This is a genomic window from Sphingomonas sp. CCH15-F11 (genome assembly GCF_001557005.1).
GTDB lineage: Bacteria > Pseudomonadota > Alphaproteobacteria > Sphingomonadales > Sphingomonadaceae > Sphingomonas.
Genome location: NZ_LSKG01000134.1, coordinates 1 through 111,833, shown reverse-complemented (window position 1 = coordinate 111,833; position 111,833 = coordinate 1). Strand labels below are relative to the sequence as shown.

Sequence of the window (111,833 nt, the reverse complement as noted above, 5' to 3'; positions counted from 1 at the left end):
CGGCGGCAAAAGCCATCGTCCAGATCGGATCGCCGGGGAAGAACCGCTTCATGATCGATCCCATCACGGTCGCGACCAGCAATTGCGGCACCACGACGAACACGTTGAACAGCCCCATGAAGATGCCCAGCTTTCGCTGCGGCAAGTTCGACGCCAGGATCGCGTACGGCATCGCCAGGATGGAGGCCCAGGCGATCCCGATGCCGACCTCGCTCGCGATCAGCATCTGCGGGTCGCGGAACACGAAGAAGCTGGCATAGCCCGCCGCGCCGCACAGCAATGCGACGACATGCGTGCGCACCCGCCCGATGCTGCGCGCCAGGACGGGCAGCAGCGTCAGCGCGGCGATCGCCGCCACGCCGTTATAGGTGGCGAACAGCACGTCGACCCAGTTGGCACCCTGCTGATAGGCCGGTGATGACGCGTCGGCGGCGCCATAGAAATACTGCGCGACCACCGGGGTCGTGTTGATCCACATGATGAACAGCGCCGACCAGCTGAAGAACTGGACGACCGCCAGCCGCTTCATGATGTCGGGCATGCCGGAAAAATCGCCGACGATGTGGCTCAGCATGTTCGCCTTGCCCCCGCCGCGCGCCATGCGGATCGCGACCATGCTGGCCAGGCCGTAGCCGGCGAGCAGCCCGCCGGCCAGATACACTTCCTTCTCCAGCCCCAGCAGGCCGACCGCCGCGATCACCGCCGCCCCCGCGCCGATCCAGATCAGGCACGAGGTCAGGCTGCGCGCCGCCAGCACGCGCACCGTGTGCTGCGCACCCTCCTCGTCCGCCGCGCCGTCGAACGCGGTCATCTGCGCGGGCGAATATTCGCGCGTCGTCACCACGGTCCAGGTGACCGCCAGGAACAACGCCGCCGCGCCGAACCAGAACGCGTAGCGGACCGTGTCGGGAATGCCCCCGGCGGCGGCATGGTTGGACACGCCCCATTGCTCGAGCGCCCAGGGAAAGATCGATCCGATTACCGCGCCCGCGCCGATGAACGCGGTCTGCACCGCATATCCCGCCGCGTGCTGGTCCTTGCGCAGCATGTCGCCGACGAACGCGCGGAACGGCTCCATCGACACATTGAGCGACGCGTCCAGCACCCACAGCATGACCGCGGCAAAGATCAGCACCTCGCTCAGCGGCATGACCAGCAGCGACAGCGTCGCCAGGATCGCGCCCGCCAGGAAATAGGGCCGCCTGCGCCCCAGCCGGCCGATCCAGGTGCGGTCGCTCATGTGCCCGATCACCGGCTGGACCAGCAGCCCGGTCAGCGGGGCCGCGACCCACAGCGCGGGCAAGTCGTCCAGGCTGGTGCCCAGCGACTGGAAGATGCGGCTCATATTGGCGTTCTGCAGCGCGAAGCCGATCTGGATGCCGAAAAAGCCGAAGCTGATGTTCCACAGCCCCCAAAAGCCCTGGCGCGGCTTTTCCATCGTTCAGACATCCCTCAATCATGTGTCGGCGGGTGGCTTCTTGCGGCCGTTCCCTTCAGGCTAGGCCGCTTCGACGCCCCGGCAAAGCCGGGCGCGGCGCGGCGGCTTCACGTATTCGTATGCGGGTGCGCGTGGATCTGCGCGCCACAGCTCTGGCGCACGCGCAGCTGCACGGGCAAAAGCCGGCCCGGCGGCGTGCCGTCGCGGATGTGGACGATCAGCGCGTCGACCAGCGCCTGGCCCGCCGCGCGGGCGTCCTGCTGCACGGTGGTCAGCGGCGGCGTCGCCTGCGCGGCGGCGGGAATGTCGTCGAAGCCCACGACCGCGACGTCGGCGGGCACCGCGATGCCGCGGGCCTGCAAGGCGTGCATCGCGCCGATCGCGATCAGGTCGCTCGCCGCGACGATGCCGTCGAACGCGACGCCCGCCTCGATCAGCCGCGTCGCGGCGTCGTGGCCCGCCTGCTCCAGCGTGATCGCATCGATCTGCAGCGCTGGGTCGCGCGCGATGCCCGCCGCGGCCAGCGCATCGACATGCCCCAGATAGCGGTCGCGGAACTCGGGATAATGATCGTCGCACGTGCCGATAAATGCGATGCGCCGCCGGCCCTGCGCGATCAGGTGGTCGGTCGCCAGCCTGCCGCCCGCGCGGTTGTCGCAGCCGATGGCGGTGTCGCGGTCCCCCGGCTCGGGCGATCCCCAGCGCACGAAATGCGTGCCCGCCGCGACCAGCTGCTCCAGCCGCGGGCGATAGAGCGCATAGTCGCCATAGCCGAGCAGGATGATGCCGTCGGCCTTCCCGCTGTCCTCATATGCCGTGTGCCAGTCGCTGGTCAGCTGCTGGAACGAGATGAGCAGATCATATCCCGCCGCGGCGGCGCTGCGCGTGATCGATCCAAGCATCGACAGGAAGAACGGATTGATCAGCGAATTGTCGGCGGTCGGATCCTCGAAGAACAACAGCGCCAGCGTCTGCGCGCTTTGCAGGCGCAGGTTCGATGCGTTCTTGTCGACCGTGTAGTTCAGCTCGCGCGCGATCTGCTGGATGCGCGCGCGCGTCTCCGGGCTGACCGCCGGGCTGCCCCGCAGCGCGCGCGACACGGTCGGCTGCGACACCCCCGCCAGATAGGCGATGTCGAACGATGTCGGTCGCTGCGACGCCGGGCGAGACACGCGGCTGTTCCTCTCCACCATGACGGGCGCGGTGCTTCTGCGGCTGTCGCCCCGCTCCACTGCTAATGCGGTTGTCGGCGCGGAACAAGTCGCGCACCGCCCGTGGTTGTGGCTCCGGCGCAACACTTGCGCGCTCCGCCGCACCGCAACAGCATACGTATGCCCCCTATTCGTCGGCGGGGTCGTCGAATTATCGAAGCCGACATTCGGCGGACCGCGCGTGGCGGAACCGTCACATCGACAGTTTTCGGGGCCAGGGCGGGACGACAATCGCCCAGCGTCGCTCAAGGGGAGGAATTCATGATCCGTCTTTCGAACACGCTCGACCGCCGTCTGCGCGGTGCGCTCGGCACCAGCGCCACCGCGATCGCCATGGCGCTCGTTTCCGCCACGCCCGCACTGGCCCAGGAGGCCGAGCCCGCGCCGCAGGAAGCCGCGCCGGAGGATACCGGCGACGGCGAGGACATGGTCATCATGGGCTATCGCGCCGCGGTCGAAAGCGCGATTTCGGTCAAGCGCGAATCCAGCGGCATCGTCGAAGCCTTCTCCGCCGAAGACATCGGCAAGCTGCCCGACGTGTCGATCGCCGAAACGCTCGGCCGCCTGCCGGGTCTCGCCACCCAGCGCCTCGACGGGCGCAGCCAGGTGCTGTCGATCCGCGGCCTCGGTCCCGACTTCTCGACCACGCTGCTGAACGGCCGCGAACAGGTGTCGTCCAGCGACAACCGCGGCGTCGAATATGACCAGTTCCCCGCCGAGCTGATCAGCAGCGGCGTCGTCTACAAGACGCCGTTCGCGGGCCTGATCGGCCAGGGCCTTGCCGGTTCGGTCGATCTGCGCACCATCCGCCCGCTGGCGGCGGGCAAGCGCGTCATCTCGCTCGCGGGCCGCTATGAGCTCAATGAGCGCGAGCAGCTGAACCCGGATTCGCCGCGCGACGGCTATCGCGGCACCTTCACCTTCGTCGACCAGTTCCTCGACGGTCGCCTGGGCGTCGCATTCGGTGTCGCGTATCAGTCGTCGCCGACCCAGATCCAGACCTTCGAAGCGTGGGGCTTCCCGACCTTCGACTTCAACAACGACAATTTCGGTATCCGCAACACCCGTGGGACCGCCACCACCAGCGACGATACCTTCACCGTCCGTCCCGAATATGCGCCCTATGTCGGCGCCGGGGTGATCGGCGGTGCCAAGCCCTATGTGAAGAGCACCGATCTCGACCGCCTGGGCATCTTCGGCGCGATCGAGTTCGAGCCGCTGGACGGCCTCAACGGCACCCTCGACATCTTCTATTCCGACTATTCGGAAAAGCAGTATCTGCGCGGCATCGAGCTGCCGCTCTACTGGGGCGACGCGATCCTCCAGCCCGGCGGCACCGTCGAGGACGGCCTGATCACCAGCGGCACCTATACTGGGCTGAACCCCGTCGTCCGCAACGACTATAACCGCAAGGACACTGAAGCGCTCGCGGTCGGCTGGAACACCAAGTACGAGGACGATCAGTTCCGCGTCGAGCTCGACGTCAGCTATTCGCGTTCCGACCGCGAGGCGGAGGGCATCGAATCCTACAGCGGCCTGAGCTACGGCCGCGGCCTGCCCGAAGACACGCTGACCTTCTCGCGCCAGTCGGGTGGCATCTACCAGTTCGGGACCACGCGCAATTATGCCGACACCAGCCTGATCCGCCTGACCGACCCCCAGGGCTGGGGCGCGGGCAACGACCTGGTCCAGGCCGGTTTCAACAACTCGCCCAACACGCTCGACGAGCTGGCGCAGATCCGTTTCGCGGCGAAGAAGAAGTTCAGCGAGGAAAGCTTCTTCAGCGGCGTGGAAGTCGGCACCAACATCGCCCGTCGCACCAAGGAGCGCGATTTCTTCCAGACGTTCCTGACGCTGCCCGGTGCGACCAACTCGCTCGCCGGCGGGGCCACCCGCACCGCGCCGATCCCCGCGGAGGCGCTGCGCGGCAGCAACACCGGCCTCTACTTCCTCGGCTTTGGCGACCAGGTCACCTATGATCCGCTCTACCTGATCGCCAACGGTTTCTACAACCAGGTCTCGGTCGCGGCATCGTCGTTCAGCGTCCCGCAGGACTGGCAGGTCGACGAGAATGTCTGGACCGGCTGGGTGCGCCTCGACATCGACGGCAATGTCGGCTCGCTGCCGGTGACCGGCAATCTCGGCCTTCAGGTCGTCAATACCGACCAGACCGCAACCGGCGCGCGCATCGTTGGCGGTGCCGGCGGCAGCGCGGGAACGATCAATGCGGTGTTCCTGCCGGTGGTTGACGGTGCGAGCTATGTGAACTGGCTGCCCAGCATCAACCTGAACTTCCAGGTCGCGCCCAACACCCAGGTTCGCGTTGGCGCGGCCCGCACGCTGGCCCGTGCGCGCATGGATCAGCTGAACGCCAGCCTGTCGCCGTCGGTCAACCTGACGCGGCTGACCTCAACCGATCCCAACCAGGCGGCGTTCAGCGCGTCGGGCGGCAATGCACGGCTGCGCCCCTATCTCGCCGACGGCGTCGACATCTCGGTCGAACATTATTTCGGGCGACAGGGCTACATCTCGGTTGCCGGCTTCTACAAGAATCTGCGCGACTTCGTGAACCCGAACGACGCGTTTCTCACCGACTTCTCCTACCTGATTGCCAGCGAACTGACGCCGGCACAGGCGGCGGTGCTGGGGACGCCGATCGGCATCACCTCCGGCCCGACCAATCGCGGCGAGGGCTCGCTGAAGGGTGTGGAAGCGACGCTGTCGCTGCCGCTCGGCCTGCTGACCTCCGCGCTCGAAGGCTTCGGCATCCAGTCGAGCGGCTCCTACACCGACAGCGAAGTGACGCTGGGCGACAATCCGGATGCGATCACCGTGCCCGGCCTGTCGAAGTGGGTGGTCAACTCGACCGTCTATTTCGAACGCTGGGGCTTCGAAGCGCGCGCCAGCCATCGGTATCGCTCGAGCTTCCTCGCGGAAGTCCAGGGTATTTCGGCGACCCGCAACCTGCGCACCGCCCGTGCGGAATCGATCATCGACGCCCAGGTCGGCTATCGCTTCAAGTCGGGCGCGCTCGAGGGGCTGGCGCTCACCATTCAGGGCCTGAACCTGACCGACGAGCCGTTCATCACCTTCCAGAACGACTCGCGTGCGGTGATCACCAACGAGTCCTACGGCCGAACCTTCCTGTTCGGCGCGACGTACAGCTTCTAAGCTCGTGGCGCACGACCGCCGCCGGGCATGGACCGGCGGCGGCGCGTCGCGGGAGAGGAAGAGCCGATGATGCAGTCCGATCAAGGCACGGGCCCGGCGAAGATCCGGGTGGTGATCGTCGGCGGCGGCACGGCGGGGTGGATGACCGCGGCGGCGTTCGGCCGGCTGGCGGGCGCGGCCTGTCAGGTCACGCTGGTCGAATCGGAAGCGATCGGCACCGTCGGGGTGGGCGAGGCGACCATCCCGCAGATCCAGCTGTTCAATGCCGCACTCGGGCTCGACGAGGCAGAGTTCCTGCGCGAGACGTCGGGCACCATCAAGCTAGGCATCGAGTTCCGCGACTGGCTGCGGCCCGGCCATGCCTATATGCACGGCTTCGGCACGATCGGGCGTGGCCTGGGCCTCACCCCGTTCCATCATTACTGGCTGCGCGCCCGCGCGCTCGGCATCGCCGACGCGTTCGGCGCCTACGGGCTCAACAACGTCGCGGCCTATGCCGGCAGGTTCGCGCGCGTCGATCCGGTGCGGCACGCCCCCGCGCCCGCCATGCCGTACGCCTTTCACTTCGATGCCGCGCGTTATGCCGCCTATCTGCGCGGCAAGGCGGAAGCCGCCGGTGTTGCCCGCGTCGAAGGACGCATCATCGGGACGCGGCTGGCCGACAATGGCGACATCGCCGGTGTCACGATCGAGGGCGGGCGCGAGGTGACCGGCGACCTGTTCATCGATTGCTCGGGCTTTCGCGGGCTATTGATCGGCGAGGCGCTGGGTGTCGGCTATGAGGACTGGCGCGACTGGCTGCCGTGCGACCGCGCGCTGGCGGTGCCATCGGAAAATGTCGCGCCGCCCGATCCGTTTACGCGCGCCACCGCGCGCACCGCGGGCTGGCAATGGCGCATCCCGCTCCAGCATCGCACGGGCAACGGCTATGTCTATGCCAGCCGGTTCGTGAGCGACGACGCGGCCGCCGCGACCTTGCTCGCCAATCTGGACGGCCCGGCGCTGGGCGATCCCCGCCCGCTGCGCTTCACGCCGGGCAAGCGCCGGACCTTCTGGCATCGCAACTGCGTCGCGGTCGGGCTGGCCAGCGGCTTTCTCGAGCCACTCGAATCGACCAGCATCCATCTGGTCCAGACCGCGATCTCGCGCATCCTCGCCTTCCTGCCGGCCGGCGCGATGGCGGAGGCGGATCGCGCCGAATACAACCGGCTGACCCATTTCGAATATGACCATATCCGCGACTTTCTGGTGCTCCACTATCACGCCAATCAGCGGCACGGCGAACCGTTATGGGACCATGTCCGCACGATGGCGCTGCCCGGCGAACTGGTGCGCAAGCTCGACCTGTTCCGTGCCTCGGCGCGTGTGTCGCGGCGCGAGGACGAGCTGTTCGCCGAACCCGGCTGGCTTCAGGTCATGATCGGCCAGGGCGTGCTGCCCGACGCCTGGCACCCGCTCGCCGACGCATTGACCCCGGACCAGCTCGCCGATTTCCTGGGCGCGGTCCGCGACATCGCGGCCAATGCGGTGTCGGCGATGCCCAGCCATGCGCGCTTCCTCGACGGCATCGCCGCGGCACCGGCCACGCCACTGAAGGTCGCGCGATGATCGCGTTTCGCGCCCTCGCGCTCGCCGCCGGCCTTGCGCTCGTCATGCCCGCCGCCGCCCAGGATCTGCGCCAGCGGCCACCCGAGGACGAGGTGATCTATTTCGTCCTGCCCGATCGCTTCGCCAATGCCGATCCCGCCAACGACACCGGCGGCATCCGTGGCGACCGGCTGCGCCACGGCTTCGATCCGACGCACAAGGGCTTCTATCATGGCGGCGACCTGAAGGGGCTGATCGCGAGGCTCGACTATATTCAGTCGCTGGGCGCCACGGCGATCTGGCTGACGCCGGTGTTCAAGAACAAGGCGGTGCAGGGCGCGCCGGGCGAGGAAACGTCGGGCTATCACGGCTACTGGATCACCGACTTCACGACGGTCGACCCGCATCTCGGCAGCGAGGCGGACTTCAAGGCGCTGGTCGACGCGACGCACGAGCGCGGCATGAAGGTCTATATGGACATCATCGCCAACCATACCGCCGACGTCATCCACAATGTGGAATGCGGCGACCGCGCGTGCGACTATCGCGGCCGCGCCGACTATCCCTACTCGACCGTCGGCGGCGTCGACGGCGCGCCGATCAATCCGGGATTCGCCGGCGACCGGGTAATGACCGTGGACAATTTCGCGCGGCTGACCAACCCCAACTTCGCCTATACGCCCCGTGTCGCGCCGGGCGAGCGACAGGTGAAGGTGCCCGCCTGGCTCAACGATCCAATCTACTATCACAATCGCGGCAATTCGACCTTTGAGGGCGAAAGCTCGACCATGGGCGATTTTTCCGGCCTCGACGACCTGATGACCGAACATCCCCGCGTCGTGCAGGGGATGATCGACATCTATGCCAGCTGGATCGACCGGTTCGGCGTCGACGGCTTTCGCATCGACACCGCGCGTCACGTCAATCCGGAATTCTGGGCGGCGTTCGCGCCGGCGATGCTGGAACGCGCGAAGGCGCGGGGCATCCCCCATTTCCATATCTTCGGCGAAGCGGCCTATGGCGACCTCGAGCCCGGCCTGCTCGCCCGCCACACCATCGTCGACAAGCTGCCAAGCGTGCTCGACTTCGCCTTTTCGACCGCGGTGCGTGAAACCGTGGCCGGCGCGAAGGGCACCGATCGGCTGGCGCGCCTGTTCGAAGGCGATGCGCTCTATGCCGGTGGTGAGCCGGCGGCGTTGAGGCTGCCGACTTTCATCGGCAATCACGACCAGGGCCGCTTCGCCACCGCCGTCCGCCAGGGGTTCCCCCAGGCGAGCGAGGATGAGATTTTCGCGCGCGTCCGCCTGGGTCACGCGATGCTGCTGCTGCTGCGCGGCGTTCCCACCGTCTATTATGGCGATGAACAGGGCTTTTCCGGTGACGGCGGCGATCAGGACGCGCGCGAGGACATGTTCGCGACTCAGGTCGCCGTCTATCTCGACAACCGGCTGGTCGGCACCGACCGGTCGCCCGGCGCGGACCATTTCGCCGATCATCCGCTGCGCACCACCGTGACCGAACTGGCCAGGCTGCGCACCGGCCATGCTGCGCTGCGCCGCGGGCTTCAGGTGACGCGCGCGGCGGGCAAGACACCGGGCCTTTTCGCGGTCAGCCGCTTCGATCCGGAAACGAAGCGCGAATATCTGATCGCCTTCAACACCGCCGCCAGCGCCTGGTCGGGCAATGTCGAGGTCGATCCCGCCAGCACCGGGTTCGTGGCGTTGAGCGGCACCTGTCCCGCCACGCCGCGTGCGCCGGGCAGCATCGGTCTCACGCTCGCCCCCTTCGCCTATTGTATCCTTGCGTCCGGAAAATGAACTCGATGTCCGCGTTGACCAAACCCCAGCCGTCTCCCGCTCCCGACCATCCGTGGTGGAAGGGTGCGGTGATCTATCAGATCTATCCGCGCAGCTTCGCCGACACCAACGGCGACGGCATCGGCGACCTGCCGGGCATTACCCGGCGGCTCGACCATGTCGCCGAACTGGGCGTCGATGCGATCTGGGTCTCGCCCTTCTTCACCTCGCCGATGCGCGACTTCGGCTATGACGTCGCCGATTTCTGTGGGGTCGACCCGGTGTTCGGCACGCTCGCCGATTTCGACGCGCTGGTCGCGCGCGCCCATGCGCTCGGGCTCAAGGTGCTGATCGACCAGGTCTATTCGCACTCGTCGGACCAGCATCCCTGGTTCCGCGAAAGCCGGTCGAGCCGCACCAATGCCAGGGCCGACTGGTATGTCTGGGCCGATGCCAAGCCCGACGGCAGCCCGCCCAGCAACTGGCAGTCGGTGTTCGGCGGTCCCGCCTGGGCGTGGGACGCGCGGCGGGGCCAATATTATCTGCACAATTTCCTGGCCGAACAGCCCGACCTCAACCTGCACAACCCCGAGGTGCAGGACGCGATCCTGGGCGTCACGCGCTTCTGGCTCGACCGCGGGGTCGACGGCTTCCGGCTCGATGCGCTCAACTTCGCGATGCACGACCCCGAGCTGCGCGACAATCCGCCCGCGCCCGACACCGGACGCGTGCGCACCCGTCCGTTCGATTTCCAGTTGAAGCAGTTCAACCAGAGCCATCCCGACATCGTCCGCTTCATCGAACGGCTGCGCGGCGAGATCGACCGCTATAACGGCATCTTCACCATGGCCGAGGTCGGCGGCGACAATTCCGCCAGCGAGATGAAGCTGTTCACCGCGGGCGACCATCGCCTGAACAGCGCCTATGGCTTCGACTTCCTCTATGCACCGCATCTGACGCCAGCGGTGGTGCAGGGTGCGGTCGATGCATGGCCCGACGCGCCGGGCATTGGCTGGCCAAGCTGGGCATTCGAGAATCACGACGCGCCGCGCGGTCTGTCGCGCTGGGCCGCGCCCGAACATGCGCGCGCCTTTTCGCGCGTGAAGATGCTGCTGCTGATGGCGCTGCGCGGCAACGTCATCCTCTATCAGGGCGAGGAGCTGGGCCTGACCCAGGTCGACATCCCCTTCGACCAGCTGCAGGATCCCGAAGCGATCGCCAACTGGCCGCACACTTTGTCGCGCGACGGCGCGCGCACGCCGATGCCGTGGGAAAGCCAGGCGCCTGACCTCGCCTTCGGATCGGACAAGCCGTGGCTGCCGCACGGGGTCGATCATGGCGCGCTGGCGGTCGATCGCCAGCGGCGCGACGCCGATTCGCTGCTCAACTGGACGCGCACGCTCATCCGCCTGCGCCGCGACCTGCCGGCGCTCGGCGTGGGTGACCTGACGGTGCGCGTCGCCTCGGATGCGCTGCTCGTGTTCGAGCGCCATCATCCGGGCGCTGCCACCGTCATCTGCGCGTTCAACCTGTCCGCCGAACCGGTGGACTGGACCGCGCCCGCCACGATGGTGACGCGCGCCGCGACGGGGGAGCGCGACCGCGCGACGCTCGGGCCCTTTGCGGGCGTCATCGGTACGGTGGGCTGATGCGCCCGCCGACCCGCAGCTTTCAGTCAGGGAGTAGAAAGATGGTTCGTTCGGCACTCGCGATCATGGCTTTGACGATCGCGCCCGCCGCGCTGGCGCAGGGGGCGACACCGGCAGAGCGCGTGACGGTGGCGTCGCCGGACGGACGGATCACCGTCGATGTCGGCGTCGATCCCGACGGCAAGCCCGACTATCGGGTGTTCCGCGACGGCAAGCCGGTCATCGCCGCGTCGCGCCTGGGCTTCACCTTTACCGACGCCGATCCGCTGACCCGCGCAATCCGCGTCACGGGCTCTGAGCAGACGCGCGGCGACGACCGCTGGGAACAGCCCTGGGGCGAGCGGCGCTTCGTTACCAATCGCTTCAACGGCGTGCGGGTCCGCCTTCAGGAAACATCGGCGCTCGCGCGCGTGATGATCGCCGAATTCCGCGTCTTCGACGACGGCGTCGGCTTTCGCATCGACTTTCCCGAGCAGCCCAACCTCAAGACCGCGCGCATCGCGGAGGAGCTGACCGAGTTCGTCGTCGCCCAGCCCGGCAGCGCATGGTGGATCCGCGGCGGCGACTGGAACCGCTACGAATACATCTATCAAAAGACGCCGATCGACGCGGTGTCGGTCGCGCATACGCCGATCACGATGCGGCTGGACGACGGACTGCACCTGTCGTTCCACGAAGCCGCGCTGGTCGACTATTCGGCGATGTGGTTCAAGCGTTTCGAGGGTCAGCGCTTCCGCGCCCAGCTGTCACCGTCGTCGCAGGGTCCCCGCGTGGTGCGCGCCGCGCCGTTCACGACGCCGTGGCGCACGATCCGCATCGCGGAGGATGCGCCGGGCCTCTATGACAACGACCTCGAGCTCAACCTCAACGAACCCAACAAGCTGGGCGATGTCAGCTGGGTCAAGCCGTTCAAATATATCGGCGTGTGGTGGGAAATGCACCTCAACAAGTGGACGTGGAGCACGGGCCCGCGCCACGGTGCCACCACCGAGCATGTGAAGGGGCATATCGACTTCGCCGCCAAGCACGGCTTTCGCGGCGTGCTGGTCGAAGGGTGGAACAAGGGCTGGGACGGCCCGTGGTTCGGCGGCAATTCGAGCTTCAGCTTCACCGAACCGACGCCCGATTTCGACCTGAAATGGCTGGCCGACTATGCGCGCAAGAAGGGCGTGCGGCTGATCGGCCATCACGAGACCGGCGGCAACATCACCGATTACGAGGCCCAGCTCGACGCGGCGATGAAGCTCTATGGCGAGCTCGGCGTCGATTCGGTCAAGACCGGCTATGTCGCCGATGCCGGCGGCATCCAGGCGCCGGGACCCGACGGCCACAACGTCTTTGAATGGCATGACGGCCAGCGCATGGCGCAGCACCATCTGAAAGTCGTCGAGACCGCCGCGAAGTACAAGGTCGCGGTGAACGCGCACGAGCCGATCAAGGATACCGGGCTCAGGCGCACCTATCCCAACTGGGTGGGCCGCGAAGGCGCGCGCGGCATGGAATATAACGCCTGGGCGATCCCGGTGAACCCGGTGGAGCATGAAGCGACACTGATCTTTACCCGGATGCTGTCCGGGCCGATGGACTTCACCCCCGGCGTGCTGAGCCTGAGCGGGCAGGGCGACCTCAAGCTCAACTCGACGCTCGCCAAGCAGCTGTCGCTCTATCTGACGCTGTATTCGCCGATCCAGATGGCAGCCGACCTGCCCGAAAACCTGGCCAAATATCCGCGCGAGCTGGCTTTCATCTCGAAGGTGCCCGCCGACTGGTCGGAAACCCGGATGCTGTCGGGCGCGATCGGCGAATATGCGGTGATCGCGCGCAAGGACCGCAACAGCGAGGACTGGTATGTCGGCGGCGTCGGCGACGGCACGCGCCGCGACACGCGCGTCGCGCTCGACTTCCTCGCGCCGGGCAAGACCTATACCGCCACCATCTATCGCGACGGCGACGACGCCGATTACCGCACGGAGAAGCGGCATTCGATCGCGATCGAAACGCGCAAGGTCACCGCTGGCGACACGCTGGCACTGACCATGGCCCCGGGCGGCGGCTATGCGGTGCGCTTCGCCGCCGGCAAATGATGCGGCGGCGGGCGGCGCTCGGCGCTCTGCTGGCCGCGGCAGGGTGCGCGCGCGTCCGCCCGCTGACCGCCGCCGCGCCCCGGCTGGATGAATGGACGCTTGATGCCCCTGGCATCGGCCCGGTGCGCGTGTCGATCTGGCGACCCGATGCGACGGGGGCGGACGCCCCGCCGCGCAGCGTCCTTTACATGCACGACGGCCAGAATCTGTTCGATCCGGCGGTCAGCGGCTATGGCAAGGTGTGGCATGTCGATCGCGCGGCCGCGCGGCTGGCGGCGGCGGGGACGATCGATCCGCCGATCATCGTCGGCGTGTGGAACCCGGGTGACGCGCGCTTTCGCACCTATCTGCCGCGCGCTGCCTATGATCGCCTGGCACCCGATGTCCGCGCCGACCTGGGCGTGCGCATCGGCGGCGGCCCGGTCCGGTCGGATGCCTATCTCGCCTTCATGGCCGATGTCCTGAAGCCCGCGGTCGACCGCGCCTATCGTACCCGGCCGGGCGTCGCCGATACGCGCGTCATGGGGTCGAGCATGGGCGGGCTGATCTCGCTCTATGCGCTGGTCGAACGCCCCGACATCTTCGGGGCGGCGGGGTGCCTGTCGACGCACTGGCCGATGTTTATCCCGCCCGACGATCGGGCGGCCGCGCCGCATGCCGATGCGGTGACGGCGGCGTGGACGGGCTATCTGCGCGACCGGCTCGGCAAGCCCGCTGGGCGGCGCATCTGGTTCGACCATGGCACCGCGACGCTCGACCGGCTCTACGCGCCCTACCAGGCTGCGGTCGACGCGCTGCTGCCGGCGCTCGGCTGGCGGCCGGCGCGCGATTTTGCCAGCCGCACCTATTCCGGTGCCCCGCATGAGGAGAATGCGTGGGCGGCGCGCGTCGCCGATCCGCTCGCCTGGCTGTTCGCCGTCGCCTGAGCGTTCAGCGCGCCGGCTGGTCGAGCCACGCCGCGACGCCGGCGGCCAGCCCGGCGAAGATCGCGGCATCGGCACTTTCGCCCGCGGCCGGCGGCGTGCCCGCGTCCGATGCGGTGCGGATCGCCAGCGTCAGCGGGATCCGGCCCAGGAAGGGCACCCCCAGCGCCTGCGCCGCCGCCTGTGCGCCGCCATGCCCGAACGGGTCGGACATCTCGCCGCAATGCGGACAGGCATAGCCCGCCATGTTCTCGACCACGCCGATGATCGGCACCTTTGCGGTCGCGAACAGGTCGATCGCGCGGCGCGCGTCGATCAGCGCCAGGTCCTGGGGGGTGGACACGATCACCGCGCCCGCCGGGCGGTGCTTCTGGATCATGGTCAGCTGGACGTCGCCGGTGCCCGGCGGCAGGTCGAGCAGCAGCACGTCGTGCGCGCCCCAGTCGCCGTCGACCAGCTGGCCGAGCGCGCCGCCCGCCATCGGCCCGCGCCACGCGATCGCCTGGCCGGGCGCGACCAGCTGCCCCATCGACAGCAGCGGCACGCCATAAGGGGTTTCGACCGGCACCAGCATCTTGTCGCGCGCCTGCGGCTTGACGCCTTCGACGCCGAGCAGCTTGGGCTGCGACGGGCCATAGATGTCGGCGTCGACCACGCCGACGCGTCGCCCGGTCCGCGCAAGCGCGATGGCCAGGTTGGCGGTCAGCGTCGACTTGCCGACCCCGCCCTTGCCGCTCGCCACCGCGATCAGCCGCCGGTCGACCCGCGTGCTCGTCAGCGCGACGCGCACCTCGCGCACGCCGGGCGCGTCGCCCGCCGTCCGCTGTGCGGCCTGTTCGAGCGCGTCGCGCGCCGGGGCGGCGAGCCCGGTCACGTCCAGGATGATGCTGGCGCGGCCGTCGTTGAGCCGCGCCGTCGCGCGGCCGGCGCAAACGGGGTCGAGCAGAGCCTGGAGTTGGGCTTGGGTCGTCATCACGCGCCAGATAAGGCGTGCGCCGCGTGTTACCACTGTAAATCGCAGGCGAGCCTCCTATAAAGAGGACATGCGAAAGATGATTGGCTGGCTGCCCGGTGCCGGGATTTTGCGGAACGACAATCCCAAGGGCCCGTGGGGCAATGGCTCCGGCGGCGGTTCGGGCGGCGACGGGTCGGGGCCGCGCAATCCCTGGGCGTTCCCGCCGGAGGGCCGGCGGCCGAAGAGCGGCGCGACCTCGCTCGACGAATTCCTGAAGCGCGCGCGGCGCAACGGCGGCGGCGGGTTGAAGACGCCGGGTGGCCCGGCGCTGTGGTGGATCGGCGGCGCGCTGATCGTCGGCCTGTGGATCCTGCTGTCGTCGGTTCATTCGGTCGGCCCGCAGCAGCGCGGCGTCGCGACGCTGTTCGGCCGCTATTATTCGACGCTGACGCCCGGGGTGCAGTTCACGCTGCCCGCGCCGCTGATGCAGGTCGAACTGGTCGATGTCGAACGCAACCGCGAGGAAGTGTTCCCGACCAACGCGACCGAGAATCTGATGCTGACCGGCGACCAGAACATCGTCGATCTGTCCTATCAGGTGCGCTGGAACATCAAGGATCCCGAAGCCTATGTCTTCCAGATCGCGCGGCCCGAGGAGACGGTGCGCGCGACCGCGGAGAGCGCGATGCGCGCATCGGTAGCGACGGTCAGCCTCAACCAGGCGATCGGCGCGGGCCGCGCCGCGATTGAGGTCGACGTCCAGCGCCGGATGCAGGCGATGCTCGACGAATATGGTTCGGGGGTCGAGGTGCTCGGCGTCGCGATCAAGCAGGCCAATCCCCCCGCGGCGGTGGACGAGGATTTCAAGGCGGTGACCGCCGCGCAGCAGGAGGCCCAGTCCAACCTCAACCGCGCACGCGCCTATGCGCAACAGGTGATCGCGCGTGCCCAGGGCGACGCGGCCGAGTTCGACAAGATCTACGAGCAATATCGCCTGGCGCCCGACGTGACGCGCCGGCGGCTTTATTACGAGACGATGGAGGAAGTGCTGGCGCGTTCGAACAAGACGATCGTCGAAACCCCCGGCGTGACGCCTTATCTGCCGCTGCCCGAGATCCAGCGCCGCAATAATGCGCCGCCGCCCGCCGCCCAGGCCGAACCCCCTGCGACGCCGGAGGGCGGGCGATGAATCTTGCGCTGCGCAATCCGCTGGCGATCGGGCTGCTGATCCTCGCCGCCGTCATCCTGCTGGTCAATTCGGTCGCGATCGTCCCCGAAACCAAGCAGGCGGTGATCCTGCGGCTCCAGCAGCCGCAGGGCGTCGTCAACCAGTATCAGCCGGGCGAGCGGTTCGGCAGCACCGGGGCGGGGATCGTCGGACGCATCCCGTTCCTCGACCGCGTCGTGTTCGTCGACAAGCGCGTGCTCGATGTCGAGCTCGACAACCAGCAGGTGCTGTCGATCGACCAGCTGCGGCTTCAGGTCGACGCGTTCGCGCGCTTCCGCATCACCAATCCGCTGCGCGCCGTTGTCTCGACCGGCTCGGCGGGCAACACCGAACAGCTGATCGCCGACCGGCTCCAGCCGATCCTGGGATCGACGCTGCGCAACGAGCTGGGCAAGCGGCCCTTCGCCGCGCTGCTCAGCCCCGAACGCGGCCAGGTGATGGAGAATATCCAGTTCGAGCTCAACAAGATCGCGGGCCAATATGGCGCGCAGATCGTCGACGTCCGAATCAAGCATGCCGACCTGCCGACCGGCAGCCCGCTCGACAGCGCGCTGCAGCGGATGCGCACCGCGCGCAACCAGGAGGCGCTGACCATCCAGGCGCAGGGCCGGCGCGAGGCGCAGATCGTCCAGGCCAACGCCCAGGCGCAGGCCGCGCAGATCTATGCCCAGAGCTTCGGCAAGGATGCCGATTTCTATGAGTTCTGGCGGGCGATGCAGTCCTATCGCCGGACCTTCGGCGCCGACGGTTCGACGACCACCGGCGAAACCTCGATCATCCTGTCGCCCAACAACGCCTATTTGCGGCAGTTCGAGGGCGGCGGGCGATGACCGGACAGACGCCGTTCCCACACGGATATTCAAACAGGGTTCAGCAAGAATTGGCCAGATAGCCGGGTTATTTCCCGGCGAACGGACCTAGAAGAGGAAAGCTCCATCGTGCGCTACGCTTACGCCATCACTTCCGCCCTTCTGCTTGGCGGCACCGCCGCCACCCTTGCGCTCCAGCCGCCGGCCGGCGCGCAGACCGCCCAGAACGAACCCGGCGCGATCAACGCCGCCAGCCCGCGCGGCGGCGCGCCGATGAGCTTTGCGGACATGGTCGCCCGGCTTCAGCCCGCGGTGGTCAACATCTCGACCACCCAGCGCGTCCAGGTCAGCGCCAACCCGTTCCAGGGCACGCCGTTCGAAAACTTTTTCGGCGGCCAGCAGGGCGGTCGCCCCGTCACGCGCGAGGCCGAATCGCTCGGATCGGGCTTCCTGATCTCCGAAGACGGCTACGTCGTCACCAACAACCACGTGATCTCCGCCGGCGCGCGCGGCGCAATGGTCGAATCGATCACCGTGACCCTCGCCGACCGGCGCGAATTCAAGGCGACCGTGGTCGGGCGCGACGTCCGGTCCGACCTGGCGGTGCTGAAGATCGAGGGCGACAACCTGCCCTTCGTCAAGTTCGGCGATTCGCGCCAGGCGCGCGTCGGCGACTGGGTGGTCGCGATCGGCAATCCGTTCGGCCTCAGCGGATCGGTCAGCGCGGGGATCATCTCGGCGGTCAACCGCGTCACTGGCCCCTATGACAAGTTCATCCAGACCGATGCCTCGATCAATCGCGGCAATTCGGGCGGGCCGATGTTCGACCTGCAGGGCAATGTCATCGGCATCAACAGCCAGATCCTGTCGCCCAGCGGCGGCAATGTCGGCATCGGCTTCGCGATCCCCGCCGAACAGGCCAAGCCGATCGTCGACACGTTGATGAAGGGCCAGTCGGTCCAGCGCGGTTATCTGGGCGTCGGCATCCAGCCGCTGACCGACGATATCGCGTCCGCGCTCGAGCTGCCCAAGGATCGCGGCGAGATCATCAGCCGGGTCGAGCCCGGCCAGGCCGCGGAAAAGGCGGGCATCCGCGTGGGTGACGTCATTGTGCGCGTCAACGGTAAGGACGTGACGCCCGAACAGACGCTCAGCAACCTGATCGCTGCCGTGCCGCCGGGCACCCGCGTGCCGCTGGAACTGATCCGCGACGGCCGCCGCCAGACGCTGAATGTCGCTGTCGGCACCCGCCCGCCGGAGGAGGAGCTGGCCGGGTTCCAGATGGAGGAAGGCCAGCCGGAGCAGCCCGATGCGGTGCCGGCTTCGTCCGCGATCGGCATGTCGGTGCAGGCGCTCACGCCCCAGATCGCGCAGACGGTCGGCGTGCCGCCGGAAACGCGGGGCGTCGTGATCGCGGCGGTCGATCCGGCCAGCGATGCCGCCGCCAAGGGGCTTCGGCGCGGCGACGTGGTGAGCGCAGTCAACCGCCAGCCGATTACCAGCCCGGCCGATTTCGAGCGCCTGATCGGCCAGGCGCGCACCGCCAATCGCGAGTCGGTGCTGTTGCTGGTCAATCGTCGCGGCGGCATCTCGCAATTCTTCGCGGTTCGGTTCGCGCAGTAACGCCCGAAGCAACGACCTGCTGACCGCAGGCATCGAAGCCGCTATGCCATCCTCCTGATCGGGAGGATGGCATGACGGACCCAGCGACGCTCTATATCGGTGCAGGCATGGGCGGCGTCGCCCCGCAGGCATTGGTGCTGAAACGCGCCAATCGCCACGGGCTGATCGCCGGCGCGACCGGCACTGGCAAGACGGTGACGCTGCAGGGCATGGCCGAGGGCTTCAGCCGCGCCGGCGTGCCGGTGTTCGTGGCGGACGTGAAGGGCGATATCGCCGGCCTGGGCATGGCGGGATCGCCGACCGCGAAGGTCCACGCGCCGTTTGCGCAGCGCGTCGCCGACATCGGTTATGAAGACTGGAGCTACGCGCCCGCGCCGGTGCAGCTGTGGGACCTGTTCGGCGAACAGGGCCATCCGATCCGCGCGACCGCGTCGGAGATGGGGCCGCTGCTCCTGTCGCGCCTGCTCAACCTCAACGACACGCAGGAAGGCGTGCTGACCATTGCCTTCCACCTCGCGGACGAGGAGGGGCTGCTGCTGCTCGACCTCGACGATGTCCAGGCGATGCTGGTCCATTGCGCCGAACGCGCGGATGAATTGTCGACCCGCTACGGCAATGTCACCAAGGCGAGCGTGGGGGCGATCCAGCGCCAGCTGCTGCAACTGCGCAGCCAGGGCGGCGACCATTTCTTCGGCGAGCCCGCACTCGACCTTGCCGACTTCATCCGCACGGATGACAATGGCCACGGCGTCATCAACATCCTCGCCGCCGACAAGCTGATGGCCAGCCCCCGGCTCTACGCCACCTTCCTGCTGTGGATGCTGTCGGAGCTGTTCGAGACGCTTCCCGAGGTCGGCGACCCGGACAAGCCGAAGCTCGTCTTCTTCTTCGACGAGGCGCATCTGCTGTTCGACGATGCGCCAGAGGCGCTGACCGAGAAGATCGAGCAGGTGGTGCGGCTGATCCGATCAAAGGGGGTGGGCGTCTATTTCGTCACCCAGAACCCGGTCGATATTCCCGATGCCGTGGCGGGCCAGCTCGGCAACCGCGTCCAGCACGCGCTGCGCGCCTTCACGCCCAAGGAACAGCGCGCGATCAAGGCGGCGGCGGAGACCTTTCGCCCCAATCCCGCGATCGAGGTCGGCAGCGCGATCACCGAGCTCAAGGTCGGCGAGGCCCTGGTCTCGCTGCTTCAGGCCGATGGCTCGCCCAGCCCGGTCGAACGCACGCTGATCGCGCCACCGCGCTCGCGGGTGGGCGTGCTCACCCCGGTCGAACGCGGCGTGCTGATCCAGACCGACGCGATCGGCGACAAATACGACACCCGCATCGATCGCGAATCGGCGGAGGAGCTGCTGGGGGCCAAGGCAGCCGAGGCCGCCGCTGCCGCCGAAGCTGCCAAGGCGGAAGCCGAAGCCGAAAAGCAGGCGGCGGCCGAGGCGAAGGAAGCCGCCCGCGTTGCCAAGGAAGCCGAGCGCGCGCGGATCGCCGCTGAACGCGAGGCGACCCGGCGCCAGCGCGAGGCCGATCGCGCCGCCGCCGCATCGCCATGGAACAAGGCAGCGACGTCGGCAACGCGATCGGCGGCGTCGACCGTCGGGCGCACCGTCGCCAATGAAGTGACCAAGGCGATCTTCGGCGGCACGTCGCGCGGCAAGCAGAGCCTGGGCGCCAAGCTGGTCCGCGGGGTGCTGGGCGGCCTGTTCCGGGGCTGAGCCGCCGGGGCCGCTACATCACCTTGAGCAGCGACTGAATCGGCACGAAGGCGAACGCGATCGAGCTGTCCGCGACGCCATAGGGAATGAACAGCGTGTGATCGTAGCGGATCGCGCCGCAGCTGTAGACGACGTTGGGCACATAGCCTTCACGGTCCTGATCTGCCGCCGCCAGGATCGGCTCGCGCGTGCGGCCGAGCACCTTTGACGGATCGGCCTTGTCGAGCAGCACCGCGCCGATCGAATATTTGCGCATCGCGCCGACGCCGTGGGTGAGCAGCAGCCAGCCCTCGTCGAGCTCGATCGGCGGGCCGCAATTGCCGATCTGGACCAGTTCCCACGGATAATGCGGTTCGAGCAGGCGCGTGCCCTCGTTCCAGTGGGTCAGGTTGTGCGAGCGGATCAGGAACAGGTTCTCGCCATCCTGCCGCCCGATCATCAGATACTCGCCGTCGATCTGACGCGGGAACAGCGCCATCCCCTTGTTGCGCGCCGCCGATCCCGACATCGGCACCATGTCGAACGCGCGGAAATCGCGGGTGCGCAGCAGCTCCGACTGGATCATCGAGCCGTTGTAGGCGGTATAGGTGCCGATCCATTCAAACGACCCGTCGGCGTGCATGAAGCGGGTGAGGCGCAGGTCCTCCAGCCCGTTCGACTGGGCGTGGGTGATCGGGAACAGGACCGTGCCCGACAGCGTGCTGTCGCGGTGGCGGTGAACGGTCACCGCGCCTTCGGGCACGCAATCCTCAAGGCACACCGCATCGGCGGAGGTGGCAAAAGGTGGCTGGGGGGCCAGTTCGAGCTGGTTGCCGGTGCTCAGCACGCCTTCGCGGAACGCGATCGACGAGATGTGGCCCTCGCCGACCGCGCGCATCGACATCAGGATGCGCATGCTGCCCGGCGGCATGCCCGACTGGTCGGGGTGGGGGACCGCGCTCGGGTTCATCAGCGCGGCGGCGGCATAGCTGTATTCGTGGCAGAAATAGGCGCCGATCAGCTGGCGCTTGTCGTCACCGATCTGCGATCCGTCCAGCCCCAACACGGCTTCGATCTCGTCATAGCGGGTCATGAACACGCGCCGCGTCTGCCAATGGCGCGCCTCGAAATCCTTGAGCACGTCCTGAAGCTGCGCCCGCGCCTCGCGCGGGGACATGTCGAGCACCTCGCGGACCAGGCGTTCGGTGCGGCTCGGTGAATTGCCGTTGCGCTGCCAGCCGATGTGAAACGGACGTACCACCACACGCGACGGATCGGCGCGCAGACGCACCGGGTGGTTAAACAGATCGAGCATCCGGCCCCCCACGCCCATCACGCGCCGCCATGGGCATTGTCGGTCAAGCGACGACGCGATGCCGATCTGCCACGTTTCCGGCCTGATTTGAAAGCGCGTAAATCGCCGAAGAGGCAAGTTGCAGCGCCAGGATCGATTCGGCGCCCTGGTTGCGGTTGAGCCCCGTCGGCATCAGCCCGTCGAAACAGCCGCCATCCTGCACGCTCGCCAGCGGCAGGCCCAGGTCGTTGTGGCCGAGATACCAGCGATAGGCGCGCATCGCCTCGTCGATCCAGCGCGCATCCCCGGTCGCGGCGTGCGCGGCGGCACAGGCATCGATCGTCGCCTGCGCCTCCAGCGGCTGTTGGTCGAACTGCATCGGGTCGGCATAAGCGCGCCCGAAGCTCTCGGTGCCGACCGCGCGGAACCGGCCCTCGGGCGACGTCTGGCGCGCGACGATCCACTCCAGCGTCTGCAGCCCGACCTTGACGAAATTCTGACGATCCAGCGCGATGCCGGCGCGGATCAGCGCCTCGGGCAGGCGCGCATTGTCATAGGCCAGCACGATCTCGAACCACTGCCATTCCGGCCGCCGCGCCTGATCGAGCAACGCGATCAGCTCTTCGCCGAAGCGCGAAAGGATGCGGGTCGCAAGGGCATGTCCGGGATGCGCGGACACGATCGCCGCCGCACCCAGCATCGCAAAGGCGCGCGCGCGCGGGCTGCCCAGTTCCCAAGCGATCTCGCCCGCCTGGTCGAACAGGATGCGCGCCCAGTCTCGATGCTTGGCGAGATGCGCCTCGGCGGCGGTCACGCCCAGCGCCCACAAGGCGCGGCCGTTCGAATCCTCCGATCCGGCATCCTCGCACCAGCTGCGGTCGAACCGCATGAAATTGCGGAACCGCCGCGCATCGGGATTCCAGGCATATTGGACAAAGGCCGCGTAGATGGTGGTCCAACGGTCGCGGGTCTCGGCATCGAGGCCGGGCATCCGGCTCATCAGGATCAGCGCGCGGGCATTGTCGTCGATGCAATAGCCGTGCGCACGATCGGGCACCGAATAGATCGAATGCTGAAGCATGCCGGTCGCGTCGCTCATCCGTTCGATCGCGGCCAGGTCGGGGCGGAGCGGCGTGATCGGGACGTCGCCCAGCGTATTGCGCTGCAGCCGGCGTGGATGCCCGGCGACCATCGGGGCAATCAACGCCATGCTCGCCTCCGCCAGGCACGGCCACAGCATCGTGCGGCCGCGCGCATAGGCGCGCCGCGCGATCGTGTCGCGCCGGACCGGGTCGGCGAGCAGGCCGGCGATCGCGCGCGCAAATGCGGCGCTGTCGCCGAACGGGACGATCACGCCATGGCCGTCGGCCAGGATCTCGTTGGCGTGGACATAGGGGGTGGCGATCACCGGCTTGCCCATCGCGACGGCATAGGACAGCGTGCCCGACGTGATTTGCGCCGGATTGACATAGGGCGTGACGTAGAGGTCGGCGGCCTGGAGATAATCGAGCAGGTCGTCTTCCTCGACAAAGGCGTCGACGAACTGGATGTTGTCGGCGACCCCCAGCCGCGCAGCCTCCGCGATCAGGCCGTCGCGATACGCCTCGCCTTCGTGCGCGACCAGATTGGGGTGGGTGGCGCCCAGCACGACATAGAGCATGCGGGGGTGCGCGCGCACGATTTCGGGCAGCGCCGCGATCACCGTCTCGATCCCCTTGCTGGGCGCGAGCAGGCCGAAGGTGAGGACAACAGGGCGGTCCTCCCACCCGAAACGCGGCTTCATCACTGCGGTGTCGATCAGCGCGCGGTCGGGCACGCCATGCGGGATCACGGCAATCCGGTCGGCGGGGATGTCGTGCACCTGCGCCAGGATCTCGCGCCCGCGCTCAGCCATCACGACCACGCGCGCCGCGCGGCGCAGCAGTGCGTCCATCACCCGCCGTTCGTCGGCGCTCGGCCGTTCGAGCACGGTGTGGAGCATGACGATGACGGGGATGCTCAGCTGGTCGAGCAGGCTCAGCAGATATTCGCCCGCCGGCCCGCCATAGATGCCATATTCGTGCTGGACGAACAGCGCGCGCGCACCGCTCGCCTCGATCCGGCGCGCCGCGTCGAGATAGGCGGCGCGGTCATGCTGGTCGATCGCCGCGGTGACGGCGGCGGGATAGTCGTAACGGCCGGGATGGTCGTCCATCGCATAGACGTCGACGGTCAGGTCGGGGAAACGTTGGGTGAGCGCGGCGTGGACATGCGCGGTGAACGTCGCCAGACCGCATTTGCGCGGCAGGAAATTCCCGATGAGTGCAATGTGATTGACCGTGTTGGCCTGTGCGGCCACCGTCGCTCCGTCCCGCATGTTCCCAGTTCCTCGCGCGTGCGAGGCGGATCGACTCTTCGCTCCGCCTCATTCGTCAAAACCGAGCCGATCAAAGATAGTTGCATGAATGCTGCGATGCAGCAAGATTGAATCGCAAAATTGGCGCGCACGGCGCACGGGTCGCCGGGTTGCGTCGCCTGTCGCGCTCAGCCGCGGCCGCGATAGCCGGCCACGCCCTGATCGGGCACCCACAGCCCTTCCGGCGCCGGCCCGGATTGCCAGAACACGTCGATCGGGATGCCGCCGCGCGGATACCAATAACCGCCGATGCGCAGCCATCTCGGTTTCATCTCGTCGAACAGCCGCGCGCCGATCCCGACGGTGCAATCTTCGTGGAAGGCCTGATGGTTGCGGAAGCTGCCCAGGAACAGCTTGAGCGACTTCGATTCGACAATGGTGGCGTCCGGCGCATAGTCGATCACCAGATGCGCGAAATCGGGCTGCGCGGTCACCGGGCACAGCGACGTGAACTCGGGCGCGGCGAAGCGGACCAGATAAAGCTGGCCAGGGCGCGGATTGGGAACATAATCGAGCGTCGCTTCTTCTGGCGATTGCGGGAGCGCGCTGGACTGGCCAAGGAATTTCGGGGTCATCGGCGCGGATATAGGGGCGGGGCGACAAATTGGAACGGCCGATCGACACGCTGATTCCGGTGCTGGGTGACCAGCTGAGCCTGGACCTCTCGTCGCTTGCCGCCGCCGACCCCGCCACCGCGCGCGTGCTGATGATGGAGGTGGCGGACGAGGCAGGCTATGTCCGGCACCATCCCAAGAAGATCGCGCTCCTGTTCGCCGCGATGCGCCACCATGCCGACGCGCTTCGCGCCGCGGGCTGGACGGTCGACTATGTGACGCTCGACGATCCTGAAAACAGCGGCAGCTTCACCGGCGAAGTCGCCCGCGCGGTCGCCCGCCACGATCCCGCGCGCATCGTCGTGACGGAGGCCGGCGAATGGCGCGTCATGGCGATGATCGACCAGTGGCAGACCCGGTTCGGTCGCCCGGTCGATGTCCGCCCCGACACGCGCTTCATCGCCAGCCATGCCGATTTCGACGCCTGGGCGGCGGGGCGCAAGCAGCTGCGCATGGAGTTCTTCTATCGCGAGATGCGGCGCAAGACCGGGTTGCTGATGAACGGCGACCAGCCCGAAGGCGGCGCGTGGAATTACGACAAGGAGAACCGCAAGCCCGCGCCGCGCGACCTGATGATGCCGCGCCCCTTGTCGTTCGCGCCTGACGCCGTGACGCGCGAGGTGCTCGCTCTGGTGGCGGCGCGCTTCGGCAATCATCCCGGCCGCCTTGACGGCTTCGACTTCGCCGTCACCCGCGCCGATGCGCTGCGCCAGCAAGGGCACTTCCTCGACCACGCGCTCGCCAGCTTCGGCGATTATCAGGACGCGATGCTGACCGACCAGCCGTTCCTGTGGCACTCGATCCTGTCGCCCTATCTCAATTGCGGGCTGCTCGACCCGCTCGACCTGTGCCGCGAGGTCGAGGCGCGCTACCGCGCCGGACGGGTGCCGCTCAACGCGGCCGAAGGCTTCATCCGCCAGATCATCGGCTGGCGCGAATATGTCCGCGGCATCTATTGGCGTGAGGGGCCGGACTATCCGCAGCGCAATTTCCTCGACGCCAAACGCCCGCTGCCCGGCTGGTACTGGACCGGCGAGACCGACCTGCACTGCCTGGCCCAGGCGATCGGCCAGACGCTCGACCATGCCTATGCCCACCACATCCAGCGGCTGATGGTGACCGGCAATTTCGCCATGCTGATCGGGGCCGATCCGGTCGAGGTGCAGCGCTGGTATCTCGAAGTCTATGCCGACGCCTATGAGTGGGTGGAGGCGCCCAATGTGCTCGGCATGAGCCAGTTCGGCGACGGCGGGTTGCTGGCGTCCAAACCCTATGCGTCGTCAGGGGCCTATATCGACCGGATGTCGGATTATTGCGGTCATTGCCGCTATGACGTGAAGCAGCGCACCGGCCCGGATGCGTGTCCGTTCAACGCGCTCTACTGGGACTTCCTGGCGCGCAACCGCCCGCGCCTCGGGAAGAATCAGCGCCTTGCCATGCCCTATCGCAACTGGGACCGCATGGACGAAAAGACGCAAGCCGGGATACGCGCGCAGGCCAAAGGGTTTCTGGACCATCTCGACGCGGGCGGCGGTTATTCCTAAAGCGGAAGCGACAGGGGCCGCGCGCCAGCGGCACAGGGCACAATTCAGGAGACGATCGACATGCAATCGCTGGTGACGACCGAATGGCTGGCGGGTGAGCTTGGCGCGAACGACCTGCGTGTCGTCGATGCGACCTATTTCCTGGCGGAGCACGGCCGCAACGCCGCCGCGGAATATGAGGCCGCGCATATTCCGGGCGCGGTGTTCATGGACCTGGCCGACATCGCCGACGCCAATACCAGCCTGCCGTCGATGCTGCCCCCGCCCGAGAAATTCGCCAGCCGCATGCAGTCGCTGGGGCTGGGCGATGGCAGCCGCATCGTCCTTTACGACAATTCGCCGCTCAAGACCGCGGCGCGCGCCTGGTGGATGCTGCGCCATTTCGGCGCGCACGACGTCGCGATCCTCGACGGCGGCCTTGCCAAGTGGCAGGCCGAGGGGCGCGAGGTGAAGTCGGGCAAGGAAACGCTGCGCCATCGCCACTTCACGGTGTGGGCCGACGACAAGAGCGTGCGCACGCTCGACCAGATGAAGGCCAATGTCGACAGCGGTGCCGAACAGGTGGTCGACGCGCGTTCGGCCGCGCGCTTCACCGGGGAAGAGCCCGATCCGCGCCCTGCGACGCATGCCGGCCATATTCCGGGGTCGAAGAACCTGCCCTATGGCGAGCTGTTCAACGATGACGGCACCTACAAGCAGGGCGACGCGCTGAAAGCCGCATTTGCGGACGCGGGTATCGACGTGACGAAGCCGGTGGTCACCACCTGCGGTTCGGGGATCACGGCGGCAGTGCTGCTGTTCGGTCTCCACCTGCTCGGCAACTCGGCGGCGCTCTATGACGGCGCGTGGTCGGAATGGGGCGCGGACCGCTCGACGCCGAAGGCGATGGGCGCGGCCTGAATGGCGGGGGGCGGCGACCGCGACCGGGGCGACGATACGCGCCTGGTCACGGCCGGCCGCCGCCCGGAATGGACGACGGGCATCGTCAACCCGCCGGTCTGGCGCGCGTCGACGATCCTGTACGATTCGGTCGCCGACCTGCGCGCCACCGCGCGCAGCGACACCCACCACACGCTGTTCTACGGCCGACGCGGCACACCGACCCAGTGGGCGCTCGCCGACGCGCTGACCGCGCTCGAGCCGGGGGCGGAGGCGACCTTCCTCTACCCCTCCGGCGTCGCGGCGATCGCCGCCGCGTTGCTTGCGGTGCTGTCGCCCGGCGACGAGCTGCTGCTGACCGACAGCGCCTATGATCCGACGCGCAGCCTGGCGACGGGGCTGCTCCGGCGCATGGGCATCGCCACGCGCTTCTACGACCCGCTGATCGGCGCGGGGATCGCCGACCTGATCGGCCCGGCGACGCGCGCGATCTTCATGGAAAGCCCGGGCAGCCTGACCTTCGAGGTACAGGACGTGCCCGCCATCGTCGCCGCGGCAAAGGCGCGCGGGGTGACGACGCTGATCGACAATACCTGGGCAACCCCGCTGCTGCTCCCCGTGATCGCGATGGGGGTCGACTATGCCATCCTGGCCTGCACCAAATATGTCGTCGGCCATTCCGACGTCATGCTGGGATCGGTCACCGCTGCGCCCAGCCGCTTCGCGGCGCTGCGCGAGACCAGCCACCAGCTTGGCCAGTGCGTCAGCCCCGACGACGCCTGGCTCGCCAGCCGCGGCCTGCGCACCCTGGGCGTGCGGATGCGCCAGCACGGCGCCAGCGCCCTCGCCATTGCCCGCTGGCTCGAATCGCGGCCCGAGGTGGCGCGGGTGCTCCACCCCGCGCTGCCCGGCTGTCCGGGGCACGACCTGTTCGCGCGCGACTTTCGCGGGTCGAGCGGCCTGTTCGCCTTCGTGCTCGCCGGCGGCGACGACGCGGCGCGGGCGGCGTTGATCGACGGGCTCGACCTGTTCGGCATCGGCTATAGCTGGGGCGGGTTCGAAAGCCTCGCGCTGCCGGTCGATCCGGCGCGCTATCGCACCGCCACCCGCTGGCAGGCCGAGGGGCCGGTCGTCCGGCTCCAGATCGGGCTGGAGGATCCCGCCGACCTGATCGCCGACCTCGCCGCCGGGCTCGACCGGTTCCGCGCGGCGACATGAAGCGGGTGACGGCCTGGTTCGGCGGCCTCGACGTCGCGGTGCCGACCACGCCCGAACTGGTCGAGCTCGCCGCCGCGAGCGGCCTCACGCTGGCGGCGCTGGCGGCCGGCGTTCTGATCGGCCGCGCGGTCGCCCCCCGGCTCACCCGGCTGGCGGAGGAGCGCGCCGGGCTGCACGGGGCGTTTGCGCCGCGCATCGGCGCCATCGTCCGCCATGCCGGTGCCGCGCTGCTGCTCGCGCTGATCTTCGCGGCGTGGCCCTGGCGACCGCTGGCGTCGCTGCCGATCGGCTTTGCCTGGAGCGCGGCGGCGGCACTGGCGGCGCTGGCGCTGCTGCGCGGCGTACGCCTCCCGCCCTTTGCGGCCTGGGGCGTCGCCGGCTTCGTCTTCGTCGCGCTGTTCAGTTCGGCGGTCGGCGGCCTGACGCCGGTCGCGACCACGCTCGACCGCGTCGGCATCGATGTCGGCGCGCGGCGCGTCAGTCTGTGGTCGGTCACCACCGTGCTGATCGCCGGGATCGTGCTGTTCGCCGCCGCCCGGCTCGCCAGCCGGGTGATCAATCATGCCATCGGCCAGTCGGCCGGCTTCGATCCCGCCCAGCGCGTGCTGTTCCAGAAGCTCGCGGGCATCGCGATCATCGTCGTCGCCTTCTTCGTGGGCGTCGACCTGCTCGGCATCGACCTCACCACCTTCGCGGTGTTTTCGGGCGCGCTCGGGCTGGCGGTCGGCTTCGGCCTGCAAAAGACGGTGGGCAACCTGATCGCCGGGATCATCCTGCTGATGGACCGGTCGATCAAGCCGGGCGACGTCATCGTCGTCGGCGACGATGCCGGCTGGGTCAAGAAGATCGGGGTGCGCGCGGTGTCGGTCATCACCCGCGACGGCAAGGAGCATCTGATCCCGAACGAGATCCTGATGACCGAGCGGGTCGAAAACTGGTCCTATTCGGATCGCAACGTGCGCGTGCGCATCCCGCTCGGTGTCGCCTATGGCTGCGACCTGCGGCTCGCGCAGCAACTGATGCTGCGCGCTGCCGAGGAAAGCCCCCGCGTGCTCAAATCGCCGCCGCCCAATGTCTGGCTGACCCAGTTCGGCGACAGCTCGGTCGATCATGAAATCCGGGCGTGGATCAGCGATCCCGAAGGCGGCGTCGGCAATGTGCGCTCCGACGTGCTCAACCGGGTGTGGTGGCTGTTCAAGGAACATGGCGTCGAAATCCCGTTCCCGCAACGCGACGTGCACGTGAAAAGCTGGCCCGGCGCCGCCCCGCCGGCGTGAACCCGGCGCGCCCTGCCCCGGGGGCGGCATTGCACCGTCGCCGACAGCCTCTACATCTGGCGCCGTGACGTCTCCGCCGCTCATCGCCCGTATTGCCGAAGGCGTCAGTGCGATCCCGGCCGCGCAGTGGGATGCGTGCGCGGGCGCGGACAACCCGTTCCTCGCCCATGCTTTTCTGACGATCCTGGAGGAATCGGGGTCGGTCGGTCCGGGCACCGGCTGGCAACCCGCGCCGATCATCATCGACGGTGCCGACGGGGCACCCGCCGCGATCGCACCCGCCTATCTCAAGGGGCACAGCCAGGGCGAATATGTCTTCGACCATGGCTGGGCCGACGCGTGGCACCGCGCCGGCGGCCGTTATTATCCCAAGCTCCAGCTCGCCGTGCCCTTCACCCCGGTGCCGGGGCCGCGGCTGCTCGTCCGGCCCGATGCGGGCGATCGCCGCGCGGGCGAGCTGATCGCCGCGATCGAATCGGTCGCGGTTCAGAACGGCCTGTCCTCGGCGCACGCGACCTTCGTCGCGCCCGGCCAGCTGCCGGTGTTCGAGCGCGCCGGCTGGCTGACCCGCGCGGGCGTGCAGTTCCACTGGCACAATCACGGCTATGGCGACTTCGACGCCTTTCTCGGCGATCTCGCCAGCCGCAAGCGCAAGGCGATCCGCAAGGAACGCGCCGCCGCGCTCGACGGGTTGCGCGTCGAGCACCTGACCGGCGGCGAGATCACCGAAGCGCATTGGGATGCGTTCTGGGACTTCTACCAGGATACCGGCGCGCGCAAATGGGGGCAGCCCTATCTGACCCGCAGCTTCTTCTCGCTGCTCGGCGAACGCATGGGCGACCGCGTGCTGTTGATGTTCGCGATGCGCGGCGACCGGCCGATCGCGGGCGCGCTCAACCTGATCGGCGCCGACACGCTCTATGGCCGCTACTGGGGCTGCGTGGAGGACGTGCCCTTCCTCCATTTCGAACTGTGCTATTATCAGGCGATCGACGCCGCCATCGCGCGCGGCCTGGCGACAGTGGAGGCGGGCGCACAGGGCGAGCACAAGCTGGCGCGCGGCTATGTGCCGGTGACGACCTGGTCCGCCCATTATCTGCCCGACCCCAGTTTTCGTCGCGCCGTCGAGGATTTCCTGGTGCGCGAGCGTGCCGCGGTCGCGGTCGAGCAGGAATATCTGGGCGAGCTGACGCCGTTCAGGAGGTCCGCATGAGCCAGTGGCGCGGCGTGTCCTCCGGTCGCAGCTCGGCCGGTGGAATGCGCGGGTCGACGCGATAGAGGCCGCTGCGCCCGTTGCGCCATAGCGGCTGCAATCCCTGGTGCAGCCGCTCGTCATACGGGGGAGGCTGGATCATCCACACATGGTCGAACGCCTCGCGCGGAAAGCGGGTCAGCGCGCGCGCGACCGGCCGCCAATACTGGCGCGGACACTGGACATCCGTCACCAGCTCAGACGGATCGTGCGCGAACCGCCCCGCAATCTTGTAGCGGGTGGTCAGCAACTGGCCGCCCGCCATCGACCATTGGTCGTTGGCATAGGCCAGCCGCCGCGCCAGCGCGATGCCCGGCAAATGCTCCAGCCGGGTCATCCGCCATTCGTTGAAGCACGTCTCGCCGACAAAGGTCACCAGTCGCGACTGCATCGGCAACCGGTCGAGCGCGGCGAGCTCGCGGTCATAATCGCGGTCGTAAAGCCAGAAGCTGTACGTCGTGCCCGCGATGCGCGCGCCGAAAAACGCCAGCCCCGCCGCCGCCAGCAGCGTCGCGCCGCGGATCGTCAGCCCCGGCTTTGGCCTGAGCGCGATCAGCGCGATCGCGAACAGATAGGGTGCCAGCCGCATGTCGGCATAGGCCGATCCGAACACCACGCGCGGCAACAGGATGAAGATCGCGAGCAGGAAGACCACCGACGCGCTCAAATGGCGAGAATACTGGATGTTGGGATCGCGAAAGCCCTTGAACAGGATGAGATAGAGGATGCCGACCGAAGCGAGGTCGAACAGCTGCCAGCGGTCGCGCAGCACCATCGTCACCCACTGCATCTTCAGCCGCCAGTCGAACCAGTCGCCCGTCTGGCCAGCGGCGTCGCCCGACGCGCGCCACGCCAGCATCAGGATGGCGGGGGGGAGCAGCGCGATACAGTGCAGCCCCGCGTGAAACCAGGGCGCGATCCAGCCGCCGCGTTTGTCGTGCTGGCGGATCAGCTCGGCCGAAAAGGCGAGCAGCCCCAACGTCCCCCAGCCGAAGGTATGCGTGACCCAGATCACCAGCCCGATCGGCACGAACACCACCGCGCGCAGCCTGGTCTGCTCCAGCCGCGCCAGGCGCAGCCACAGCGCGAAGGCGTTGAGCGCCAGCGCCATCGACAGCGCGAAATTGACGAAGCCGAAATGGAAGGGGAAGCTGTAGGCGAGCGGGAGCGCGAACAGCGCGGTCGCCGGGATGCGGCCATGCACCTCGCGCGCGATCCACAGCAGACCAAGCACGGTCAGCGGCGGGATGGTCAGCACCACCAGCTTGACCGCGGGTTCCAGCCCGATCAGCGGCTCGAGCACGACCATCAGCAGGTCGAGGCCGAGATTGCCGATCAGCGCCCATTCAAACCGATACCATTCGTGCAGGTGCGGCGCGGCGTCCCATGCCTGCTGAACGCGATAGCGGCCCATATGGCCGGGCAGGTCGACCAGCGGCGGAATGTCCGGCCAGACCAGCGGAATGGCGGCGACGATCGCGGCGAGCACGACGAACCAGCGCGTCTGCCACCAGTGCAGCGGTCGGGGATCGGAAATGCCCATGCGACCGCGCTCATAGGAGCGCGCGCGCCCCCTTCGCAAGGGGCGCGCGCACCGGTGCTGTCAGCCGCCGACGCTCAGCTCTTCAGCAGCGTCGGGAATGCGGTGCGGAACGCCGCCACCTTGGGCTTGTCCCAGCGCACGATATAGCCGTGCCCGGGGTTCCGCCGTGCGAAATCCTGGTGATAGGCCTCGGCCTCGTAGAACGCGCCGTTCTCGACCTTGGTCACGATCGGGCTGGCATAGGCCTTGGTCTGGCCCAGCTGGGCGATATAGGCCACAGCTGCCGCCTTCTGGGCGGCGTTCTGCGGAAAGATCGCCGAACGATAGCTCGGGCCGCGGTCGGGGCCCTGACGGTTGAGCTGGGTGGGGTCGTGCGCCACCGAGAAGAAGACGCGCATCAGCGTGCCGTAGCTGACCTGGCGCGGGTCATAGGTGATGCGGATCGCCTCGGCATGGCCGGTGCGCTCGGTCGTCACCTGGTCATAGGTCGCGGTTTCGCGGGTGCCGCCGGCATAGCCGCTGACCACCGACTTCACGCCCTTCACTTCCTCGAACACCGCTTCCATGCCCCAGAAGCAGCCGCCGGCGAAGACTGCGGTCTGCAGCCCCGCGCTCGCGGGCACGTCGCGCGCGGCGGCCGGAATCGCGACCGCACGTTCGGCATGCCCCGCGACCGGGGTCAGCAGCGCGAAGGCGCCGGCCAGTCCGATGATGGCGAGGGAGGGGAGAGTCCAGTTCATCGCGTGATCCTTGTCCATGACGACCGTTATAGTCGTGCACGGGTTCGATCAGCGAGTGGTTTCGGTTACAGCCGCCTGGGGCACGATCCTGCCGATGCCGTCGCGCCGCGCGTCGGCGGACTGGATCGCGATCAGGCCCATCGTGCCCAGCACAAAGCCGCTGACAAAGGGGCGCGCGAAGCTGCCGCGTGGAAAAATCCGCATCACATCTGGTCCGAAACAATTTCTGTCGCCGCGATTCGGCGGGGGCGTCGCCGTCGACGCTGAGCGTCAGATGGGGAGCCGCTGCCGGATCGCAAGATCGTTCTGGCCGCGCATCGATGAACGACGGCTGGCCGTGCCGTTCAGCGCAAGTTTACACACGCCTGCGCAATCCGCGCCATCGCCTCGCGCAGCAGCGCTTCTGACGTCGCATAGCTGATTCGCATCGCGGGGGAGAGGCCGAACGCCGCGCCGTGCACCGCCGCCACCCGCGCCTCGTCGAGCAGATAGCCGATCATCGCCTCGTCGCTGTCGATCACCTGGCCCTTGGGCGTCGTCTTGCCGATCAGCGCGCTGAATTCGGGATAGACGTAGAAGGCGCCTTCGGGTGTCGGACACGTCATGCCGGGAATGGCGTTGAGCGCAGCGACGACCAGGTCGCGCCGCTGCTGGAACGCGGCGGCGCGGTCCTTCAGGAACGACTGGTCGCCGGTCAGCGCGGCGGTGGCGGCGGCCTGCGCGATCGAGCACGGATTGCTGGTCGATTGCGACTGAAGCTTGGCCATCGCCTTGATCAGCCACGCCGCCCCGCCCGCGAACCCGATCCGCCAGCCGGTCATCGCATAGGCCTTGGAACAGCCGTTGACGGTCAGCGTGCGCTCGTAAAGCGACGGGCACACCTGCGCGATCGTCGCGAACTCGAAGCCGTCGTACAGGATGTGCTCGTACATATCATCGGCGAACACCCAGACATGCGGGTGGCGCTCGATCACCTCGCCCAGCGCCTTGAGCTCTGCCGCCGAATAGGCCGCACCCGTCGGGTTTGACGGCGAATTGAGGATCACCCACTTGGTCCGCGGCGTGATCGCGGCGTCGAGCTGTTCAGGGGTGATCTTGTACGCCTGGTCGGCCCCGGCTTCGATATAGACCGGCACGCCGCCCGCGAACTGGACGACGTCGGGATAGCTGACCCAATAGGGGGCGGGGATCACCACCTCGTCGCCCGCATCGATCGTCGCGACCATCGCGTTGAACAGCGTGTGCTTGCCGCCGACATTCGCCGTCACCTGGTCGATGCCATAGGTCAGCGCGTTGTCGCGCGCGAACTTGGCGACGATCGCCTGCTTCAATTCGGGCGTGCCGTCGACATTGGTGTATTTGGTCTTGCCCGCGCGGATCGCCTCGATCGCGGCATCCTTGACGAAGTCGGGGGTGTCGAAATCGGGCTCGCCCGCGCCCAGCCCGATCACGTCGATGCCCTGGCGCTTCAGCTCGAACACGCGCGCGGTCATCGCGAGCGTGGCGGAGGGCTGGATGCGGCCGAGCGCGGCGGAGGGCTTCATGGGGCGGGACCTTTGCGGGCTTGGGAAATCGTCGCGGGCCTTAGCCGCGTCCCTCGTCATCCGCAACCAGCCGCGCAGCAATCAGTCCGCGCAGCGCATTGCCGACGAACAATCCTTGCGCGCAATCGGCCGGGGTCAGGTCCGCCTCGACCGCGCGGCCCTCCGCGATCAGGTGCGCGCGCAGCACGCCCGGCAGCATGCCGGGGCGCAGCCGCGGCGTCATCAGCATGCCGTCGGGCCGCTCGACGAAGATCGAGGTGAAGCTGCCCTCGGTCAGCAGGCCAGCGTCGTCGATGAACAGCGTGTCGAACGTCGTCGCTCCGGCCCGCGCCGCCACCCAGTGGCGCCGGTCGCTCGTCTTGTGCGCCAGCCGGAAATCGTCGGCGTCGACGGGCAACGGCCGGACGTCGACGGGCACCGGCAGTGCGGGCGTGGCGGGCATCGGCGCGACCTCGATCGCAACGGTGCCGCCGCGCGCGAGCAACAGCCGGACCCGCGCGGCCGCACGCAGCCGGAAGGTCGCGGCCTGCAGCTCGTTGCGCGCGCCATGCCGGTCGAAGCGAAAGCCGAGCGCGGCGGCGCTTGCGCGCATCCGCTCCAGATGGCGCTCGAGCAGCGGCATCCCCTCCAGCGGGTCGAAGGCGATCGTCTCGACCAGGTCGGTCGGCCGCGCCCCCGTCGTCAGGAACGCGGCCTTGGTCAAGCATTCGACCCATTCCTGTTCGGCGACCGAATCGGCGACCACCCCCGATCCCAGCCCGATGCGCGCCTGCAATGCGCCGGGCTTCAGATGTAGGGTGCGGATCGCGACGTTGAACTGCGCGCTGCCCTGCGGCGTCACCGTACCGATCGCGCCGGTATAGGCGCCGCGCGGCCCGCCCTCGACCTCGGCCAGGATTTCCATCGCGCGCAGCTTGGGCGCGCCGGTGATCGATCCGCACGGGAACAGCGCGCGCAGTATCGTCGATGGCGGGCATCGGTCGGGCAGCTCGGCGGCGACGGTCGACACCATCTGGTGCACGCTCGGATAGGTCTCGATCGCAAAGGCCTCGGGCACGGTCACGCTGCCCGGCCGGGCGATGCGCGACAGGTCGTTGCGCATCAGGTCGACGATCATCAGGTTTTCGGCCCGCTGCTTGGGGTCGTTGCGCAATGCCGCCGCGGCCTGGCGATCCTGCTCCGGCGTGTCGCCGCGCGCGGCGGTGCCCTTCATCGGACGCACCGCGATGCGGCGGTCGGCGGCGGCAAAGAACAGCTCGGGCGAGAAGCTGAGCAGCCAGTCCTCGCCCGTCCACACCACCCCGCCATAGCCGGCGGCGGCGCGGGCGCGGATCGCGGCATACACCGCCAGCGGGTGGCCCGCGACCGGCGCGCGCGCCGCAAAGGTCAGGTTGGCCTGATAGATGTCGCCGGCCAGGATCGCGTCGTGCACCGTGGCAAAGCGGGCGGCATAGCCCGCCGGATCGATCTCGGGCACCGCCGCGCCGACATAGGCGCCGTCGCCGGGCGGCAGCGCGGCGTGCAACGCATCGGCATCGATCGGCGTCACCGCGTCGAACACACCGAACCAGCCGACCGGCAGCCGGTCGTCGCCGTCGGGGACAAGCATGCTGGCGTGGCGCGTCAGCCGGGGTTCGAGCGCAAAGCCGGCCTCATAGCCCAGGAACCCGGCGACATGCGCGCCCTGCGCCACCGCGGCGTCGATCGCGTCGAGCAGCGGCGCGACCGCGTCGAGCCGGTCGGCGCGCAGGATGCGGACGGGGTCGCGATAAAGCCGTGCCGGCGTGCCGGGGGTGCGGGCGTCGTCGACGAGGACGAAGGGCGGGGACGTGCCGGACATCATGGCCGCCCGGCCATGCAGCGCGCGCGCCGCCGGGGCAAGTGCGTGTTGCCGCCGCCCGTCGCCTTGCCTATCTCCGCTGGCCATGACCCAAGCCCCTTCCGCCGGCGAACCGCCGTTGCGCGCCGCGATCGTTCCGGTGACGCCGCTTCAGCAGAATGCGACGATCCTGTGGTGCACTGCCACGATGCGCGGCGCCTTCACCGATCCCGGCGGCGATCTCGACCGGCTGACCGGGGCGGCGGCGCAGCTGGGCGTGACGATCGAGAAGATCCTGATCACCCACGGCCATATCGACCATTGCGGCCAGGCGGGCGTTCTCGCCCGCCAGCTGGGCGTGCCGATCGAGGGGCCGCACGCGGCCGACCGGTTCTGGATCGCCCGGCTGGCCGATGACGGCCGCAACTATGGCGTGCGCGGCGAAGTGTTCGAGCCTGATCGCTGGCTCGAAAATGGCGACCAGGTCACGGTCGGCGATCTGGTGCTCGACGTCTATCACTGCCCCGGCCATACGCCGGGTCACGTCGTCTTTCACCACGCGCCGTCAAGATTCGCGGTGGTCGGCGATGTGCTGTTCCGCGGTTCGATCGGGCGCTGGGACTTTCCGATGGGCAATCACGACGACCTGATCGCCTCGATCACCGGGCGGCTGTGGCCGCTCGGCGACGACACCCATTTCGTGCCGGGGCATGGCGAGACGAGCAGCTTCGGCCATGAACGCCGCACCAATCCGCTGGTCGGCGACCGCGCGCTCGCGGGGCGTTGAGGGGCGGAAGATCTTGAGAGAAGCGCTTCGGACCTCCATCAGCGGAGACTGCCCCGGAGCGCGCATTGCATCGATGTGATCTTGAATCTTGTCGTCACCCCGGGCTTGACCCGGGGTCCCGCTTCTTCGCGCGCCGGATCAGGCAGCGGGACCCCGGCTCGAGGCCGGGGTGACGAGGGAAAAATGGCCGACTTTTGTCGAAGTCTCCCTTTCCCGGTCAGCCTCTCAGGATGCGCGGGGGTCAGAGCTCGCTAATCGATGCCGCCCTTCACCCGAAGCTCAGGAACGGGATCGCCAGCGCGGTCGCGGCCAGCAGGATGGTCGTGGTCAGTGTCACGATCGTGCCGATCTGGCGCCCCAGCATCCACCCGTCCATGCCGAAAGGATGGAGCACGCGCGCGCCGATATAGGCTGCCGCGGCCAGCCACAGCCACCCGCTCGTCCCCAGTGCCAGCTCGATCAGCGCGATCAGGATCACGATGATCGGGGTATATTCGATGAAGTTCGCCTGGGCGCGCATCCGGCACTGCATCGTCGCATTGCCGCCGTCGCCCATCGCGATCTTCTCGGCAAAGCGGACGCGGATGATCCGCGCGCCCAGCCAGACGTTGATCAGCGCCGCCGCGGCCGCGGTCGCCAGCGTGACGGGCAGGATGATGGTGTCCATGTATAGCGCTCCCCCGGATATTGGTGTCGCCTGGGCTGCCACGGCCGGGCGATACTTGCAACGTGGCGGAAATCGGCTATAGGCGCACGCTCGCTTCGTGACCTGCCAGCCCGCCGGTCGGGCGGGCCGCGCGCTTGCGGCGCGGCTTGCCTGGAACCAGGGTGTGGCGTATCGCGACCCCGAACACCCAGATTGCAGATGGATAAGGTGCCGAAATGGCAGTTCCGAAGAGAAAGACCTCGCCCTCCCGCCGTGGCATGCGCCGCGCGCACGACTCGCTCTCGGTCGAGTCGTTCCAGGAATGCCCGAATTGCGGCGAGTTGAAGCGCCCGCACAATCTGTGCATGGCTTGCGGCCACTATAACGGCCGGGAAATCGTTTCGGTCGAGGGCTGAGGCCCGCGCACGGACCCGCGCACGGACAGGAGTACGTCGCCGTCATGGCCAGGGGCTCGAGGATCGCCGTCGATGCGATGGGCGGCGACAAGGGGCTTTCGACCATGCTGGCGGGTGTCGCCCGCGCACATCGCCGTGATCCGGCGCTCGCCTTCACCCTGGTCGGCGACGAGGCGCAGGTCGCCGGGGGGCTTGCTGCCTATGCCGAACTGGCTGATGCGGTCCGCATCGTCCATGCCGCCGAAACCGTCGGTGCCGACGACAAGCCCAGCCAGGCGATCCGGCGCGCGCGTACCACGTCGATGGGGATCGCGATCGACCTGGTGAAGCGGGGCGAGGCGGATGCCGCCATCTCGTGCGGCAATACCGGCGCGCTGATGGCGATGGCGAAGCTGGCGCTGCGCACCATGCCCGGCATCGACCGCCCCGCGCTCGCCGCACTGCTGCCCAGCCTGGGCGAAACCGACACGGTGATGCTCGATCTCGGCGCCAATGCCGAATGCGACGCCCGCAACCTCGTCCAGTTTGCGGTCATGGGCGCGGCCTATGCGCGCACCGCGCTCGACCTCGACAATCCGCGCGTCGCGCTGCTCAACATCGGGACCGAGGAACTGAAGGGCACCGATGCGGTGCGCGACGCCGCCGCCCAGCTGCGCGGCGCGAACCACCTGCCGCTGCACTTCGCCGGCTTTATCGAGGGCGACCGGATCTCGCGCGGCGAAGTCGACGTCGTGGTGTGCGACGGCTTTTCCGGCAATATCGCGCTCAAGACGGCGGAGGGAACGGCGCGCTTTGTCGCCGACCTGCTGCGCCGCGCGTTCCAGAGCTCGGTGCGGTCGAAGATCGGGTTCCTGATCTCGCGTCCGGCGACCGACCTGCTTCGCCATCATCTCGATCCCAACAACCACAATGGCGCGGTGTTTCTGGGGCTCAACGGCCTGGTCGTGAAGAGCCATGGCGGCGCCAATGAAGCCGGCGTCGCCCACGCCATCGCCGTCGCCGCCAAGATGGTGCGCGACGACCTCACGCGCCGGATCGCCGAAGATCTCGGAAATTTCGAAGCCAAGGCTGCCTGAAGGTTCCTGACATGACCATTCGTCGCGCCGTCGTTACCGGGACCGGCTCCGCCCTGCCGCGCACGCGGGTCAGCAATGCCGATCTGGCGGCGCGCGTCGATACCTCCGACGAATGGATCGTCGAGCGTACCGGCATCCGTTTCCGCCACATCGCCGAAGCCGACGAGACGACCTCGACGCTCGCGACCGCCGCTGCACGCACCGCGCTCGCCGCCGCCGGTCGCGTACCCGCCGACATCGACCTGATCGTGCTCGCCACCGCCACGCCCGACCAGACCTTTCCGGCCAGCGCCACGCTGGTGCAGGCCGCGCTCGGCATCGACGACTGCGTCGCCTTCGACGTGGCGGCGGTCTGCTCGGGCTTTCTCTACGCGCTCCAGGTGGCCGATTCGATGATCCGCGCCGGCGCGGCGACGCGCGCGCTGGTGATCGGATCGGAAACCTTCAGCCGCATCCTCGACTGGGAGGACCGCGCGACCTGCGTCCTGTTCGGCGACGGGGCGGGCGCGATCGTGCTCGAGGCCGACGAGGGCGACGGCACGCGCGGCGTGCTCGCCACCCGGCTGCACGCCGACGGGCGCCACAACCAGCTGCTCTATGTCGATGGCGGACCGTCGACCACCGGCACCGTCGGCAAGCTGCGGATGAAGGGGCGCGAGGTGTTCCGCCATGCCGTCACCAATCTGGCGGCGGTGATGAGCGAGGCGCTCGACGCGGCGGGCATGGCGGCGGACCGGGTCGACTGGGTCGTGCCGCATCAGGCCAATGCCCGCATCCTCGATGCGACCGCGCGCAAGCTGGGCCTCGCCCCGGAAAAGGTGGTGGTCACCGTCGACCAGCACGCCAATACCTCGGCGGCGTCGGTGCCGCTGGCGCTCGACGCGGCGATTCGCGACGGGCGCATCCGGCCGGGTCACCTGATCGTGCTGGAGGCGATGGGCGGCGGCTTCACCTGGGGCGCCAGCGTCGTCCAACTCTAGCACATCGGCAATTAGCTCCGGAATGGTCCAATATTGCACCCGCGCCACAGTGTGTTACACCGCGCGGCTGAACAGGGGGGACGAAAGAACATCGAATGTCGACAGTTGGAACCTTGACCCGCGCCGACCTGGCGGAATCGCTCCATCGCCAGATGGGTTTGTCCCGCGCGGATTCGGCGCGCCTGGTCGAACAGGTCCTCGACCATATGTGCGACGCGCTCGCCCGCGGCGAAAATGTGAAGATTTCCGGCTTCGGCAGCTTCATCCTGCGCGACAAGGGCGAACGCATCGGCCGCAATCCCAAGACGGGGGTCGAGGTGCCGATCGCGCCGCGCCGCGTCCTTACCTTCCGCGCCAGCCAGATGATGCGCGACCGCATCGTGCGCGCCGACTGAACGGGGTGTCCGGCCGGTCGGACAGCACACCCGGCGCCTTCGTGACGATCAGCGATCTGGCGCGCGAGCTTGGTTTGCCGCAGCATCGGCTGCGCTATTGGGAAACCCGCTTTCCGCAGCTGCGGCCGATGCAGCGCGCCGGGCAGCGTCGCTATTACCGGCCCGCCGACGTCGCGCTGGTCCGCCGCATCCATCGCCTGCTGGGTCAGGAAGGTTATACGATCGCCGGGGTGCAGCGCCTGCTCGCGGGGGAGCGTGGGGGGGCCGCGACGGCCGCCGAGCCCGTGCCCGACGCGCTGCGCCGGATCCGCGCGCTGCTCGCCGACGCGCTGGGTGCCGATCAGGCCTGATCGGGGCCGAGCGCGGGGTCGAGGTCGCGCGGCCTGACGAAGTTTTCGAGCCGCCCGCCATTCATCTTCAGGTCCGCCCACGCGCCGTCGAACGCGATCACGGCCAGGCTGGCGGTCGGGAACTTGTCCTCGACGCGCGCGCGCAGCGCATCGTCGTCGCTGGCCGGCACCAGCATGAGCACCAGGTCCTCGAGCCCCGGATTGTGCCCGATCAGCAGCGCGCGCTCGACATCGGCGGGCAGCTCGCGCACCAGATCGAGCAGCGTCACCGCCGAGGCGAGGTAGATGCGCCGGTCGGGGACCGCGCCCAGCGTCGCGCCATAACCCGCCTCGAACCCCGCGATCGTTTCCTCGACCCGGCGGGCGGGGGAGGCGACGACATGGTCGAAGCCGAGCCCGAGCGACCGGACGTGCCGCCCCATCGTCGTCGCCGCGCGCTCGCCCTTGGCATTCAGCGGCCGGTCGAAATCGCGGGCGACGGGGTCGTCCCAGCCGGACTTGGCGTGGCGAAGCAGGGTAAGCGTCTTCATGGAGTCCCCGTCAGGCGGTCTGCTCCGCGTCATGCCCGATCGCCGCGCGCGTGGAAAGGTGCCGCGCGCGTGCGACCGCCTCTTCCAGCGTCACCCGCCGGACCGGCGTACCCTCGGGAAAGGCACCCAGCAGCCGCGACGGCATCGCCGCCGACAACAGGATGAACGCGCCCGAATCGTCGGCGCGACGGATCAGCCGCCCGAACGCCTGCGCCAGCCGCGCGCGGACGATGCGGTCGTCATAGGCTGCCCCGCCGCCCGCTAGCCGCCGCGCGGCGTGCAGCACGCCGGGGCGCGGCCACGGCACGCCCTCCATCACCACCAGCCGCAGCGACCGGCCCGGCACGTCAACCCCGTCGCGTAGCGCATCGGTGCCGATCAGGCTGGCGCGCGGATCGTCGCGGAAAATGTCCACCAGGGTCCCGGTGTCGATCGGGTCGACATGCTGGGCGTAGAGCGCCAGCCCCTCGCGCGCCAGCCGGTCGGCGATGCGGGCATGGACGCCGCGCAGCCGCCGGATCGCGGTGAACAGACCCAGCACCCCGCCCCCTGACGCGACGATCAACCGGCCATAGGCATTGGCCAGCGCCGCCAGGTCGCCGCGCGCGACATCGGTGACGATCAGCACCTCGGCCTGGGTCGCATAGTCGAACGGGCTCGCCGCCTCGAAGCGCGCCGCCGGGCGGATCAGGTGGCCGGCCCCGCTCTGCGCCTCCGCGACCGCCCAGTCGCCGCCCGCGCGCAACGTCGCCGAAGTGACCAGCACGCCATGCGCAGGCTCCAGCACGGTGCGCGCGAACGGTCGGCTGGGGTCCAGCCAGTGGCGGTGCAGCCCGACATCGACTTCGCGGCCTTCGATGCGGTCGATCGCCAGCCAGTCTACGAAATCCGCGTCCGCCGGGCCGCCGATCCGCGCGATCAGCGCCAGCCAGGCCGCGACCATGTCGGCGCGCCAGCCGAGCGACGCGATCGCGCCTTCGATCCGCGCGCGCGCCGGGGCGTCCATCCAGTCGGGCGCATCCGCCAGCACCGCTTCCAGTCGCCGCCCGAGCGCGACCAGCGGGCGGAGCAGCGCATCCAGCGCATCCGCCGCCGGCCCCGCCGCCTCGACCAATGCCGCATCCGGCTCGGCCAGCTCGGTCTCCAGCCCATAGCCCGCGTCCGCCGCCCCGGTATCGCGCGCATAGACCAGCCCGCGCACCGCCCCTAGCAGCGCCTCGACCGGCCCGAACGGCGCGCCCTCGCTCAACCTTTGCAGCCAGCCCTCGCCGGGCAGCGCGCGGGCGGCATCGACCGCGTCGTTGATCGCCGCGCCCCCGGCCTCGTCATAGCTGGCGACATCCGACAATCGCGCCGCCAGCCCGCGCCTGCGCCCGCGCGACGTGCCCTCCGGCCCCATGATCCACCGCCTCAGCTCGATCGTCTCGGCCCCGGTCAGCGCCACCGCGAACATCGCATCCGCCGCGTCGAACAGGTGATGCCCCTCGTCGAAGACATAGCGGGTCGGCCGCGTCCCCGTCTCGCGCCCGCGCGCGGCGTTGACCATGACGAGCGCGTGGTTGGCGATGACGATGTCCGCCTGTGCGGATGCACGCGCGGCATGTTCGATGAAGCACTTCCGGTAATGCGGGCAGCCGGCATAGACGCACTCGCCGCGCCGGTCGGTCAGCGCGGTCGATCCGTTGCGGCGGAACAAGGTGGGCAGCCAGCCGGGCAGGTCGCCGCCGACCATGTCGCCATCGGCGCTATAGGCGGCCCAGCGCGCGACCAGCTGCGCCAGCACCGCGGCGCGCCCCTGAAACCCGCCCTGCAGCGCATCCTCCAAGTTGAGCAGGCACAAGTAATTCTCCCGCCCCTTTCGCGTCACGATCCGCCGCCGCCGCGCCGCCGGATCGGCGATCAGCCTCGCGCCTTCATGGTTCAGCTGGCGTTGCAGCGCCTTGGTAAAGGTCGACACCCACACCGCGCCGCCCGCCTGCTCCGCCCACAGGCCAGCGGGCGCCAGATAGCCCAATGTCTTGCCGATCCCCGTCCCGGCCTCGGCCAACACCAGGTTGGGCGCATCGCGCATCGCGCGCGGCTGGAACGCGGCCGCCGCGGCACTTGCATAGGCGCGCTGGCCCGGGCGCTGTTCCGCGCCGTCGCCGGTCAGCCGCGCCAGCCGGGCGGCGACGTCGGCATCTTCCAGCGTCACCGTGCGCGGCGCGGGGCGGGGGGCTGATTCGTCCCATTCGGGCAGTTTGGAAAACAGCCAGCGCTCCGCCTTGTCCGGCCGCGCCAGCCGCTGCGTCACCAGCGCTGCCCAGGGCCAGCGCAGCCGCGCCAGGCTTTGCGCGGCGGTCCACGCGCCCTCGCGCTCCGGCCAGTCGCCGTCGCACGTCGCCAGCAGCCGCGCGCTCGCTGCGCGCAGCAACGCCGGCACGCCGGCATCGTCCGCCGGCTCGTCCAGCCCGATCGTCCGCGCCAGCCCGCGCGGCGTCGGCACCATGAACCGCGCCGGGTGCAGGAACGCGAACAGCTCCAGCACGTCCAGCCCCGACAGCTCGCCATAACCCAGCCGCTGCGCGACCAAGGGCGCGTTCAGCAGGATGACCGGGGTGTCCGCCGCGATCCGGATCGCCTCGCCGCGCCCGATCGCGCGCGTGCCGTCGCCATCGGCGATCCAGACGCCGCCATGGCTGGCGTGCAGGGAAGGGTGGGGGAGCATGCGCGCGGGTATCGCCGCTGCGGAACGAAATGGCAACGGGGTGGTAACTGGCGATTTTGGAATGCTGTTCCGCGCACTGCCGTTCGGCCTGAGCTGTCGAAGGCCAGCTCTTTCCGCTACCCGCTGCTTGAAGAATTCAGCGGGCTGACGATAATACCGTCGAAATAGTCGGCGTCGCTTAACAACTCGGGTCGTTCAACAACTTCGATCAACTTTGGATCTGGAGATGTCGGTACGCTGTCCTCATGCCGCAAGCAGAGAAATACTTGGCCGTCGTATCCAAACGTTGCTGCACGGCAGGTCGCCATGGATCGAATGATGTGCGCGCCTCTTCCCGAAAACGGGTCGCTAGATTGGCGAACAAGATCGAGCAGTTCATCGTTCGAGCGAAGCTGAACAATATGCGGCTGAGCAACCCCCTCGGTGCAGATGCTCCAAGCCTTGCCATTCGGATCGCGCCAATCGATGGCGACGTGGAATGTATCGCCTCCTGCTCGGAGGGAGCGGCAAACCAAGTCGGAGATCATCGAGACGCATTTCCCCACTTGGAGGTCGTTATCTCCAGCGATCTCAATCAGCGGGAAAATGCCGTATGCTTTCATATAAGTTTGATTGATGCAGGTGGCACTTCTTTGCAACGGCGCCTTCGCCAAAAATGTCGATCGAATGGCTTTTCCGATATTCGATTTACGGCCGAGTTCTCGTCGTTTTCATCAGCGTCTGGATCAATACGCTGACCCCCGCCTCAATCCCGCGTTGCAGTTGGCCGGCACGAAAGTGTGGCAGCATCTGCGCGTCGACGATGGCCTTGCAAAGCGCATCAGGCAGCGTTTTCTCCAAACCGCGCGCGACCGCAATCCGGACCTGTCGTTCATTCGGTGCGATCAGGACGACCACGCCGTCGTCATGGTTCCTGCGGCCGATGCCCCACGCATTTCCCAGGTCGCGCGTAAAATCGGCGACATCCTGTCCGTGGAGCGAGGTGACGGTCACGACCACCATCTGATGGCCGGTTGCCCGTTCGAGCGCGGCCAGCCGTTCGGTGAGTGCCGACTCCATCCGCGAATCGATGATGCCGGCGGCATCCGTCACACGCCCCGTCAGCGGGAGTCGCGCCTTGGCGACGGAGCTCGGCGGGTCAATCTGCGCCTGCGACTGGTCGTGCGGCTGCGCGTTCGAGCAAGCAGCGACAAACACCGTCAGCAGCAGGGCGGGCCGTCTCATACACACGCGTTGCCGCGGTCTGATCGTTTCGGCAATCCGATCGATCCTGAATGAACAAACTTGCAGCGCCATCAATCTGGGCGAGCTCGCTACCGCTCAGCGCCGCCGTCCGCGCCGCCCGCGCCGTCCACCATAGCCACCACCATCGCCATCGCGATGGGGTTCGCACGCCACCCCGTCGCCGTCGCCGTCCATTTCCTCACGATAGCCGGGCGTGCCGCGATGGAGCGGGGCGGCACCCGCCGCGCGGACCGAATTGCAGCCGGCATAATAGACCGACTGTTCGATGGCCGCCGACGCTTCGGCCGTTGATGCGGTGACGGCAGCACCGGGGCCGCTGAATTGGCCCATGCCGATCCACACCCCGCCAAAGGTCAGCGTGGACAGGATCGCGGTCAGGGCGGCGAACTTCGCGCTCATTCTCGCAACATGCGGCGATGGTGCTTAAGGAAGGATTGCAGGCGCGGTGTCGCTCGCGCGGCCTGCCGTTCGGGCGAGCCTGCCAATCAGGGGAGTTGACTTGATCCACCTTGCTCTCATGCTCACGCTCGCCTGGTTCGCACCGCCGCCCGCTGAGCCGCCGCCGCCGCGCGACGTGCGCGCCATCATCCGCGATGCGCGCCTCCTCATCGCGCGGCACGGCGACGCGGTGTGGCTCGGCCTGTCGCGCGCGCCGCAACGTATCCTGCTGGTCGAGGCAGCGCGCGAGACGCTGTTCTGTGCGGCGCCCACACCGGGTTTCATCGCGATCGGCGACGATGCCGTCAGCGGCTGTGCGATGCAGGTCCGTCCGCGCCGCTATGATGTCGATAGCGAGGCCACGCTGGACGAGGACGGCGTGCCGCTGGTCGTCATCGGCCTGCCCAGGGCCACGGGCCGCACCCGGACCGATTGGCTGCTCACCCTGCTGCACGAGCAGTTCCACCAGTATCAGCAGGTTCTGCCGGGCTTTGCCGCCGCGCGCGACCGCGCCGACGCACGCCTGCGCGGCACGGCGTCCGATGCGGCGTGGATGCTCGATCATCCCTTTCCCTACGCCGATCCGGCGGTGGCGGCGGGCTTTGCCCGGCTGAACGATCTGGCCGGGGAATTTCTGTCCGCGACGACGCCCGATGCCGCGCGCGCGGCCGCCACGGCCTATGCCGCTGAAAGGGGCGAGGTGACTGGCCGCCTTGATGCCCGCGACCGCTGCTATCTCGAATTCCAGCTGGGGCAGGAGGGGGTGGCGCGCTGGACCGAGCTTCAGTTCGCGCGGGTGGCGGGGGCGGGGTCGCCCAAACTGCGCCGGGCGGCGCGCGAACGTCACCTCTCGCTGGTGGCCAGCCTGAAATCCGCGCGCGCGCAGGGGCTGGGCATCTGGAAACGCGGTGCCTTCTACGCGCTCGGCGCGACGGAGGCGGAGATGCTCGATCGCTTCGCGCCCGACTGGCGCGACGCCTATCGCGGCGACCCGCTGTCGCTCGGCCAGTTGCTGATGCGCGCACTGGGCGATGCGCCGCCGCCGGGCGCTTCGCCGACGCCCGCCTGCTGACCGGACCGGCTGTCCTGCATCCGCGCGGCATGCCAGCGTCGCGTCATGCGCACCGCCAAACGCCTGCCCCGCCGCCTTCCCGCACGGCCCGCGGCGCGGGGGGTGCAAAAGCTGTCACAGCCCGCAACTTCCGCAACTTCGCTTGCCCCGGCGCATCCGCCCGCACACCCGGATTTGCGATTCGCGTCGCTTCGCGCCAAGGGCATCGCATCATGACCAAGATTGATCCCGCGCTGCGCGCCGCCGCCCTCGAGTCCAAGGCCTGGCCCTATGAGGAAGCGCGCAAGCTGTTGAAGCGTTATCCCGAAGGCAAGCCTGGCGCTGCGCCGGTGCTGTTCGAAACCGGCTATGGCCCCTCGGGACTGCCGCATATCGGCACCTTCAACGAAGTGCTGCGCACAACGATGGTGCGGCGGGCATTTGAAACGCTGTCGGATCAGCCCACCCGGCTGATCGCCTTTTCCGACGATATGGACGGCCTGCGCAAGGTGCCCGACAATGTCCCCAACCCCGAAATGCTGCAGCAATATCTGGGACATCCGCTGACACGGGTGCCCGACCCGTTCGGCCGGTTCGAAAGTTTTGCTGCGCACAATAATGCCATGCTGCGCGAATTTCTCGACCGCTTCGGCTTCGACTATGTCTTCGCGTCCTCGACCGATTACTACATGTCCGGCCGCTTCGACGACGCGCTGCGCGCGGTGCTGCGCCACTATCAGGCGATCATGGACGTGGTGCTGCCGACGCTGCGCGCCGAGCGCCGGGCGACCTATTCGCCCGTCCTGCCGATCAGCCCGAAGTCGGGCGTGGTGCTCCAGGTCCCGGTCGAGGTCGTCGACGCCGACGCGGGGATCGTGCGCTTCACCGACGACGGCGACGTGATCGAGCAGTCGATCCTGTCGGGCGGGGCCAAGCTGCAATGGAAGGTCGACTGGGCGATGCGCTGGGTGGCGCTCGGCGTCGATTACGAAATGGCGGGCAAGGACCTGATCGATTCGGTCATTCAGTCGGGCAAGATCGCCCGCGTGCTCGGCGGCCGCCCGCCCGAGGGCTTCAATTACGAGATGTTCCTGGACGAGAAAGGCGAGAAGATCTCGAAGTCCAAGGGCAACGGGCTCAGCCTCGACCAATGGCTGACCTATGGCACCGACGAAAGCCTGGCCTTCTACATCTATCGCGAGCCGAAAAAGGCGAAGGCGCTGCACATGGGCGTCATCCCGCGTGCGGTCGACGACTATTGGCAGTTCGCGGGCAACTATGCCGACCAGCCGGTCGAACAACGGCTCGGCAATCCGGTCCACCACATCCACAACGGCCCGCCGCCGGTCGCCGGACTGCCGGTGACGTTCGGCCTGCTGCTCAACCTGGTCGGGGTGATGGGTGCGGCGGCGACGCGTGCGCAGGTGTGGGGTTATCTCGGCAACTATGTCGCCGATGCGACGCCGGAGAGCCATCCCGCGCTCGACGCGCTGATCGACCGGGCGCTTGCCTATAACCGCGATGTCGTCGCCCCCACCCTGGTCCGCCGCGCGCCCGAAGGAGTCGAGATCGAGGCGCTGCGCCGTCTCGACGCGGTGCTCGCCGCGCTGCCCGCCGGTGCCGATGCCGAAGCGATCCAGAACGAGGTGTACGAGATCGGCAAGACCGCCGGGTTCGACAATCTCCGCGACTGGTTCCGCGCGCTCTATGAAACGCTGCTCGGCAGTGCGCAGGGCCCGCGCATGGGCAGCTTCATCGCGCTCTACGGTATCGAGAACAGCCGCAAGCTGATCGCCGACGCGCTGGCGAAAGCGGGCGCGGACGGCTGAACCCTGTTCGTAGCCCCGGGCTCGACCCGGGTGACGGATTTATCAGGACCGGCTCACTCCTCCGGCAGCGCCCAGGCGAGCCGCACCTCGCCGCCCGCCGGCTCGACCGTCGCGACGACCCCCGCCGCGGTCAGCCGCTCGGCGACCAGCCCGGCGGGCTCGGCTGGGCCAGTGACGGTGACGGGCAGCTTCAGCCGCTGCCCCGCCCAGATCGCGGTGGCGATCGCATCTGCACCCGCCGTATCGGGTTCGTCGCCGTCAAAGCCGACGGGCCCCAGCGCGACCATCGGCGGCACGAGCTCGACCGACCAGCCGCTGGCGCCGCTGCCGACGCGCGCCTCCAGCGTGCGATAGGCCGCCATCGTCGCGCCGGGCAACGGGGTCGCGTTGACGAGGATGCGGTGATTGGCCGGATCGACCAGGATCTGGTCGCTCGCCACGCCGGCGGCGACCGCCAGCTGGGCAACGATGCGCTGGGTGACGCGGTCCCCCGCGGCCCCGGCCGGCCCGCCGCGCGCCGCCGCGATCTGCGCGGCCTCCGCCTGCGCGCTGGTGCCGACGCGATATTGTTCCAGGCTGACGCGCACCGGCCGGTCGAGCAGCTCGGTCAGCCGCGCCGCCGCCGCGCGCTCGGCCTGCGGCTCGATCTTGGGGGTCAGCACCACGGCGGCGACGCTGATCGGATCGCGGGCATAGTTGATCTCGATCTGGCTCAGCCGCGCGTCGCCGGCGAATTGCGCCGCAACGACCTCGCGCGCGGTCCGTGACGACGCGGTCTCCCAAGCGATCTGGCGCAGCGACAGCCCGAGCGGGATCGCCAGCGCGACGAAGCTGCCGATGACCAGCACCGTCTGCAACAGGGTGTGCTGCGGCGTCAGGTGCGAGCCGAAGCCATAGAGCCGCGCCATCACCGCGGCGGCGAGCGCGATCGTCATCAGGTTGGTGAGGAACAGCAGCAGCGCGCCGCCGAACACCGTCCAGTTGGTCGTCGCCAGGCCGAAGCCGACGACCGCGAGCGGCGGCATCAACGCGGTGGCGATCGCCACGCCCACCACCGTGCCCTCGCGGCCGCGCACCATCGCATAGGCACCCGCGAGCGCGGAAAACAACGCGACCATCAGATCGAACAGGTTGGGCCGGGTCCGCGCCGCGATCTCGTCGGTCACGTTCTGGAGCGGCGAGATGAGGACGAGCGCGGCGGTGAACAGGATCGCGAGCACCGTGCCGAGCGCCAGCGCACTCGCCGAAGTCCGGATCTCGTCCGAATCGAAGGTGGCCAGGCCGAAGCCCAGCCCGATGATCGGCCCCATCAGCGGCGAGATCAGCATCGCGCCGATCACCACCGCCGGCGACGACAGCAGCAGCCCGAGCACCGCGATGCCCGCCGACATCAGCACCATGAAGGCGTATCGGCCGCTCCACCCCGCATCGTCGCGCACCCGGTCCATGACGCGGTTGTGGTCGACGCTGGTCACGACATGGTCGAGCCACCAACGGAACATCGGGTTGAGCCGGGCGACCATGTGGGGCAACTCCATCCTGCGCTCGGTAAGGGGTTTTCTCGACCGGGGCCAGCATCTACGAGGGTCCGACAAGGCAATGGACGGGGGAAGCGGGATGACGGCACGCCGGGGCGGCAATTCGGCATTGCGTCAGTTCCTGAAAAGCGAGGCGGCCGGCGGGATCATCCTGATCGCGGCGGCGGCGCTGGCGATGGTGATCGCCAATCTGGACGCGATGTCGGAAGCGTATTTCCACCTGCTCCACCTGGAAACCGGGCCGGTGATCAGTCCGAAATACGGGCCGATGACCATCCACCTGTGGGTCAACGACGCGCTGATGGCGGTGTTCTTCCTGCTCGTCGGGCTCGAGATCAAGCGCGAGTTCGTTGACGGGCGGCTCGCCACCTGGGAGCGCCGCCGCCTGCCCTTCATCGCGGCGGCCGCCGGCATGGTCGTGCCCGCGCTGGTCTATCTGGCGGTGACCCGCGGCGACGCGGCGCTGGCGCAGGGCTGGGCGATCCCGGCGGCGACCGACATCGCGTTCGCCATCGGCGTGCTCGCGATCCTGGGCAAGCGCGCCCCCGCGTCGCTCAAGCTGTTCCTGACCACGGTCGCGATCGTCGACGACATGGGCGCGGTGCTGATCATCGCGCTTGCCTATACGGCGGGGTTGAAATCGCTGGCGCTGCTCGGCGCGGCGGTGGTGATGGCGGTGATGTACGCGCTCAACAAGTCGAACGTGCTGCGGCTCTGGCCCTATCTGCTGCTCGGCTTGGTCCTGTGGTACTTCGTCTTCCTGTCGGGCGTCCACGCGACGATCGCGGGCGTGCTGACCGCGATGATGATCCCGATCGTCAAGACGCCCGGCACGCCCGACGCGCATGAGTCGCCGCTCCACCGGCTGGAGCATGCGCTGCACGGCTGGGTCGCCTATCTCGTCGTCCCCGTGTTCGGCTTTGCCAATGCCGGGGTCTCGCTTTCCGGACTGAGCCCCGCGATCATCCTCGAACCGCTGCCGCTCGCGGTGCTGCTCGGCCTGTTCCTGGGCAAGCAGTTCGGGATTTTCGCGGCGATCTGGGGCGCGGTGAAGCTGGGCATCGCCGAACGTCCGGGCGGGGCCAGCTGGACCCAGATTTATGGCGTCGCGATGCTGGCCGGCATCGGTTTCACGATGAGCCTGTTCATCGGCGGCCTCGCCTTTCCCGGCAACGAACTGCTGATCGACGAGGTCAAGATCGGCGTGCTGCTCGGGTCGATCCTGTCGGCGGTCGCGGGCTACCTGATCCTGCGCGGCGCGGACACCGCGGCCGAGCGCGCAGCCAAGCAGGAAGCAGCATTGCGCGAAGTGGCGGGGCTCTGATCGCATGCGCGCCTTCTTTGATCCCGCCCAGCTTGCCCACGCGCCCGTGCAGGAACTGCACAATGGCGGCTGGACGCCCTATGCCGAGGTTCCCGCGCGTGCCCGCGCCATCCTGGATGCAATCGGCGGGGCAGCACCGCCGGTCGATCATGGCGACGACGCGATCCGCGCGGTGCATGGCGGCGACTATCTGGATTTCCTGCAGGGTGCGGCGGCCGAGTGGGCGGCGGCGGGGCGCGGCGGCGATGTGATCGGCTATGTCTGGCCGGTGGTCGGCCGTCGGCCGCTGAAGCTGAGCCGCATCGATGCGCGGATCGGCCAGTTCAGCTTCGATGCGTCGACCCCGATCATGGCGGCGACCTATGCCGCCAGCTATGGCGCGACCCAGTCGGCCTTGTCGGCGCTCGACGCGGTGCTGGCGGGCGAGCGCACGGCCTTTGCCCTGTCGCGTCCGCCCGGCCACCATGCGGGTGCGGATTATTGCGGCGGCTATTGCTACCTGAACCACGCCGCGGTCGCCGCCCAAGCCGCGCGCGACGCAGGGGTGGCGCGCGTCGCGCTCCTCGACATCGACTATCACCACGGCAACGGCACCCAGGACATTTTCTGGGAGCGCGGCGACATCTTCTACGCGAGCGTCCATGCCGATCCGGCGACCGACTATCCGTTCTTCTGGGGCCATGCCGATGAAGTCGGCGCTGGGGCGGGCGAAGGCGCGACGCTCAACCTGCCGCTGCCCCAGGGGACCGGGATCGACGCTTTCCGCGCGGCGCAGGCGACCGCGCTCGACGCGATCGCCCGTTTCGCGCCGGGGCTCCTGGTCGTGAGCTTTGGTGCCGACACCTTCATCGGCGATCCGATCAGCCACTTCCGGCTGGCCACCGCCGACTATGCCCCGATCGCACGCGACATCGCCGCGTGCGGGTGGCCGACGGTGATCGTGATGGAGGGCGGCTATGCCGTCGACGCGCTGGGCGCGAACGTCGCGAGCTTCCTGAGCGGGTTCTAGACTCGTTTTCAGCCCCGCTGAAACACCCCCGACCGCGCGGCTATCCGTCGGTTGCTCGCACCGGCGGGCGGGCGCGGGTGTCCACACGCAATTCGAAGATGTCGGGCCGCGCATAATGGCCGGCAACGTCGAGGTCGTACTTGCCGCGCGCGATGTCGCCCGGGTCGATATCGGCGACCAGTACCGCCTCCGCGCCATAGACCGGGCCGGCCAGGACCTCCCCCAACGGCGAGACGATCATGCTGCCGCCGCGGATCAGCACGGTTGCGGGGTCATCGCCCTGGATGCACGCATAATCGGCGGGGGCATCGGCGCGGGTCATGAACTGGCAGGCGCTGAGCACGAAACAGCGGCCTTCATAGGCGATGTGGCGCATCGACACGGGCCACATGTCGCGATCGTCGACGGTCGGCGCACAATAGAACTGGACGCCCGCGGCGTGATAATATTGGCGGAGCGCGGGCATGTAGTTTTCCCAGCAGATCGCGGCCGCGACGCGACCCACCTGCGTGTCGACCACCGGCAGCGTCGATCCGTCGCCCTGACCCCAGATCAGCCGCTCGCTGGCGGTCGGCATCAGCTTGCGGTGGCGGGCGATCAGCGTGCCGTCGGGGCCGAAGGTGAGCGCGGTGCAATAAAGCGTTCCCCCGTCGCGCTCGATGACGCCGGTGACGAGCGTCAGCCCGGCGGCGGCCGCCATTTCGCCGATCCGCGCGGTTTCCGGTCCGGGAACGTCGATCGCCGCGGCATGATAGCGCGCGAAATCATCGCGGCCCGACGGGGTCCGCGACCCGACCCGCGCACCGAAATCGAGCCCCTTGGGATACCCGCCGACATAGGCTTCCGGGAAGACGGCAAGCTCGACCCCCGCGTCCTTCAGCGCAGCGACATGCCGCGCCATGCGGTCGAGCGTGGCGGGGGTGTCGAACAGGGTACTGCCTGCCTGGACGACGGCGATGCGGTGCGTGGGGATTGCTCGTCTCCTACGGTCATGGTGTGTGGCTCGCGTCGCATAGCAGCCCGCCGCGCGCGACATCAGGGGAATTCACGGTGCCGCCCGTTCACCAGAAGCGGCTGCCCGGCACGCCCTTGAACGGGCCGGCGAGGTTGCGGGTGATCCAGCCACCATAAAAACCGCCGGGCTGGGGGGTCACCTGCTCGCCGTCGATCGTCACCGCGTCGAGCGGCGCGGCGTAGAAGGCGAGGTGATCGCGCAATGCCGCAAAGCCGCGCGTCGGATCGGGATAGCTCCATGCCACGCCGGCAACCGTTTCGTCGGGCAACACCAGGTCGAAATAGCGTGCCCAGCCCTTCCACTCGCAGAAACTCGACCCCGGCGCGGTGCGCAGCAGGCCCGGCGCAACGCTGTCGGGCGGCAGGTAGTAGGTCGGCGGGTGGCTGGTCTCCAGCGTGCGCAGCGCCGCGCGGGTATCGGCGACGGTCACGCCGCGATGTTGGATGACCACATGCCCGCGCGCCGGCGCGACGATTGGCGGACGGGGATAATCCCATACGCTTTCCTGGCCCGGGCCGACGGGGTCGGGGGTCGGGCGGTTCATGTGGCGGCACGATCATGTTCGGTGCCGGACATGCCCCATTGCAGCGGCGCGGGCAGCCGATCGGTCGAATAGTCGAGTTGGAGCACTCGCCGCCGCGCGCCCTGTGCGGGATGCGACGCATGCAGAATGGGCGTCGCATAGACCCAGATATCGCCAGGTTCGGCGAGGCAGGCGTGCGCGCCGCATCGCGCAACGACCCCGTCTATGTCGCGCTCGGCAATCCGACCCAGCCGATGTGAGCCCGGTGCGATCAGCAGCGGCGCGTTGTCGACCGGGACAGGATCGAGGTGGAGACGCATCGTGATCATCCGTTCGATGAGTGCGAAGGGCGGTTCGACATGGACCAGTCCCTGCTTGACGGTCCAGGGCCCGAAGCCGGATTTGTCATGCCGGGACTGAACCCAGATCGTCCGGTCCTGATGCCATCCGAGCGCCCAGTTCTGCCGCGCGGTTTTGTCGAACAGGATCGCGCGAACCGGTCTGGCCCCGCGGCCGAGATAGGCTTTCGCGATCCCGTCAGCGACGCCGCCCGGCTGGATCAAGGTCGCGAGCAGCGGCACCTTTGCGATCCGCGTGCCCGCGCAGTCCTGCGGAAGCTGGCTGGCAAGGTGCGCGAGGTGACGGAGAATCGAAAGGGCGGCGCGAGAATGTCGCACCGCCCCATCGCGATCGAAGGTGAGCGCGTCGGCACTCACGATTTCAATCACAGCTTCTCCGTCAGCTCCGGGACGAGCTTGAACAGGTCGCCGACCAGACCGAGGTCCGCGACCTGGAAGATCGGGGCGTCCTCGTCCTTGTTGATCGCGACGATCGTCTTTGAATCCTTCATGCCGGCCAGATGCTGGATCGCACCCGAAATGCCGACCGCGACATAGACTTCGGGGGCGACGATCTTGCCGGTCTGGCCGACCTGATAGTCGTTGGGGGCATAGCCCGCGTCGACCGCCGCGCGGCTGGCGCCGACGCCGGCGCCGAGCTTGTCGGCGAGCGGATCGATCAGCGCGTGGAACTGCTCTTCCGACCCCAGCGCGCGACCGCCCGAGACGATCACCTTGGCGCTGGTCAGCTCGGGCCGCGCCGACTGGGCGAGCTCGGCGGAGACGAAGTTCGACAGGCCCTTGTCGCCGGTGGAGGCGACATTCTCGATCTCCGCGCTGCCGCCTTCGCGCGCGGCCTTGTCGAACGCGGTGCCGCGCACGGTGATAACCTTCTTGGCGTCCGACGACTTGACCGTCGCGATCGCCGCGCCGGCATAGATCGGGCGGGTGAAGGTGTCGGGCCCCTCGACCGACAGGATTTCGGAGATCTGCATGACGTCGAGCAGCGCGGCGACGCGCGGCGCGATGTTCTTGCCGCTGGTGGTGGCGGGGGCCACGAACACGTCGTGATGGCCCATCAGCTCGGCGGCGAGCGGCGCGACGTTTTCCGCCAGCCCATGGCCAAAGGCCGCATCGTCGGCGACATGCACCTTGCCAACGCCCGCGATCTTCGCGGCTTCGCCGGCAACCGCGCCGACATTTTCGCCCGCGACGAGCAGATGGACCTCGCCCAGCTTGCCCGCAGCGGTCACCGCGGCGAGCGTGGCATCCTTGACGGACTGACCGTCATGTTCGACCAGAACCAGAGTCTTCACTTCGCCACTCCCATCGCCTTCAGCTTCGTCACCAGCTCATCGACATCGGCAACCTTGACGCCTGCCTGGCGCTTGGGCGGCTCGGCGACCGACACGACGGTCAGCCGCGGGGTCAGGTCGACGCCGTAATCGGCCGGGGTCTTCTGCGCGAGCGGCTTGGACTTCGCCTTCATGATGTTGGGCAGCGAGGCATAGCGCGGTTCGTTGAGCCGCAAGTCGGTGGTAATGATCGCCGGCAGCTTGAGCGATACGGTTTCGAGGCCACCGTCGATCTCGCGCGTGACGGCGACGGTCTCACCGCTGACCTCGACCTTGCTGGCAAAGGTGCCCTGCGCCCAGCCGAGCAGCGCGCCCAGCATCTGGCCGGTCTGGTTGTTGTCGTCGTCGATCGCCTGCTTGCCCAGGATGATCAGGCCGGGCGCCTCCTCGGCCGCGATCTTGGCGAGCAGCTTGGCGACGCCCAGCGGCTCGACCGGGCCGTCATGCGTGACCAGGATCGCGCGGTCCGCACCCATGGCGAGCGCGGTGCGCAGCGTTTCCTGGGCCTTGGCCTCGCCCACGGACACCACGACGATCTCGGTCGCCACGCCCTTTTCCTTCAGGCGGATGGCTTCCTCGACCGCGATCTCGTCGAAGGGGTTCATGCTCATCTTGACGTTGGCGAGGTCGACGCCGGTGCCGTCGGCCTTCACGCGGGGCTTTACGTTATAGTCAAGCACGCGCTTGACGGGGACGAGGATTTTCATCGGCATTCTCTCTACAGTTTCTTGAACCGCTCCTGGGGAGGGCGGAGGTCAGTTCGCCAGATCGAGCCTGCGCTCGATCCGGTCGAGCCGATCCTTGACGGTGCCAAGCTGCACTTGAAGGTACGCTGCAAGCTCGGCGTCGTTCACCTGATCGCGCCGCAGGCCCAGCACCAACGTGTGCGTTTCCGTCGGCCGCGTCGTCAGCTCGCGCAAGTCGCGCTCGATCCGCTCCAGCGTCGCCTGAAAGCGCCTCAGAGGTTCACGGATCAGGTTCTCGACATTTTCGATCATGCGCGTTCTTTACGCCGCCCGCTTCACTTCCGCCACGATCTTCTGTGCCGCATCGCCCAGGTCGTTGGCGGGCACGATTGCCAGGCCCGAATTGGCCAGGATCGCCTTGCCCTGTTCGACATTGGTGCCTTCGAGGCGGACGACCAGCGGGACCGACAGGTTCACTTCCTTGGCCGCGGCGACGATCCCTTCGGCGATGATGTCGCAACGCATGATGCCGCCGAAGATGTTGACCAGGATGCCCTTCACCGCCGGATCGCTCAGGATGATCTTGAACGCGGCCGTCACCTTCTCCTTCGATGCGCCGCCGCCGACGTCGAGGAAGTTGGCCGGGAACATGCCGTTGAGCTTGATGATGTCCATCGTCGCCATGGCGAGGCCCGCGCCGTTGACCATGCAGCCGATGTCGCCGTCGAGCTTGATATAGGCGAGGTCGTATTTCGATGCTTCGAGCTCCGCCGGGTCCTCCTCGGTCTCGTCGCGCAGGTCCATCAGGTCCTTGTGGCGGAACATCGCGTTCGAATCGAAGCCGACCTTGGCATCGAGCACCATCAGCTTGCCGTCCTTGGTGACCGCGAGCGGGTTGATCTCGATCTGCGCGGCGTCGGTGCCCAGAAACGCGTCGTAGAGCTTCGATGCGGTCGACGCGGCCTGCTTGGCGAGATCGTCGGTCAGGCCGAGCGCGGCGGCGACGGCGCGGCCGTGATGCGGCATGAAGCCGGTCGCGGGATCGATGTCGATCGTGTGGATCTTTTCCGGCGTGTCATGGGCGACGGTTTCGATGTCCATGCCGCCCTCGGTCGAAACGACCATGCCGATCCGGCCGCTGGCGCGGTTGACGAGGAGCGCGAGGTAGAATTCGCGATCGATGTCGACGCCGTCGGTGACGTAGAGGCGGTTGACCTGCTTGCCGGCCTCGCCCGTCTGGATCGTGACCAGCGTGTTGCCGAGCATCTCGCTCGCTGCCGCGCGCACCTCGTCCTCGGTGCGGGCGAGGCGGACGCCACCCTTGGCCTCGGGCGGCAATTCCTTGAACTTGCCCTTGCCGCGCCCACCGGCATGGATCTGGGCCTTCACCACATAAAGCGGCCCCGGCAGCTTCTTCGATGCCGCGACGGCTTCCTCGACGCTCATCGCGGCATGACCGGCGGGCACGGGCACACCGAACTTCGCCAGCAGTTCCTTGGCCTGATATTCATGGATGTTCATGGGGTGCGGCCTTCCTCGATCAGCGCGGGTGATTGCGGTGGCCTAAAGCACAGTGGCGGGCGTGAATCAAACCCGTGCAGGGGGAAAGGCGCGTGCGTCCGCCGGCCCGATCAGCGCGCGATGCCGGTGGCGCACAGCGCCGCCGAGCTTGACGTAACGGCAAGGATTTCGGGGTCGCGCAATGCGCGCACCCGGCGAAGAAATTCGCCGACATCGCGCGACTCGTCGGCGTCGGGCAGGTCGCCGAGCCGCGCGAGCTGGGCGAGCGACAGCCGGTCGACCATCCGTTCGGCCATGCAGGCGGCGAGCGCCGGCCGTACCCCGGCGCGTTGCAGCCCGCTGCGCAGCCGGGCCTCCGGGACGGCACAGCCGGTCAGGGCGAGCAACGCGGCCGCAAGCGTGGCAACACGCATCACCCGGGCTTCAGGACGTCTCGCGTTCATCGGACGGCATCGCTATATCGCGCTCATGCAGCTCGCAACCGGCCTTCTTATCTTCGTCGCGACCATCCTGGGCATGGAGGGGTTCGCCTATGTGGCGCATCGCTGGCTGATGCACGGGCCGGGCTGGTTCCTGCACGAAAGCCATCACCGCCCGCGCACCGGCAATTGGGAGCTGAACGACCTGTATTTCGTGCTGTTCGCGACCCCGTCGATCACGCTGCTAGTGGGCGGCGTCTATGCCGGCTGGCCGGAATGGACGCTGTGGGTCGGTGCGGGAATCGCGGGCTATGGCGCGATCTATCTCGGCTTTCACGACATCATCGTCCATCGTCGGCTGAACCACCGCTATCTGCCGAAGTCAGCCTATATGAAGCGGATCATCTCCGCCCACCGGCTGCACCATGCGGTTGAGACCAAGCACGGCACGGTCAGCTTCGGATTCCTGTGGGCGCCGAAGCCCGAGGCGCTGAAGGCCGAGCTGAAGCGGCGTGGCCTCGCGGGTGTGCGCGCGCCGGTGCGCGTCAACCCGGCGGTGCTGGACGAAGTCGAGGCGTGAGCATCGCCGACTGGCTGGGGCGCACGCTGTTCCTGATCGTCAGCGGGCTCGCCACCTTTGCGTTGATCCAGGCGATCGCGTCGCTGTCGGCGACGACACCCGTCGGTGCCGGGGAAGGGGCCGCCGACAACAGCGTGTCGATGCCGGTACCCTCCGCACCCGACGCGCCACTGCTGACCGACGGGCGTGCCGGCGACGAAGGTGCAGCGCCGACGCCGCCGGGCGAGCGGCCCGTCGCGATGTCGGGTGCCGCACGCGACGGCGCGATCGAGCGGATCGCGCGCCTGCTGGAAACGCTGACCTATGCCGTGCTGGCGTTGACCGGGTTCGTGGCGGCGGGCGTGCTGGTGCTGCTGCGGCTGACCGCCAGCCGCGGCTAATCGAACAGGCTGGAGACCGACGCTTCCTCGGCGATGCGGCGGATCGCCTCGGCAAGCAGCGGCGCGATGGTCAGATGGCGGATTCGCTGCGCGCCGGTGACGATCGCATGGTTGCCGATCGAATCGGTGATGACGAGCTCCTCAAGCGCGGAGGCATCGACGCGCGCCACCGCGCCGCCCGACAGGACGCCGTGCGTGCAATAGGCGACGACCCCTTCCGCGCCCGCCGCCTTCAGCGCCGCTGCGGCGTTGCAGAGCGTGCCGGCCGAATCGACGATGTCGTCGATCAGGACGCAGAACCGTCCCGCGACGTCGCCAATGATGTTCATCACCTCCGATTCGCCGGGTCGCTCGCGGCGCTTGTCGACGATGGCGAGCGGCGCGTTGCCGAGCCGCTTGGCGAGCGCGCGGGCACGCACCACGCCGCCGACATCGGGAGAGACGACCATCAGGTTCTTGTCGCCGAAGCGCGTCTCGATGTCGGCGGACATCACCGGCGCGCTGTAGAGATTGTCGGTCGGGATGTCGAAAAAGCCCTGGATCTGGCCGGCATGGAGGTCGACCGACAGCACGCGATCGGCCCCGGCGACGGTGATGAGATTGGCGACCAGCTTGGCCGAGATCGGGGTGCGCGGCCCCGGCTTCCGGTCCTGGCGGGCATAGCCGAAATAGGGGATGACCGCGGTGATCCGCTTGGCCGACGCGCGTTTCAGCGCGTCGATCATGATCAGCATCTCCATCAGATTGTCGTTGGCGGGATAGGCGGTGGACTGGAGGACGAACACATCCTCGCCGCGCACATTTTCCAGCACTTCGACGAAGATTTCCTCGTCGGCGAAACGGCGCACATTGGCCGCGGTCAACGGCAGTTCCAGATAGCCCGCGATCGCCTCGGCAAGGGGCGGGTTCGAATTGCCGGCCAGCAGCTTCATGCCGACGCGTCTCCATGACAGTTTGGGGTCTGCGCTCCCTTTAGCGTGCTTTCACGCGACGGGAAGGGGGCGCGGCAGGGAGCGACCTTGCTTGGCACGCAAAGCCCCGACCTGTATCTCCTCGTCACCCCGGACTCGTGCCGGGGTGACGAAGGTGGGACAGAACAAGGGAAGGCCGAGGGCGGCGGGTCTGCGAACGGACTGCGCACCCGGCGCGCTGAATTGCGAATTGCCGCGCGGACGCCTGCGGCATAGAGCGCACGCCCATGACGATCATCACGCGTTTCGCGCCCAGCCCGACCGGGCAGCTGCATGTCGGCAACCTGCGCACCGCGCTGCTCAACTGGATGGCGGCGCGCCGTGCGGGCGGGCGCTTTCTGCTGCGCATCGACGATACCGACGCCGAACGGTCGCGCGAGGGCCATGTCGTGGCGATCCGCGACGACCTGGCCTGGCTGGGCATGCGTCCGGATGCCGAAGTGCGTCAGTCGGATCGCTTCGCGCTTTACGAGCGGCGGTTCCGCGAGCTCGCGGCGGCCGGGCACGTCTATCCCGCCTATGAAACGCCCGAGGAACTCGACCTCAAGCGCAAGGTGCAGCTCGGGCGCGGGCTGCCGCCCGTCTATGATCGCGCCGCGCTGAAGCTGAGCGATGCCGATCGCGCGCGGCTGGAGGGCGAGGGCCTGCGTCCGCACTGGCGTTTCCGGATGAATCATGACGGCCCGATCGTCTGGGATGACGGCGTGCGCGGGCCGCAGCGTTTCGACCCCGCGCTGATGAGCGATCCGGTGGTCCGCCGCGCCGACGGGTCGTGGCTCTACCTGCTCCCCTCGGTGATCGACGACATCGACATGGGCATCACCGACGTGGTGCGCGGCGAGGATCACGTGACCAACACCGCCGCGCAGCTGCAGATGTTCGCCGCGCTGGGCGCCGCGCCCCCGCGCTTTGCGCATGTCGCGCTGCTGACCGGCGCGGAGGGCAAATTGTCCAAGCGGCTGGGCTCGCTGGGCTGCGACCAGTTCCGGCTGGACGGCATCGAACCGATGGCGATCCTGTCGCTGCTCGCGCGGATTGGCACCAGCGATCCGGTCCGGCCCTTTGCCAGTGCAGAGGCGCTGGCGGAGCAGTTCGACCTGTCGCACTTCGGACGTGCGCCCGCGCGCTTCGACGAGGCGGAGCTGGCGCAGCTCAACGCCCGGCTGATCCATCAGCTCGACTATGCCGCCGTCCGTCATCGGTTGCCCGACGGGATGGACGCGGCCGCGTGGCAGGCGATCCGCCCCAATCTGGAAAGGGTGGCCGACGCCGCCGACTGGTGGCGCGTGATCGAATCGGCGCCGGCGATCGGCGCGGTGGCTGAAACGGACCGCGACTTTCTTCGCCGCGCCGCCAAAATGGCGGGAGAGATCGACTGGTCGAACGCGCCCTGGGCGGCGCTCACCGCCGGGCTGAAGGCGGCAACCGAGCGCAAGGGGCGCGCGCTGTTCCTGCCGCTGCGCCTGGCACTGACCGGGCGCGAACACGGCCCGGACATGGCCGAATTGCTACCGCTGATCGGTCGTGACCGCGCGATCGCGCGGCTCGCCGCCGCCGCCGGCTAGACCCGGCGTACGGCCGCGCACCGCGTAACCCTGGTCGAACCGGGGGCACCGCCACTGCCACGCTGCAGCGCGTCATGTAATTCTATATCATCGGATGACGAGATGATGTAACATTGCACTCCCTTGAGGCGTGGGAGATGCAAGATGGGTGCAGGCTATCTGGGCAGAAAGCGGATCGATCCGGTCGCGCTGGCCGGCGCGTTCGCGCTGAGCGGCGGCATGGTCATGGTGATGATCGCGATCGGTGCAGTCGACGCAACGAAGTTCATCGATCGCACGACGAAGACGATCTTCGTGCCGCTCGACCCCGTGCCGCCCGAACCGCTGCCCAAGCCGGTGGAGCGCAAGATCGAGACGCCCGCGCCGCCCGCCGGGCCGATGATTCGCGAGCCGATCGTCAAGCCGTTCGAGCCCAGTCCCAATCTGCTCGACACCGACGTGGTGCCGCCGACGGGTGATGTCTTTCCGGGCAGCGGGATCGAAGGCGGCACCGGCACCGGCGCGGGCACCGTGACCGAACCCGTCAAGCCGGCGCCGGTGTTCGTCGATGCGCGGGTGGATCCCCGCTATGCCGACGCCTTCCAGCCGATCTATCCGTCGCGCGAACGTTTCGCGGAAAACGAGGGACGGGTCACGGTGCGCGTGCTGATCGGCACCGACGGACGGGTCAAAGCGGTCGAGCGCAGCTTTGCGACCAGCGATGCGTTCTTCGACGCGACGCGCGACCGCGCGCTCAGATACTGGCGGTTCCGCCCGGCGACGCGCGACGGCGTCGCGGTGGAGGCGTGGCGCGAGATGACCGTGCGCTTCCAGCTCGAAAGCTGAGCTTGCCGGGGGTGCAGTTGCGCGGGGCTGGCCTCACCGGCTCCGCCACCCTATCTTGGCACGCGATGTCGTTTCTCCGATCCCTTTCGCCGTTGCGCGCCTGGCGCGACCTTCGTCGCTTCCTCGCGTTGCGCAAGCCGCACGAAATCGGGTTCATGGTGATCTCGTTTGCGGTGACCGGCACGATCCTGTTCGCGCTCTACAAGGATGCGGCGATCCCGCCGACGTACAAGCGCGACGTGCTTTATGTCGAAAGCTGGCCGCTCAGCCGCACCGACCGCGAGATCATCGACCGGCAGAAGGCCGATCTGATCGCCGAGAAGAAGCGAGCGGCCGAGCTGCGCGCCCGCCAGCTGAAGCGCCAGGCCGAGTTCAAGCGGCTCGACGACCGGCTCGAGCGGCTCGGCATCTGAACGCAGGCGACGATCGGCGCTGGCTGGCCGCGGCGGCGGCGCTGGCCGAACGCGCGCGGGTGCGAAGCGCACCCAACCCGGCGGTCGGCTGTGTGATCGTGCGCGACGGCGTGGTCGTCGGGCGCGGCTGGACCCAGCCGGGCGGCCGCCCCCATGCCGAAGCGCAGGCGATCGAACTGGCGGCCGCACGGGCGAAGGGGGCGACGCTTTACACGACGCTGGAGCCGTGCGCGCATGCCTCGCCGCGCGGTCCGACCTGCGCCGACCTGATCCCCGCGGCGGGCATCGTCCGCGTCGTCATCGGTGTCCGCGACCCCGATCCGCGCACCGACGGCAGGGGGGCGGCGCGGCTGAGCGACGCCGGGGTCGACGTCGTACTGCTTGACGATTCCGCCTCGCGGCGCTCGCTGGCCGGGTTTCTCACCCGCCAGCAGCTGGGTCGTCCGCACGTCACGCTCAAACTCGCGCTGTCGCTCGATGGCGGGGTGGCGATGGCGGACGGGCGCAGCCAGTGGATCACCGGCGAGGCGGCACGCGCGCACGCGCACGTCGAGCGCAGCCGCCATGACGCCATCCTGGTCGGGCGCGGCACCTTTGACGCCGATCGCCCGCACCTCGACGTACGGCTGCCCGGGCTGGCGTCGCGATCGCCGGCGCGCATCGTGCTGACCCGCCATCCCTTGCCCGATGATGCGGCGGGCTGGACCGCGATCGACGCGGTCGAGCGGATCGACGCATTGCCCGGCAATCATCTGATGGTCGAGGGCGGCGCGGTAACGGCGGCGGCGTTCCTCGCCGCCGACCGGGTCGACCGGCTGCTGATCTATCGCGCGCCGATCGTGATCGGCGGAGCGCGCGGCCTGCCCGACATCGGCCTGACCGACCTGAATGCCGCGCACGGCTGCTGGCAGGCGCACGACACGCGGATGCTTGGCAGCGACCGGGTCGAGGTCTACGAGCGCGTCAGGAATTGAGGGAAGCGATGTTCACCGGCATCATCACCGATATCGGCACGGTTCGCACGGCGGAGGATCGCGGCGACCTGCGCCTCGTCATCGACACCGGCTACGATATGTCGTCGGTCGATCTGGGCGCGTCGATCGCATGTTCGGGCGTGTGCCTGACCGTCGTCGACAAGGGCGCGCCGGCGCCGGGGGCGCAGGGCATCGGCGGCTGGTTCGCGGTCGATGTGTCGGGCGAAACGGTGTCGCGCACTGCCGCGCACCAGTGGCGCGCGGGCGCGCGGCTCAACCTGGAGCGCGCGATGAAGCTGGGCGACGAGCTGGGCGGGCATATCGTCACGGGCCATGTCGACGGCGTGGGCGAGGTCGTGTCGGTCACGCCCGAGGGCGGATCGCACCGCATCGTCATCCATGCGCCTGCCGAACTTGCCCCGTTCATTGCCGCGAAGGGATCGATCACCGTCGACGGCGTGTCGCTGACCGTCAACGCGGTCGAGGATGTGGCCGACGGCACGCGCTTTGGCCTGAACATCATCCCGCACACCGCCGCCGTCACCACGATCGGCGATTTCGCAGCCGGCCGGCCCGTCAACGTGGAGATCGACGTGCTCGCCCGCTACCTGCAACGCATGGAGCATTATCGTGCAAGAGGCTGAACTGTCGCGGCTGCGCCACGCCTTTCTTTCGACGCCCGAGGAAATCATCGACGAGGCGCGCAACGGGCGCATGTTCATCCTGGTCGATGACGAGGATCGCGAGAATGAGGGCGACCTGGTCATCCCGGCGCAGATGGCGACGCCCGATGCGATCAATTTCATGGCGCGCTACGGCCGCGGCCTGATCTGCCTGGCGATGACCAAGTCGCGGATCGACGAGCTCGGCCTCGACCTGATGAGCCGCAACAACGGCACGCGGCACGAAACCGCCTTCACCGTGTCCATCGAGGCGCGCGACGGCGTCACCACCGGCATTTCGGCGGGCGACCGCGCGCGCACCATCTCGGTCGCGATCGACGCGTCGAAGGGCCGGGACGAGATCGTGACGCCCGGCCATGTCTTTCCGCTGGTCGCGCGCGAGGGCGGGGTGCTGGTGCGCGCCGGCCATACCGAAGCCGCCGTCGACGTCGCGCGCCTGGCCGGGCTCAACCCGGCGGGCGTGATCTGCGAGATCATGAAGGACGACGGCACGATGGCGCGGATGGACGACCTGGTCGCCTTCGCCCAGCTCCACAACCTCAAGATCGGAACGATCCGCGACCTGATCGCCTATCGTCGCCGCCACGACCATCTCGTCGAGCGCCGCGCGGAGGCCAGGTTCGTCAGCCAGTGGGGCGGCGAATGGACCGCGATGACCTTCTGGAACAAGGCGACGGGCAGCGAACAGGTCGCGCTGGTCAAGGGGCGGATCGATCCGTCGCAGCCGGTGCTGGTCCGCATGCACGCGCTCAACCCGTTCGGCGACATTTTCGGCGAGGAAGGCGACCGCGCCGGCCTGTTGCGCCGGTCGATGGAGATGATCGGCGAAGCCGGTGCGGGCATCGTCGTCGTTATCAGCCCGACCCGGGTCGATTCCTTCTCGGTCGCGCTTCAGGCCCGCATGGGGGCGCTCGCGCCGCGCGACATGGAGGAGTTGCGCGACTATGGCGTCGGCGCGACCATCCTGACCGAACTGGGCGTGCGCGAGATGATCCTGCTGACCAATACGCACCACACGATGGTCGGGCTGGACGGTTATGGCCTGTCGATCGTCGGCGAACGGCCGATCGATTGCGGCACGGGGGAGTGAGGTAAATGGCGAGGCTGCTGATCGTTGAGGCGCGATTCTACGACCATCTGAACGACCTGCTGCTTGCGGGCGCGCGCGCCGCGATCGAGGGGGCGGGGCATGCCCATGAGACGGTGACGGTGCCCGGCGCGCTGGAAGTGCCCGGCGCGGTGGCGCTGGCGGTCGAAAGCGGGCGCTACGACGCGTTCGTCGCGCTCGGCGTCGTCATCCGCGGCGAGACCTATCATTTCGAGATCGTCGCGGGCGAAAGCGCGCGCGGGCTGATGGCGCTCAGCATGGACGGCGTCGCGATCGGCAACGGCATCCTGACCGTCGAGAACGAAGCCCAGGCGTTGGTCCGCGCCCGCCCCGACCAGAAGGACAAGGGCGGCGAGGCGGCCAAGGCGGCGCTGGCGATGCTGCAACTGCGCCAGCGGTTCGCGTGAGCGAGCCGATCCTGTTCACGCAGCGGCTGGTGCTGCGCCTGCCGCAAGCATCCGACCTGGACGGCTGGGCCGCGTTCGCGGCGGACGAGGCGACGATGCGCTTCCTGGGCGGCACCAAGTCGCGCGCGGAGGCATGGCGCGAGCTGGCGGCAATGCGCGGCGCGTGGTCGATCCGCGGCTTTGCGATGTTTTCGGTCGTCGAGCGCGCGACCGGGCGCTGGATCGGCCGGATCGGGCCGTGGCAGCCCGAGGGGTGGCCGGGCACCGAAGTCGGCTGGGGCGTAACTCCGGAGGTCGCCGGGCGCGGCTATGCGCATGAGGCGGCGGTCGCGTGCATGGATTATGCGGTCGACATCCTCGGGTGGGATCACATCATCCACACTATCGATCCCGACAATGCGCGGTCGATCGCGCTCGCGCGACGCCTCGGGTCCGAAAATGGCGGCCCGGTGACGCTGCCGCCGCCGCTCGACCGGTTCCGCGTCGATGCGTGGGGGCAGAGCGCGGCGCAGTGGCGGGCCCGCCGCGCGGCATAACCCCGGGTCGCTAAACGCTCGCTTTGCCCCGCGCTTCGTGGCACGGGTTGCGAATGGTTCGCATCCTTTACCTGACTGCGGGCATCATCGCGCTGACCCTGGGCTTTATCGGCGTGTTCCTGCCGCTGCTGCCGACCGTGCCGTTCGTCATCCTGGCGGCCTTTTGCTTCGCGCGGTCGAGCCCGCGCTTCGAGGCGTGGCTGCTCGACCACCGCCATTTCGGCCCGCCCATTCATGCGTGGCGGCGCAACGGCGCCATCCCGCGCTATGGCAAATGGATGTCGACCGCGATGCTGGGGGGCAGCGGGGTCATCGGCCTTTTCCTGCTGCCCGGATATTGGCGATTCGTGCCGATCAGCGTGGCGGTGATCAGCGGGTTGTGGATCTGGTCGCGCCCCGATTCGTGACGGGCGGGCATAGCCTCGATCTCAGCCGGATTGTCGCCCCGGGCTCGACCGGGGCCCCGCGCCTTCACGCGCAAACGAGCGAGAGCCGGACCCCGGCGCAAGGCGGAGTGACGAGAGATAGGGTGGATTAGGCTCGCGTTTCTCGACTTCGCTCGAAACGAACGGGTGGTGCAGAAACTGAATCGGGGAGACCGGATCAGCAACTTCCGAGCGCTCAAGCCGCCTCCGCCAGCACCGGATAGTCGGTATAGCCTTCCGCACCGCGGCTGTACCAGTGCGCCATCACGTCGGGCGTCAGTGCCGCGCCCGTGCGCAGCCGATCGACCAGATCGGGGTTGGAAATGAAGGGCCGTCCGAACGCGATGCCGTCCGCCAGCCCGGCGTCGAGCGCGGCCTGCGCGTTGTCGCCGCGATAATCCTGGTTGAGGATCAGCGGGCGCGTGAAGACGCGGCGGATCGCCGGGCCGACCTTGGGCTGGTCGGTGCTGCCGAACGTGCCCTCCTGGCCGACCTCGCGCAGCTCGAGGAACGCGATGCCCTGATCGTCGAGCCATTTGGCGGCGGGGACGAACACCGATTCGGGGTCGCTGTCGATCACGCCCTGCGTATCGCCATTGGGGCTGAAGCGCACCGCCACCCGGTCCGCGCCGACCGCGTCGATCAGCCGCGCGACCGCCTCGCGCAACAGGCGTGCGCGGTTTTCCGGGCTGCCGCCATAATCGTCGTCGCGCAGGTTGGCGCCGTCGCGCAGGAACTGGTCGATCAGATAGCCATTCGCGGCATGGAGCTGGACGCCGTCGAACCCGGCGGCACGCGCGTTGCGCGCCGCGCGCGCATAATCGTCGAGGACGCGGGCGATGTCGTCCAGCGTCGCGGCGCGCGCCATGCCATAGCCGCGCTTCGCCTTCTCGCTTTCCTCGAGGCTGAGATAGGTGCGCACCGCGCCGGGCGCCTGGGTCGCGGACGAGGACAAGGGAGCCGCGCCGTCGAGAAAATCGGGATGGACCAGCCGGCCCATGTGCCACAATTGCGCGAAGATGCGCCCGCCGGCGCGGTGGACCTGTTCGACCACTGGCTTCCATCCTTCGGTCTGCGCGTCGGTCCACAGGCCCGGCGCATAGGCCCAGCCGAGCCCTTCGCGGCTGATGCCGGTCGCTTCGGTGATGATCAGGCCGGCGCCGGCGCGCTGGGCATAATAGTCGCCCATGATCGCGGTGGGCACGTGTTCGCGCGTCGCGCGGCCGCGGGTCAGCGGCGCCATCAGCACCCGGTTGGGCGCGCGCACCGCGCCGAGATCGATCGGGTCAAACAGGCTGGGCATCTTGGATCGTCCTTTCGATTTCCCGTTGCACGCTGCGGGAGATAGTCGACTAAGGGCCGCGATGCATCCGCCGCCGCCGCCAAGAAATACTGTTTCGCCGCCAAGCCGCAATCCGGTGTTCGGCGCCGTCCTCGCGCTCGTCGTCGCGAACGGCGCGCTGGCGTTCGGTCCGTGGCTCGTCCGCCTCGCCGACACCGGGCCGGTGGCGTCCGCGTTCTGGCGGATCGCGATCGCGACTCCGCTGCTGCTCGCGGTGGCGATCGGGCGACACCGTGCGGCGATCCTGCGCCTGCCGGCGATGCTTTGGCTCACGCTGCTCGTGTCGGGCGTGGCCTTTGCCGCCGACCTTGCCGCCTGGCATGTCGGCATCCTGCGCACGACGATCGCCAACGCCACGCTGTTCGGCAATTCGGCCTCGCTGATCTTTCCCATCTATGGATTCGTCGTCGCGCGCGCCTTGCCCGCGCGGGGCCAGGCGATCGCGCTTGGCCTCGCCCTGGCGGGGGGCGCGCTGCTGATGGGTCGGTCGGCGGAATTGTCGCCGGACAATCTGGTCGGCGACCTGCTGTGCGTGCTGGCCGGGGTGCTCTACGCCGTCTATTTCATCGCCATGTCGGGGGTGCGCGCGCGGCTCGACGCGGTGCCGGCGCTGGCGCTGTCCGGCGTTGCCAGCGTCGTCCCGCTTCTCGCCTTCGCGCTCGTGCTCGGCGAGCGTATCCTGCCTGGCGACTGGACGCCCCTGATCCTGCTGGCGCTGTGCAGCCAGATCGTCGGCCAGGGCCTGATGATCTATGCGCTCGGTCATCTCAGCCCGCTGGTCATCGGCATCGGCCTGCTGATTCAGCCCGCGGTCGGCGCGACGATCGGCTGGCTGGCCTATGGCGAGCGGCTGGGTGCACTCGACCTGGTCGGTGCGACGCTGGTCGCCGCCGCGCTCGTGCTCGTCCGGCGCGAGTGGTGATCGCGCGCCACGGCCAAGGTGCGGCTTGCGCTCGTTCGCACAGCCCCTAAGTCTCGACGTCATTCATGGAGCAGCACCCGATGGCACCCACCCTGTCCCCCGACGCCACGCTCGACGAGATTCGCGCCGCGCTGGCGCCCGCGCTGCCGGGCAATGCCGCGTTCGACGGCTGGACGCCGCAGGCGGTGACCGCGGCGGCCGAAGGGCTCGGGATCGATCCGGACGTCGCCCGGCTGGCCTTTCCCGGCGGCGCGGTCGACATGATCGACGCCTGGTTCGCGTGGATCGATGCCGAGATGACCGCGCGCCTGCCCGCCGAGACGCTGGCGGCGATGAAGATCCGCGCGCGGATCGCCGCGCTGGTCGAGGCGCGACTCGATCTGCTCGCCCCCGAGCGCGAGGCGTTGCGCCGCGCGCTCGCCATTCTGGCGCTGCCGACCAATCTGGCGACCGCGGCGAAGCTCGGCTGGCGGTCGGCCGACATGATGTGGCGGCGCGCCGGGGACACCGCGACCGATTACAACCACTATACCAAGCGCGCGATCCTGGGCGGCGTCTATGCCGCGACGATCACCGTGTTCCTCGACGACGAAAGCGAGGGGCAGGCCGACACCCGCGCCTTCCTGGCGCGGCGGATCGACGGGATCATGCGTTTTGAAAAGGCCAAGGCGAAATGGCTGGCGCAGGCCGAATACCGGCCCAGCCTGTCGCGCTTCATCGGCCGGCTGCGCTATCCGGCGCGCTGACGGGACCCGGCATGATCGAGGTGGTACGCGACGCCGCAGCGATGGTCGCAGGCATGGACCCGTGGCTCGATGAACGCGTGTTCGTCTTTGCCACCTCGACCGATCCCGGCCTGAGCGCGCGAGCCGCCCCCGTCGCTATCGGCATGTTCATGGAGCCGGAGGGGTGCTCCTTCATCCTGACGGCGGATGCAGCGAGCGACCTGGGTTTTGCGATCGACCAGCCGATGCGCTGCATCTCGTTGAGGGTCTATTCGGCCCTGGACGGGGTGGGCCTGACGGCGGCGGTCGCGTCGGCGCTCGCCGCGCGCGACATTCCGTGCAACATGGTCGCGGCGTTCCATCACGATCATGTGTTCGTACCGGCGGCGGCGGCCGACGAGGCGATGGTCGTGCTCCGCGCGCTGCAGCAACGGGCCGGCGAGGCAATGACCGGGTGACGGCGCGTGACCCGACGGGACGCATGTGCGATTGGGCTGGCGTCGTCATCGTCTAATTGATAATCACTCGCAGCATGAATATCGCAGCTCCCGTCACCGCGTCGGTCCCGCTCGCCAGCATCGCGCGCGACGCCGCCGTGACGATCGTCGCGATCGACTGGACGGCGCTGTCGCCACCGGAGGCGAAGCGGCTGCGCGAATTCGGCTTTGACGACGGTGTGGGGGTAACCCTCATCCAGCGCGCAGGCTGGCTGGGCGGGCCGCTTGCCGTTCGCGTCGGACGCATGGATGTCGCGCTGCGCCGCCACGTCGCGGCGGCGATCCGCGTCGCGCCCGTCGCCGCCTGAACCCCGCCGATGAACCCCGCCCCTCTGATCGCGCTGGTCGGCAATCCCAATTCGGGCAAGAGCGCGCTGTTCAACGCCCTGACCGGCGCTCGGCAAAAGGTCGGCAACTATCCCGGCGTGACCGTCGAGCGTCATTCGGGCCGCATGGCGCTGGGCGACGGCCGGCCGGCCGAGCTGATCGACCTGCCCGGTACCTATAGCCTCGATCCCGCCAGCCTGGACGAGCGCGTGACGCGCGACGTGCTGCTCGGGCGCCAGCCGGGCGAGCGGCTGCCCGACGCGCTGCTGGTCGTGCTGGATGCGGCCAATCTCGACAATCATCTGCGCTTCGCGCTCCAGCTAAAGGAACTTGGCCTGCCGGTCGTCGTCGCGCTCAACATGGTCGACCTGGCCAAGCGCGACGGGCTGGTGCTCGATCCCGACGTCATCGCGCGCGAGCTCGACGTGCCGGTGGTGGCGACGGTGGCGGTGCGCAAGCGCGGGCTGGATGCGCTGCGCGATGCGCTGGCCGAACGCGTGCGCGCCGGGCCGGTCCGGACGCGCGTCGACCTGGACGAGGGCAGCCCCGCGCTCGACATCCGCAGCTATCAGTCCCGCGCCCGCGCCATCGCGCGCGCCGCGATCGTCTCCGAAACCCCGGTGCGGCGCTGGACCCAGCGGCTCGACCGCATCGTGCTCCATCCGGTCAGCGGCCCGGTGCTGCTGGTCGTCATCATGTTCGTGATGTTCCAGGCGGTGTTCGCCTGGTCAGAGGCCCCGATCGGCTGGATCGAGGGGGGACTGGCGATCCTGTCCGAAGCGGTGGCCGGCGCGCTGCCCGCGGGGCTGCTGCGATCCGCGATCGTCGACGGCGTGCTGGCCGGAGTCGGCGCGGTCGTCGTCTTCCTGCCCCAGATCCTGATCCTCTTCGCCTTCATCCTGATGCTGGAGGCGTCGGGATACATGGTGCGCGCCGCGTTCCTGATGGACCGGCTGATGGCGGGCGTCGGGCTGTCGGGGCGCGCGTTCATCCCGCTGCTGTCCTCCTTCGCCTGCGCGGTGCCGGGCATCATGGCCACGCGCACGATCAATGACGAAAAGGAGCGGCTGGCGACGATCCTGATCGCGCCGCTGATGACCTGTTCGGCGCGGCTGCCCGTCTATACGATCATCATCGGCGCGTTCATTCCCGATCGGGCGGTGGGGCCGGGCATCGGGCTGCAGGGACTGGTGCTGTTCGCGCTCTATATCGCCGGGATCCTGGGTGCCTTGATCGCCGCCCTGCTGCTGCGCCGGACGGTGGCGAAGGGCGCGTCATCGGGATTCATGATGGAGCTGCCCAAATATCAATGGCCGCGGCTACGCGATCTGGCGCTCGGATTGTGGCAGCGCGCCAGCATCTTCCTGAAGCGCGCGGGCACGATCATCGCGGCGACGACGATCGTGCTGTGGGCGCTGCTCAGCTTCCCGCAGGCCCCCGCCGGTCGCGCGCAGGTGGAATATTCGCTCGCCGGGCGGATCGGCTCGGCGATCGAGCTGGTCGTCGCGCCGATCGGGTTCAACCGCGACATCGCGCTCGCGCTGCTGCCGGCGATGGCGGCGCGCGAAGTCGCGGTGGCGGCGATCGGCACCGTCTATGCCGTCGACGATGCGGAGGGCGAGGCCGGGCAGGCGACGATCCGCGAGAATCTGGCGCGGCGCTGGAGCCTGCCGACCGCGCTCGCCTTCCTCGCCTGGTTCGTCTTCGCGCCGCAATGCATCTCGACCATCGCGGTGGCGCGGCGCGAGACCAATGGGTGGCGCTGGCCGGCGTTCATGCTTGGCTATCTGTTCGCGCTTGCCTATGCGGCAGCAGGGGCGACCTACTGGATCGCCAACATGCTCGGACTTTAAGGAGGGACAGATGGCCGGCAGCGTCAACAAGGTGATCCTGGTCGGCAATCTCGGCCGCGATCCCGAAAGCAAGTCGTTCCAGAATGGCGGCAAGGTCGTGAACCTGCGCATCGCCACGTCGGAAAGCTGGAAGGACCGCAACACCGGCGAGCGCAAGGAGCGTACCGAATGGCATTCGGTCGCCATCTTCAACGAGAATCTGGCCGGCGTCGCCGAACGCTATCTGCGCAAGGGCAGCAAGGTCTATATCGAGGGCCAGCTCGAAACCCGCAAATGGCAGGACCAGCAGGGCCAGGACCGCTACACGACCGAAATCGTGCTGCGCCCCTATACGGGTACGCTGACCATGCTCGACGGCGCGCCCGGCTCCGGCGGGGGCGGTGGCGGCGGCTTTGGCGGCGGCGCGCGCGGCGGCGATGACTGGGGCGGCGGCGACGAATTCGCCGGTCAGTCGTCCGCACGGGGCGGCGGCGGTGCGCGCGGCGGCAGCGGCTTTGGCGGTGCCCCGGCGGGCGGCGGCTTTCCCGACGACCTGGACGACGACGTCCCGTTCTGAATGACGGTTCGACCATCGCAGGATACTTCGTTCGCGTGCGGCTTCCGCTCACGCGCTGGCTGAGGCGTTGCGGAACCGTAGATTTCAGAAGCCCTTGGCCTGCCACGTCCCCGGAACGCAGGGTAACGGTGGAACCGGTCGTCGCGGGTCAAAAATTGCGGGTGACGCATCGAAATTGCAAGCTGATCCGGGCACGACCCTACGGAAGCGAACGACCTGTTCATTTTTTGGACAGCTTGTTGGTTTTTGCAGTCACGTTTGGTCGTTCGGCAGCCAAAAGCGCGATAAATCAAACGCCGAAAATGCAAAAATGAAGCAGATCGCGCAACTTTTCTTTATTTGCTCAAAACCCGAATTAACGTAGTGAATACTACAATTCTGGGTTTTCAGGTCGCGCCGGTTTCTTCAAATTTGTTGCGCTGATCGGGACTTCTATCACGGATACGGCAAGGCATAGCGCCTTGAAGCGGCGCCCGCGCGTCGTGCGCCCGAGCCGTCGAACTGCGCCCGGCAGCTCGCAAGAAAGGAAACAGGGCGTATGATATCCATCACAAAGCGCTACCGCGGTACGCGGCGGTCGTTCTGGTCGGCGGTCGCGCTTGCAACCGCGCCGATCGCATTCGCCGCCGTCGGTACCGTCGTCATCTCCAATGTGAGCACCGCGCCCAAGCCGGTCGATGCCGGGCCGGACCAGACGATCATGCTGCCGACCAACGAAGTCACGCTGATCGGCACGATCAATGGGGTCAGCGCGCGGTGGGTGACCCGCGCCGGCGCAGAGCGCTCGACGGTAATCTCGCCCAATTCGGCGACGACCCGGATCGTCTTTGCCAGCGAGGGCACCTACAAGTTCGAGCTGCAATCCTTCGACGCGCGCGGGCGCAAGATCGGCAGTGACAGCGTCAAGGTATTTGTACAGAAGGCGAGCACCGCGACCACCGGCTGGCGCGAGCGCATCCTGAATGCCGACGGCAGCATCAACGCGGCGGAATATCGCTACGTCGCCAGCAACATCAACACCGACGCGATCATCGACTATCGCCTTGGGCCGAAATATGCCGATTTCGACCATAGCGGCGAAGCGCCCGCGCCGACGCTGTGGGGACCGGACCAGACCGGGCAAGGCCTGTGGCCTTTTGGCTCACAACCCACCAACAATCCCGGCGAGCCGGAAAAATGTTTGCCGCCCGAGCGTCAACCGGGCAGCGATCAGGAAGAACTGGCGCGCGGATTGAAGGGCGGCGGCTGGCTGATCGGCGGTCAACTCGCCTTTGTGCCGGAAGCGCCGAGCGATCCCAATTATCGCTATGGCATCAGCAATGTTCGCACCGCCGACGGCGCCTATTTCGATACTGGCGGGCTGTGCATGCGGATGATCGCGGCGTGGAACCCCGACTGGTGGAACCGTGGCAACATCGCAACGCCTGCCCAACCCCAGATCCGCAACCTTGTCGCCGAGCGGCGCCCCGATCTGCCACTTGTGCCCGTCGCGATCGCACGCGGTCGTGCGAATGCCAGCCAGGTCAGCTTTGCTGCGTTCAAGGACGGCACGATCGCGCCGGTGGTTGTCGGCAACAGCGATCCGGAATTTTTCGACGACACAGCCATACGCCTGCCCGCAGGGATGGTCCCGACGGCGATGGCGGTGACGCCCTATAACGAGTTCTTGGTCGTCAGCGTGTGGGATACCAACACGGTATCGGGCAAGCTCGCCTTCATCGCACTGAAGCCGCGACAGATGGCGAACGGCGCGCCATGGCGGACGCCCTATACGCGCTGGTACTGGGGCACGCCTGGTGCCTGGACCAATCGCGGCATGAAACTGCTCGGCTTTACCGATCTGCCCTTTGCGGCACCGACCAGCGTCGACGTTTCCAACAACCTCGTGCTTGGCAATCCGCGGGGGTATGGCGACAATGCCGAACCGGCGCGCGGCGACCTGTCGCTGCCGTCGGCGCGCAAGCTCTGGAGCAGCATCGAGCCGATCTACTCGGTGGGTGGCAATCAAGAACTCGGCATCGAAAACCCGCAATGGAGCCAGCTGCCGTCGTCGGGCTACGCTGTTGTCGCCTCGCGGGCGGAGAACAAGGTCTCCTTCGTCGATATGACGCCGCTCTACCAATATTATCGGCAAATGTACCTGACGACGCAGGCGAACTTCGACCAGACGGTCGATCAAAGCACGACCGATCCCAACAAGTGGCCGTTCACCTTTGCAGTCGCGGCCTCGCAGCGTCCGGTTGTCGTCACGACATTGGATGTGCAGCAGCCGACGTCGGTCAGCGCGGGAGTTCAAGCCAACGGCACTTTCGGTGACCGCAGCAACTATTATTTCGAATATTTCCAGCGCAGTCCCAAGGCCGACTGGTCCGGGGTCGAGCCCGAACGCTATATCGCGCGCAGCCGCGCCTTTATCGCATCGATGGATGGAACGGTGCGCATTTTCAACGTCCAGGGTCTGAACCTGTTCGGTTCGCCCGTGGGCCGAACGGTGCCGGCACAGCCGCTTGGCCAGTTCCAGGCCGGACGTAACCCCCGCTTTGCCTATGTAAATTCGACCGCAACCGCATCAGACGATCTGTGGCTGATCAGCCGTGGCGATCGCCGCGTGACGTTCGCGTGGCCGACCGGTGATGTCCAGTATTCGTTCACCGACAGCCGTTTGGTGGATCCCGTCGGTGGCTCCCTCTCGATCAACCTCGCCGGCTATGGCGGCCGCGGTCCGGGATTAGCGACTTTCGCGCACTTCATCTCAATCCTCGATTATAGCGGGAAGTCGATCATCACCTATGGCGTCGAACCGCGACGGGAGCGCGGCGGGGGGACACCGGAAATCTACCCGTTCCGCAGCCCGACCGGACCTGTTGACGTTCTGTGGGGATCGACCGTCCGATTTCCCGGCAAGCCGTTCATGATCGACGGCGAAGAGATCATCTGATCCCCCGCAACTTCGAACCGCCCGGTGGCCTTTGTGCCGCCGGGCGATTTTTCATCGCGTCCGGCGCGTGATGATCAGCCGATAAAGCGCCAGCAGCGCGATCGCACCGACCGTCGCCGCCACATAGGTGGCGATTTGTCCCCGGATCGCGATGCCCGCGGTTCGCGCCAGAAAGCCCGCCAGCAGCGCGCCGACGATGCCGACGATGATCGTGACGATCACGCCGCCCGGGTCCTTGCCCGGCATGATCAGCTTGCCCAGCCCGCCGGCGATCAGGCCGATCAGCAGCCAACCCAGAAATCCCGGCTCCGCCATCATGATCCCCCCCTCCCAGTCGCTTTTCCCCATAGCCGGCCCTGACCCCTTCCCGCCCGCGTCGCGGCAGGGGCTCTTTGCGGCTACCCCCGAAGTGTCGCTGCAAAGTGACGCAAAATCAACATATCGGCATGCAAAGCGACATCCAGTCTTGAGCCCAGTGACTTATTTCTATAACACAGCGCGGGATAATGAAGACGGACCGTAACGGTGCCGCGACGGAAAGTGCCGCAGATGAATTACGAATCACGCGCGACGGCCGGCGGGGCGCCGCATCTGGAATTTGACGGCGAGCTGCCGCCGCGTCGCAGTCGCCGCCTGCGCTGGATCATCATCGGCGTCGTCGTGCTGGCAGCGGCGCTCGGCGCATGGTTCGTGCTGGGCGGCAAGGGCGAAGACGGCAAGGGCGCCGCCGGCAAGGACGGCGCGGGCGCGGCGGACGCGCAGATTCCGACGATCAGCTATGTCGTGCCCGGTCGCGGCGCAGTCGAGCGGGTCGTGTCCGGCACCGGATCGCTGGCGGCGCGGCGCGAGTTGCCCGTCGGCGAAGCGGGCGAGGGCGGTCTGGTCCGCGCCGTGCTGGTCGAGGCGGGGCAGTGGGTCGGTGCGGGACAAGTGCTGGCGACCGTCGACCGTTCGGTCCAGACGCAGTCCGCCGACGCGCTCGAGGCGCAGATCCGGGTGACCCAGGCCGATCTGGAACTGGCCGAGGCGGAACTGCGCCGCGCCCAGCAGCTGGTCGATCGCGGCTTCATCTCACGCGCCGACATCGACCGGCGGACGGCGACCCGCGACGCTGCGCGCGCCCGGGTGCGCGTGGCGCAGGCGCAGCTGGCGGAAACGCGTGCGCGCAACGTCCAACTCGACATCCGCGCGCCCGCCCGCGGGCTCGTCCTGTCGCGTTCGGTCGAGCCGGGCCAGATCGTCTCGCGCGGCAGCGGTGTGCTGTTCCGCATCGCCAAGGACGGCGAGATCGAGATGCAGGTCCAGCTGAGCCAGGCCGATCTCGCGCGCGTGCGCGTCGGCAGCAGCGCAGAGGTCACGCCCGCCGGCAGCACCCAGAGCTTTGCCGGGCGGGTGTGGCAGGTTTCGCCCATCATCGATCCGCAGACGCGCCAGGGCATTGCGCGCGTCACCGTGCCTTACGATCGCGCGCTGCGCCCCGGCGGCTTTGCCACCGCGCGGATCGTGGTGGGTTCGACCAGCGCGCCTTTGCTGCCCGAATCGGCGGTACTGAGCGACGACAAGGGCAATTTCGTGTATCTGCTCGATCGCAAAGATGAAGCGGTGCGGCGCGCGGTGACGGTCGGCGAGGTGTCCGACAACGGCGTGTCGATCGCATCGGGCCTTGATGGAACCGAGCGGGTGGTGCTGAGCGCGGGTGCGTTCCTGACCCCCGGTCAGAAAGTGAAACCCGTGGCGGTGAAGCCGGAGGCTGAGGCGGGACGATGAATTTCAGGAACATCTCGGCCTGGTCGATCCGTAACCCGGTTCCGCCCATCGTCCTGTTCGTGGCGCTGACGATCGCCGGGATCGTCAGCTTCATGCGCATGGACGTGAATCAGGATCCCGATCTCGATTTTCCGATCGCCATCGTGGTGATCAATCAGCCGGGCGCCGCGCCGACCGAGCTCGAGAGCCAGGTCACCCAGCGTGTCGAGGCGGCGGTGCGCAGCCTGCAGGGCATCGACGAGATCAATTCGACCGTCACCGAGGGCCAGTCGCAGACCGTCGTCCAGCTCAACATCGGCACGCCGATCGACCGCGCGGTCCAGGACGTGCGCGAAGCGATCAACCAGATTCGCGGCGACCTGCCCGACGGCATCCTCGAGCCGCAGGTCTATCGCGCCAACACGACCGACAACGACATCGCCAGCTTCACCGCCATCGCCACCGACATGACGCTGGAGGAGCTGAGCTGGTATGTCGACAATGCAGTGGCAAAGGAATTGCTGGCAGTCCCCGGTTTGTCGGCGGTCGACCGCATCGGCGGCGTCAATCGCGAGATTCGCGTGCTGCTCGACCCCACCAAGCTCCAGTCGCTGGGGCTGACCGCGACCCAGGTCAATCAGCAGCTGCGCCAGATCAACTTGAACGCGGCCGGCGGTCGTGCCGAAATCGCGGGCTCCGAACAATCGGTGCGCGTGCTCGGCAATGCCGCAACCGCCTATGAGCTCAGCCAGACACAGATCGCGATCGGCGGCGGCCGGACCGTCCGGCTCGCCGACATCGCCGACGTGCGCGACGCGTTTGCTGAGCTGCGTTCGGCCGGGCGCTATAATGGGCAACCGGTGCTGGCGTTCGACATCCGCCGGTCAAAGGGCGCGTCGGACGTCACCGTCTTCCACGAAGCCGAAGCCAAGCTGAAGGCGCTGCAGGAACGCAACCCGAAGGTCCGCTTCGAGGTGCTGTTCAACAATGTCGAATATGCCGAGGCCCAGTATCACAGCGCGATCGATGCGATGATCGAAGGCGCGCTGCTGGCGGTGGTCGTCGTGTTCCTGTTTCTGCGCGACTGGCGCGCGACGGTGATCTCGGCGCTCGCCATCCCTCTCTCGGCCATTCCCTCCTTCTGGTTCATGGACCTGCTGGGCTTTTCGCTCAACCAGATGACGCTGCTGGCGCTGAGCCTGGTGGCGGGCGTTCTGGTCGACGATGCGATCGTCGAGATCGAGAACATCGTGCGCCACATGCGGATGGGCAAATCCGCCTATCAGGCGTCGATCGACGCGGCGGACGAGATCGGCCTGGCGGTGCTGGCGACGACGATGGCGATCGTCGCGGTCTTTCTGCCGGTTGCACTGATGCCGGGCATTTCGGGCCAGTATTTCAAGAATTTCGGCCTCACCGTCGTCGCGGCGGTGCTGATGAGCCTGGCCGTCGCGCGGCTGCTGACGCCGATGATCGCGGCCTATTTCCTCAAGTCGAAGGGCCACGCCACCCATGGCGAAGGACCGATCATGGACCGCTATGTCGGCCTGCTGCGCTGGTCGCTCGACCACAGCCGCGCGACGGCGTTCGCGGCGCGTGGCGGGTGGCTGCGCAGGCTTGCGTCGATCGCGCTCGATCATCGCGTCTGGATCATGGGGATCGGCGCGCTTGCGCTGGGCTTGACCGCGGTCATGTTCGTGGTGCTGCCGAGCACCTTCCAGCCGCCGGAGGACCGTGACAACGCGACGGTCACGGTCGAGATGGTGCCCGGCACCACGCTGGCCCAGACCGATGCGGTGGTGCGGCGGGTCGAAGCGCTGCTGGAAAAGCAGGACATCGTCACCGCCACCTACGCGCGCACCTTTGTCGGCAACGGTCGCGTGACCGCGATGCTGTCGAAGGACCGCGACGTGACGAGCGTCGAGTTCGAACGCGCGCTGGCACCCGAGCTGAACAAGATCGCCGATGCGCGCGTGTCGTTCCGGTCGCAGTTCGGATGGGGCAGCAGCGGTCGCGATATCACCATCACGCTCGGCGGCGAGGACCCCGTCCTCCTCAACCAGACCGCCAACAAGCTGGTCGAAGAGATGTTGACCCTGCCCATGCTGGTTGCGCCGCGGGTGTCGGGCGACTTGCAACGGCCGGAAATCGTCATCACCCCGCGCATGGACCTGGCCGCCAACATGGGTGTCACGACCCAGGCGCTGTCGAGCGCGATCCGCATCGCCACACTGGGCGACATCGACCAGAACAGCGCGCGTTTCAGCCTCAGCGATCGCCAGATTCCGATCCGCGTCGCGCTCAGCGAGGACTCGCGCCAGCGCCTGTCGACCATCCAGAATCTGCCGGTGCAGACGCAAAATGGCGGGTCGGTGCCGTTGTCGGTGGTGGCCGATATCGGCTTCGGCGCCGGGCCCACGCGCATCGAGCGCACCAACCGCCAGCGCAAGCTGCTGGTCGGGGTCGACCTTGCCCCCGGCGTGATCAGCGGCGACGCGCAAAAGGCGATCCATGAGCTGCCGGTCTTCAAGAACCTGCCGCTCGGCGTCACCGAGCTGCAGCAAGGTCAGTCGAAATGGTTTGCCGAGCTGATCCAGAATTTCATCATCGCGGTCTTTTCGGGTCTGTTCCTGGTCTTCGCGGTGCTCGTGCTGCTCTACAAGCGCGTGATGCCGCCGTTCGTGAATATGGGATCCCTGCTGCTCGCGCCGCTGGGGGGGCTCCTGGCGCTGTGGGTCAGCGGGCATGCCATTTCGCTACCGGTCTATATCGGTCTGCTGATGCTGCTCGGCATCGTCGCGAAGAACTCGATCCTGCTGATCGACTTTGCGCTCGAGGAATTGAACAAGGGCGTGGACAAGGTGACCGCGATCATCGACTCGGGTCACAAGCGCGCGCAGCCGATCGTGATGACGACCGTGGCGATGGTCGCCGGCATGGTGCCGACCGCGCTTTCGCTCTCGGGCGATTCGTCCTGGCGCGCCCCGATGGGCGTGACCGTGATCGGCGGCCTCATCTTGTCGACGCTGCTGACGCTGGTGATCGTGCCCGCGTCGTTCAGCCTGGCGATCGCGGTCGAACGCTGGATCGGGCCGCGTCTGTCGCGCCGCCTGCTCAGCTATCGCCCCGGCGACGACGGCTCACTCGTGCCGCCGACGATCGAGCACGAGCCGGGCGGGGGCCGGATCGGCTATCGCCCGGGCACAGATGACGCGCACCCGGCTGAATGACATTGCTGGTGCTTATATACAGGTTACGCATGTTCCCGTTAGTTTCTGGACCGAAGGAGACATGACGTTAGAACTGCTCTGCTCTTGATTTCGATCTTCGCTGCATCTTCGGTTGGTACGGGAATGTTGCTGGAGCAAAAAGCACAACGATGCTCGGCTGCAGAGTGGATCTGGGACACGCTTGTTCAGGACATCGGGTGTTCGTACACGGACAATTGATATCCGGCGACCAGTGGTAACGAAAAACCCGCGGGGTTACGGACAAGTCGGTCCGGAACCCCGCTTGTTTTTTGTCGCATGGGGCCACGCATTCGCGTAGCGCAGAACCGCCAGGTGAACTTATTTTGTTCACATGATTTGGCTGTCGGGTTTGATCTGCTGTGCGCGTGCTAGTTTTAGGTGACCAACGTCCGCCACCCGCCCTTGTGCGGATGCGCTTGATCGCGACCGGCCTGCTGGTCGCGATGGCGGCGACCTTCTTCGTCGCGCGCGCATTCCAGGACGCGCACCCCGCCTGGGGTTACATCCAGGCCTTTGCCGAAGCGGCGATGGTCGGCGGGCTCGCCGACTGGTTCGCGGTCACCGCGCTGTTCCGCCGCCCGCTCGGCCTGCCGATTCCGCACACCGCGATCGTGCCGCGCAACAAGGACCGCATCGGCGACACGCTTGCGGCATTCCTGAAGGATAACTTCCTGATCCCCGGCGTGGTCGCGCGGCGGATGCGCGACGTCGACGCGGCGGGCGCGGTCGGGCGCTGGCTGACCGATCGCGATGGTCGTACGCTTGGCGGGCGACTGCGGCGCGGGGCGGCGCGCCTTGCGGTCGACCTGCTCCAGTCGCTCGATCAGGAGCGGCTGGGCCACATGGTGCGCGGGGCACTTTCCGGCCAGTTGCGCCAGCTCGACATCGCGCCTTTGCTCGGCCAGCTGCTCGACGCGGCGATTCGCGACGGTCGTCATCAGCCGCTGCTGGACGGCGTCATCCGCTGGGCGGCGCGGGTGCTGGAGGCCAATGATGACGTGATCCGCGCGATGGTGCACGAACGCGCCGGATCGATCCTGCGCTGGACGGGGCTGGACGAGACGCTGGCCAACAAGATCATCGCGGGGCTGGAGCGCCTGGTCCACGACATGGCCGACGATCCCGGCCACCCCCTGCGCGCCAAGGCGGAGGAGGGGCTGGAAAAACTCGCCTCCGACCTTCAGTTCGACGCCGAGATGCAGGCAAAGGTGGCACGCCTCAAGGCGGAGCTGCTTGACAATCCCGCGCTCGGCCGCTGGTGGCAGGGCGTGTGGGAAACGATGCGTGCCGCGCTGCTGCGCGTCGCGCGCGATCCCGATGCTCTGGCCGCGGGGCAGCTGGGCGGCGCGATGCGCCAGCTCGGTGAAACGCTCCAGTCCGATCGCGCGCTTGCCCGCATGGTCAACCGGCTCGTCCGCCGCGCGATGGTCGGCGCGGCGGCGGACTATGGCGACGGCATCGTGCGGCTGGTGTCGGACACGGTGCGCGGCTGGGACGCACGCACGATCACCACCCGGTTGGAGCATGCGGTCGGGCGCGACCTTCAATACATCCGGGTCAACGGTACGCTGGTCGGGGGATGCGTCGGGATCGTCATCCATGCCGCCGACCTGTGGCTGTGATCGACGCGCCGCATTGCCGATGATTGCGCCCCGGGCCGCGCAATACCTTGCCGCGACGCCGGAAATAAACGATGGAAGGCGGCAATGAAGCCCGCCGATTTCGTTCTCGATCCGTCGGATGAAGCCGGCAGCATCCGTTTTTCGGGTGACCTGTCGCTGGCGAGCATCGGCGACCTGCCCGAACGGCTCGCCGCACTGCCCGACAAGGTTGCCCGCATCGACATGACCGGGATCGACCGGATCGATACGGTCGGGGCGTGGATCGTCCACCGCTTCGCCCGCGACCAGTCGGCCGAAGTCGTCGGGCTCGGGCCCGATGGCGCGCACCTGCTCGAGCAGGTCGCCGCCGCCGATCACAAGGTCGCGATGAAGCCCGACCAGCTGCCGCCGGTGCTGCGCGTGCTCGACGAACTGGGCGCGGCGGTGATGGGCGCGCTGACCACGCTGGTCGGGCTGCTCGGCTTTCTGGGCGCGACGGCCATCGCCTTTGCCAATGTGGTCCGCCACCCCAGCCGTTTCCGCTTCAACGCCACGGTGCACCGGTTCGAGGTGGTGGGCGTCTCCGCGCTCGGCATCATCGGACTGATGAGCTTCCTGATCGGCATCGTCATCGCGCAGCAGGGCGCCGTCCAGCTGCGGCAATTCGGCGCGGAGGCGTTCACCATCAACCTGGTCGGACGGATCACACTCAGGGAACTCGGCGTGCTGATGACCGCGATCATGGTCGCGGGGCGATCGGGCTCGGCATTCGCGGCGCAGATCGGCACGATGAAGCTGACCGAGGAAATCGACGCGATGCGCACGATCGGCGTGTCGCCGATGGAGGCGCTGGTCGTGCCGCGGACGCTGGCCGCGGTGCTGATGATGCCGTTGCTCGGCTTCTATGCCTCGGTGATCGCGATCATCGGCGGTGGCCTGCTGTGCTGGATCTCGCTCGACATCCCGCCGGTCATCTTCATCCAGCGGCTGCGCGAGGTGGTGCCGATCACCGACCTGTATGTCGGGCTGGTCAAGGCGCCGGTGTTCGGCGCGATCATCGCGATTGCCGGCTGCTTTCAGGGGATGCTGGTCGAATCCGACGCCGAGCAGGTCGGCCTGCGCACCACGTCGGCGGTGGTCCAGGCCATCTTCCTGGTGATCGTGCTCGATGCATTCTTCGCGGTCTTCTTCACCGAGATCGGCTGGATATGAGCGGCGAATCGGTCATCTGCGTGCGCGGCCTCAGCAACGCCTTTGGCGAGCAGACGGTGCACGAGAACCTCGACCTCGACGTGCGTCGCGGCGAGATTCTGGGCGTGGTCGGCGGATCGGGGACCGGCAAGTCGGTGCTGATGCGGTCGATCATCGGGCTGCAGACCCCGGTCGAGGGCGTGATCCGCGTGTTCGGGGAGGAGACGATCGGCCGCGAGGAAACCGAGGCGATCGAGATCCGCAAACGCTGGGGCGTGCTGTTCCAGGGCGGCGCCCTGTTTTCGACACTGACCGTCGCCGAGAATGTCCAGGTGCCGTTGCGCGAATTCTACCCCAAGCTCAATCAGGCACTGCTCGACGAGATCGCCGGGTACAAGGTGGTGATGACCGGCTTGCCCGCCGACGCGGGACCCAAATACCCGTCCGAGCTTTCGGGTGGCATGAGGAAGCGCGCCGGCCTGGCGCGCGCGCTGGCGCTCGACCCGGAGCTCCTGTTTCTGGACGAACCGACCGCGGGGCTCGACCCGATCGGGGCGGCCGCGTTCGACGAGCTCACGCTGTCGCTCCAGAAGACGCTGGGCCTGACCGTCTTCCTGATCACCCACGACCTCGACACGCTCTACGCGATATGCGACCGCGTCGCGGTGCTGGCCGACAAGCGCGTGATCGCGGTCGGCACGATCGACGAACTGCTGGCGCTGGACCATCCGTGGATCCAGGAATATTTCAACGGCCCGCGCGGACGCGCGGCGGTCGCCACCAACGAAGCGGCCGCGCTGGCGGCCAAGGCATGAGGGGCTGATGGAAACCCGATCGAACCATATTCTGGTCGGCAGCGTCGTGCTGATCCTGCTCGCCGTGCTGGCGCTGTTCACCGTGTGGATCGCGCGGCTGAACGCCGCCAGCAATCGCGAATACGACATCTTCTTCAACCAGGCGGTCGACGGGGTGAACAAGGGGTCGGTGGTCGCCTATTCGGGCGTGCCGTCGGGACAGGTCGAGGAAATCGCGCTTTACAAGCCCGATCCCCAGCTGGTCCGCGTGCGGATCAGCGTGAACGAGGACGTGCCGGTGCTGGAAGGAACGACCGCCAGCGTCCAGGGCAGCTTTACCGGGGTCAGCACCATCCAGCTCGACGGGGCGATCAAGGGCGCGCCGCCGCTGCGCTGCCCGGAGATCAAGCCCGAAAGCGCCTGTCCGCTCGGCGTTCCGGTCATTCCGACGAAGCGCGGCGGGCTGGGCGCGCTGCTCAGCTCCGCGCCGCAGCTGCTCGAACGGCTGAGCACGTTGACCGAGCGGCTTTCCGAATTGCTGTCCGACCGCAACCAGAAATCGATCGGGAACATCCTGGCCAACACCGACCGGCTGACCGATGCGCTGGCCGACCGCGGACCCGAAATCGCCGCGACGCTGGCCGAGACGCGGGTCGCGCTGCAAAAGGCGGGAATGGCGGCGGACGAGATCGGCAAGCTTGCCGGCACGACCAATGGCTTGCTCAGCAATGATGTGAAGCCGGTCGTGGCCAACCTCAATCGCACGGTGTTGTCGGCCCAGAAGAGCATGGACTCGCTCGACGCCGCGATCAACGACGCGCGGCCAGGGCTCCAGGCCTTTTCCAAGAAGACGATCCCAGAGGTCGGCCAGCTGGTCCAGGATCTGCGCCAGATGTCGGCGGCTTTGACCTCGGTCGCCGAAAAGATCGATCGCGAGGGCGCGGGCTCGATCCTGGGCCAGCCCGAGCTGCCCGACTACAAGCCAAGGAAGCAAGGCGCGCAATGAAGAAACTGGTCCTCATCGCCCTGATCCCGCTCGCCGCGTGCGTTCGCTTCGGCGCGGAGCCGCCGCCGGCGCTGATGACGCTGACGCCCGCCGCCGCGGTGCCGGTCGGGCGTGAGCAGAAGTCCGCCGACGCGCGTACCGTGACGCTCACCGTGCCGGTGGTGCCCCAGGAGCTGGCGGTGACGCGCGTGCCGGTGCGGTCGGCGGGGACCCGCGTCACTTATGTCAAGGACGCGCAGTGGGTCGAGCCGCCGGCGCGGATGTTCGCGCGGCTGCTCGCCGATACCATTACGGCGCAGACGCCGCTCGTCGTGCTGGGCGCGCGCCAGTTCCAGGTCGATCCGGGCGCGATGCTGTCGGGCGAGCTGCGCAGCTTCACCATTGATGCCGACACGCAGGAGGCGGTGGTCGTCTATGACGCGGCGCTGATCCGCGAAGGGGTCGCCGGCGTGGAAAAGCGCCGCTTCGAGGCGCGCGAGCCGGTGACCGCGGTCGAGGCCGACGCCGTCGGCACCGCGCTCAATACTGCGGCGAACCGCGTGGCGAGCGACGTCGCGACCTGGCTTTCCCGCTAGCCACGTCGGGTGTGCGGCATCGTGCCCACACGCTTTGAACGCGGGTGGCCGTGCAATCGTTTGCATGTCCCGTTGATTGGCGTTAACTAGCACGCCTCATGACAAGAGCGGTTCATCAAGACCGCTGTGTATCCGGGAGTGAGTATATGCGTACGACCCTTGGCCTCAGCTTTCGCGCGCTTTTGCTGGTCGGCTCGACCCTTTCCGTTGCCCCCGCTTTCGCTCAGGTCGGTCCGCCGTCATCCGAAGCCGGATCGACCGCGACCGAAGATGCATCCCAGGCCGATGCGCAGGGCGGCGAAGACATCATCGTCACCGGCACGACGACCCGCAACCGTCCCCTGATCACCGCCTCGGCCGACATCACGCTGGCCGATCGCGAGGCGATCGACCGCCGTGCGCCGCGATCGACCGCCGACCTGCTCGAACTGGTGCCCGGCGTCTTCGTCGAGGGGACGGGCGGCGAAGTGTCGAACAATTATTCGGTCCGCGGCCTTCAGGGCGGCGGCCAGCGTTTCGTCCAGCTCGAAGAGGACGGGTTGCCGATCATCTATAATGGCGGCGGCGCCGACTTCTTCTTCTCCCAGGACTTGACGATCGACCGGCTCGAAGCAGTGAAGGGCGGCTCGTCGGGCGTGCTGACTGTCAACGGCGCGGGCGCGACGATCAACTTCGTGTCGCGTCGCCTGGCCTTTGACGAGCCCGAGGGGATCGCGCGGGCGACGGCGTATAATTACGGGCTGCTGCGCGGCGACTTCTATTACTCCGCGCCGCTGCTGGCCGACAAGCTGGCGTTCAGTGTCGGGGGCTATCTCCAGACCAGTCCCGGCGTGCGCCGCAACCCGTTTAATTATGAGGGCTGGCGGCTGAAGGGTGCGCTCGAATATCGGTTCGACGATGGCGGTTTCGTGCGGCTGAGCGCCAAGGGCGGCGACCTGAAGACCGTGTTCTACGCCGGCCAGCCCTATGCGCTGAACGACGGCGAAGTCGGCGCGGTCGCGGGGCTTGACCCGCAGTTCGACCATATCGGCGGCAGTTCGTTTGCACGGATCCAGGCCCCGGTGTCGACCTTTGTCGACCCCGACGGCTTCCGCGAGTTCAATTTCACCGACGGCGTGCAGATCAAGACCGCGCAGGTCCGCATCGATTTCGAAAAGCCGCTGAGCGACAGTTTCGAGATTTTCGGCCGCGCGCGCTATCTCGATTTGTCGTTCGACTTCAACGGCCTGTTCCCCGGATCGGGCACCGGCAATGCCGGCCTTGCCAGCGCGGTCGAATATCTGACGCCGGGCGCGGGCTCGCCGATCAACGGCCTGCTGACGCTCGGCCAGGCCGCGTTCCCGACCGCGACGCGCTTCGGCATCCGCAGCCGGACCAGCGGCGTCGTGCTCGGTTCCAATCAGGTTGCCGAACTCAACGCGCTCAACGGCAACGGCTTCCTTCAGCAGACCACGCTCAACCACGATTTCCAGGAAGGGCATGATTTCGGCCTCAATGCCGGCGGTCGCTGGGCGTTCGAAAGCGGCGCGATCAAGAACTCGCTGACCTTCGGCGTGCTCTACTACGATGTCCGCCGGTTCCAGAACCAGTCGGCGACCGCGACCGCGCTCAACGACGTGCGCAACAACAGCAATCTCTATGACGTCGTCGCGCTGGATGCGAACAACAACGTGATCGGGTCGCTGACCGACAACGGCCTCGTGTCCTATGGCAACTGGGGCGCGGGCATCCGCGAGCGCACCGACGAATCGGTTTCGCTCTACCTCAACGACGAAATCCAGATCGGCGAGCGGCTGCGCATCGACGGCGGTATCCGCTGGGAATTCCTCGACTCGCGCTTCGACGATGGCAATGCGGCGGCAGTAAATCAGCCGGTGCCCGCCGGTCTGGGGGGAGTCGTGCGCGACGTCGGCTCGACCTTCAACGGCACGTTCACCACGCGCACCGACAGCAAGGACGCGATCGCGTGGACGGTCGGCGCCAATTACCTGCTGACCGACAACCTGGCGGTCTATGCGCGCTATGCCGACGGGTTCCAGACCAACAATGTCGATCCGATCACCCGGGTCGAGCTGTATGAAATCGGCGCGCGCGTCGAATATGGCCGGCTGTTCAGCGGGTCGGTCACGCTGTTCCAGACCAATTTCAATGACCAGTTCTACAACTTCATAGATCCGCTCGATCCGACGCGCCAGACCGCGTTCCTCGCCGACCTGAGCACCCAGGGGGTCGAGATCGATGCGATGGTGCGGCCGACCGACTGGTTGTCGGTCAACTTCATCGGGGTTTTTCAGGATCCGACGCTCGACAATCTCAGCCTGAACGGGGTGGCGCAGCCGACATTCGACGGCAATCGCCCCGAACGGACCCCGTCGCAGCTCTGGACGATCACACCCACCGTCAAGCTTCCCAACGGGGTGGGTGAAGCGTTCGTGCGCTACAAATATATCGGGCGCATCTTTGCCGATTCGGGCAACGGCGTCGCATTGCCGGGCTATGGCGTGACGGGTGTCGGCCTGACGCTCAACCTGACCGACCGGTTGCAGCTCGCGCTCAATGCCGACAATATCTTCGACGAAATCGGCCTGACCGAAGGCAATCCGCGCCAGGGCCAGACCCAGAACGCCGATTCGGGCTTCTTCTATGCGCGCGGCATTGTCGGACCGACCTATGGCGGCACGCTGACGATGCGGTTCTGATCGCCGGGGGCGCGCGAGCGCCCCCGACCGGAACGTGGCAGCGGATGGAGAGACGAAGATGCGGCACCTGAAACCCATGGCCGCGGCGATCGCCCTGTGCATGGCCGCCGGGCCGGCGATCGGCCAGGCCAGGCCCGAACCCGAACTCGGCTATCAGCTGGTCGAGGGACAGAATATCAATGCGTTCGTTCGCGACGGCGCGGTGGCGGCGCACCTGTTGCTGCGTTCGGGCAATGACCCGCGCATCCTGGTCGCCTTCCCGGCGGGAAACAGCGGCGTCGGGTTGTGGTTCGACACGCTGGCCGCACCGGCGCAATGGGCGCTGGAGTCCGCACCGCAGCCCATCGACGTGCGCGACGCGCACGGCCGGCGGCTGAACGGCGTGCGGGCGGTGGCGTCGCTGACCGCGCCGAGGCTCGCGCTCAAGCAAGCGGTGCTGTCCAACGTCCGCTTCCTGCGCGACTATCAGGCGATCGGCCGCTTTCCGCCCGAAGTGGCGGTGAAGGCGCAGATCGACGGCAATCGCATCGTCTATGCGCGCGACCGCGTCGACGGCGCGCCGGGCTATCGGCTCGAGCTGCGCGTGGTCGAGGGGCGGGTGAACGCAGGCGGCATCGAGGCGGGCGCGGGGGGGCGGATCCGGCTGGAGATCATCGCGGCGACCGGCGACCCGGCGCTGACCGGCCTCAGCGAAGCCGAGCTGCTGAACGATCGCGCCGCCGCCGACCCGGCCGCGCGCAACGCGCTGCGCTTCCTCAGCTATCGCGAGAAGTTCCTGGCGGGCTCGTGGCGCTTCAACACCTATTTCGGGCGCGACACGCTGATGTCGGTGCGGCTGCTGATGCCCGCATTGCAGCCCGGCGCCATCGAAGCGGGGCTGAACGCGGTGCTCGCGCGGCTCGATCGCGATGGCGAGGTGGCGCACGAAGAAGCGCTGAGCGAGTTTGCCCTGCTGGAGCGCGGCGCGAAGGGCGAGGCGAGCGACGCGGCGACGCTCGACTACGCCATGGTCGACGACGATTACATGCTGGCGCCGGTGGCGGCGAGCTATCTGCTCGAGCGCGGCGACGCGGCGGCGGCGCGCGCCTATCTCGCCCGCGCAGTGGTGAGCGAGGCGCAGCCAGGCGCGCGCGACCCGGCCGGTGCGCTGCTGGTGCGCAACCTTCGCTTCGTCCTGAAATCGGCCGGCCCATTTGCCGCGTCGCCGACCACCGCCAAGCTGATCGCGCTCAAGCCCGGGCGTCAGGCCGGGCAATGGCGCGACAGCAATGAAGGGCTGGGCGGCGGGCGTTACGCCTATGACGTCAACGCCGTGTTCGTTCCTGCCGCGCTCGATGCCGCCGCGCGGCTGGCTGCCAGTGGGCTGCTCGACCCCTATCTGACCCCCGACGACCGCAAGGCTTTGGCCGACGCGGCCCGGATGGCGCGGGTATGGCGCGACCAGGCACCGTCGCGTTTCCGGGTGACGATGCCGGCCGATCGCGCGCGCAGTGCCATCAAAGGCTATGCCGCGACGCTGGGCATCCCGGCCGAACCCGCGCTGGCGACGCTGGGCCGCACGCCGCTCGTCTATCATGCAATCGCGCTCGATGCGCTGGGTAAGCCGGTGCCGATCCTGCATTCGGACGAGGGCTTCGCGCTGCTGTTCACACGGCCCGCGCCCGCCGACCTGGACGTCATGGTCCAGTCGATCATGCGCCCTTTCCCGGCCGGATTGATGACCGATATCGGCCTGGTCGTCGCCAATGCCGCGCTGGCCAGCCCCAAGCTCCAGGCGGACTTCACCCCCGCCAAATATCATGGCGCGGTCGTGTGGTCATGGCAGCAGGCGCTGCTCGCCTCCGGCCTCGAACGCCAGCTGGCGCGCGACGACTTGCCGCCGCCGACGCGGGCGCGGCTGCGCACGGCGCAGGCCGAGCTGTGGCGCGTGATCAAGGTCGGGCGCGAGGTCCAGAATTCGGAGCTCTGGTCCTGGGCATTCGCCGATGGCCGCTATCAGGTCGTGGCGTTCGGCGCGGGCAAGCAGGATGTCGACGAATCCAACGCCGCGCAGTTGTGGAGCACGGTGTATCTGGCGGTCCAGCCGCCCGCGAACTGACGCTCAGCGCGCCGCGAAGAAGCCGGTGATCGTCAGCCGGCCGACGCGCGGGTCGGGGCTGAGCGGCAGGTCCGGCGGAATCACCCCGCTGTGCAGCAGTGCGCTGCGGTAAAATACCGCGCGGTTGGGCTTTGCCACGACTTCGCACAGGCATTCGAATTGCGCGGTAGACCCCCGGATATAATCGGCGGGCGGCGGGCCGTCGCGGCGGACCTCGCGGTCGAGCGTCGCATAATATGCTGCGGTACGGTCGGGCCCGATCGTTTCGAACCCGGTCGAACGATGCCGGAAAAAGGCGGTGCCGCCGTGATCCGCTTCGCTCAGGAAATGCACCATCGCCACGCGCCCCGGCTCGGCACCGTCGATATGCGGGATGCGCTGTTCCAGGGTCAGGCGCTCGCGCGGCGTCGTCACGATCGCGAAGCAGAGGTCGATCACGCGCGCCGCGCCGGTGAGCCCGAACGCCTGCCCGAAGATCGTCGCCAGGATCGGCCGCGCGGCGTCGAGATAGGTCGGCGGCGCGGGCGCGCGAATGCCGGGATAGGCGGTCACCGGGACGCCGAACGTGCGCTCGGCGGCGAAGTCGCGCAGCGCCGCCGGGTCGGGCGCGAAATCGTCGACGATCACGATCGGCTCATGTTCGTGGCCGATCCGTCGACCGACGATCGTCGGCGCTGGTCCCGCGGATGCCGCCATGGTCAGGCGACCGCGCGCGTCGCGCCGATCAACTTGGCGATGGCGGCATCGTGGCGCGGCAGCGCCGGCACCGCGCGCGCGATCGCCCCGGCGACCTGTTCAACCTGGCGGCGGTTGGTTTCGGAATCGAACGTGTCCGCGATCGGGTTGTAGCCGCGGGGCACGATGCCCTGGCCGTGGAAAACCGCGAGCCAGCTCGCTTCGCGGAACAGTTCATCGGTTTCGACCATGATCCGCCCGGTGGTGCGGAAATGATGCTCGCGCTCGATCAACCCGTCGGGCAGCGGCATGTGACGGCAGTACTCCCACAGCGGCTCGGGCTTGTCGGTGGTCGCGTGGTAATGGAGGATCAGGAAGTCCTTGATATTGTCCATGTCGCGGCTGAACACCGCGTTGAACCGATCGGCGAGCGCGGGATCGCACGATTTGTCGGGCAGCAGCGCGAGCAGCTTGACGATCCCCGACTGGATCAGGTGGATGCTGGTCGATTCCAGCGGCTCGAGGAAGCCGGCCGCGAGCCCGATCGCGACGACATTGCCGATCCAGGCACGCCGCCGCCGCCCGGCCGTGAAGCGCAGGAAGCGGGGATCGCCCAGCGCCTCGCCATCGAGATTCGCGGCAAGCGTGGCGGCGGCTTCGTCGTCGCTGATAAACTGGCTGGAATAGACATAGCCGTTGCCGGTGCGATGCTGGAGCGGGATGCGCCACTGCCAGCCCGCGGCACGCGCGGTCGACCGGGTATAGGGCGTCGTTTCCGCCACGCGTGCGGACGGCATGGCGACCGCGCGGTCGCAGGGCAGCCAGTGCGACCAATCGTCATAGCCCGCCTCCAGCTCACCCTCGATCAGCAGCGCACGAAAGCCCGAGCAGTCGATGAACAGGTCGCCGTCCAGCCGCTCGCCGCGTTCGGTGACGAGCGCGGTGACGAAGCCGCTTTCGCCATTGCGCTCGACATGGGCAAGCTTGCCCTCGACGCGCGTGACCCCGCGCGCCTCCGCAAGGCCGCGCAAATAGCGGGCGTAGAGCGCGGCGTCGAAATGATAGGCATAGCCCAGCGTCGACAGGATCGAGCGCGGATCCGATGCGGGTTTGGCGAAGCGGTTGTCGTACGCCAGCTGGGTGGGCAGCGACAACGCATCGAGCGGCATATCGAGTCCCTCGCGCCGCGCCTTGAGCCAGCGATGGTGAAAGGCGACGCCGGGCAGGTTCACGCCATATTGGCCGAAGGGGTGGAAGTAGCGGTGATCGGGCCGCGTCCAGTCGACGAATTCGATGCCGAGCTTGAAGCTCGCCTTGGTTTCCGCAACGAAAGTGGCTTCGTCGATCCCGACCAGCTCGTTGAACCAGTGGATCGGCGGGATCGTGGCCTCGCCAACCCCGACGCTGCCGATATCCTCCGACTCGAGCAGCGTCACCCTGGCCGTCGCGCCCAGGGTGCGGCCGAGTGCCGCCGCGGTCATCCACCCGGCGGTCCCGCCGCCCAGGATGACAATCCGCTCGATCCGATCATTGGTCATGCCGACGGTCTAGCAAGACGCTCCGCCGATAGGAATGGGCCGGCTCGGACACGGTGCCCGCGCTGGCTGCGTCCCGTTTCGAGACGGTCGTTAACCATGATTTTTTCAGGCGCGAAATCGTAAACAAAGCGTTAACTTCGTACCATGTCGCACCTGATCCAACGCGGGCAAACCGCATTCGCCCCGGCGCCCCGCCACCCGCTGCGCGCACGGCTTAAGCTCGTTCGCCCGCGGGTGCGCGCGTCGAACGCCGATGATCAGGACCTGAAACTGTTCGTGATGAGCTTCACCGCCTTTTTCATCTGTTTCTATTCGATGATCGCCTGACCCGCAGCGCGGCGTTCAGTCGCACACGCGGTGCAGTTTCTGCGCGATCCACGCTGAAATCAGGCACATTCCAGCGACGATCAGCAGCATGTCCTCCGGCGTGACCTTCAGCACGGTGGTCGCGGTGATGACCGTTGCCGCCCCCACGACCATCGCGCCTGAATTGACGACGTTGTTCGCGGCGACGGTGCGCGCGGTCTGATCCTTGGTCACGGTCGTGGTCAGGAACGCATAGAGCGGCACCACGAACATGCCGCCAAAGATCGCGATCGCCGCTAGCGTGCCGAGCACCAGCATCGCCTGGGGCTGCAGGATGAAGGCGTCGATGCCATAGAGCGTGCCCGCCGGGGCGGCGGTCCACATCCGCGACTCGATCGAGAAGGCAACGATGAACACGGCCATCACCAGCACCGATGCCGGCGAATATCTGGCGGAGATGCGACCGCGCAGCATGGCGTTGATGATCACCGATCCGACCGCCACCCCGATCGAGAAGATGGCGATGGTCAGGCTGGCGACGCGTTCGTCGGCAGTCAGCACGTTCTTGACCAGCGGCGGGAAGATGACGATCAGCACCGCGCCGATCGCCCAGAAAAAGCTGATCGCGCAGATCGCGAGGAAAAGCCGCGGAATGTGCATCGTCGCGGAGACCAGCCGCCAGGATGCGGTGAAGGGATTGTAGTTGAGCGCGAGCGGCGGGCCCATGCGCGGTGCGGGCGGCACGAACCGGCCCGCCCACCAGCCGATCAGCGCCACCACGATCACCAGCGCCGCCGCCCATTCGACCGCGATCCAGCCCGCAATCACCGTCCCCATCAGGATCGACAGATAGGTCGCGGCCTCGACCATGCCGGTGCCGCCGAGCACCTCGTCCTCCTTCAGATGCTGGGGCAGGATCGCGTATTTGATCGGGCCGAAGAATGTCGAGTGCACGCCGAGCATCAGCACCGCGCTCAGCATGATGACGAGGCCCGCGGTGACCTGGCCCATCTGCGCCAGCATCAGGCCCGCCGCGCCGAACAGCATGATCACGATTTCCGCGGTCTTCACCAGCCGGATGATCCGCGCCTTGTCCATCGTATCGGCCAGCTGCCCCGACAGTGCCGACAGCGCGAAGAAGGGCAGCAGCGCAAGTCCCGTCGCCAGCGCGTTGAAATTGGATTCGACCGCCGGATCGTTGAAGATGTGATAGGTCGCAAACAGGACCATCGCGGTCTTGAACAGGTTGTCGTTGAAGGCACCGAGGAACTGGGTGATGAAAAGCGGCAGGAAACGGCGCTCCTTGAGCAATCCGAGCGCGTTGTTCATGTCTGGTGCGACCTGCTGAAATACCGGAACGGCCCTTGCCATAGCCGAGGGCGGGGAAAGGCCGCAATGGGCTGGCAGCTGGCGGGATTTCGACTAGGACAGGCGGCGACATGCTGACATTGCCCAACATCCTGACGCTCTCGCGCATCTTTGCCGTGCCGTTGCTGGTCTGGTGCCTGTGGTGGCCGGACTGGACGAGCGGCTATGCGGCGGCGTTCGCGCTCTACTGCCTGATGGGCATCACCGATTATTTCGACGGCTATCTCGCCCGCGCGCAGGGGACGGTGTCGAAGCTGGGCGTGTTTCTCGATCCGATCGCCGACAAGATCATGGTCGCCGCGGTCGTGCTGATGCTGGTCGCGACCGCGTGGATCCAGGGGGTGCACGTCATCGCCGCGCTGATCATCCTGCTGCGCGAGATCATGGTGTCGGGCTTGCGCGAATTTCTGGCGCAGCTCAGCGTTTCGGTGCCGGTCTCGCGGCTGGCCAAATGGAAAACGACGCTGCAGCTGATCGCGCTCGGGGCGCTGGTGCTGGCGGGAGCGGTCCCGCACCTCGCCTGGGTGCTGACGGTCGGCATCGTCACGCTGTGGCTGGCGGCGCTGCTGACGCTGGTGACGGGCTGGGACTATCTGCGCGTCGGCCTGAAGCACATGGACAGCTGAATGGCGCTCAGGCTTCTCTATTTCGCGTGGGTGCGCGAACGTATCGGCACGGGCGAGGAGCAGGTCACGCCGCCTGAAGCGGTCGCCACCGCCGTGCAGCTGATCGACTGGCTGGCGAAACAATCCGAAGCGCATGCCGCGGCGTTCGCCGACCGCGACCGGCTGCGTGTCGCGATCGACCAGAAATTCGCCGCGCTCGATACGCCGCTCGCCGGCGCGCGCGAGGTTGCGATCTTTCCCCCGGTGACCGGCGGATGATCCGGATCGCGGTCATGACGACGGCGATCGACGTCGCTGCCACGCTGGCGGAGGTCGAGGGCAACGGGGCCGGTGCGGTGGCAAGCTTTACCGGTATCGTCCGCCCCGACGACGGCGTGACCGCGCTGACGCTCGAACATTATCCCGGGATGACCGAGCAAGTGCTGGCGGCGATCGCGGAGGAAGCGGCGGCGCGCTTCGGCCTCACCGCGGTCAGCGTGACGCACCGGGTGGGGACGATGGTTCCCGGCGACCGGATCGTGCTGGTTGCCTGTGCCGCCGCCCATCGCCGCGACGCGCTGGCCGCGTGCACGATGCTGATCGACCGGCTCAAGACCGACGCGCCCTTCTGGAAGCGCGAACAGCGCGGGGAGCGTGCCGACTGGGTGACCGCGCGCGTTGCCGACGCGGAAGCTGCGGATCGCTGGCGAACGGCGTAACGAGCCGCGCCGCCCGGCCACTGGGGCCGGGGCGGCGCGGACGACCGATTACTCGGCCGGGGTTTCGGCAGGCGCGGCGGCCGGCGCATCCTGGCGCGGGATCAGCACGCCGTTCACGACATGGACGATGCCATTGGCCTGCTTCACGTCATACTGCGTGACATAGCTCTTGTTGCCGTTGACGTCGTTGAGCACGACCGCGTTGTTCTCGAGCTTCGCCGTGATCGGATCGCCGGCAACCGTGGTCAGCGTCAGCGTGCCGCCAGCTTCGGTCAGCTGTTTCGCCAGCGTCTGTGCATCCAGCGCACCCGCGATGACGTGATAGGTCAGTACCTTGGTGAGCAGGGGCTTGTTCTCCGGCTTCAGCAGCGTGTCGACGGTGCCGGGCGCGAGACGCGCAAAGGCGCTGTCGGTCGGCGCGAACACGGTGAAGGGACCCGGACCCGACAGCGTCGCATCAAGGCCAGCCGCCTTCACCGCGGAGACCAGGGTCTTCAGATTGTTCGCAGCCGCCGCATTTTCGACGATGGTCTTGGTCGGCACCATTTCCGCACCGCCGACCGTCGGGTTCGCCGTGGCTGGCGCGGTGGCTGCGGGCGTCGTGGCGGGGGTGGTGCCCGTCTGTGCCGATGCGGGCAGCGACACCAGCGCCGCACCGCCGAGGGTCAGGGTCAGAAAGGCTGAAAGGGGTTTCATGGGCGATACTCCGGACGTTTCGGTGATTGAAAAGGGAACCGCGTTTGACGCGCTTTGAAAATACGGGCGAAAGGCGGGTTGGTTTCGTCGCCCGACCCGGTTTTTGTTTCAGCGCAGCGCGGCGAGCACGCCGGCAAGCAGGCGAAAGTCGCGCTCGCGCGGGCTCGCCCTGCGCCAGATCAGCGCGATGCTGCGGGTCGCGCGCTCCGAATGGAGCGGCCGGGCAACGACGCGGGTGTGCGCCAGGATGCCGGCATCGACCGCCATCTTGGGCAGCATCGTGACGCCCAGGCCATTGTCGACCATCTGGACGATGGTGTGCAACGAGGTCCCGAGCATCGTCGCCTGACCGCGCAGTTCGGGATGGTTGCACGCGGCCAGCGCATGATCTTTCAGGCAATGGCCGTCCTCCAGCAGCAGGAGGCGGGTCTCGTCGATATCCTCCGCGACCACCGGCCCGGTGGGCGTCGTCGGTTCGCCGCCGGGAAAGGCGACATAGAGATGGTCGTCGAACAGCGGCGCGACCTCGACATCGCCGCAGACATAGGGCAGCGCCAGCAGGACGCAGTCGGTACGGCCATGCGCCAGCCCCTCGCACGCCGCCGCACTCGGCTCCTCGCGCAGGAACAGCTTGAGGTCGGGATAGTCGGCGCGCAGCCGCGGCAGGATGCGGGGCAGCATGAACGGCGCGATCGTGGGAATGACGCTCATGCGCATGTCGCCCGACAATGGCTTGCCGGCCGCGCGCGCCATGTCGCTCAGTTCTTCCGCCTCGCGCAGCACCTTGCGCGCCTTGTCGACGATCGCGTCGCCCAGCGGGGTGAACCGCACGACCCGGCGCGTGCGCTCGACCAGCACTATGCCGATCAGCGTCTCCAGCTCCCGAATGCCGGCCGACAGCGTCGATTGCGTGACGAAGCAGGTTTCGGCGGCACGGCCGAAATGCCCCGCGTCGCGCAATGCGACCAGATATTGGAGCTGTTTCAACGTCGGCAGATAGGAGGTGCTCATGCCGACCTGTTTATCGCCTGCGTCAATCAATCTCCAGAAAATAAACGATTTGAACACTGAGCCGAGTGACCTATATCGCAATGCAGCATGAATGCGGCGACGCAGCGAAGCGATGCCGGTCATTCGCGCTGGATCACTATTTTGGAGGATTTTTCGATGTTGACCGTTGGCGACAAGCTCCCGCAGTTCATCTTGCCGGTCCAGCAGGGCACCGACGCGCTGCCCGCGGGCGAGACGATCGATCTCACCACCGCCTTTCCGGGCAAGTGGAAGGTGCTGTTCTACTGGCCGAAGGACTTCACATTCGTATGCCCGACCGAGATCGTCGGCTATGCCGGCCTCAAGGCCGATTTCGAGGATCGTGACGCCGTGCTGATCGGCGCGTCGACCGACACCGCGCATGTCCACTTTGCGTGGCGTCGTTCGGACGAGGATCTGGCCAAGGCCGATTTCCCGTGGATCGCCGATAATGGCCGCGTCCTTGCCGATGCGCTCGGCATCGTCGACAAGGACGAGCATGTCGCGTTCCGCGCGACCTTCATCATCGATCCGGACAACATCATCCAGCACGTGACGGTCAATGGCCTGAACGTCGGGCGCAACCCGCAGGAAACGCTGCGCGTGCTCGACGCGCTGCAGACCGACGAACTGTGTCCGTGCAACTGGAACAAGGGCGAGGAACTGCTGCGCCCCGCGGCGTAAGCGTTTCTGCCCCTGCCAAAGGGCGCGATCCGGCCGGCTCCTCCTCCCTCCCGCCGGGTCGCGCCCTGCTTTACCCTTTCCAGCTATCGTCCCTTACCGCTTCCCGTCCCGGCACCGACGTTGCCGGGCGCGGGAGTCATTTGACCGGAGACTGACCGATGTCGCTCAAGGATTTTGCCGCGACGCTGCCCGATTTCGCCAAGGACATCCGCCTGAATGTCGGATCCCTGCTGAACGAGGCGACGCTCGACGATCAGAAGAAATACGGCCTGTTGCTGGCTTGCGCCCATGGCAGCGGACACAAGCCGCTGGTCGACGCGACCGAGGCCGAGGCGGCCGGCAAGCTGACCCCCGAGGCGGCCAATGCCGCGCGGGCCGCGGCGGCGGTGATGGCGATGAACAACGTCTATTACCGGTTCACCCACCTCGCCGGGAACCAGGAATATGCCAACCTGCCCGCGCGGCTGCGCATGAACGTCATCGGCGCGCCGGGGATCGACAAGGTCGATTTCGAGCTGTTCAGCCTGGCGGTCAGTGCCATGAACGGCTGCGGCAAGTGCATCGACGCGCACGAGCAGGTGCTGAAGCGCGCCGGCACGACCGCGGAGACGATCCAGAATGCGGTGCGCATCGCCTCCGTCATGAAGGCGGTCGCGACGGTTCACGCCGTCGCGGTCTGAACGTCGGAATCGGTCAGGCGAGGGCGGCGTAGAGGCTGAGCGCACTGGTGGCGGTCAGGACGACGCCGACCAGCCCGAGCAGGAAGCGCGGGCGGACGCGCTTGACCAGCATCGCCCCCAGCGGCGCCGCCGCGATCCCGCCGATCATCACGCCGATCGTCGCCTGGGTGAACGCCTCGATCCCCAGCGTGATCAGGAAGGTGATCGAGATCGCGGTGGTGAGCACGAACTCCGCCGTGTTGACGGTGCCGATCGTCATGCGCGGGCTCGCGCCCTGAACCAGCAGGTTGGACGTGACCACCGGCCCCCATCCGCCGCCGCCCGCCGCGTCCAGAAAGCCGCCGACCAGCCCGAGCGGCGCGATGACGCGCGGCTGGCGTGGCCGGGGCGGCGCGCCAAAGGCACGGAAGATCAGGTAGAGGCCGATCCCGGCAAGATAGGCCATGACGAACGGCCGCGCCCCCGAGCCGACCTTGACCAGCACATAGGCGCCGATCACCCCGCCCACCACGCCCGGAATGACCAGCCGGGCAAACAGGCGCCAGTCGACGTTGCGCTGGACGATGTGGCTGATACCCGACGCGGCGGTCGTGAACATTTCGACCAGATGGACGGCCGAAGAGGCGCGCGACGGCGGCACCCCGAGCAGGCTGACCATCAGCGTCGTCGAAATCGCGCCGAACGCCATGCCCAGCGCGCCGTCGACCATCTGCGCGGCAAAGCCGACCGCGATGAAGGGAAGGAGGCCGGCAATGTCAAATCCCATCAACACCGCCATCCTTCCGGCACCAACCGTGCGCTTCTTCCCGAAACTGCCATACCCGACAACATAGATCGAGTTTAGTGCGTGCAAGCCATGCCGCCATGTGTCTGGAAATCGGGCGACTGCACGCCTAAATTAGCGGATCGAACAGGGGGACGCGCCATGTTGCGGCGGTTGAGCGAGTATCTGGAATCGATCAAGGCCCGCGATCCGGCGCCGCGATCCCGGGCCGAAATCCTGCTGTATCCGGGCGTGTGGGCGATGGCGCTGCACCGCGTCGCGCACCGCCTGTATCGCGCTCGGCTGTTTTTCCTGGCGCGGGTGGTCAATCATTTTTCCCGCTTTCTGACCGCGATCGATATACATCCCGGCGCGACGATCGGCCGCAATTTCTTCATCGACCACGGGTTCAGCGTGATCGGCGAAACCGCCGAGATCGGCGACGATGTCACCATGTACCAGAACGTCACCCTGGGCGGTGCCAACCCGGTCGCCGGCGAGGGCGGCAAGCGCCATCCGACGATCCTCGACGGCGCGATCATCGGGGCGGGCGCACAGGTCCTGGGGCCGATCACGGTCGGCGCGCGCGCGCGGATCGGGGCCAATGCGGTCGTGACCAAGGACGTGCCCGAAGGCGCGACGATGGTCGGCATTCCGGCCAAGCCGACCCTGGTCGAAGCGGCGACCTATCAGCGCGACTTCATGCCGTACGGCACGCCGTGCAGTGAGATGTACGATCCCCAGACGCAAAAGCTGGAACTGTTGCGCTGCGAGATCGAGACGCTGCGCAAGCGGCTGGACGAAGCGATGGCCGAACGCGGCCAGGCGGAGCGGCGCGACCACGGCTGATGGGAATCGTCACGCCGTTTCCCGCCGCGCGGGTGCCCGGGCAGGTCGGGTTCGAACGCGCCGAGCTTGCCCGCATCCTCGATCTCTATGGTCGGATGGTCGCGGCCGGCCATTGGCGCGACTATGCGATGCGGCTCGATGCGGAGGTGGCGATGTTCGCCGCCTTTCGCCGCGCCGCCGAACGCCCTGAATTCCGGATCGAGAAGCGCCCGGCGCTGCGCCAGCGCCAGGGACAATGGGCGCTGATCGCCGAAGGTGGCGCGGTGCTGAAGCGCGGGCACGAACTGGGCCCGGTGCTGGCACCGATCGAGCGGCGACTGGTCAAACTGGTCGCGGGCTGACCGGCACGTCGCCGATCAGCCCGCGAGCAGCACCCGATGATCGCGCGTTCAGGCGCGCGCCGGCATCTGGGTGGGTGGCAGGGTGTGGCTCAGGCTGCCCAGCCGGGCGACCACCAGCCGCCGCATCGGCTGCCAGAATGCGGACAGGGTGAGCAGCGCCGACCCGATCACCAGCCCGGTGAACGCGGTACCCAGCTCGACCGCGCCCGCGCTGCGGAACAACGCGTAGAGCGCATACAGCACATAGGCGAGCGACGAGACGAGCAGCGCGCGGCGGTCGACGGCGAGCGCGACGATCGCGAACAGGATGTAGAGCGCGAACACGATCATGGCGACGGGCACGCCGACATCGCCGTCGAACACGCCCAGCATCTGGAAGATCGGATGCGCGATCATCGGCGCGGCGGCGAGATGCAGCCAGAACGCGACGTCGGAACGGCGGGTGCGGCGTTCGCGGTCGCTCATGTCCCAGCGCATCGCCAGCGCGAAGATCGCAAGGCCGCCGATCAGGACGAGCGGCCAGGCGCGCGCGCCCATGTCCGGAAATGCCGAGAAAACCAGCCCGATCGCGGTGGCGGCCAGCGCGACCGCACCGGCGGCGACCGTGATCGGCACCATGAAGCGCCGCCAATGGATGTAGGTCGCACCAGCCGTGATCAGCGCGATGCCCGCCCCGATCGCCGCGTCGAGGCGGTCGGGCAGGTCGGGGTTGAGCGTGGCCAGCGCGCCGACCAGCGCACCGCCGACCCCGCCGGCAAAGGCGAGCAGCAGCAGAATGCTGGGCAGCGCCATGCGCCGTTTGCGCGTGAAATATTCGGCCAGGAACCACGCCGCGCCCGCCACGCCGACCCCGCCGAGCGCCGGCGTGATCGACTGACCGACCTGGCCGATCGCGAACAGGACCAGCACGAGGGCGATGGCGACGAAGATATCGTTGAAACCGGTCAGCAGCCGGAAATGTTCTTCATCGACGGTCGGCGCCAACCGCAGCGACGCGACATGGTTGCGAAACGCGGTCGCCATTTCGCGCGGGACCACCCCCGCCTCCACGGCATTGTCCAGATCGGACTCGCTGTACATGGCCTCCTCCTCCTTCGTGTGCGGAAGCGATCATGCCAGAGGTGTCTTAATCAAGCAATACAGCTCGTGCGAGCGAAGGTTTTGGTCGCATATGCTGAGTCTAAGCGGAAAATGGAGGCTTTCACGAACTTCAGCCAAGTTCTTCTGTCGCCCCCCGGCACAAGGCCGGGGTGACGAGGAGAAGGTGGCCGGGCTTTTTTTCCTGGCCGGACCCTCAATTGCCCGCCAGCCGCGCGAAGATCGACTGCGCCTGCTCGCTGCCCGACTGGGGCACGATCTCGCCCGTGCGGTCGGTTATCGCAGCCCAATGCGCGGCGACGCCCTCGGGGGTCAGATCTTCGCCCGCCAGCCTGATGCCGCGGGTGAGCGTGACATAGCTCGCCTGGAACACGCCAGCGCCGGCGCCGACGATCGCGTTGGTTGGCGCATCCTGGCTGACCAGATAGAGCGCGGCGGGGACGACGGCGTCGGGGTTGAACGCGTCGAATGCGGCTTCGGGGAAGATGTCCTCGGTCATGCGCGTGCCCGCGACGGGCGCGATCGTGTTGACGCGGATGTTGTTCTTCGCCCCTTCGAGATAGAGCGTCTTGGTCAGGCCGGCGAGGCCGAGCTTGGCGGCGCCGTAATTCGCCTGGCCGAAATTGCCGAACAGGCCGGTCGACGACGCGGTCATCAGGATGCGGCCGTAATTCTGCGCGCGCATCGTTTCCCACACCGCCTTGGTGCAATGCGCCGAACCGTTCAGGTGCACGTCGACGACGAAGCGAAAATCGGCCGGCTCCATCTTGGCGAAGCTCTTGTCGCGCAAGACGCCGGCGTTGTTGATCAGGATGTGGACGCCGCCCCAGCGGTCGCAGGTTTCGGCGACCATCGCGGCCATCTGGGCGTAATCGGTGACGCTGCCCGCGTTCGCGATCGCTTCGCCGCCCAGCGCGACGATCTCCTCAACCACCTTCAGCGCGGCGTCGCTGTGCCCGGTGCCGTCGCGCGCCACGCCGAGATCGTTGACGACCACCTTCGCGCCGCGCCGCGCCAGTTCGAGCGCATAGGCGCGCCCCAGGCCGCCGCCCGCACCAGTGACGATGGCAACCTGATTGTCGAAACGGATGGTCATGGGCGTCGTCCTCTCGCGCAGTTCAGTTGGCGCGAGTGGTGACGTGAGGCAGGCGGTTCGTCAAATCCGTTACGGGATGCACGGCCCGGCATCCGGGCCGTGCATCCGAACCACGCATCCGGGGCCGGCAATCAGCCGCCACGCTGGCGGCAATTGTCGTACTGGCCGCGCTTGCACAGCGGATATTTCTCCATCGGGGCGGGCGCGGGGAACGCCTGGTCGGGGCTGACCGACTGCTGCACGATCACCTTCGCGCCCGGTTGCGGCGTGCCCTGCAGCGCCGGGCCGGACGGCATATAGCCGCCTGCCGGATCGGCCGCATCGGCGGCGGGTGCGGGCGTCATCGGCGATGTTGATGCGGTCGGGCCGCTCATGGGCTGCTGGGCCATCGGCTGCTGCGCGGGCGCGGTCATCCCCGCGTCTGGAGCGGGGGCAGTCGGTGTCGTCGGCTGCTGGGTGGGGGTCTGCGGCATGGTCTGCGCCAACGCGGGCGCACTGACCGCAAGCGCCGCGGCAAGGGCGATGAGTTTCATGGTGTTCCTCCTACGCATACGGGCGCGCAATCAAGCGCACGCATGCAAAGGAACGATCCTCGCGGGAATTTTATCCCTCATGGTCTGATCGCACTCCATTGACCCGCTCACCCTGGGTAGCCGCTGAGCCCTTCGACTGCCTGCCAAGACAGGCGCTCAGGACAGGCTTCGCCAAGCTCAGCCCCTACTCAGGATGAGCGGGTTTGGTGCTTCCGACGCCCGACCCAGCGGCACCTGCTGGCGCTCAGGCGCCCGAATCGAGCGCGTAGCCAGCGGAGCGGACGGTGCGGATGATGTCGGGCCGGTTGCCGCGGTTGATCGCCTTGCGCAGTCGGCGGATATGCACGTCGACGGTGCGGCTTTCGATGTCGCTGTCATGCCCCCAGACCGCGTCGAGCAGGCGTTCGCGGCTGAACACCCAGCCGGGATGCTCGAGGAAATGCTTGAGCAACCGGAATTCGGTGGGGCCGAGCGGCACGACTTCGCCGCCGCGCCGGACCTTATGGCCGACCGTGTCCATCTCGATATCGGCATAGGTCAGCTGCTCGCCCGCCAGCGCGGGACGGACGCGACGCAGCACCGCGCCGACGCGCGCGACCAGCTCGCGCGGCGAAAACGGCTTGGTGACGTAATCGTCCGCGCCGGTTTCGAGGCCACGGACCCGGTCCTCCTCTTCGCCGCGCGCGGTCAGCATGATGATCGGGACATTGGCGGTCTCCGGCATCCGGCGCAGCCGGCGGCAGACCTCGATGCCCGAAAGCCCTTCGACCATCCAGTCGAGCAGCACGATATCGGGCGTCGCTTCCTTGGCGAGCAGCAGGGCTTCCTCGCCGTCGGGGGTCTGCTTGACCTCGAAATCTTCCCGCTTGAAATGCCAGATCAGCAGCTCGGCCAGCGCCGCGTCGTCCTCGACCAGCAGCATCTTCACCCGCGCCATATGTTCCACCCTTGTCCTTCGGTCGTGCTCACTGATCGGCGACCGTCTCGATGCGCTCGCGTTCGGCCATGTGATCGCCGGTCGCCGCATAATAGACCATCTCGGCAACGTTGGTCGCCTGATCGCCGATCCGTTCCAGATTCTTGGCGATGAACAGCAGGTGCGCGGCCTGGCTGATGCTCTTTGGATTTTCCATCATGAAGGTGACGAGCGCGCGGAAGATGCTGTTGTAGAAATCGTCGACCGCGCGGTCGCGCTCGCAGACATCCATCGCGGCTTGCGCATCGCGCGCGGCAAAGGCGTCGAGCACGTCATGCAGCATCTCGCTCGCCAGGATCGCCATCGCCGGCAGCACCGACAGCGGCTCGATATGGCGGTTGTCCTCCATCGCGGTCACGCGCTTGGCGATGTTCTTGGCATGGTCGCCGACCCGCTCCATGACCCCCGCGATCTTCATCGCCGCCACGATCTCGCGCAGGTCGTCGGCCATCGGCGCGCGCAGCGCGATCAGACGGATCACCAGCCGCTCGATCTCGTGCTCGAGCGCGTCGATGCGCTTGTCGCCGTCGACGACGCGCTGCGCGGCGGCGGCGTCGTGCTGGACCAGTGCCTCCATCGCCGCGCCGATCGCGGCTTCGGCCAGCCCGCCCATCTGCGCGACCAGCCCGCGCAGCTCGCCCAGCTCGTCGTCGAAAATCTTGACCGTATGCTCGCTCACGCTACGCAACCCCGCCTTAGCCATAACGGCCAGTGATATAATCCTTGGTCCGCTCTTCGCGAGGATTGGTGAAGATTTCCGACGTCACGCCGTATTCGACGAGGTTGCCGAGGTGAAAGAAGGCGGTCCGCTGCGACACCCGCGCGGCCTGCTGCATGTTGTGCGTCACGATGACGATCGCGTACTTTCCGCGCAGCTCGTGGATCAGCTCCTCGATCTTGGCGGTGGCGATCGGGTCGAGCGCCGAACAGGGCTCGTCCATCAGGATGACTTCGGGATCGACCGCGATGGCGCGCGCGATGCACAGCCGCTGCTGCTGGCCGCCCGACAGCGCGGTGCCGCTGTCGTTCAGCCGGTCCTTGACCTCGTCCCACAACCCCGCGCGACGCAGCGACTGTTCGACGATGCGGTCCATGTCGGCCTTGCCCGGGGCCAGGCCGTGGATGCGCGGGCCATAGGCGATGTTCTCATAAATCGACTTCGGGAACGGGTTGGGCTTCTGGAACACCATGCCGACACGCGCGCGCAGTTGCACCACGTCCATCGCGGGGGAATAGATGTTCTCGCCCTCCAGCGTGATCTCGCCGTCGACCCGCGCGATCGGGATCGTGTCGTTCATGCGGTTGAGGCAGCGCAGAAAGGTCGACTTGCCGCAGCCCGACGGGCCGATGAACGCGGTCACATTCTCCATGTCGATGTCGATCGACACGCCCTTGATCGCGTGGGTCGACCCGTAATGGACGTTGACGTCGCGCGCCGCCATCTTGGTGTGCGGCGCGTTGCGCAGCGCTGGCGCGGCGAGCGGGGTGGCGAGTTCATTCATTACCAGCGGGTCTCGAATCGGTTGCGGAGGTAGATGGCGATCGCGTTCATCGCGAGCAGGAAGACCAGCAGCACCAGGATGGCGGCGCTGGTCTTTTCGACGAAGCCGCGGCTGATCTGGTCCGACCACAGGAAGATCTGGACCGGCAGCACGGTCGCGGGATCGGTGAAGCCGCCCGGCGGCTGCGAGATGAAGGCGCGCATTCCGATCATCAACAGCGGCGCGCTTTCGCCCAGCGCGCGCGCCATGCCGATGATCGTGCCGGTCAGGATGCCGGGCAGCGCGAGCGGCAGGACATGGTGGAACACCACCTGGATGCGGCTGGCGCCGATGCCGAGCGCGGCGTCGCGGATCGACGGCGGCACGCCCTTGATCGCATTGCGCCCGGCGATGACGATCACCGGCATGATCATCAGTGCGAGCGTCAGCCCGCCGACGATCGGGGCCGAGCGCGGCAGGTGGAGCGTGCCGAGGAACACCGCCAGGCCGAGCAGGCCGAAGATGATCGAGGGCACCGCGGCAAGATTGTTGATCGACACCTCGATCAGGTCGGTCCAGCGGTTCTTGGGCGCGTATTCCTCGAGGTAGATCGCGGACAGCACGCCGATCGGAAAGGCGATCAGCAGCGTGACGATCATGGTCAGCAGCGACCCCTTGAGCGCGCCCCAGATGCCGACGGCGGTCGGGTCGGTCGAGTCGGCCTGGGTCAGGAAGGTCGAGTTGAACCCGCGGGTCAGCACGCCGCGCTGTTCGAGCGTCGCGACCAGCGCCTCGGCCTCCGGCGTGCCCTGCCCGCTGGCGGCCTCGGCGATCGGTGAGGCGACGGGTACGTCGACCGCCGCCTTGCGCGACAGCAGCGTCGGATCGCGCTTCACCGCCTCGCGTACCTCCAGCCAGGCGGTGGGCGAAATGATGTCGAGCCCCGCCGGACCGAATGCCTTGACCGCGGCGTTGGCGGTCGCATCCTCGATCCCCGCGCCGGCAAGCGCGAGGTCTGCGCCCTTGTCATCGAGGCGGTCGGCGGTGACCTTCAGCTCGGCGGCGGCGAGGTCGAGGGGAAGCGCCACCTCGACCCGCGAAAAGCCGCCGATGCCGTTCATCAGCATGGTGATCAGCAGGAAGGCGAGGAATCCGGCGGAGAGGGTCACCGCCGCCAGCCCGAGCAGGCGGAAGCGGCGCTCTGCGGCATAGCGGCTGCGGATGCGCTTCTGCATCGCCGACGTCGTCCAGTCGGTCGGCGCGCGGATCGCGGGTTCGGCGGTGCCGGTCGGCACGGGGGCGACGATCGACTTACTCATAAGCCTCGCGATACCGTTTCACGACGCGCAGCGCGACGATGTTGAGCAGGAAGGTGATGACGAACAGCGTCAGGCCGAGCGCGAAGGCGGCGAGCGTCTTCGGGCTGTCGAACTCGGCCTCGCCGGTCAGCAGGTCGACGATCTGCTTGGTGACGGTGGTTGCGCTTTCGAACGGATTGAGCGTGATCGTCGCCGCGCCCGATGCGGCCATCACGACGATCATCGTCTCACCGATCGCGCGGCTGACCGCCAGCAGGATGCCGGCGACCACGCCCGGCAGCGCGGCGGGCAACAGCACGCGGCTGATCGTTTCCGACGTTGTCGCGCCCATCGCCAGCGACCCGTCGCGCATCGCGGTCGGCACCGCGGCGATCGAATCGTCGGCCATCGACGACACGAACGGGATGATCATCACCCCCATGACCAGCCCGGCGGCGAGCGCGCTTTCCGAACTGGCATAGGTAAAGCCGATCGCAACGGCGAAATCGCGAACCAGCGGCGCGACGGTCAGCGCGGCGAAATAGCCGTAGACGACGGTCGGCACGCCGGCGAGGATTTCCAGGATCGGCTTCATCCACGCGCGCACGCGCGGCGCGGCATATTGGGTGAGATAGATCGCGCTCATCAGCCCGAACGGGATCGCCACCAGCATCGCGATGACCGCGCCGATGAAGAAGGTGCCCCAGAACAGCGGCACCGCGCCCAGCGTCTCGCCCGGATCGGTGGCACTGATCACCTGCGGGCTCCAGCGCGTGCCGAACAGGAAATCGGTGACCGGCACGATCGCGAAGAAGCGCGCGCTTTCGAACAGGAGCGAGACGAAGATGCCGACCGTCGTCAGGATCGCGATCAGCGATGCGACGAGCAGCGCCAGCATCACCGTGTTCTCAACGCGCGTGCGCGCGCGGAACTGCGGCTGGACGCGCGTATAGGCAAAGGCGCCGCCGGCAAAGGTCAGCAGCAGCGCGACCGCGGTGCCGATCCAGCCATAGCGTGCCTGTGCGTCGGCATAGATCGGCGCTAGCGTCTCCGCCAGCGGGTTGAAGGCGCCATAGGCGGTGCCGTTGGCCAGGTTGCGCGCTTCGGCGATCACCGCCGCGCGCTCGAAATCGATCGCGGGCAGGCCGGCGGCGGCCGGGCTGGCGATGACCGCGCTCTGCACCAGCGCGGGCGAGAGGATGTTCCACACCGCGAGGAAGATCAGCCCGGGCAGGACGGTCCACATCGCCATGTACCAGCCATGCTGCGACGGCAGCGAGTGCAACCGTTTCGCGGCACCGGCATCGAAACCGGCGGCGCGCGCGCGCGCCACCAGCCAGCCGATCAGGCCCATGCCCAGAATCAGGAACAACAGGACGAAGATGTTCACGAACGACGGGTCTTCGTGTCGGGGCGGACGCCGGATGCGGCGGCGGCCGTCGCGGTGAGGCGGGCGGGCGGCACGATCAGTTCAGGTCCTCGGGCTTGAGGGTGATTTCGTTGTCGATGATGTTCTTCGAGTTGAAGCGGACATTCGTCGACGCCGCGATCATGCCGCGCTTGACCAGCGGGCCGTCCGGCGCCCACGCGTTCGCATAGGCCTCCAGGAACGCGCGCATGCCTGGGATCGGGCGGATATGCTGTTTCTTGACATAGATGAACAACGGACGCGCGCCCGGATACCGGTTGGTCGCGATCGTCTGATAGCTCGGCTCGACCCCGTCGATCGGCACGCCGCGCAGCCGGTCGTCATTCTCCTCCAGATAGCTGAAGCCGAAAATGCCGATCGCGTTGGGGTTGGTCGACAGGTTCTGGACGATCAGATTGTCGTTCTCCCCCTTGTCGACATAGGCCGCGTCGTCGCGGATGCGCGTGCAGACATTGGCATAGCGGTCAGGGTCCGGCCCCTTCTTGATCGCGGCGGCCTCCGGATAGGCTTCCTCGCACCCCGGAGCCAGGATCAGCTCGACGAACGCGTCGCGCGTGCCGCTGGTGGATGGGGGGCCGAACACCTGAATCGGCAGCGCCGGCAGCGCGGGATTGACGTCGCGCCAGGTGCGCCGCGTGTTGGGCTGGCCCATCGGGTTGGCGGCGAGCGCCAGATAGATGTCCTTCTTGGTCAGCGACAGCTTCGGCCCCTGGAGCGATTCGGCGAGCGCCACGCCGTCGGTGCCGACCTGCACCTCCATCACGCCGGTCACGCCATTTTCCGTGCAGTTCTGAAGCTCCGAGGCATAAAGGCGCCGCGAGGCGTTGAGAATGTCGGGGTGCTGCGATCCGACGCCTGCGCAGAACAGTTTGATGCCCGCGCCGGTACCGGTCGATTCGATCACCGGGGCCTTCAGGTTGGGATTGTTGTTGACGAGCTGCTCGGCGACGATCGTGGTGAAGGGATAGACCGTCGACGACCCGACGACCTTGATCTGGTCGCGTGCCGCCCCCTGATCGCAGGAAACGAGCAGAAGGGAGGATGCCGCGACAATCGCCAGACGGCTGGTCATGAGTATCTCCATCGCTGATGCCGGTTCGGCCCCCGGCCGGCGGCTAGCATCGCGTCATGGTGCCTGTGTTGCAGCGACGTTACGGCTTGATGACAGCTGCGACGATGGCAACAGCACCGTAACAACCGTGCCGACGCCCGGCGTGCTCGCGATATCCATGCGCCCGCGATGGCGTTCGACGATATGCTTGACGATCGACAGCCCCAGCCCGGTGCCGCCGGCCGCACGGCTACGCCCCGAATCAACGCGATAGAAGCGCTCGGTCAGGCGCGGCAGGTGTTCGGGCGCGATCCCCTCGCCCTCGTCCGCCACCGCCAGCCGGACCATCGGTCCCCCGTCGTGGCGAAGCGCGATCGTCACCGGGGTACCGGGCCGACCATATTTCATCGCGTTGCCGATCAGGTTGTAGAGCACCTGGCTCAACTGCGCGCGATCGCCCTTGACCGGCGGCGCGTCGCGCAGCTCGGTGATCAGGTCGCCGCCGCGTTCGTCATTGGTCGCAGCCAGCGCCTCGCGCACTTCCTCGATCAAGGCGCGCAGGTCGACCTGCTGGTCGGGCTCGCGATATTTTTCGGCCTCGATCCGCGACAGGCTCATCAGGTCGTCGACCAGTCGTCGCATCCGCACCGCTTCGGCCTGCATCACCTTAAGGAAACGCGCGCGCGTTTCCGCGTCCTCGCCGGCCTCGTCCTGCAGCGTCTCGATGAAGCCGAGCAGCGAGGCGAGCGGGGTGCGCAGCTCGTGGCTGGCGTTGGCGACGAAATCGACGCGAATCTTCTCCGTCGCGTAGCTGCCCGTCCGGTCGATCAGGTGGACGATGCGGGCGCCGCTGGCGATGACGCGCACCCGCATCTCCCAGCGCTGGTCCCGCGTACCCAGCCCGACCAGGTGGATCGGCTCGCTCGGCGGCTCGCTGCCGCTCAGCAGGCGTTCGGCGGCGGCGGGATGGCGGATCGCCAGGCGGACATCCTCGCCCATGATGTGGCGGCCGAGCAGCGTGCGCGCGCCGTCATTGGCGTGGACGACGCGATTGTCGACGACGACGAGCACCGGGTCGATGATCGCTTCGACCGCCTCGTCGAAGGGCATTTCGGTCGGCGGTGGCGCGACCGGCTCCGGTTCGATCGTGCGCTCGCGCGCCTCG

The 111,833-nt window shown here is 67.8% G+C and carries 105 protein-coding genes; 60 read left to right on the top strand and 45 right to left on the bottom strand.

What is annotated here, in order from left to right:
* Both AX709_RS13280 and AX709_RS13275 read right to left on the bottom strand, forming a co-directional pair.
* Window positions 1–1,438 (bottom strand): MFS transporter (locus AX709_RS13280; protein ID WP_066549969.1); only part of this gene is annotated, 1,438 nt, incomplete at its 3' end.
* Window positions 1,439–1,545: 107 nt separating this feature from the next.
* Window positions 1,546–2,610 carry a LacI family DNA-binding transcriptional regulator gene (locus AX709_RS13275; RefSeq protein ID WP_231726093.1) on the bottom strand — a complete coding sequence of 355 codons (1,065 nt, stop codon included), beginning with the start codon at window positions 2,608–2,610 and terminating at the stop codon, window positions 1,546–1,548.
* Between the two features lie 300 nt (window positions 2,611–2,910).
* Between AX709_RS13275 and AX709_RS13270 the strand changes: the two genes are divergently transcribed.
* The 6 genes from AX709_RS13270 to AX709_RS13245 all read left to right on the top strand — a co-directional run bounded on the left by AX709_RS13270 (window position 2,911) and on the right by AX709_RS13245 (window position 13,862).
* A complete protein-coding gene (locus AX709_RS13270; RefSeq protein WP_066549966.1) occupies window positions 2,911–5,820 on the top strand; it encodes a TonB-dependent receptor in 2,910 nt (969 codons plus the stop codon).
* Between the two features lie 66 nt (window positions 5,821–5,886).
* A complete protein-coding gene (locus AX709_RS13265; RefSeq protein WP_231727526.1) occupies window positions 5,887–7,428 on the top strand; it encodes a tryptophan halogenase family protein in 1,542 nt (513 codons plus the stop codon).
* The gene (locus AX709_RS13260; protein WP_066549963.1) at window positions 7,425–9,224 is read left to right on the top strand and encodes an alpha-amylase family glycosyl hydrolase; all 1,800 of its coding nucleotides are present in this window, start codon (window positions 7,425–7,427) and stop codon (window positions 9,222–9,224) included. Before AX709_RS13265 ends, AX709_RS13260 begins: the two co-directional genes overlap by 4 nt.
* Before the next feature lie 5 nt (window positions 9,225–9,229).
* Window positions 9,230–10,852 carry an alpha-amylase family glycosyl hydrolase gene (locus AX709_RS13255; RefSeq protein WP_066549984.1) on the top strand — a complete coding sequence of 541 codons (1,623 nt, stop codon included), beginning with the start codon at window positions 9,230–9,232 and terminating at the stop codon, window positions 10,850–10,852.
* Between the two features lie 41 nt (window positions 10,853–10,893).
* On the top strand, window positions 10,894–12,936 hold the full coding sequence (locus AX709_RS13250) for a glycoside hydrolase family 97 protein (RefSeq protein WP_066549960.1): 2,043 nt from the start codon (window positions 10,894–10,896) through the stop codon (window positions 12,934–12,936).
* The gene (locus AX709_RS13245) at window positions 12,933–13,862 is read left to right on the top strand and encodes an alpha/beta hydrolase (RefSeq protein ID WP_066549959.1); all 930 of its coding nucleotides are present in this window, start codon (window positions 12,933–12,935) and stop codon (window positions 13,860–13,862) included. The genes AX709_RS13250 and AX709_RS13245 overlap by 4 nt, the downstream gene beginning before the upstream one ends.
* Before the next feature lie 4 nt (window positions 13,863–13,866).
* Here the strand turns inward: AX709_RS13245 and AX709_RS13240 are convergent, their stop codons facing one another.
* Window positions 13,867–14,832 carry a P-loop NTPase gene (locus AX709_RS13240; protein ID WP_066480658.1) on the bottom strand — a complete coding sequence of 322 codons (966 nt, stop codon included), beginning with the start codon at window positions 14,830–14,832 and terminating at the stop codon, window positions 13,867–13,869.
* A gap of 70 nt (window positions 14,833–14,902) precedes the next feature.
* Between AX709_RS13240 and hflK the strand changes: the two genes are divergently transcribed.
* The 4 genes from hflK (at window position 14,903) to AX709_RS13220 (ending at window position 20,189) form a co-directional block, all read left to right on the top strand.
* Complete coding sequence (hflK, locus tag AX709_RS13235; RefSeq protein WP_066549956.1) at window positions 14,903–16,003, top strand: protease modulator HflK; 1,101 nt, start codon at window positions 14,903–14,905, stop codon at window positions 16,001–16,003.
* Entirely contained in the window at window positions 16,000–16,872 is an 873-nt protein-coding gene (gene hflC, locus AX709_RS13230) for a protease modulator HflC (RefSeq protein ID WP_066480662.1), read from the top strand. The genes hflK and hflC overlap by 4 nt, the downstream gene beginning before the upstream one ends.
* 108 nt (window positions 16,873–16,980) lie before the next feature.
* Complete coding sequence (locus tag AX709_RS13225) at window positions 16,981–18,474, top strand: Do family serine endopeptidase (protein ID WP_066549954.1); 1,494 nt, start codon at window positions 16,981–16,983, stop codon at window positions 18,472–18,474.
* 71 nt (window positions 18,475–18,545) lie between these two features.
* On the top strand, window positions 18,546–20,189 hold the full coding sequence (locus AX709_RS13220) for a helicase HerA-like domain-containing protein (protein WP_066549951.1): 1,644 nt from the start codon (window positions 18,546–18,548) through the stop codon (window positions 20,187–20,189).
* A gap of 13 nt (window positions 20,190–20,202) precedes the next feature.
* Here the strand turns inward: AX709_RS13220 and AX709_RS13215 are convergent, their stop codons facing one another.
* The 3 genes from AX709_RS13215 to queF form a co-directional block, all read right to left on the bottom strand.
* On the bottom strand, window positions 20,203–21,483 hold the full coding sequence (locus AX709_RS13215; RefSeq protein ID WP_066480666.1) for a glycoside hydrolase family 130 protein: 1,281 nt from the start codon (window positions 21,481–21,483) through the stop codon (window positions 20,203–20,205).
* Between the two features lie 43 nt (window positions 21,484–21,526).
* Window positions 21,527–23,818, bottom strand: a complete 2,292-nt coding sequence (locus AX709_RS13210) for a glycosyltransferase family 4 protein (protein ID WP_066549949.1) — start codon at window positions 23,816–23,818, stop codon at window positions 21,527–21,529.
* 167 nt (window positions 23,819–23,985) lie between these two features.
* Window positions 23,986–24,432, bottom strand: coding sequence for a preQ(1) synthase (queF, locus tag AX709_RS13205; protein WP_066549946.1), 447 nt, complete (start codon window positions 24,430–24,432; stop codon window positions 23,986–23,988).
* 41 nt (window positions 24,433–24,473) lie between these two features.
* Between queF and AX709_RS13200 the strand changes: the two genes are divergently transcribed.
* The 5 genes from AX709_RS13200 (at window position 24,474) to AX709_RS13180 (ending at window position 30,602) form a co-directional block, all read left to right on the top strand.
* On the top strand, window positions 24,474–26,015 hold the full coding sequence (locus AX709_RS13200) for a cryptochrome/photolyase family protein (protein ID WP_197418979.1): 1,542 nt from the start codon (window positions 24,474–24,476) through the stop codon (window positions 26,013–26,015).
* Between the two features lie 60 nt (window positions 26,016–26,075).
* On the top strand, window positions 26,076–26,915 hold the full coding sequence (sseA, locus tag AX709_RS13195; protein WP_066480672.1) for a 3-mercaptopyruvate sulfurtransferase: 840 nt from the start codon (window positions 26,076–26,078) through the stop codon (window positions 26,913–26,915).
* Window positions 26,916–28,112 carry a cystathionine beta-lyase gene (gene metC / locus AX709_RS13190; RefSeq protein WP_066549941.1) on the top strand — a complete coding sequence of 399 codons (1,197 nt, stop codon included), beginning with the start codon at window positions 26,916–26,918 and terminating at the stop codon, window positions 28,110–28,112.
* Window positions 28,109–29,389 carry a mechanosensitive ion channel family protein gene (locus AX709_RS13185; protein ID WP_066549939.1) on the top strand — a complete coding sequence of 427 codons (1,281 nt, stop codon included), beginning with the start codon at window positions 28,109–28,111 and terminating at the stop codon, window positions 29,387–29,389. The genes metC and AX709_RS13185 overlap by 4 nt, the downstream gene beginning before the upstream one ends.
* Before the next feature lie 64 nt (window positions 29,390–29,453).
* The gene (locus tag AX709_RS13180; RefSeq protein ID WP_066549937.1) at window positions 29,454–30,602 is read left to right on the top strand and encodes a GNAT family N-acetyltransferase; all 1,149 of its coding nucleotides are present in this window, start codon (window positions 29,454–29,456) and stop codon (window positions 30,600–30,602) included.
* Here AX709_RS13180 and AX709_RS13175 read toward each other — a convergent pair.
* From AX709_RS13175 to pabB, 5 genes are all read right to left on the bottom strand, one after another.
* The gene (locus AX709_RS13175) at window positions 30,586–32,184 is read right to left on the bottom strand and encodes a hypothetical protein (RefSeq protein ID WP_066549934.1); all 1,599 of its coding nucleotides are present in this window, start codon (window positions 32,182–32,184) and stop codon (window positions 30,586–30,588) included. The two genes, AX709_RS13180 and AX709_RS13175, sit on opposite strands and share 17 nt — an antisense overlap.
* Before the next feature lie 74 nt (window positions 32,185–32,258).
* Window positions 32,259–32,924 carry a peptide-methionine (S)-S-oxide reductase MsrA gene (gene msrA, locus AX709_RS13170; protein WP_082731257.1) on the bottom strand — a complete coding sequence of 222 codons (666 nt, stop codon included), beginning with the start codon at window positions 32,922–32,924 and terminating at the stop codon, window positions 32,259–32,261.
* A 48-nt stretch (window positions 32,925–32,972) separates the two neighbouring features.
* Complete coding sequence (locus AX709_RS18680) at window positions 32,973–33,128, bottom strand: hypothetical protein (protein WP_156437767.1); 156 nt, start codon at window positions 33,126–33,128, stop codon at window positions 32,973–32,975.
* Between the two features lie 140 nt (window positions 33,129–33,268).
* A complete protein-coding gene (locus AX709_RS13165) occupies window positions 33,269–34,468 on the bottom strand; it encodes a pyridoxal phosphate-dependent aminotransferase (RefSeq protein WP_066480678.1) in 1,200 nt (399 codons plus the stop codon).
* Between the two features lie 40 nt (window positions 34,469–34,508).
* Window positions 34,509–36,311 (bottom strand): aminodeoxychorismate synthase component I, encoded by a 1,803-nt coding sequence (gene pabB, locus AX709_RS13160; RefSeq protein WP_066549931.1) that lies wholly within the window; start codon window positions 36,309–36,311, stop codon window positions 34,509–34,511.
* A gap of 82 nt (window positions 36,312–36,393) precedes the next feature.
* On the opposite strand from pabB, the gene AX709_RS13155 reads away from it, so the two are divergent.
* Window positions 36,394–37,074 (top strand): MBL fold metallo-hydrolase, encoded by a 681-nt coding sequence (locus AX709_RS13155; RefSeq protein ID WP_066549927.1) that lies wholly within the window; start codon window positions 36,394–36,396, stop codon window positions 37,072–37,074.
* Window positions 37,075–37,342: 268 nt separating this feature from the next.
* Here AX709_RS13155 and AX709_RS13150 read toward each other — a convergent pair whose 3' ends face one another.
* A complete protein-coding gene (locus AX709_RS13150) occupies window positions 37,343–37,741 on the bottom strand; it encodes an MAPEG family protein (protein ID WP_066549925.1) in 399 nt (132 codons plus the stop codon).
* 215 nt (window positions 37,742–37,956) lie between these two features.
* On the opposite strand from AX709_RS13150, the gene rpmF reads away from it, so the two are divergent.
* The 5 genes from rpmF to AX709_RS13125 all read left to right on the top strand — a co-directional run bounded on the left by rpmF (window position 37,957) and on the right by AX709_RS13125 (window position 40,937).
* A complete protein-coding gene (gene rpmF, locus AX709_RS13145; protein WP_066480682.1) occupies window positions 37,957–38,136 on the top strand; it encodes a 50S ribosomal protein L32 in 180 nt (59 codons plus the stop codon).
* A 44-nt stretch (window positions 38,137–38,180) separates the two neighbouring features.
* A complete protein-coding gene (gene plsX / locus AX709_RS13140) occupies window positions 38,181–39,212 on the top strand; it encodes a phosphate acyltransferase PlsX (RefSeq protein ID WP_066549922.1) in 1,032 nt (343 codons plus the stop codon).
* 11 nt (window positions 39,213–39,223) lie between these two features.
* Entirely contained in the window at window positions 39,224–40,192 is a 969-nt protein-coding gene (locus AX709_RS13135; RefSeq protein WP_066480684.1) for a beta-ketoacyl-ACP synthase III, read from the top strand.
* A gap of 95 nt (window positions 40,193–40,287) precedes the next feature.
* Window positions 40,288–40,587, top strand: a complete 300-nt coding sequence (locus AX709_RS13130) for an integration host factor subunit alpha (RefSeq protein ID WP_066480686.1) — start codon at window positions 40,288–40,290, stop codon at window positions 40,585–40,587.
* Between the two features lie 5 nt (window positions 40,588–40,592).
* On the top strand, window positions 40,593–40,937 hold the full coding sequence (locus AX709_RS13125; RefSeq protein WP_066480687.1) for a MerR family transcriptional regulator: 345 nt from the start codon (window positions 40,593–40,595) through the stop codon (window positions 40,935–40,937).
* Here the strand turns inward: AX709_RS13125 and AX709_RS13120 are convergent.
* From AX709_RS13120 to AX709_RS13105, 5 genes are all read right to left on the bottom strand, one after another.
* Entirely contained in the window at window positions 40,928–41,467 is a 540-nt protein-coding gene (locus AX709_RS13120) for a SixA phosphatase family protein (RefSeq protein ID WP_066480689.1), read from the bottom strand. The two genes, AX709_RS13125 and AX709_RS13120, sit on opposite strands and share 10 nt — an antisense overlap.
* A 10-nt stretch (window positions 41,468–41,477) precedes the next feature.
* Window positions 41,478–44,174, bottom strand: a complete 2,697-nt coding sequence (locus tag AX709_RS13115) for an ATP-dependent DNA helicase (protein ID WP_066549919.1) — start codon at window positions 44,172–44,174, stop codon at window positions 41,478–41,480.
* A gap of 116 nt (window positions 44,175–44,290) precedes the next feature.
* Window positions 44,291–44,827, bottom strand: a complete 537-nt coding sequence (locus AX709_RS18675; protein WP_156454269.1) for a hypothetical protein — start codon at window positions 44,825–44,827, stop codon at window positions 44,291–44,293.
* 34 nt (window positions 44,828–44,861) lie between these two features.
* Window positions 44,862–45,398 (bottom strand): TPM domain-containing protein, encoded by a 537-nt coding sequence (locus AX709_RS13110; protein WP_066549917.1) that lies wholly within the window; start codon window positions 45,396–45,398, stop codon window positions 44,862–44,864.
* A gap of 96 nt (window positions 45,399–45,494) precedes the next feature.
* Window positions 45,495–45,818, bottom strand: coding sequence for an excalibur calcium-binding domain-containing protein (locus tag AX709_RS13105; RefSeq protein ID WP_066549913.1), 324 nt, complete (start codon window positions 45,816–45,818; stop codon window positions 45,495–45,497).
* Between the two features lie 100 nt (window positions 45,819–45,918).
* Here AX709_RS13105 and AX709_RS13100 point away from each other — a divergent pair, with 100 nt between their 5' ends.
* On the top strand, window positions 45,919–46,929 hold the full coding sequence (locus tag AX709_RS13100; protein ID WP_156454267.1) for a hypothetical protein: 1,011 nt from the start codon (window positions 45,919–45,921) through the stop codon (window positions 46,927–46,929).
* Window positions 46,930–47,141: 212 nt separating this feature from the next.
* A complete protein-coding gene (locus AX709_RS13095; RefSeq protein ID WP_066549909.1) occupies window positions 47,142–48,737 on the top strand; it encodes a lysine--tRNA ligase in 1,596 nt (531 codons plus the stop codon).
* A 53-nt stretch (window positions 48,738–48,790) separates the two neighbouring features.
* Here the strand turns inward: AX709_RS13095 and AX709_RS13090 are convergent, their stop codons facing one another.
* Window positions 48,791–50,275: a DUF389 domain-containing protein gene (locus AX709_RS13090; RefSeq protein ID WP_231727525.1), complete on the bottom strand. Its 1,485-nt coding sequence runs from the start codon at window positions 50,273–50,275 to the stop codon at window positions 48,791–48,793.
* 79 nt (window positions 50,276–50,354) lie between these two features.
* Here AX709_RS13090 and nhaA point away from each other — a divergent pair, with 79 nt between their 5' ends.
* Together nhaA and AX709_RS13080 are read left to right on the top strand one after the other, a co-directional pair.
* Window positions 50,355–51,599, top strand: a complete 1,245-nt coding sequence (nhaA, locus tag AX709_RS13085; RefSeq protein ID WP_066549980.1) for a Na+/H+ antiporter NhaA — start codon at window positions 50,355–50,357, stop codon at window positions 51,597–51,599.
* A 4-nt stretch (window positions 51,600–51,603) separates the two neighbouring features.
* Complete coding sequence (locus tag AX709_RS13080; RefSeq protein ID WP_066549903.1) at window positions 51,604–52,608, top strand: histone deacetylase family protein; 1,005 nt, start codon at window positions 51,604–51,606, stop codon at window positions 52,606–52,608.
* Window positions 52,609–52,648: 40 nt separating this feature from the next.
* Here the strand turns inward: AX709_RS13080 and AX709_RS13075 are convergent, their stop codons facing one another.
* The 8 genes from AX709_RS13075 to AX709_RS13040 form a co-directional block, all read right to left on the bottom strand.
* Window positions 52,649–53,644: a carbon-nitrogen hydrolase family protein gene (locus tag AX709_RS13075; RefSeq protein ID WP_082731777.1), complete on the bottom strand. Its 996-nt coding sequence runs from the start codon at window positions 53,642–53,644 to the stop codon at window positions 52,649–52,651.
* 25 nt (window positions 53,645–53,669) lie between these two features.
* Window positions 53,670–54,167, bottom strand: coding sequence for a DUF427 domain-containing protein (locus AX709_RS13070; protein ID WP_066549901.1), 498 nt, complete (start codon window positions 54,165–54,167; stop codon window positions 53,670–53,672).
* Complete coding sequence (locus AX709_RS13065) at window positions 54,164–54,874, bottom strand: phytanoyl-CoA dioxygenase family protein (RefSeq protein ID WP_066549899.1); 711 nt, start codon at window positions 54,872–54,874, stop codon at window positions 54,164–54,166. Before AX709_RS13065 ends, AX709_RS13070 begins: the two co-directional genes overlap by 4 nt.
* Window positions 54,871–55,800: an electron transfer flavoprotein subunit alpha/FixB family protein gene (locus tag AX709_RS13060; RefSeq protein WP_066549898.1), complete on the bottom strand. Its 930-nt coding sequence runs from the start codon at window positions 55,798–55,800 to the stop codon at window positions 54,871–54,873. Before AX709_RS13060 ends, AX709_RS13065 begins: the two co-directional genes overlap by 4 nt.
* The gene (locus AX709_RS13055; RefSeq protein WP_066549891.1) at window positions 55,797–56,546 is read right to left on the bottom strand and encodes an electron transfer flavoprotein subunit beta/FixA family protein; all 750 of its coding nucleotides are present in this window, start codon (window positions 56,544–56,546) and stop codon (window positions 55,797–55,799) included. The genes AX709_RS13060 and AX709_RS13055 overlap by 4 nt, the downstream gene beginning before the upstream one ends.
* 48 nt (window positions 56,547–56,594) lie before the next feature.
* A complete protein-coding gene (locus AX709_RS13050; RefSeq protein ID WP_066549890.1) occupies window positions 56,595–56,837 on the bottom strand; it encodes a hypothetical protein in 243 nt (80 codons plus the stop codon).
* A 9-nt stretch (window positions 56,838–56,846) separates the two neighbouring features.
* Window positions 56,847–58,046: an ADP-forming succinate--CoA ligase subunit beta gene (gene sucC / locus AX709_RS13045; protein WP_066549886.1), complete on the bottom strand. Its 1,200-nt coding sequence runs from the start codon at window positions 58,044–58,046 to the stop codon at window positions 56,847–56,849.
* A 110-nt stretch (window positions 58,047–58,156) separates the two neighbouring features.
* Window positions 58,157–58,459, bottom strand: a complete 303-nt coding sequence (locus AX709_RS13040; protein WP_066480707.1) for a hypothetical protein — start codon at window positions 58,457–58,459, stop codon at window positions 58,157–58,159.
* A gap of 55 nt (window positions 58,460–58,514) precedes the next feature.
* Between AX709_RS13040 and AX709_RS13035 the strand changes: the two genes are divergently transcribed.
* Window positions 58,515–59,045, top strand: a complete 531-nt coding sequence (locus tag AX709_RS13035; protein ID WP_066549883.1) for a sterol desaturase family protein — start codon at window positions 58,515–58,517, stop codon at window positions 59,043–59,045.
* On the top strand, window positions 59,042–59,425 hold the full coding sequence (locus AX709_RS13030) for a hypothetical protein (RefSeq protein WP_066549882.1): 384 nt from the start codon (window positions 59,042–59,044) through the stop codon (window positions 59,423–59,425). Before AX709_RS13035 ends, AX709_RS13030 begins: the two co-directional genes overlap by 4 nt.
* On the opposite strand, the gene AX709_RS13025 is transcribed toward AX709_RS13030, so the two are convergent.
* Window positions 59,422–60,357 (bottom strand): ribose-phosphate pyrophosphokinase, encoded by a 936-nt coding sequence (locus tag AX709_RS13025; protein ID WP_066480713.1) that lies wholly within the window; start codon window positions 60,355–60,357, stop codon window positions 59,422–59,424. The genes AX709_RS13030 and AX709_RS13025 overlap by 4 nt on opposite strands.
* Window positions 60,358–60,623: 266 nt before the next feature.
* Here AX709_RS13025 and gltX point away from each other — a divergent pair, with 266 nt between their 5' ends.
* The 9 genes from gltX (at window position 60,624) to AX709_RS12980 (ending at window position 67,314) form a co-directional block, all read left to right on the top strand.
* Window positions 60,624–61,961, top strand: a complete 1,338-nt coding sequence (gene gltX, locus AX709_RS13020) for a glutamate--tRNA ligase (protein WP_066549880.1) — start codon at window positions 60,624–60,626, stop codon at window positions 61,959–61,961.
* Between the two features lie 144 nt (window positions 61,962–62,105).
* A complete protein-coding gene (locus AX709_RS13015) occupies window positions 62,106–62,786 on the top strand; it encodes an energy transducer TonB (RefSeq protein ID WP_066549878.1) in 681 nt (226 codons plus the stop codon).
* A gap of 65 nt (window positions 62,787–62,851) precedes the next feature.
* Entirely contained in the window at window positions 62,852–63,199 is a 348-nt protein-coding gene (locus tag AX709_RS13010) for a hypothetical protein (RefSeq protein WP_066480718.1), read from the top strand.
* 23 nt (window positions 63,200–63,222) lie between these two features.
* Window positions 63,223–64,173, top strand: coding sequence for a bifunctional diaminohydroxyphosphoribosylaminopyrimidine deaminase/5-amino-6-(5-phosphoribosylamino)uracil reductase RibD (gene ribD, locus AX709_RS13005; RefSeq protein ID WP_066549976.1), 951 nt, complete (start codon window positions 63,223–63,225; stop codon window positions 64,171–64,173).
* 8 nt (window positions 64,174–64,181) lie between these two features.
* Entirely contained in the window at window positions 64,182–64,817 is a 636-nt protein-coding gene (locus AX709_RS13000; RefSeq protein ID WP_066549876.1) for a riboflavin synthase, read from the top strand.
* On the top strand, window positions 64,804–65,946 hold the full coding sequence (ribB, locus tag AX709_RS12995) for a 3,4-dihydroxy-2-butanone-4-phosphate synthase (RefSeq protein ID WP_066480721.1): 1,143 nt from the start codon (window positions 64,804–64,806) through the stop codon (window positions 65,944–65,946). The genes AX709_RS13000 and ribB overlap by 14 nt, the downstream gene beginning before the upstream one ends.
* Before the next feature lie 5 nt (window positions 65,947–65,951).
* The gene (ribH, locus tag AX709_RS12990) at window positions 65,952–66,371 is read left to right on the top strand and encodes a 6,7-dimethyl-8-ribityllumazine synthase (protein WP_066549870.1); all 420 of its coding nucleotides are present in this window, start codon (window positions 65,952–65,954) and stop codon (window positions 66,369–66,371) included.
* The gene (locus AX709_RS12985; RefSeq protein WP_066549868.1) at window positions 66,368–66,907 is read left to right on the top strand and encodes a GNAT family N-acetyltransferase; all 540 of its coding nucleotides are present in this window, start codon (window positions 66,368–66,370) and stop codon (window positions 66,905–66,907) included. The genes ribH and AX709_RS12985 overlap by 4 nt, the downstream gene beginning before the upstream one ends.
* Before the next feature lie 53 nt (window positions 66,908–66,960).
* Complete coding sequence (locus AX709_RS12980) at window positions 66,961–67,314, top strand: YbaN family protein (protein ID WP_066480730.1); 354 nt, start codon at window positions 66,961–66,963, stop codon at window positions 67,312–67,314.
* 214 nt (window positions 67,315–67,528) lie between these two features.
* Here AX709_RS12980 and AX709_RS12975 read toward each other — a convergent pair whose 3' ends face one another.
* Window positions 67,529–68,635: an alkene reductase gene (locus tag AX709_RS12975; RefSeq protein ID WP_066549867.1), complete on the bottom strand. Its 1,107-nt coding sequence runs from the start codon at window positions 68,633–68,635 to the stop codon at window positions 67,529–67,531.
* Window positions 68,636–68,696: 61 nt separating this feature from the next.
* On the opposite strand from AX709_RS12975, the gene AX709_RS12970 reads away from it, so the two are divergent.
* The 7 genes from AX709_RS12970 to AX709_RS12940 all read left to right on the top strand — a co-directional run bounded on the left by AX709_RS12970 (window position 68,697) and on the right by AX709_RS12940 (window position 76,492).
* Complete coding sequence (locus tag AX709_RS12970; protein ID WP_066480734.1) at window positions 68,697–69,596, top strand: DMT family transporter; 900 nt, start codon at window positions 68,697–68,699, stop codon at window positions 69,594–69,596.
* A 65-nt stretch (window positions 69,597–69,661) separates the two neighbouring features.
* Window positions 69,662–70,342 (top strand): COQ9 family protein, encoded by a 681-nt coding sequence (locus tag AX709_RS12965; RefSeq protein WP_066480735.1) that lies wholly within the window; start codon window positions 69,662–69,664, stop codon window positions 70,340–70,342.
* An 11-nt stretch (window positions 70,343–70,353) separates the two neighbouring features.
* Entirely contained in the window at window positions 70,354–70,779 is a 426-nt protein-coding gene (locus tag AX709_RS12960) for an ACT domain-containing protein (protein WP_066480736.1), read from the top strand.
* Window positions 70,780–70,853: 74 nt separating this feature from the next.
* Window positions 70,854–71,126 (top strand): FeoA family protein, encoded by a 273-nt coding sequence (locus tag AX709_RS12955; protein WP_066480737.1) that lies wholly within the window; start codon window positions 70,854–70,856, stop codon window positions 71,124–71,126.
* Window positions 71,127–71,135: 9 nt separating this feature from the next.
* On the top strand, window positions 71,136–72,998 hold the full coding sequence (gene feoB / locus AX709_RS12950; protein WP_066549864.1) for a ferrous iron transporter B: 1,863 nt from the start codon (window positions 71,136–71,138) through the stop codon (window positions 72,996–72,998).
* Between the two features lie 10 nt (window positions 72,999–73,008).
* Complete coding sequence (gene ssb / locus AX709_RS12945; RefSeq protein WP_066549862.1) at window positions 73,009–73,554, top strand: single-stranded DNA-binding protein; 546 nt, start codon at window positions 73,009–73,011, stop codon at window positions 73,552–73,554.
* A gap of 538 nt (window positions 73,555–74,092) precedes the next feature.
* Window positions 74,093–76,492, top strand: a complete 2,400-nt coding sequence (locus tag AX709_RS12940; protein WP_066549857.1) for a PKD domain-containing protein — start codon at window positions 74,093–74,095, stop codon at window positions 76,490–76,492.
* A 51-nt stretch (window positions 76,493–76,543) separates the two neighbouring features.
* Here the strand turns inward: AX709_RS12940 and AX709_RS12935 are convergent, their stop codons facing one another.
* Window positions 76,544–76,810 (bottom strand): GlsB/YeaQ/YmgE family stress response membrane protein, encoded by a 267-nt coding sequence (locus AX709_RS12935; RefSeq protein WP_156454266.1) that lies wholly within the window; start codon window positions 76,808–76,810, stop codon window positions 76,544–76,546.
* Window positions 76,811–77,041: 231 nt separating this feature from the next.
* Between AX709_RS12935 and AX709_RS12930 the strand changes: the two genes are divergently transcribed.
* From AX709_RS12930 to AX709_RS12890, 9 genes are all read left to right on the top strand, one after another.
* The gene (locus AX709_RS12930; protein WP_066480854.1) at window positions 77,042–78,259 is read left to right on the top strand and encodes an efflux RND transporter periplasmic adaptor subunit; all 1,218 of its coding nucleotides are present in this window, start codon (window positions 77,042–77,044) and stop codon (window positions 78,257–78,259) included.
* The gene (locus AX709_RS12925; protein ID WP_066549854.1) at window positions 78,256–81,468 is read left to right on the top strand and encodes an efflux RND transporter permease subunit; all 3,213 of its coding nucleotides are present in this window, start codon (window positions 78,256–78,258) and stop codon (window positions 81,466–81,468) included. The genes AX709_RS12930 and AX709_RS12925 overlap by 4 nt, the downstream gene beginning before the upstream one ends.
* A gap of 431 nt (window positions 81,469–81,899) precedes the next feature.
* Window positions 81,900–83,111: a DUF445 domain-containing protein gene (locus AX709_RS12920; RefSeq protein ID WP_066549852.1), complete on the top strand. Its 1,212-nt coding sequence runs from the start codon at window positions 81,900–81,902 to the stop codon at window positions 83,109–83,111.
* A gap of 84 nt (window positions 83,112–83,195) precedes the next feature.
* On the top strand, window positions 83,196–84,302 hold the full coding sequence (locus AX709_RS12915) for an ABC transporter permease (RefSeq protein ID WP_066480752.1): 1,107 nt from the start codon (window positions 83,196–83,198) through the stop codon (window positions 84,300–84,302).
* Window positions 84,299–85,096, top strand: coding sequence for an ABC transporter ATP-binding protein (locus tag AX709_RS12910; RefSeq protein WP_066549849.1), 798 nt, complete (start codon window positions 84,299–84,301; stop codon window positions 85,094–85,096). The genes AX709_RS12915 and AX709_RS12910 overlap by 4 nt, the downstream gene beginning before the upstream one ends.
* A gap of 7 nt (window positions 85,097–85,103) precedes the next feature.
* Window positions 85,104–86,081, top strand: a complete 978-nt coding sequence (locus AX709_RS12905; protein ID WP_066480754.1) for an MlaD family protein — start codon at window positions 85,104–85,106, stop codon at window positions 86,079–86,081.
* The gene (locus AX709_RS12900) at window positions 86,078–86,656 is read left to right on the top strand and encodes an ABC-type transport auxiliary lipoprotein family protein (protein WP_066549847.1); all 579 of its coding nucleotides are present in this window, start codon (window positions 86,078–86,080) and stop codon (window positions 86,654–86,656) included. The genes AX709_RS12905 and AX709_RS12900 overlap by 4 nt, the downstream gene beginning before the upstream one ends.
* A 146-nt stretch (window positions 86,657–86,802) precedes the next feature.
* Entirely contained in the window at window positions 86,803–89,355 is a 2,553-nt protein-coding gene (locus tag AX709_RS12895; RefSeq protein WP_197419117.1) for a TonB-dependent receptor domain-containing protein, read from the top strand.
* A gap of 58 nt (window positions 89,356–89,413) precedes the next feature.
* Window positions 89,414–91,453 carry a hypothetical protein gene (locus AX709_RS12890; protein WP_066549844.1) on the top strand — a complete coding sequence of 680 codons (2,040 nt, stop codon included), beginning with the start codon at window positions 89,414–89,416 and terminating at the stop codon, window positions 91,451–91,453.
* Window positions 91,454–91,456: 3 nt separating this feature from the next.
* On the opposite strand, the gene AX709_RS12885 is transcribed toward AX709_RS12890, so the two are convergent.
* Window positions 91,457–92,149, bottom strand: a complete 693-nt coding sequence (locus AX709_RS12885; RefSeq protein WP_066549841.1) for a DUF6445 family protein — start codon at window positions 92,147–92,149, stop codon at window positions 91,457–91,459.
* Window positions 92,150–92,151: 2 nt separating this feature from the next.
* A complete protein-coding gene (locus AX709_RS12880) occupies window positions 92,152–93,666 on the bottom strand; it encodes a tryptophan halogenase family protein (protein WP_066549840.1) in 1,515 nt (504 codons plus the stop codon).
* Between the two features lie 144 nt (window positions 93,667–93,810).
* Here AX709_RS12880 and AX709_RS12875 point away from each other — a divergent pair, with 144 nt between their 5' ends.
* On the top strand, window positions 93,811–93,993 hold the full coding sequence (locus AX709_RS12875; protein WP_066480764.1) for a hypothetical protein: 183 nt from the start codon (window positions 93,811–93,813) through the stop codon (window positions 93,991–93,993).
* A gap of 15 nt (window positions 93,994–94,008) precedes the next feature.
* Here AX709_RS12875 and AX709_RS12870 read toward each other — a convergent pair whose 3' ends face one another.
* Window positions 94,009–95,301 carry an MFS transporter gene (locus AX709_RS12870; protein ID WP_066480765.1) on the bottom strand — a complete coding sequence of 431 codons (1,293 nt, stop codon included), beginning with the start codon at window positions 95,299–95,301 and terminating at the stop codon, window positions 94,009–94,011.
* 110 nt (window positions 95,302–95,411) lie between these two features.
* Between AX709_RS12870 and pgsA the strand changes: the two genes are divergently transcribed.
* The 3 genes from pgsA to AX709_RS12855 are packed head-to-tail and all read left to right on the top strand — an operon-like array spanning window position 95,412 to window position 96,664.
* Window positions 95,412–95,966 (top strand): CDP-diacylglycerol--glycerol-3-phosphate 3-phosphatidyltransferase, encoded by a 555-nt coding sequence (pgsA, locus tag AX709_RS12865; protein ID WP_066549839.1) that lies wholly within the window; start codon window positions 95,412–95,414, stop codon window positions 95,964–95,966.
* Window positions 95,967–96,224 carry a molybdopterin converting factor subunit 1 gene (gene moaD, locus AX709_RS12860; RefSeq protein ID WP_066549837.1) on the top strand — a complete coding sequence of 86 codons (258 nt, stop codon included), beginning with the start codon at window positions 95,967–95,969 and terminating at the stop codon, window positions 96,222–96,224. It begins immediately after the preceding gene.
* Window positions 96,225–96,238: 14 nt separating this feature from the next.
* Window positions 96,239–96,664, top strand: a complete 426-nt coding sequence (locus tag AX709_RS12855; RefSeq protein WP_331709716.1) for a molybdenum cofactor biosynthesis protein MoaE — start codon at window positions 96,239–96,241, stop codon at window positions 96,662–96,664.
* Window positions 96,665–96,712: 48 nt separating this feature from the next.
* Here AX709_RS12855 and AX709_RS12850 read toward each other — a convergent pair whose 3' ends face one another.
* Entirely contained in the window at window positions 96,713–97,360 is a 648-nt protein-coding gene (locus tag AX709_RS12850; RefSeq protein ID WP_082730960.1) for a fasciclin domain-containing protein, read from the bottom strand.
* A gap of 108 nt (window positions 97,361–97,468) precedes the next feature.
* Complete coding sequence (locus tag AX709_RS12845) at window positions 97,469–98,371, bottom strand: hydrogen peroxide-inducible genes activator (RefSeq protein ID WP_066480770.1); 903 nt, start codon at window positions 98,369–98,371, stop codon at window positions 97,469–97,471.
* 156 nt (window positions 98,372–98,527) lie between these two features.
* Here AX709_RS12845 and AX709_RS12840 point away from each other — a divergent pair, with 156 nt between their 5' ends.
* The gene (locus AX709_RS12840; protein ID WP_066480858.1) at window positions 98,528–99,073 is read left to right on the top strand and encodes a peroxiredoxin; all 546 of its coding nucleotides are present in this window, start codon (window positions 98,528–98,530) and stop codon (window positions 99,071–99,073) included.
* A 158-nt stretch (window positions 99,074–99,231) separates the two neighbouring features.
* Window positions 99,232–99,753, top strand: a complete 522-nt coding sequence (locus AX709_RS12835; RefSeq protein WP_066480773.1) for a carboxymuconolactone decarboxylase family protein — start codon at window positions 99,232–99,234, stop codon at window positions 99,751–99,753.
* 13 nt (window positions 99,754–99,766) lie between these two features.
* On the opposite strand, the gene AX709_RS12830 is transcribed toward AX709_RS12835, so the two are convergent.
* Window positions 99,767–100,519, bottom strand: coding sequence for a sulfite exporter TauE/SafE family protein (locus AX709_RS12830; protein WP_231726136.1), 753 nt, complete (start codon window positions 100,517–100,519; stop codon window positions 99,767–99,769).
* A gap of 159 nt (window positions 100,520–100,678) precedes the next feature.
* Here AX709_RS12830 and epsC point away from each other — a divergent pair, with 159 nt between their 5' ends.
* A complete protein-coding gene (gene epsC, locus AX709_RS12825; RefSeq protein WP_066549831.1) occupies window positions 100,679–101,365 on the top strand; it encodes a serine O-acetyltransferase EpsC in 687 nt (228 codons plus the stop codon).
* Window positions 101,365–101,706: a DUF2794 domain-containing protein gene (locus tag AX709_RS12820; RefSeq protein ID WP_066480777.1), complete on the top strand. Its 342-nt coding sequence runs from the start codon at window positions 101,365–101,367 to the stop codon at window positions 101,704–101,706. The genes epsC and AX709_RS12820 overlap by 1 nt, the downstream gene beginning before the upstream one ends.
* A 48-nt stretch (window positions 101,707–101,754) precedes the next feature.
* Here the strand turns inward: AX709_RS12820 and AX709_RS12815 are convergent, their stop codons facing one another.
* From AX709_RS12815 to AX709_RS12770, 10 genes are all read right to left on the bottom strand, one after another.
* The gene (locus AX709_RS12815) at window positions 101,755–102,786 is read right to left on the bottom strand and encodes a hypothetical protein (RefSeq protein ID WP_066549828.1); all 1,032 of its coding nucleotides are present in this window, start codon (window positions 102,784–102,786) and stop codon (window positions 101,755–101,757) included.
* A gap of 214 nt (window positions 102,787–103,000) precedes the next feature.
* Window positions 103,001–103,900, bottom strand: coding sequence for an SDR family NAD(P)-dependent oxidoreductase (locus tag AX709_RS12810; RefSeq protein ID WP_066549825.1), 900 nt, complete (start codon window positions 103,898–103,900; stop codon window positions 103,001–103,003).
* A 131-nt stretch (window positions 103,901–104,031) separates the two neighbouring features.
* Window positions 104,032–104,433 carry a hypothetical protein gene (locus tag AX709_RS12805; protein WP_066549817.1) on the bottom strand — a complete coding sequence of 134 codons (402 nt, stop codon included), beginning with the start codon at window positions 104,431–104,433 and terminating at the stop codon, window positions 104,032–104,034.
* A gap of 244 nt (window positions 104,434–104,677) precedes the next feature.
* Window positions 104,678–105,370 (bottom strand): phosphate regulon transcriptional regulator PhoB, encoded by a 693-nt coding sequence (gene phoB / locus AX709_RS12800; protein WP_066480785.1) that lies wholly within the window; start codon window positions 105,368–105,370, stop codon window positions 104,678–104,680.
* Between the two features lie 28 nt (window positions 105,371–105,398).
* Entirely contained in the window at window positions 105,399–106,088 is a 690-nt protein-coding gene (gene phoU / locus AX709_RS12795) for a phosphate signaling complex protein PhoU (RefSeq protein ID WP_231727524.1), read from the bottom strand.
* A gap of 16 nt (window positions 106,089–106,104) precedes the next feature.
* A complete protein-coding gene (gene pstB, locus AX709_RS12790; protein ID WP_066480789.1) occupies window positions 106,105–106,911 on the bottom strand; it encodes a phosphate ABC transporter ATP-binding protein PstB in 807 nt (268 codons plus the stop codon).
* The gene (gene pstA / locus AX709_RS12785) at window positions 106,911–108,209 is read right to left on the bottom strand and encodes a phosphate ABC transporter permease PstA (RefSeq protein WP_066549812.1); all 1,299 of its coding nucleotides are present in this window, start codon (window positions 108,207–108,209) and stop codon (window positions 106,911–106,913) included. The genes pstB and pstA overlap by 1 nt, the downstream gene beginning before the upstream one ends.
* Window positions 108,202–109,578, bottom strand: a complete 1,377-nt coding sequence (pstC, locus tag AX709_RS12780; RefSeq protein ID WP_066480792.1) for a phosphate ABC transporter permease subunit PstC — start codon at window positions 109,576–109,578, stop codon at window positions 108,202–108,204. Before pstC ends, pstA begins: the two co-directional genes overlap by 8 nt.
* Before the next feature lie 76 nt (window positions 109,579–109,654).
* A complete protein-coding gene (locus AX709_RS12775) occupies window positions 109,655–110,689 on the bottom strand; it encodes a substrate-binding domain-containing protein (protein ID WP_066549971.1) in 1,035 nt (344 codons plus the stop codon).
* Between the two features lie 54 nt (window positions 110,690–110,743).
* A partial coding sequence (locus AX709_RS12770; RefSeq protein WP_066549808.1) for an ATP-binding protein occupies window positions 110,744–111,833 on the bottom strand: 1,090 nt, incomplete at its 5' end.

Excerpts from the sequence above, each read along its gene's own strand:
- AX709_RS13265 (WP_231727526.1), top strand. The coding sequence starts at position 5,887 with ATGATGCAGTCCGATCAAGGCACGGGCCCGGCGAAGATCCGGGTGGTG.
- AX709_RS12975 (WP_066549867.1), bottom strand. The coding sequence starts at position 68,635 with ATGCCCAGCCTGTTTGACCCGATCGATCTCGGCGCGGTGCGCGCGCCC.
- AX709_RS13155 (WP_066549927.1), top strand. The coding sequence starts at position 36,394 with ATGACCCAAGCCCCTTCCGCCGGCGAACCGCCGTTGCGCGCCGCGATC.
- sucC (WP_066549886.1), bottom strand. The coding sequence starts at position 58,046 with ATGAACATCCATGAATATCAGGCCAAGGAACTGCTGGCGAAGTTCGGT.
- AX709_RS12915 (WP_066480752.1), top strand. The coding sequence starts at position 83,196 with ATGAAGCCCGCCGATTTCGTTCTCGATCCGTCGGATGAAGCCGGCAGC.
- AX709_RS12810 (WP_066549825.1), bottom strand. The coding sequence starts at position 103,900 with ATGACCATCCGTTTCGACAATCAGGTTGCCATCGTCACTGGTGCGGGC.
- rpmF (WP_066480682.1), top strand. The coding sequence starts at position 37,957 with ATGGCAGTTCCGAAGAGAAAGACCTCGCCCTCCCGCCGTGGCATGCGC.
- AX709_RS13010 (WP_066480718.1), top strand. The coding sequence starts at position 62,852 with ATGTCGTTTCTCCGATCCCTTTCGCCGTTGCGCGCCTGGCGCGACCTT.
- AX709_RS13260 (WP_066549963.1), top strand. The coding sequence starts at position 7,425 with ATGATCGCGTTTCGCGCCCTCGCGCTCGCCGCCGGCCTTGCGCTCGTC.
- msrA (WP_082731257.1), bottom strand. The coding sequence starts at position 32,924 with ATGAACTGGACTCTCCCCTCCCTCGCCATCATCGGACTGGCCGGCGCC.
- AX709_RS12805 (WP_066549817.1), bottom strand. The coding sequence starts at position 104,433 with ATGAAACTCATCGCCCTTGCCGCGGCGCTTGCGGTCAGTGCGCCCGCG.
- AX709_RS12875 (WP_066480764.1), top strand. The coding sequence starts at position 93,811 with ATGTCGCACCTGATCCAACGCGGGCAAACCGCATTCGCCCCGGCGCCC.
- feoB (WP_066549864.1), top strand. The coding sequence starts at position 71,136 with ATGAACCCCGCCCCTCTGATCGCGCTGGTCGGCAATCCCAATTCGGGC.
- AX709_RS12970 (WP_066480734.1), top strand. The coding sequence starts at position 68,697 with ATGCATCCGCCGCCGCCGCCAAGAAATACTGTTTCGCCGCCAAGCCGC.
- AX709_RS13240 (WP_066480658.1), bottom strand. The coding sequence starts at position 14,832 with ATGACGACCCAAGCCCAACTCCAGGCTCTGCTCGACCCCGTTTGCGCC.
- AX709_RS12940 (WP_066549857.1), top strand. The coding sequence starts at position 74,093 with ATGATATCCATCACAAAGCGCTACCGCGGTACGCGGCGGTCGTTCTGG.
- AX709_RS13270 (WP_066549966.1), top strand. The coding sequence starts at position 2,911 with ATGATCCGTCTTTCGAACACGCTCGACCGCCGTCTGCGCGGTGCGCTC.
- queF (WP_066549946.1), bottom strand. The coding sequence starts at position 24,432 with ATGACCCCGAAATTCCTTGGCCAGTCCAGCGCGCTCCCGCAATCGCCA.
- pstA (WP_066549812.1), bottom strand. The coding sequence starts at position 108,209 with ATGAGTAAGTCGATCGTCGCCCCCGTGCCGACCGGCACCGCCGAACCC.
- AX709_RS18680 (WP_156437767.1), bottom strand. The coding sequence starts at position 33,128 with ATGCGGATTTTTCCACGCGGCAGCTTCGCGCGCCCCTTTGTCAGCGGC.
- AX709_RS12965 (WP_066480735.1), top strand. The coding sequence starts at position 69,662 with ATGGAGCAGCACCCGATGGCACCCACCCTGTCCCCCGACGCCACGCTC.
- AX709_RS13000 (WP_066549876.1), top strand. The coding sequence starts at position 64,182 with ATGTTCACCGGCATCATCACCGATATCGGCACGGTTCGCACGGCGGAG.
- AX709_RS13055 (WP_066549891.1), bottom strand. The coding sequence starts at position 56,546 with ATGAAAATCCTCGTCCCCGTCAAGCGCGTGCTTGACTATAACGTAAAG.
- AX709_RS13120 (WP_066480689.1), bottom strand. The coding sequence starts at position 41,467 with ATGAAGACGCTTACCCTGCTTCGCCACGCCAAGTCCGGCTGGGACGAC.
- AX709_RS13035 (WP_066549883.1), top strand. The coding sequence starts at position 58,515 with ATGCAGCTCGCAACCGGCCTTCTTATCTTCGTCGCGACCATCCTGGGC.
- AX709_RS12830 (WP_231726136.1), bottom strand. The coding sequence starts at position 100,519 with ATGGGATTTGACATTGCCGGCCTCCTTCCCTTCATCGCGGTCGGCTTT.
- AX709_RS12925 (WP_066549854.1), top strand. The coding sequence starts at position 78,256 with ATGAATTTCAGGAACATCTCGGCCTGGTCGATCCGTAACCCGGTTCCG.
- AX709_RS13245 (WP_066549959.1), top strand. The coding sequence starts at position 12,933 with ATGATGCGGCGGCGGGCGGCGCTCGGCGCTCTGCTGGCCGCGGCAGGG.
- AX709_RS12845 (WP_066480770.1), bottom strand. The coding sequence starts at position 98,371 with ATGAGCACCTCCTATCTGCCGACGTTGAAACAGCTCCAATATCTGGTC.
- AX709_RS12905 (WP_066480754.1), top strand. The coding sequence starts at position 85,104 with ATGGAAACCCGATCGAACCATATTCTGGTCGGCAGCGTCGTGCTGATC.
- AX709_RS12835 (WP_066480773.1), top strand. The coding sequence starts at position 99,232 with ATGTCGCTCAAGGATTTTGCCGCGACGCTGCCCGATTTCGCCAAGGAC.
- AX709_RS13175 (WP_066549934.1), bottom strand. The coding sequence starts at position 32,184 with ATGGGCATTTCCGATCCCCGACCGCTGCACTGGTGGCAGACGCGCTGG.
- AX709_RS13095 (WP_066549909.1), top strand. The coding sequence starts at position 47,142 with ATGACCAAGATTGATCCCGCGCTGCGCGCCGCCGCCCTCGAGTCCAAG.
- AX709_RS13090 (WP_231727525.1), bottom strand. The coding sequence starts at position 50,275 with ATGGAGTTGCCCCACATGGTCGCCCGGCTCAACCCGATGTTCCGTTGG.
- ssb (WP_066549862.1), top strand. The coding sequence starts at position 73,009 with ATGGCCGGCAGCGTCAACAAGGTGATCCTGGTCGGCAATCTCGGCCGC.
- AX709_RS13050 (WP_066549890.1), bottom strand. The coding sequence starts at position 56,837 with ATGATCGAAAATGTCGAGAACCTGATCCGTGAACCTCTGAGGCGCTTT.
- hflC (WP_066480662.1), top strand. The coding sequence starts at position 16,000 with ATGAATCTTGCGCTGCGCAATCCGCTGGCGATCGGGCTGCTGATCCTC.
- AX709_RS12935 (WP_156454266.1), bottom strand. The coding sequence starts at position 76,810 with ATGATGGCGGAGCCGGGATTTCTGGGTTGGCTGCTGATCGGCCTGATC.
- pstB (WP_066480789.1), bottom strand. The coding sequence starts at position 106,911 with ATGAATGAACTCGCCACCCCGCTCGCCGCGCCAGCGCTGCGCAACGCG.
- AX709_RS12920 (WP_066549852.1), top strand. The coding sequence starts at position 81,900 with ATGCGCTTGATCGCGACCGGCCTGCTGGTCGCGATGGCGGCGACCTTC.
- hflK (WP_066549956.1), top strand. The coding sequence starts at position 14,903 with ATGCGAAAGATGATTGGCTGGCTGCCCGGTGCCGGGATTTTGCGGAAC.
- pabB (WP_066549931.1), bottom strand. The coding sequence starts at position 36,311 with ATGATGTCCGGCACGTCCCCGCCCTTCGTCCTCGTCGACGACGCCCGC.
- AX709_RS13040 (WP_066480707.1), bottom strand. The coding sequence starts at position 58,459 with ATGCGTGTTGCCACGCTTGCGGCCGCGTTGCTCGCCCTGACCGGCTGT.
- AX709_RS13255 (WP_066549984.1), top strand. The coding sequence starts at position 9,230 with ATGTCCGCGTTGACCAAACCCCAGCCGTCTCCCGCTCCCGACCATCCG.
- AX709_RS13135 (WP_066480684.1), top strand. The coding sequence starts at position 39,224 with ATGACCATTCGTCGCGCCGTCGTTACCGGGACCGGCTCCGCCCTGCCG.
- AX709_RS13070 (WP_066549901.1), bottom strand. The coding sequence starts at position 54,167 with ATGAACCGCCCGACCCCCGACCCCGTCGGCCCGGGCCAGGAAAGCGTA.
- AX709_RS13220 (WP_066549951.1), top strand. The coding sequence starts at position 18,546 with ATGACGGACCCAGCGACGCTCTATATCGGTGCAGGCATGGGCGGCGTC.
- ribH (WP_066549870.1), top strand. The coding sequence starts at position 65,952 with ATGGCGAGGCTGCTGATCGTTGAGGCGCGATTCTACGACCATCTGAAC.
- AX709_RS13080 (WP_066549903.1), top strand. The coding sequence starts at position 51,604 with ATGCGCGCCTTCTTTGATCCCGCCCAGCTTGCCCACGCGCCCGTGCAG.
- AX709_RS12880 (WP_066549840.1), bottom strand. The coding sequence starts at position 93,666 with ATGACCAATGATCGGATCGAGCGGATTGTCATCCTGGGCGGCGGGACC.
- AX709_RS13025 (WP_066480713.1), bottom strand. The coding sequence starts at position 60,357 with ATGAAGCTGCTGGCCGGCAATTCGAACCCGCCCCTTGCCGAGGCGATC.
- AX709_RS12850 (WP_082730960.1), bottom strand. The coding sequence starts at position 97,360 with ATGAAACCCCTTTCAGCCTTTCTGACCCTGACCCTCGGCGGTGCGGCG.
- AX709_RS13165 (WP_066480678.1), bottom strand. The coding sequence starts at position 34,468 with ATGAAGCCCTCCGCCGCGCTCGGCCGCATCCAGCCCTCCGCCACGCTC.
- AX709_RS12855 (WP_331709716.1), top strand. The coding sequence starts at position 96,239 with ATGACGACGGCGATCGACGTCGCTGCCACGCTGGCGGAGGTCGAGGGC.
- nhaA (WP_066549980.1), top strand. The coding sequence starts at position 50,355 with ATGACGGCACGCCGGGGCGGCAATTCGGCATTGCGTCAGTTCCTGAAA.
- AX709_RS12900 (WP_066549847.1), top strand. The coding sequence starts at position 86,078 with ATGAAGAAACTGGTCCTCATCGCCCTGATCCCGCTCGCCGCGTGCGTT.
- AX709_RS12885 (WP_066549841.1), bottom strand. The coding sequence starts at position 92,149 with ATGGCGGCATCCGCGGGACCAGCGCCGACGATCGTCGGTCGACGGATC.
- AX709_RS12870 (WP_066480765.1), bottom strand. The coding sequence starts at position 95,301 with ATGAACAACGCGCTCGGATTGCTCAAGGAGCGCCGTTTCCTGCCGCTT.
- AX709_RS13210 (WP_066549949.1), bottom strand. The coding sequence starts at position 23,818 with ATGCGGGACGGAGCGACGGTGGCCGCACAGGCCAACACGGTCAATCAC.
- AX709_RS12930 (WP_066480854.1), top strand. The coding sequence starts at position 77,042 with ATGAATTACGAATCACGCGCGACGGCCGGCGGGGCGCCGCATCTGGAA.
- AX709_RS12820 (WP_066480777.1), top strand. The coding sequence starts at position 101,365 with ATGGGAATCGTCACGCCGTTTCCCGCCGCGCGGGTGCCCGGGCAGGTC.
- AX709_RS12910 (WP_066549849.1), top strand. The coding sequence starts at position 84,299 with ATGAGCGGCGAATCGGTCATCTGCGTGCGCGGCCTCAGCAACGCCTTT.
- AX709_RS12840 (WP_066480858.1), top strand. The coding sequence starts at position 98,528 with ATGTTGACCGTTGGCGACAAGCTCCCGCAGTTCATCTTGCCGGTCCAG.
- AX709_RS12960 (WP_066480736.1), top strand. The coding sequence starts at position 70,354 with ATGATCGAGGTGGTACGCGACGCCGCAGCGATGGTCGCAGGCATGGAC.
- AX709_RS12775 (WP_066549971.1), bottom strand. The coding sequence starts at position 110,689 with ATGACCAGCCGTCTGGCGATTGTCGCGGCATCCTCCCTTCTGCTCGTT.
- AX709_RS13215 (WP_066480666.1), bottom strand. The coding sequence starts at position 21,483 with ATGCTCGATCTGTTTAACCACCCGGTGCGTCTGCGCGCCGATCCGTCG.
- epsC (WP_066549831.1), top strand. The coding sequence starts at position 100,679 with ATGTTGCGGCGGTTGAGCGAGTATCTGGAATCGATCAAGGCCCGCGAT.
- AX709_RS12815 (WP_066549828.1), bottom strand. The coding sequence starts at position 102,786 with ATGTACAGCGAGTCCGATCTGGACAATGCCGTGGAGGCGGGGGTGGTC.
- AX709_RS13185 (WP_066549939.1), top strand. The coding sequence starts at position 28,109 with ATGAAGCGGGTGACGGCCTGGTTCGGCGGCCTCGACGTCGCGGTGCCG.
- AX709_RS13075 (WP_082731777.1), bottom strand. The coding sequence starts at position 53,644 with ATGTCGCGCGCGGCGGGCTGCTATGCGACGCGAGCCACACACCATGAC.
- AX709_RS13250 (WP_066549960.1), top strand. The coding sequence starts at position 10,894 with ATGGTTCGTTCGGCACTCGCGATCATGGCTTTGACGATCGCGCCCGCC.
- AX709_RS13130 (WP_066480686.1), top strand. The coding sequence starts at position 40,288 with ATGTCGACAGTTGGAACCTTGACCCGCGCCGACCTGGCGGAATCGCTC.
- pgsA (WP_066549839.1), top strand. The coding sequence starts at position 95,412 with ATGCTGACATTGCCCAACATCCTGACGCTCTCGCGCATCTTTGCCGTG.
- moaD (WP_066549837.1), top strand. The coding sequence starts at position 95,967 with ATGGCGCTCAGGCTTCTCTATTTCGCGTGGGTGCGCGAACGTATCGGC.
- AX709_RS13015 (WP_066549878.1), top strand. The coding sequence starts at position 62,106 with ATGGGTGCAGGCTATCTGGGCAGAAAGCGGATCGATCCGGTCGCGCTG.
- AX709_RS13115 (WP_066549919.1), bottom strand. The coding sequence starts at position 44,174 with ATGCTCCCCCACCCTTCCCTGCACGCCAGCCATGGCGGCGTCTGGATC.
- AX709_RS12895 (WP_197419117.1), top strand. The coding sequence starts at position 86,803 with ATGCGTACGACCCTTGGCCTCAGCTTTCGCGCGCTTTTGCTGGTCGGC.
- gltX (WP_066549880.1), top strand. The coding sequence starts at position 60,624 with ATGACGATCATCACGCGTTTCGCGCCCAGCCCGACCGGGCAGCTGCAT.
- AX709_RS13150 (WP_066549925.1), bottom strand. The coding sequence starts at position 37,741 with ATGGACACCATCATCCTGCCCGTCACGCTGGCGACCGCGGCCGCGGCG.
- AX709_RS12955 (WP_066480737.1), top strand. The coding sequence starts at position 70,854 with ATGAATATCGCAGCTCCCGTCACCGCGTCGGTCCCGCTCGCCAGCATC.
- AX709_RS12980 (WP_066480730.1), top strand. The coding sequence starts at position 66,961 with ATGGTTCGCATCCTTTACCTGACTGCGGGCATCATCGCGCTGACCCTG.
- sseA (WP_066480672.1), top strand. The coding sequence starts at position 26,076 with ATGCAATCGCTGGTGACGACCGAATGGCTGGCGGGTGAGCTTGGCGCG.
- phoB (WP_066480785.1), bottom strand. The coding sequence starts at position 105,370 with ATGGCGCGGGTGAAGATGCTGCTGGTCGAGGACGACGCGGCGCTGGCC.
- AX709_RS13105 (WP_066549913.1), bottom strand. The coding sequence starts at position 45,818 with ATGAGCGCGAAGTTCGCCGCCCTGACCGCGATCCTGTCCACGCTGACC.
- AX709_RS12890 (WP_066549844.1), top strand. The coding sequence starts at position 89,414 with ATGCGGCACCTGAAACCCATGGCCGCGGCGATCGCCCTGTGCATGGCC.
- plsX (WP_066549922.1), top strand. The coding sequence starts at position 38,181 with ATGGCCAGGGGCTCGAGGATCGCCGTCGATGCGATGGGCGGCGACAAG.
- AX709_RS13110 (WP_066549917.1), bottom strand. The coding sequence starts at position 45,398 with ATGAGACGGCCCGCCCTGCTGCTGACGGTGTTTGTCGCTGCTTGCTCG.
- metC (WP_066549941.1), top strand. The coding sequence starts at position 26,916 with ATGGCGGGGGGCGGCGACCGCGACCGGGGCGACGATACGCGCCTGGTC.